The organism is Companilactobacillus bobalius (assembly GCF_009764355.1).
Window position 1 is genome coordinate 230686 of the sequence record NZ_LNUA01000032.1, and the last position, 115343, is coordinate 346028.

107 protein-coding genes, 18 pseudogenes and 1 riboswitch (2 of these 126 only partly in view) are annotated in these 115343 nt (G+C 35.1%); of the genes and pseudogenes, 100 read left to right on the plus strand and 25 right to left on the minus strand.

The window, feature by feature from the left end; all coding sequences use genetic code 11:
* The 5 genes and pseudogenes from ATN92_RS08220 to ATN92_RS18785 form a co-directional block, all read left to right on the plus strand.
* Nucleotides 1-516 carry the 3' portion of a histidine phosphatase family protein gene (locus ATN92_RS08220; RefSeq protein ID WP_056952067.1) on the plus strand. Its footprint begins 135 nt before the window's first position, so 516 of the gene's 651 nt are visible here — the last part of the coding sequence; its start codon lies off the left edge, out of view; its stop codon occupies nt 514-516.
* 8 nt (nt 517-524) lie between these two features.
* Entirely contained in the window at nt 525-941 is a 417-nt protein-coding gene (locus tag ATN92_RS18770) for a tetratricopeptide repeat protein (protein WP_234032547.1), read from the plus strand.
* A gap of 9 nt (nt 942-950) precedes the next feature.
* The gene (locus ATN92_RS18775; protein WP_234032548.1) at nt 951-1187 is read left to right on the plus strand and encodes a hypothetical protein; all 237 of its coding nucleotides are present in this window, start codon (nt 951-953) and stop codon (nt 1185-1187) included.
* Nucleotides 1180-2886 (plus strand): annotated as a pseudogene (locus tag ATN92_RS18780) (AAA family ATPase). The gene ATN92_RS18775 and the pseudogene ATN92_RS18780 overlap by 8 nt, the downstream one beginning before the upstream one ends.
* A 33-nt stretch (nt 2887-2919) precedes the next feature.
* Nucleotides 2920-3561 carry an ATP-binding domain-containing protein gene (locus ATN92_RS18785; RefSeq protein WP_267901956.1) on the plus strand — a complete coding sequence of 214 codons (642 nt, stop codon included), beginning with the start codon at nt 2920-2922 and terminating at the stop codon, nt 3559-3561.
* Between the two features lie 149 nt (nt 3562-3710).
* Here ATN92_RS18785 and ATN92_RS08235 read toward each other — a convergent pair whose 3' ends face one another.
* The 4 genes from ATN92_RS08235 to def all read right to left on the minus strand — a co-directional run bounded on the left by ATN92_RS08235 (nt 3711) and on the right by def (nt 7193).
* The gene (locus ATN92_RS08235; RefSeq protein WP_234032550.1) at nt 3711-4532 is read right to left on the minus strand and encodes a diacylglycerol/lipid kinase family protein; all 822 of its coding nucleotides are present in this window, start codon (nt 4530-4532) and stop codon (nt 3711-3713) included.
* 55 nt (nt 4533-4587) lie between these two features.
* On the minus strand, nt 4588-6279 hold the full coding sequence (rnjA, locus tag ATN92_RS08240) for a ribonuclease J1 (protein ID WP_025084722.1): 1692 nt from the start codon (nt 6277-6279) through the stop codon (nt 4588-4590).
* A gap of 3 nt (nt 6280-6282) precedes the next feature.
* On the minus strand, nt 6283-6495 hold the full coding sequence (locus tag ATN92_RS08245) for a DNA-directed RNA polymerase subunit epsilon (protein WP_025084721.1): 213 nt from the start codon (nt 6493-6495) through the stop codon (nt 6283-6285).
* A gap of 137 nt (nt 6496-6632) precedes the next feature.
* On the minus strand, nt 6633-7193 hold the full coding sequence (gene def / locus ATN92_RS08250; RefSeq protein ID WP_158106662.1) for a peptide deformylase: 561 nt from the start codon (nt 7191-7193) through the stop codon (nt 6633-6635).
* A 223-nt stretch (nt 7194-7416) separates the two neighbouring features.
* On the opposite strand from def, the pseudogene ATN92_RS08255 reads away from it, so the two are divergent.
* The 19 genes and pseudogenes from ATN92_RS08255 (at nt 7417) to holA (ending at nt 24080) form a co-directional block, all read left to right on the plus strand.
* A pseudogene (locus tag ATN92_RS08255) lies at nt 7417-8415 on the plus strand (D-2-hydroxyacid dehydrogenase).
* A 148-nt stretch (nt 8416-8563) separates the two neighbouring features.
* A pseudogene (locus ATN92_RS08260) lies at nt 8564-9664 on the plus strand (thiamine pyrophosphate-dependent enzyme).
* Nucleotides 9665-9666: 2 nt separating this feature from the next.
* Nucleotides 9667-10644: an alpha-ketoacid dehydrogenase subunit beta gene (locus ATN92_RS08265; protein WP_158106663.1), complete on the plus strand. Its 978-nt coding sequence runs from the start codon at nt 9667-9669 to the stop codon at nt 10642-10644.
* A gap of 25 nt (nt 10645-10669) precedes the next feature.
* Nucleotides 10670-11953 (plus strand): 2-oxo acid dehydrogenase subunit E2, encoded by a 1284-nt coding sequence (locus ATN92_RS08270; RefSeq protein WP_158106664.1) that lies wholly within the window; start codon nt 10670-10672, stop codon nt 11951-11953.
* 5 nt (nt 11954-11958) lie between these two features.
* A pseudogene (locus tag ATN92_RS19515) lies at nt 11959-12885 on the plus strand (FAD-dependent oxidoreductase).
* Between the two features lie 54 nt (nt 12886-12939).
* Nucleotides 12940-13386: an oxidoreductase dimerization domain-containing protein gene (locus ATN92_RS19520; RefSeq protein ID WP_411762960.1), complete on the plus strand. Its 447-nt coding sequence runs from the start codon at nt 12940-12942 to the stop codon at nt 13384-13386.
* 132 nt (nt 13387-13518) lie between these two features.
* Nucleotides 13519-13809 (plus strand): UPF0223 family protein, encoded by a 291-nt coding sequence (locus tag ATN92_RS08280; protein ID WP_054643624.1) that lies wholly within the window; start codon nt 13519-13521, stop codon nt 13807-13809.
* Nucleotides 13793-14572 (plus strand): annotated as a pseudogene (locus tag ATN92_RS08285) (inositol monophosphatase family protein). The gene ATN92_RS08280 and the pseudogene ATN92_RS08285 overlap by 17 nt, the downstream one beginning before the upstream one ends.
* A 73-nt stretch (nt 14573-14645) precedes the next feature.
* A pseudogene (gene typA, locus ATN92_RS08290) lies at nt 14646-16487 on the plus strand (translational GTPase TypA).
* Nucleotides 16488-16618: 131 nt separating this feature from the next.
* Nucleotides 16619-17791: an FtsW/RodA/SpoVE family cell cycle protein gene (locus tag ATN92_RS08295; protein ID WP_056952085.1), complete on the plus strand. Its 1173-nt coding sequence runs from the start codon at nt 16619-16621 to the stop codon at nt 17789-17791.
* Nucleotides 17792-17795: 4 nt separating this feature from the next.
* A complete protein-coding gene (locus ATN92_RS08300) occupies nt 17796-18062 on the plus strand; it encodes a DUF2129 domain-containing protein (RefSeq protein WP_025084713.1) in 267 nt (88 codons plus the stop codon).
* Nucleotides 18062-18616 carry a 16S rRNA (guanine(966)-N(2))-methyltransferase RsmD gene (gene rsmD, locus ATN92_RS08305; protein WP_056952088.1) on the plus strand — a complete coding sequence of 185 codons (555 nt, stop codon included), beginning with the start codon at nt 18062-18064 and terminating at the stop codon, nt 18614-18616. Before ATN92_RS08300 ends, rsmD begins: the two co-directional genes overlap by 1 nt.
* 2 nt (nt 18617-18618) lie before the next feature.
* Complete coding sequence (coaD, locus tag ATN92_RS08310) at nt 18619-19110, plus strand: pantetheine-phosphate adenylyltransferase (protein ID WP_056952089.1); 492 nt, start codon at nt 18619-18621, stop codon at nt 19108-19110.
* 6 nt (nt 19111-19116) lie between these two features.
* Nucleotides 19117-20172 carry a SepM family pheromone-processing serine protease gene (locus tag ATN92_RS08315; protein WP_056952091.1) on the plus strand — a complete coding sequence of 352 codons (1056 nt, stop codon included), beginning with the start codon at nt 19117-19119 and terminating at the stop codon, nt 20170-20172.
* 39 nt (nt 20173-20211) lie between these two features.
* On the plus strand, nt 20212-20838 hold the full coding sequence (locus ATN92_RS08320; RefSeq protein WP_056952093.1) for a helix-hairpin-helix domain-containing protein: 627 nt from the start codon (nt 20212-20214) through the stop codon (nt 20836-20838).
* Nucleotides 20839-20953: 115 nt separating this feature from the next.
* Nucleotides 20954-21430: a DUF4131 domain-containing protein gene (locus ATN92_RS08325; protein ID WP_143444160.1), complete on the plus strand. Its 477-nt coding sequence runs from the start codon at nt 20954-20956 to the stop codon at nt 21428-21430.
* An 18-nt stretch (nt 21431-21448) separates the two neighbouring features.
* Nucleotides 21449-22345 (plus strand): ComEC/Rec2 family competence protein, encoded by an 897-nt coding sequence (locus tag ATN92_RS08330; protein ID WP_267901957.1) that lies wholly within the window; start codon nt 21449-21451, stop codon nt 22343-22345.
* A gap of 75 nt (nt 22346-22420) precedes the next feature.
* Nucleotides 22421-23092, plus strand: coding sequence for a ComEC/Rec2 family competence protein (locus tag ATN92_RS08335; RefSeq protein WP_267901958.1), 672 nt, complete (start codon nt 22421-22423; stop codon nt 23090-23092).
* A complete protein-coding gene (gene holA / locus ATN92_RS08340; protein WP_234032551.1) occupies nt 23058-24080 on the plus strand; it encodes a DNA polymerase III subunit delta in 1023 nt (340 codons plus the stop codon). Before ATN92_RS08335 ends, holA begins: the two co-directional genes overlap by 35 nt.
* A gap of 75 nt (nt 24081-24155) precedes the next feature.
* On the opposite strand, the gene rpsT is transcribed toward holA, so the two are convergent.
* On the minus strand, nt 24156-24404 hold the full coding sequence (gene rpsT / locus ATN92_RS08345) for a 30S ribosomal protein S20 (protein ID WP_025085884.1): 249 nt from the start codon (nt 24402-24404) through the stop codon (nt 24156-24158).
* Nucleotides 24405-24619: 215 nt separating this feature from the next.
* Here rpsT and rpsO point away from each other — a divergent pair, with 215 nt between their 5' ends.
* From rpsO to yihA, 8 genes and pseudogenes are all read left to right on the plus strand, one after another.
* Nucleotides 24620-24889: a 30S ribosomal protein S15 gene (gene rpsO, locus ATN92_RS08350; RefSeq protein ID WP_054643613.1), complete on the plus strand. Its 270-nt coding sequence runs from the start codon at nt 24620-24622 to the stop codon at nt 24887-24889.
* Nucleotides 24890-25062: 173 nt separating this feature from the next.
* Nucleotides 25063-26760, plus strand: a pseudogene (locus tag ATN92_RS08355) (ribonuclease J).
* A 36-nt stretch (nt 26761-26796) separates the two neighbouring features.
* Complete coding sequence (locus ATN92_RS19060; protein WP_267901943.1) at nt 26797-26928, plus strand: hypothetical protein; 132 nt, start codon at nt 26797-26799, stop codon at nt 26926-26928.
* A gap of 30 nt (nt 26929-26958) precedes the next feature.
* Nucleotides 26959-27630, plus strand: coding sequence for a tetratricopeptide repeat protein (locus ATN92_RS08360; RefSeq protein ID WP_234032552.1), 672 nt, complete (start codon nt 26959-26961; stop codon nt 27628-27630).
* 319 nt (nt 27631-27949) lie between these two features.
* Nucleotides 27950-29140, plus strand: coding sequence for an elongation factor Tu (gene tuf / locus ATN92_RS08365; protein ID WP_158106667.1), 1191 nt, complete (start codon nt 27950-27952; stop codon nt 29138-29140).
* 223 nt (nt 29141-29363) lie between these two features.
* Nucleotides 29364-30650 (plus strand): annotated as a pseudogene (tig, locus tag ATN92_RS08370) (trigger factor).
* Between the two features lie 139 nt (nt 30651-30789).
* Nucleotides 30790-32037, plus strand: a pseudogene (gene clpX / locus ATN92_RS08375) (ATP-dependent Clp protease ATP-binding subunit ClpX).
* Between the two features lie 48 nt (nt 32038-32085).
* On the plus strand, nt 32086-32667 hold the full coding sequence (gene yihA / locus ATN92_RS08380; protein WP_056952108.1) for a ribosome biogenesis GTP-binding protein YihA/YsxC: 582 nt from the start codon (nt 32086-32088) through the stop codon (nt 32665-32667).
* Nucleotides 32668-32726: 59 nt separating this feature from the next.
* On the opposite strand, the gene ATN92_RS08385 is transcribed toward yihA, so the two are convergent.
* Nucleotides 32727-33302 (minus strand): histidine phosphatase family protein, encoded by a 576-nt coding sequence (locus tag ATN92_RS08385; protein ID WP_056952110.1) that lies wholly within the window; start codon nt 33300-33302, stop codon nt 32727-32729.
* Between the two features lie 336 nt (nt 33303-33638).
* Between ATN92_RS08385 and tyrS the strand changes: the two genes are divergently transcribed.
* From tyrS to ATN92_RS08420, 10 genes and pseudogenes are all read left to right on the plus strand, one after another.
* Nucleotides 33639-34883 (plus strand): tyrosine--tRNA ligase, encoded by a 1245-nt coding sequence (gene tyrS, locus ATN92_RS08390; RefSeq protein WP_056952112.1) that lies wholly within the window; start codon nt 33639-33641, stop codon nt 34881-34883.
* Between the two features lie 266 nt (nt 34884-35149).
* The gene (locus ATN92_RS08395; protein WP_158106668.1) at nt 35150-36049 is read left to right on the plus strand and encodes an aspartate carbamoyltransferase catalytic subunit; all 900 of its coding nucleotides are present in this window, start codon (nt 35150-35152) and stop codon (nt 36047-36049) included.
* Nucleotides 36049-36285, plus strand: a complete 237-nt coding sequence (locus ATN92_RS19310) for a hypothetical protein (RefSeq protein WP_325063708.1) — start codon at nt 36049-36051, stop codon at nt 36283-36285. The genes ATN92_RS08395 and ATN92_RS19310 overlap by 1 nt, the downstream gene beginning before the upstream one ends.
* Before the next feature lie 12 nt (nt 36286-36297).
* Nucleotides 36298-37332, plus strand: a pseudogene (locus tag ATN92_RS08400) (dihydroorotase).
* A 2-nt stretch (nt 37333-37334) separates the two neighbouring features.
* Nucleotides 37335-38027, plus strand: coding sequence for an orotidine-5'-phosphate decarboxylase (pyrF, locus tag ATN92_RS08405; RefSeq protein ID WP_158106669.1), 693 nt, complete (start codon nt 37335-37337; stop codon nt 38025-38027).
* Entirely contained in the window at nt 38027-38155 is a 129-nt protein-coding gene (locus ATN92_RS19065) for a hypothetical protein (protein ID WP_267901944.1), read from the plus strand. Before pyrF ends, ATN92_RS19065 begins: the two co-directional genes overlap by 1 nt.
* A gap of 228 nt (nt 38156-38383) precedes the next feature.
* Nucleotides 38384-38662 (plus strand): annotated as a pseudogene (locus tag ATN92_RS18790) (orotate phosphoribosyltransferase); the annotation flags it as partial.
* Nucleotides 38662-38802 carry a hypothetical protein gene (locus ATN92_RS18795; RefSeq protein ID WP_234032554.1) on the plus strand — a complete coding sequence of 47 codons (141 nt, stop codon included), beginning with the start codon at nt 38662-38664 and terminating at the stop codon, nt 38800-38802. The pseudogene ATN92_RS18790 and the gene ATN92_RS18795, both read left to right, overlap by 1 nt.
* Nucleotides 38803-38850: 48 nt before the next feature.
* Nucleotides 38851-39810, plus strand: a complete 960-nt coding sequence (gene pyrD, locus ATN92_RS08415) for a dihydroorotate dehydrogenase (quinone) (protein WP_234032589.1) — start codon at nt 38851-38853, stop codon at nt 39808-39810.
* Between the two features lie 136 nt (nt 39811-39946).
* Entirely contained in the window at nt 39947-40594 is a 648-nt protein-coding gene (locus ATN92_RS08420; RefSeq protein WP_234032555.1) for an HAD-IIB family hydrolase, read from the plus strand.
* A gap of 168 nt (nt 40595-40762) precedes the next feature.
* Here the strand turns inward: ATN92_RS08420 and ATN92_RS08425 are convergent, their stop codons facing one another.
* Nucleotides 40763-41134, minus strand: coding sequence for a hypothetical protein (locus ATN92_RS08425; protein ID WP_158106670.1), 372 nt, complete (start codon nt 41132-41134; stop codon nt 40763-40765).
* 562 nt (nt 41135-41696) lie between these two features.
* A pseudogene (locus ATN92_RS08430) lies at nt 41697-43283 on the minus strand (L-lactate permease).
* Nucleotides 43284-43537: 254 nt separating this feature from the next.
* Here ATN92_RS08430 and ATN92_RS08435 point away from each other — a divergent pair.
* The 3 genes from ATN92_RS08435 to ATN92_RS08445 all read left to right on the plus strand — a co-directional run bounded on the left by ATN92_RS08435 (nt 43538) and on the right by ATN92_RS08445 (nt 46145).
* The gene (locus ATN92_RS08435) at nt 43538-43888 is read left to right on the plus strand and encodes a PadR family transcriptional regulator (protein WP_056952131.1); all 351 of its coding nucleotides are present in this window, start codon (nt 43538-43540) and stop codon (nt 43886-43888) included.
* Entirely contained in the window at nt 43881-45152 is a 1272-nt protein-coding gene (locus ATN92_RS08440) for a DUF4097 family beta strand repeat-containing protein (RefSeq protein WP_158106671.1), read from the plus strand. The genes ATN92_RS08435 and ATN92_RS08440 overlap by 8 nt, the downstream gene beginning before the upstream one ends.
* A 222-nt stretch (nt 45153-45374) precedes the next feature.
* A complete protein-coding gene (locus ATN92_RS08445; RefSeq protein ID WP_158106672.1) occupies nt 45375-46145 on the plus strand; it encodes a DUF4097 family beta strand repeat-containing protein in 771 nt (256 codons plus the stop codon).
* A gap of 63 nt (nt 46146-46208) precedes the next feature.
* Here the strand turns inward: ATN92_RS08445 and ATN92_RS08450 are convergent, their stop codons facing one another.
* Nucleotides 46209-46751, minus strand: a complete 543-nt coding sequence (locus ATN92_RS08450; RefSeq protein WP_056952137.1) for a hypothetical protein — start codon at nt 46749-46751, stop codon at nt 46209-46211.
* A 169-nt stretch (nt 46752-46920) separates the two neighbouring features.
* On the opposite strand from ATN92_RS08450, the gene ATN92_RS08455 reads away from it, so the two are divergent.
* The 15 genes and pseudogenes from ATN92_RS08455 to ATN92_RS08520 all read left to right on the plus strand — a co-directional run bounded on the left by ATN92_RS08455 (nt 46921) and on the right by ATN92_RS08520 (nt 63337).
* Nucleotides 46921-48423, plus strand: coding sequence for a YfcC family protein (locus ATN92_RS08455; RefSeq protein ID WP_158106673.1), 1503 nt, complete (start codon nt 46921-46923; stop codon nt 48421-48423).
* A gap of 21 nt (nt 48424-48444) precedes the next feature.
* Complete coding sequence (locus ATN92_RS08460; protein WP_056952141.1) at nt 48445-49782, plus strand: M20 family metallopeptidase; 1338 nt, start codon at nt 48445-48447, stop codon at nt 49780-49782.
* A 190-nt stretch (nt 49783-49972) separates the two neighbouring features.
* Nucleotides 49973-51280, plus strand: a complete 1308-nt coding sequence (gene aroA, locus ATN92_RS08465) for a 3-phosphoshikimate 1-carboxyvinyltransferase (protein WP_056952143.1) — start codon at nt 49973-49975, stop codon at nt 51278-51280.
* Nucleotides 51281-51364: 84 nt separating this feature from the next.
* Nucleotides 51365-52186: a Cof-type HAD-IIB family hydrolase gene (locus ATN92_RS08470; protein WP_082604519.1), complete on the plus strand. Its 822-nt coding sequence runs from the start codon at nt 51365-51367 to the stop codon at nt 52184-52186.
* 243 nt (nt 52187-52429) lie between these two features.
* Nucleotides 52430-52738, plus strand: a complete 309-nt coding sequence (locus ATN92_RS08475) for a PTS sugar transporter subunit IIB (protein WP_025085508.1) — start codon at nt 52430-52432, stop codon at nt 52736-52738.
* Nucleotides 52739-52853: 115 nt separating this feature from the next.
* Nucleotides 52854-53189 carry a PTS lactose/cellobiose transporter subunit IIA gene (locus tag ATN92_RS08480; RefSeq protein WP_002819703.1) on the plus strand — a complete coding sequence of 112 codons (336 nt, stop codon included), beginning with the start codon at nt 52854-52856 and terminating at the stop codon, nt 53187-53189.
* A 6-nt stretch (nt 53190-53195) separates the two neighbouring features.
* Nucleotides 53196-54641, plus strand: a complete 1446-nt coding sequence (locus ATN92_RS08485) for a 6-phospho-beta-glucosidase (RefSeq protein WP_158106674.1) — start codon at nt 53196-53198, stop codon at nt 54639-54641.
* Nucleotides 54642-54658: 17 nt separating this feature from the next.
* Nucleotides 54659-56116, plus strand: coding sequence for a 6-phospho-beta-glucosidase (locus ATN92_RS08490; RefSeq protein ID WP_056952147.1), 1458 nt, complete (start codon nt 54659-54661; stop codon nt 56114-56116).
* A gap of 230 nt (nt 56117-56346) precedes the next feature.
* A complete protein-coding gene (locus ATN92_RS08495) occupies nt 56347-56787 on the plus strand; it encodes a MurR/RpiR family transcriptional regulator (protein WP_234032556.1) in 441 nt (146 codons plus the stop codon).
* A gap of 384 nt (nt 56788-57171) precedes the next feature.
* Nucleotides 57172-58473, plus strand: a pseudogene (gene celB / locus ATN92_RS08500) (PTS cellobiose transporter subunit IIC).
* Nucleotides 58474-58512: 39 nt separating this feature from the next.
* Nucleotides 58513-59583 (plus strand): annotated as a pseudogene (locus ATN92_RS08505) (DUF871 domain-containing protein).
* 53 nt (nt 59584-59636) lie between these two features.
* Nucleotides 59637-59939 (plus strand): GNAT family N-acetyltransferase, encoded by a 303-nt coding sequence (locus tag ATN92_RS18800; protein WP_234032557.1) that lies wholly within the window; start codon nt 59637-59639, stop codon nt 59937-59939.
* Between the two features lie 114 nt (nt 59940-60053).
* Nucleotides 60054-60800 (plus strand): GNAT family N-acetyltransferase, encoded by a 747-nt coding sequence (locus ATN92_RS18805; RefSeq protein WP_234032558.1) that lies wholly within the window; start codon nt 60054-60056, stop codon nt 60798-60800.
* 149 nt (nt 60801-60949) lie between these two features.
* A complete protein-coding gene (locus ATN92_RS08515) occupies nt 60950-62077 on the plus strand; it encodes a GGDEF domain-containing protein (protein ID WP_158106675.1) in 1128 nt (375 codons plus the stop codon).
* 132 nt (nt 62078-62209) lie between these two features.
* A complete protein-coding gene (locus ATN92_RS08520; RefSeq protein WP_056952157.1) occupies nt 62210-63337 on the plus strand; it encodes a GGDEF domain-containing protein in 1128 nt (375 codons plus the stop codon).
* Nucleotides 63338-63397: 60 nt separating this feature from the next.
* Here the strand turns inward: ATN92_RS08520 and ATN92_RS08525 are convergent.
* Together ATN92_RS08525 and ATN92_RS19525 are read right to left on the minus strand one after the other, a co-directional pair.
* Nucleotides 63398-64747: pseudogene (locus ATN92_RS08525) on the minus strand (uracil-xanthine permease family protein).
* Nucleotides 64737-66074: pseudogene (locus ATN92_RS19525) on the minus strand (amidohydrolase family protein). The pseudogenes ATN92_RS08525 and ATN92_RS19525 overlap by 11 nt, the downstream one beginning before the upstream one ends.
* Before the next feature lie 377 nt (nt 66075-66451).
* On the opposite strand from ATN92_RS19525, the pseudogene ATN92_RS08535 reads away from it, so the two are divergent.
* The 16 genes and pseudogenes from ATN92_RS08535 to ribH all read left to right on the plus strand — a co-directional run bounded on the left by ATN92_RS08535 (nt 66452) and on the right by ribH (nt 79840).
* Nucleotides 66452-67405: pseudogene (locus ATN92_RS08535) on the plus strand (isoaspartyl peptidase/L-asparaginase).
* Between the two features lie 12 nt (nt 67406-67417).
* On the plus strand, nt 67418-68134 hold the full coding sequence (locus ATN92_RS08540) for a GntR family transcriptional regulator, LSA1692 subfamily (RefSeq protein WP_056952164.1): 717 nt from the start codon (nt 67418-67420) through the stop codon (nt 68132-68134).
* Between the two features lie 16 nt (nt 68135-68150).
* Nucleotides 68151-68675: a GrdB-related putative oxidoreductase gene (locus tag ATN92_RS08545; protein WP_056952166.1), complete on the plus strand. Its 525-nt coding sequence runs from the start codon at nt 68151-68153 to the stop codon at nt 68673-68675.
* A gap of 15 nt (nt 68676-68690) precedes the next feature.
* The gene (locus ATN92_RS08550) at nt 68691-70007 is read left to right on the plus strand and encodes a PTS sugar transporter subunit IIC (protein ID WP_158106676.1); all 1317 of its coding nucleotides are present in this window, start codon (nt 68691-68693) and stop codon (nt 70005-70007) included.
* An 11-nt stretch (nt 70008-70018) separates the two neighbouring features.
* Entirely contained in the window at nt 70019-71329 is a 1311-nt protein-coding gene (locus ATN92_RS08555) for a Sapep family Mn(2+)-dependent dipeptidase (protein ID WP_056952172.1), read from the plus strand.
* A 137-nt stretch (nt 71330-71466) separates the two neighbouring features.
* Nucleotides 71467-72228, plus strand: coding sequence for a Cof-type HAD-IIB family hydrolase (locus tag ATN92_RS08560; RefSeq protein WP_056952174.1), 762 nt, complete (start codon nt 71467-71469; stop codon nt 72226-72228).
* 11 nt (nt 72229-72239) lie between these two features.
* Nucleotides 72240-73052 (plus strand): Cof-type HAD-IIB family hydrolase, encoded by an 813-nt coding sequence (locus ATN92_RS08565; protein WP_158106677.1) that lies wholly within the window; start codon nt 72240-72242, stop codon nt 73050-73052.
* A 99-nt stretch (nt 73053-73151) separates the two neighbouring features.
* The gene (gene dhaK, locus ATN92_RS08570) at nt 73152-74144 is read left to right on the plus strand and encodes a dihydroxyacetone kinase subunit DhaK (protein ID WP_158106678.1); all 993 of its coding nucleotides are present in this window, start codon (nt 73152-73154) and stop codon (nt 74142-74144) included.
* 15 nt (nt 74145-74159) lie between these two features.
* The gene (gene dhaL / locus ATN92_RS08575) at nt 74160-74744 is read left to right on the plus strand and encodes a dihydroxyacetone kinase subunit DhaL (RefSeq protein WP_056952183.1); all 585 of its coding nucleotides are present in this window, start codon (nt 74160-74162) and stop codon (nt 74742-74744) included.
* Between the two features lie 2 nt (nt 74745-74746).
* Nucleotides 74747-75115 carry a dihydroxyacetone kinase phosphoryl donor subunit DhaM gene (gene dhaM, locus ATN92_RS08580; RefSeq protein WP_025086021.1) on the plus strand — a complete coding sequence of 123 codons (369 nt, stop codon included), beginning with the start codon at nt 74747-74749 and terminating at the stop codon, nt 75113-75115.
* A gap of 273 nt (nt 75116-75388) precedes the next feature.
* Nucleotides 75389-76135, plus strand: coding sequence for a gamma-glutamyl-gamma-aminobutyrate hydrolase family protein (locus ATN92_RS08585; protein WP_158106679.1), 747 nt, complete (start codon nt 75389-75391; stop codon nt 76133-76135).
* Between the two features lie 156 nt (nt 76136-76291).
* A riboswitch (FMN riboswitch) is annotated at nt 76292-76426 on the plus strand.
* Nucleotides 76427-76543: 117 nt separating this feature from the next.
* Nucleotides 76544-77374 carry a bifunctional diaminohydroxyphosphoribosylaminopyrimidine deaminase/5-amino-6-(5-phosphoribosylamino)uracil reductase RibD gene (ribD, locus tag ATN92_RS08590; RefSeq protein WP_267901945.1) on the plus strand — a complete coding sequence of 277 codons (831 nt, stop codon included), beginning with the start codon at nt 76544-76546 and terminating at the stop codon, nt 77372-77374.
* A complete protein-coding gene (locus ATN92_RS19070; protein ID WP_267901946.1) occupies nt 77371-77574 on the plus strand; it encodes a dihydrofolate reductase family protein in 204 nt (67 codons plus the stop codon). The genes ribD and ATN92_RS19070 overlap by 4 nt, the downstream gene beginning before the upstream one ends.
* Nucleotides 77574-78185: a riboflavin synthase gene (gene ribE, locus ATN92_RS08595; RefSeq protein ID WP_158106680.1), complete on the plus strand. Its 612-nt coding sequence runs from the start codon at nt 77574-77576 to the stop codon at nt 78183-78185. The genes ATN92_RS19070 and ribE overlap by 1 nt, the downstream gene beginning before the upstream one ends.
* A gap of 145 nt (nt 78186-78330) precedes the next feature.
* Entirely contained in the window at nt 78331-79365 is a 1035-nt protein-coding gene (gene ribA, locus ATN92_RS08600) for a GTP cyclohydrolase II (RefSeq protein WP_234032559.1), read from the plus strand.
* A 1-nt stretch (nt 79366) separates the two neighbouring features.
* Entirely contained in the window at nt 79367-79840 is a 474-nt protein-coding gene (ribH, locus tag ATN92_RS08605) for a 6,7-dimethyl-8-ribityllumazine synthase (protein ID WP_056952194.1), read from the plus strand.
* A 104-nt stretch (nt 79841-79944) separates the two neighbouring features.
* Here the strand turns inward: ribH and ATN92_RS18815 are convergent, their stop codons facing one another.
* The 5 genes from ATN92_RS18815 to ATN92_RS08625 all read right to left on the minus strand — a co-directional run bounded on the left by ATN92_RS18815 (nt 79945) and on the right by ATN92_RS08625 (nt 83495).
* A complete protein-coding gene (locus ATN92_RS18815) occupies nt 79945-80403 on the minus strand; it encodes an aldo/keto reductase (RefSeq protein ID WP_234032560.1) in 459 nt (152 codons plus the stop codon).
* A gap of 210 nt (nt 80404-80613) precedes the next feature.
* The gene (locus tag ATN92_RS18820; protein WP_234032561.1) at nt 80614-80790 is read right to left on the minus strand and encodes a hypothetical protein; all 177 of its coding nucleotides are present in this window, start codon (nt 80788-80790) and stop codon (nt 80614-80616) included.
* 115 nt (nt 80791-80905) lie between these two features.
* Entirely contained in the window at nt 80906-81565 is a 660-nt protein-coding gene (locus tag ATN92_RS08615) for an HAD-IA family hydrolase (RefSeq protein ID WP_234032562.1), read from the minus strand.
* Between the two features lie 70 nt (nt 81566-81635).
* On the minus strand, nt 81636-82361 hold the full coding sequence (locus tag ATN92_RS08620) for an alpha/beta hydrolase (protein ID WP_056952200.1): 726 nt from the start codon (nt 82359-82361) through the stop codon (nt 81636-81638).
* Nucleotides 82362-82454: 93 nt separating this feature from the next.
* Nucleotides 82455-83495 (minus strand): CdaR family transcriptional regulator, encoded by a 1041-nt coding sequence (locus tag ATN92_RS08625; protein ID WP_158106682.1) that lies wholly within the window; start codon nt 83493-83495, stop codon nt 82455-82457.
* A gap of 254 nt (nt 83496-83749) precedes the next feature.
* Here ATN92_RS08625 and ATN92_RS08630 point away from each other — a divergent pair, with 254 nt between their 5' ends.
* A complete protein-coding gene (locus ATN92_RS08630; protein ID WP_158106683.1) occupies nt 83750-85033 on the plus strand; it encodes a GntP family permease in 1284 nt (427 codons plus the stop codon).
* Nucleotides 85034-85045: 12 nt separating this feature from the next.
* Complete coding sequence (locus tag ATN92_RS08635; protein WP_158106777.1) at nt 85046-86185, plus strand: glycerate kinase family protein; 1140 nt, start codon at nt 85046-85048, stop codon at nt 86183-86185.
* Nucleotides 86186-86257: 72 nt separating this feature from the next.
* Here ATN92_RS08635 and ATN92_RS19315 read toward each other — a convergent pair whose 3' ends face one another.
* Complete coding sequence (locus ATN92_RS19315; RefSeq protein WP_411762961.1) at nt 86258-86497, minus strand: GNAT family N-acetyltransferase; 240 nt, start codon at nt 86495-86497, stop codon at nt 86258-86260.
* A 278-nt stretch (nt 86498-86775) separates the two neighbouring features.
* Between ATN92_RS19315 and ATN92_RS08645 the strand changes: the two genes are divergently transcribed.
* The 5 genes from ATN92_RS08645 to ATN92_RS08665 all read left to right on the plus strand — a co-directional run bounded on the left by ATN92_RS08645 (nt 86776) and on the right by ATN92_RS08665 (nt 90106).
* Nucleotides 86776-87627 carry a fructosamine kinase family protein gene (locus ATN92_RS08645; protein WP_158106684.1) on the plus strand — a complete coding sequence of 284 codons (852 nt, stop codon included), beginning with the start codon at nt 86776-86778 and terminating at the stop codon, nt 87625-87627.
* Nucleotides 87628-87709: 82 nt separating this feature from the next.
* Complete coding sequence (locus ATN92_RS08650) at nt 87710-88042, plus strand: hypothetical protein (protein ID WP_056952218.1); 333 nt, start codon at nt 87710-87712, stop codon at nt 88040-88042.
* A gap of 179 nt (nt 88043-88221) precedes the next feature.
* Nucleotides 88222-88530 (plus strand): PTS sugar transporter subunit IIB, encoded by a 309-nt coding sequence (locus tag ATN92_RS08655; protein ID WP_056952220.1) that lies wholly within the window; start codon nt 88222-88224, stop codon nt 88528-88530.
* A 27-nt stretch (nt 88531-88557) separates the two neighbouring features.
* Entirely contained in the window at nt 88558-89775 is a 1218-nt protein-coding gene (locus ATN92_RS08660) for a PTS sugar transporter subunit IIC (protein WP_056952223.1), read from the plus strand.
* Nucleotide 89776: 1 nt separating this feature from the next.
* Entirely contained in the window at nt 89777-90106 is a 330-nt protein-coding gene (locus ATN92_RS08665) for a PTS lactose/cellobiose transporter subunit IIA (protein ID WP_056952227.1), read from the plus strand.
* Between the two features lie 156 nt (nt 90107-90262).
* Here ATN92_RS08665 and ATN92_RS08670 read toward each other — a convergent pair whose 3' ends face one another.
* Nucleotides 90263-91228 (minus strand): AEC family transporter, encoded by a 966-nt coding sequence (locus ATN92_RS08670; RefSeq protein WP_056952230.1) that lies wholly within the window; start codon nt 91226-91228, stop codon nt 90263-90265.
* 35 nt (nt 91229-91263) lie between these two features.
* Nucleotides 91264-92886 carry a malolactic enzyme gene (locus ATN92_RS08675; protein ID WP_158106685.1) on the minus strand — a complete coding sequence of 541 codons (1623 nt, stop codon included), beginning with the start codon at nt 92884-92886 and terminating at the stop codon, nt 91264-91266.
* Nucleotides 92887-93118: 232 nt separating this feature from the next.
* Here ATN92_RS08675 and ATN92_RS08680 point away from each other — a divergent pair, with 232 nt between their 5' ends.
* The 6 genes from ATN92_RS08680 (at nt 93119) to ATN92_RS08705 (ending at nt 97303) form a co-directional block, all read left to right on the plus strand.
* Nucleotides 93119-93988 (plus strand): LysR substrate-binding domain-containing protein, encoded by an 870-nt coding sequence (locus ATN92_RS08680; protein WP_056952236.1) that lies wholly within the window; start codon nt 93119-93121, stop codon nt 93986-93988.
* Nucleotides 93989-94524: 536 nt separating this feature from the next.
* Nucleotides 94525-94806 carry a helix-turn-helix domain-containing protein gene (locus ATN92_RS08685; protein WP_056952238.1) on the plus strand — a complete coding sequence of 94 codons (282 nt, stop codon included), beginning with the start codon at nt 94525-94527 and terminating at the stop codon, nt 94804-94806.
* A gap of 2 nt (nt 94807-94808) precedes the next feature.
* Nucleotides 94809-95261 (plus strand): low molecular weight protein-tyrosine-phosphatase, encoded by a 453-nt coding sequence (locus ATN92_RS08690; protein ID WP_158106686.1) that lies wholly within the window; start codon nt 94809-94811, stop codon nt 95259-95261.
* 51 nt (nt 95262-95312) lie between these two features.
* A complete protein-coding gene (locus ATN92_RS08695; RefSeq protein ID WP_056952244.1) occupies nt 95313-95888 on the plus strand; it encodes a PTS sugar transporter subunit IIA in 576 nt (191 codons plus the stop codon).
* Nucleotides 95889-95950: 62 nt separating this feature from the next.
* On the plus strand, nt 95951-96652 hold the full coding sequence (locus ATN92_RS08700) for an MgtC/SapB family protein (protein ID WP_025085295.1): 702 nt from the start codon (nt 95951-95953) through the stop codon (nt 96650-96652).
* A gap of 141 nt (nt 96653-96793) precedes the next feature.
* Nucleotides 96794-97303 carry a hypothetical protein gene (locus ATN92_RS08705; protein WP_056952250.1) on the plus strand — a complete coding sequence of 170 codons (510 nt, stop codon included), beginning with the start codon at nt 96794-96796 and terminating at the stop codon, nt 97301-97303.
* A gap of 350 nt (nt 97304-97653) precedes the next feature.
* On the opposite strand, the gene ATN92_RS18610 is transcribed toward ATN92_RS08705, so the two are convergent.
* The gene (locus ATN92_RS18610; protein WP_167593944.1) at nt 97654-97800 is read right to left on the minus strand and encodes an SPJ_0845 family protein; all 147 of its coding nucleotides are present in this window, start codon (nt 97798-97800) and stop codon (nt 97654-97656) included.
* A gap of 203 nt (nt 97801-98003) precedes the next feature.
* Between ATN92_RS18610 and uvrC the strand changes: the two are divergent.
* Nucleotides 98004-99821, plus strand: a pseudogene (gene uvrC / locus ATN92_RS08710) (excinuclease ABC subunit UvrC).
* Between the two features lie 14 nt (nt 99822-99835).
* Complete coding sequence (map, locus tag ATN92_RS08715) at nt 99836-100675, plus strand: type I methionyl aminopeptidase (RefSeq protein ID WP_056952256.1); 840 nt, start codon at nt 99836-99838, stop codon at nt 100673-100675.
* A gap of 39 nt (nt 100676-100714) precedes the next feature.
* On the opposite strand, the gene ATN92_RS08720 is transcribed toward map, so the two are convergent.
* Nucleotides 100715-102655 carry a hypothetical protein gene (locus ATN92_RS08720; protein ID WP_158106687.1) on the minus strand — a complete coding sequence of 647 codons (1941 nt, stop codon included), beginning with the start codon at nt 102653-102655 and terminating at the stop codon, nt 100715-100717.
* A 334-nt stretch (nt 102656-102989) separates the two neighbouring features.
* Between ATN92_RS08720 and ATN92_RS08725 the strand changes: the two genes are divergently transcribed.
* Nucleotides 102990-103529, plus strand: a complete 540-nt coding sequence (locus tag ATN92_RS08725; protein WP_056952261.1) for a GNAT family N-acetyltransferase — start codon at nt 102990-102992, stop codon at nt 103527-103529.
* Between the two features lie 104 nt (nt 103530-103633).
* Here the strand turns inward: ATN92_RS08725 and ATN92_RS08730 are convergent, their stop codons facing one another.
* The 3 genes from ATN92_RS08730 to ATN92_RS08740 are packed head-to-tail and all read right to left on the minus strand — an operon-like array spanning nt 103634 to nt 107276.
* Nucleotides 103634-105577, minus strand: coding sequence for a PTS fructose transporter subunit IIABC (locus tag ATN92_RS08730; protein WP_056952263.1), 1944 nt, complete (start codon nt 105575-105577; stop codon nt 103634-103636).
* Nucleotides 105578-105596: 19 nt separating this feature from the next.
* Nucleotides 105597-106517 (minus strand): 1-phosphofructokinase, encoded by a 921-nt coding sequence (pfkB, locus tag ATN92_RS08735; protein WP_056952265.1) that lies wholly within the window; start codon nt 106515-106517, stop codon nt 105597-105599.
* Nucleotides 106518-107276 (minus strand): DeoR/GlpR family DNA-binding transcription regulator, encoded by a 759-nt coding sequence (locus ATN92_RS08740; RefSeq protein ID WP_234032563.1) that lies wholly within the window; start codon nt 107274-107276, stop codon nt 106518-106520.
* A gap of 194 nt (nt 107277-107470) precedes the next feature.
* On the opposite strand from ATN92_RS08740, the gene obgE reads away from it, so the two are divergent.
* The 7 genes from obgE (at nt 107471) to ATN92_RS08775 (ending at nt 113849) form a co-directional block, all read left to right on the plus strand.
* Nucleotides 107471-108745, plus strand: a complete 1275-nt coding sequence (gene obgE / locus ATN92_RS08745; RefSeq protein WP_056952268.1) for a GTPase ObgE — start codon at nt 107471-107473, stop codon at nt 108743-108745.
* Between the two features lie 12 nt (nt 108746-108757).
* On the plus strand, nt 108758-110683 hold the full coding sequence (locus ATN92_RS08750; RefSeq protein WP_056952270.1) for an acyltransferase family protein: 1926 nt from the start codon (nt 108758-108760) through the stop codon (nt 110681-110683).
* Between the two features lie 20 nt (nt 110684-110703).
* A complete protein-coding gene (gene rnz / locus ATN92_RS08755; RefSeq protein WP_056952272.1) occupies nt 110704-111630 on the plus strand; it encodes a ribonuclease Z in 927 nt (308 codons plus the stop codon).
* 14 nt (nt 111631-111644) lie between these two features.
* Nucleotides 111645-112442, plus strand: a complete 798-nt coding sequence (locus tag ATN92_RS08760; RefSeq protein ID WP_056952275.1) for an SDR family NAD(P)-dependent oxidoreductase — start codon at nt 111645-111647, stop codon at nt 112440-112442.
* 14 nt (nt 112443-112456) lie between these two features.
* Complete coding sequence (locus ATN92_RS08765) at nt 112457-112780, plus strand: lipopolysaccharide assembly protein LapA domain-containing protein (RefSeq protein WP_056952277.1); 324 nt, start codon at nt 112457-112459, stop codon at nt 112778-112780.
* Nucleotides 112781-112867: 87 nt separating this feature from the next.
* Entirely contained in the window at nt 112868-113050 is a 183-nt protein-coding gene (gene rpmF, locus ATN92_RS08770) for a 50S ribosomal protein L32 (RefSeq protein ID WP_025085314.1), read from the plus strand.
* A gap of 64 nt (nt 113051-113114) precedes the next feature.
* Complete coding sequence (locus tag ATN92_RS08775; protein WP_056952279.1) at nt 113115-113849, plus strand: hypothetical protein; 735 nt, start codon at nt 113115-113117, stop codon at nt 113847-113849.
* A gap of 99 nt (nt 113850-113948) precedes the next feature.
* Here the strand turns inward: ATN92_RS08775 and ATN92_RS08780 are convergent, their stop codons facing one another.
* Nucleotides 113949-114155 carry a YjzD family protein gene (locus ATN92_RS08780; protein ID WP_082397480.1) on the minus strand — a complete coding sequence of 69 codons (207 nt, stop codon included), beginning with the start codon at nt 114153-114155 and terminating at the stop codon, nt 113949-113951.
* Nucleotides 114156-114248: 93 nt separating this feature from the next.
* Here ATN92_RS08780 and dnaE point away from each other — a divergent pair, with 93 nt between their 5' ends.
* A protein-coding gene (gene dnaE / locus ATN92_RS08785; RefSeq protein ID WP_056952282.1) for a DNA polymerase III subunit alpha crosses the window boundary here: on the plus strand, nt 114249-115343 show its 5' end (the start). The gene runs 2229 nt beyond the window's last position; 1095 of the gene's 3324 nt are visible here — the first part of the coding sequence; its start codon is at nt 114249-114251; its stop codon lies beyond the right edge, outside the window.

Sequence of the window (115343 nt, forward strand, 5' to 3'; positions counted from 1 at the left end):
GTGGAAATTGATCATATGTATTCAAGTCCACTTCCACGTGCTAAAACAACAGCTGAAACTTTGATTAAAGATTTACATCGTGACGTTGACTTGACCATTGTTGATGATTTACGAGAATTTGACTTAGGTATTATGGAAGGTCGTAAGTTTTCAGAGTTAGAACGTGAGATGCCAGAAGTTATTTATGCTTTTAGACATCAACCTAAAGACTATGATTATGATTTGATTCGTGGGGAATCTTTTGAAGAGGTGGCTCAAAGAACCACCGGCGCTGTACAAAGAATTGTTGAGGCTAACCACGAAAAAGGTAGTGTTGTGATTGTTAGTCACGGTGCTGCATTAGTTACGATGATTCAGTCATTATTAGGAACAAATGTTGACGATATTAGAAAAGATGGTGGATTGTCAAATACAAGTTTGACCCATTTACAATATAAAGATGGCCAATATAATTTGGTCGAATGGAATGAAACAGGATACTTACATAAGAAACTAGAGAGTTCCGATACGATTTGAGGTATTAGATGGATAAAAAAGCAGAAAAATTATTTAACGATGGCAATAAACAAGAAGCAATTAAATTACTAGTTGCTGATTTGAATAAGAATCCTAAACAATTGTCAGAAATTTTACAATTATCAACTTATTTAGTGCAATCTGAAGACTTGGAGCAGGCTGAAGAACTCTTAGCTCGCTCCTTAGAAATGTTTAAGGATAATCAAGATTTACTTTATAATTTGGGAAATGTTTATTACTTGGCCGATAAGTATGATAAAGCTAATCAGATTTTTCAAAATTTGATTGATGATAACTATGCTTTTGAAGCTTATTTTATGATGGCTAAAACGCTGGATCAGCAAGGGAAACGTCAATTAGCAATTATGTATGCTTTGACAGCTGCTGAAAAAGCTCCCAAAGATTTACAAGCTAATGAATTATAATTTTTATTAATGCTCGCTAACGGTAATTTTGAAGAGGCCTTAGGTTTTTACAAGACAGCTAATGAAATCCAGCCAGAGGCTAAGCATTACTTTAATATGGCATTGTGTGCGATGAATCTTAAGCAAGACTATCAAAATTATTTAAATGAGTCTAAAAAGCTAGATCAGGACTATTATTTGAAACACGAAAAGAAATTAGCCGATTTACAAGAATTTATCAAACAACAAGGAGAGAAGAATGACTGAAAGTGATAAGCAGTATTTTGTCGGTACCGTTAAAGCCATTTTCTTCGAGAACCCTGAGAATTTATTCAAAATTTTTACGATTAAGATTAAAAAGACCAATACAGATTGGGATGCTAATGATATTGTCGTAACTGGTAGTTTTGGTGAGATTTCAGAGGAAGAGGAATATCGTTTTGAAGGCAATATGGTTGACCATCCAAAATACGGTAAATCCCTAATTGGTGGGGAATCATTAAGACAACGTCCCAGCGGACGTAAAGAACTGATTAGTTTCTTCTCTAGCGATGAATTTCCCGGTATTGGTAAAAAGAAGGCTGAGAAGATTGTTGATGAACTAGGGGAGAATGCAATAGATAAAATTTTGCAGGATCCTCACGCTCTAGATTTTTTGAAGCTAGGTGAAGAAAAAACTAATAACATTGTTGAACAGATTTCTAAGAACCATTTGACGGAACAAGTTTTGTACCAATTGAATAACTATGGCTTTGGTACTACTTTGAGTGCTCGTATTTTTCAAAAATATGGTGCTCAGACATTGGATAAGATTACAGAAGATCCATATCAATTAGTTTTAGACGTTAAGGGTGTCGGGTTTAAACGTGCTGATGAATTGGCTAAACGTTTGGGTATTACAGGCGATGATCCTCGAAGAATTAAGGGTGCATTGATACAAATGGTTAGTTTGATTATCAATGAAACCGGTGATACTTTTGTGTCTCAAGATGACCTGATCAAACGAGCAAGTGGTGTTTTGAATGCTAATTCGACTCCAGACTTGAACAAAAAATTATTGTCAGGGTTGAAAAAATTAGTCAATGATGGAGCGCTGGCAGTTGAGGATGGACATGTTTACGAAAAGAGTCTATCTGACAGTGAATGGTCAATTGCTCAATCACTCAAAATGATTACTGATACTTTCAAGGGTGTGGAATGGACTAAGCACGAATTCAAAAAAGAATTGAAGCACGTGGAGAAGACTTTTAAAGTTCAATATGATGAATCACAGGAAAAGGCTATTGAACAGTCGTTGACTCATTCAATTTTTCTCTTAACTGGTGGTCCTGGAACTGGTAAAACTACTATCATTAATGCCATTGTGTCGTCTTATGCCAAATTAAATGATGCAACACTTGATCCTAGTTCAGAGGATTACGCAATTGCTTTAGCTGCGCCAACGGGGCAAGAATATTTTGGCACGGGTGTATTTTAATAATTATGGGAGTTGTAGGAATTCCTAAGTTATATCAAAATTATCATTCAGCACCGTATTACAATTCCGCTAATAAAACGATGATATCACCTGATCATTGATGAGATGTCTATGGTTGATACAAAACTTTTTAGAACGCTGATCAATGCAGTTCAACCGGGAACACAAGTTGTTCTGGTAGGGGATAAGGATCAGTTGCCATCAGTAGGACCAGGACAGGTCTTTTCAGATTTGATCAATAGTGATGCTTTCCCAACAACAATTTTGAATGAAATTCACCGTCAAGATGAGGATTCAACTATTATCCAATTGGCACATGATATCAATGAAGGTATTATTGATGACCAGTTAAAGAATATTAAACGCGATCGAAGTTTTATTAATTGCAATAGTCGTAATGTTCCCGAAGTTTTGTCCCAAATTATCAGTAAATCTGGGGACCGTGGCTTTGATATTGCTGATGTTCAATTTTTGTTTCCAATGTACTAAGGTGCTTATTGGGGTGTTAATTTTTACGTTGTCATTCAAAACGTTGTTATTCCAATGGCACCTAAACGCAAAGAAGTTTCCGTTGGTAATACGAAGTATCGAATTAATGACAAAGTCGTTTATTTGGTCAATACTCCAGAAGATAATGTTTTTAATGGTGAGATTGGTAAAATAGTCGGAATAATTTTAGCTAAAGAGAACACTGATCATGTTGATAAATTAATTATTGATTTTGATGGGAATGAAGTCTCATTGGATCGCAAAGATTGGCTTAATATTTCTTTGGCTTACTGTACATCGATTCATAAAGCACAAGGTTCTGAGTTTGAAATGGTTATTTTGCCATTGGTTAATGAGGAGTCAAGGATGTTACGTCGTAATTTGTTATATACCATCTATTATGCTGGTTGTAACAATTTAATTAATTACTGTGATCGTTCAACATTTGAAAGATCAATTCGTGATCAATCGAATGAACGTCAAACAACATTAAAGGAACGAATCTTTGCTACTTTTAAAATTAAACCTAAAAAAGAGGAAACTGAAGAAGAGGAAATTCTAGAACCAAAGGATTATCATTTAACTTTGGATATGGTAATGAACAATTCCATAGATCCAATGATAGGTATGGATGATGTAACTCCATATAGTTTTCTCGAAAAAAATAACGCTTAGTGTGACTTGTAATCACATTAAGCGTTATTTTTTATGGGCAACCAAAATGGATGTTGGCTGGTTTCAAAATTAAAGTCAAATTCGTGTTGACTTAATTCTTCTCCATCCATTTGGTCGCATCGATAATAAGGATTCTTAAACTCATGTTTTTAACATTCAATGTGCCAAACGTTTTTATCCTGTAGGTGTGAGCCGTTTGTCAATAATCTGGTCAGCAATCTAACAAGTTTTGGTGTACTGATCTTCTTAACTACTACTAAATTCAAATGATGATTAAAGGGAGTAGCAGTAGGATCAATAGCAAAGCCACCACCAAAATAGGGATGATTAGTAGCAACAACGACATAAGCAGAATCAAAGTGCTTTTGATGTTGTTGATAATTGACGTCCAGTCCAAAAGCTTTCTGACGTTTGAGTACTTTTAACAGATTAGTGAAATAGGGGTTTGAAACTAATCCTAAATTTATGCAAAGGGATTTTCTTTCTGAATGATTAGTGTAATAGACGGTACTGGCATCAAAACCGATTCCGATATTGTTGATGAAATAATGAGAAAATGTTTTGCTAGTAGCTTTCCCAACATCAATCATTCGCGGTTTTTTTAAAGAGAGAATAGCTTGCATTAAAATGACCGGATCTTTAGTCTTTAATTTAATACCACGACAAAAGTCATTACCGGAACCACCGGGAATATAGCCTAAAGCAGTATCGGGATAGTTAGAGGATTTAACACCGTTGACAGTCGGGTTTAAAGTACATACAATCAACGGCATTGAATTAGCTGCAGCTATTTGAAGATCAGCTAATTGTTTAGCAATTCTTTGACCGTCTCCATCACATTTAGTTAAATGAATTTCATACGAAATGTCTATTTGTTTTAGAAAGTCCGTAACTTTGTTGCAGGCCTTTTGAGCACGTCCACTTCCAGCATGATGATTTAAAATTATTTCGATTTTTTCAGTTTTTTCCATTTTGTAACCCTTTAAATAAAAAAAGTAGATCAAGTGATCTACTTTAAAATTGAATTTAGATTGAAGTTCCAATAAGCATTGGAAGGATAACAGGATTTCTCTCTGTACGTTTGTAAAGGAATTCTTGTAATCCTTCAATAATAACTCGTTTAAGAATTGCTTCAGTTACTTTATTTTCGTCATCGTCAAAAGCATTCTTGATCAAATGGAAGACACGTTTTTGTGCTTGATTGATCAATTCGCCTGATTCACGCATATAAACGAAACCACGTGAAAGAATATCAGGACCAGCTAGAACGATGTGCTTTTGATAATCAATAGTTGCTACAACAACGACCATTCCTTCTTCTGAAAGAACTTGACGATCATGAATAACAACATTACCAATATCACCAACACCCTTACCATCGACGTAGACGTCGCCAGCAGGGAAGTGACCTGCAACTCGAGCATTATCCTTAGTTAAAGCTAAGACATCACCATTTTCCAAAAGGAATGAATGATCTTGAGGAACATCACACAAAGCAGCAAGCTCAGTGTGAATCTTCAACATACGATATTCACCGTGAATTGGCATAAAGAACTTAGGTTTCATCAAGCGAAGCATCAACTCTTGTTCCTCTTGACCACCATGTCCTGAAGCATGGATATTATTAACTTTACCATGAATAACTTCAGCACCAGCTTCTGATAATTGGTTAATCAAATGGTTAACACTGATAGTATTACCAGGAATTGGATTACTTGAGAAGATAACAGTATCTCCAGGTTGAATAGTAATCTGTCTGTGTGTTCCGTTAGCAATACGACTCAATGCGGCTAATGGTTCACCTTGTGATCCGGTACAAAGAATCAAAGTCTCATTTGCGGGTGTTTGGTTCAAAGCATGTGGATCAATTAACATATCATCAGAAATATTAAGGTAACCAAGTTCACGACCATTTTCAATTGCTTGTTCCATACTTCGTCCGAAGACAGCAATCTTACGTCCTTGTTGGATAGCTGCATCAACAGCCTGCGAGATACGATAAATATTAGAAGCAAAGGTAGCAAAGATAATTCTGCCACTGATAGTTTCAAATATTTGATGAATCGTCAAACCAACTGAACGTTCAGATTTTGAAAATGTAGGAATTTCAGCATTTGTACTATCTGATAGTAAACATAAGACACCTTTTTGGCCTAAGGCAGCCATCTTTTGTAAGTTAGGTGATGGTAAACCAGCAACTGGAGTCAAATCAAATTTGAAATCACCAGTTTCAACGATGATGCCTTGTGGCGTATGGACAGCAACACCCAAGGTATCAGGAATAGAGTGGGTAGTTCTGAAGAAGGAAACACTTGTCTTAGGGAATTTGATAACATCATCTTCATGCAAGACATGCATTTCTGTAGTTCTTAACAATCCGTGTTCTTCCAATTTACCCTTGATCAATGCACATGCCAATGGACCGGCGTAAACAGGGATATTTGGAAGTTGTTGGAGAAGATAAGGAATACCACCAATGTGGTCTTCGTGACCATGAGTGATAAATAATCCTTTGATCTTGTCCTTATTTTCTACTAAGTAACTGTAGTCGGAAATGACGTAGTCAATTCCAAGAAGTTCATCTTCAGGAAACTTAATTCCGGCATCAATTACAATCAGTTCGTCTTGATACTGAACTCCGTACATATTTTTACCGATTTCACCAAGGCCCCCGATGGCAAAAACGGCAACTTCATTATTTTTAACTTTAAATGACATTAACTAAAACTCCGTTAATTTAAACTCAGGACTCTTTTTCTCGTACTCCAAATGCTTTTCGTCGAGTTCCTGAATAAATTCAATGTTATAGTCGGTATTCTTTTCAACTGCTTCACGTACAGCAATGCTTGATTCAGCATCCATGTATAGTGAATGTGTAAATTCACGACGGGGGTTATCTAGTTCGCTTGTTTGATATAAAACTTTATAAATCAATATAAATTTCTCCTTTAAATCGAATTAAATGAAACAGGTCAGTTTCATTTGACGTTTTTTCTAGTCCATTTGTGCGTTAATCAATAGATAGCACAATTCTACCATATATAAAATAGTAAGTATACTTGAAGGCTGTATTAAGAAATTACAACAGTACTTGGATCAAGTGTAAATGGTTCTTTTTTGTCGATCTTGTCGTAATATAGGTGACCATTTAAATGATCGATTTCATGTTGACAAACGATAGCAGGGTAACCTTTAACACGTAGTGTTTGAGAATTACCTTCAAAATCATCATATTTAATAGTAATACGATCAGCACGTGGTACGAATCCTGGAACGTCTTTATCAACTGAAAGGCAACCTTCACCTTCAGACAAGGCAGCCTTTTGAACTGAGTTTCTGACAATAACAGGATTGATCAGAGTGATTTTAAGAAGAGGTTTGTCAGGATCTTCTTCATTTGGTACTAAAACAGCAGCCATCATTTCTGAAACACCAACTTGAGGAGCAGCCAAACCGCTACCATCTCGTAATTGGTGCTTTTCAGCATATTCTTCATCTTGACTCTTAACGAGATATTCCATCATATTAGCGGCTAAAGCTTTGTCTTCATCGCTTAATGGGAATTTAACATCTGCTGCAACTTTTCTTAAAACGGGATCGCCATCACGGACGATATCTTTCATAAAATACATAGTTTCCTCCGAATGTTTAATTGTATAAAAATACTTCAGTATATCCATTATAGATTATTTTTCGATAAAAATAGAAGGATTTGAGAAAAAACCTGCTTGAGAATTTTTAGAAAACGATTTCTGTCTGCTTCTGTTTAATTTGTTAAGGGGGAGCATGATAAAATACTCTTATATGTTATCGGTTACACGAAGATACATAAAATATTGCTACTGGAGGTTTTATATGAGATTAATTGACTTTGGTGTCAGAGAAGATGAAAAAAAATATATTGAGGAATGGTCTAAAGAGAACAATATAGAAGTAAAAATCGTTTCCGATTTACTAACGCCTGAGACCGTTCAGCTAGCAAAGGGTTATGACGGGATTGTTGCTTATCAGCAATTGCCATACGTTTAGATCGAGGTCGCTGCAATGAAGTAAGTTCATTGCCATGTCCTTTCGCTTAGAAATGTCGGCGTCGATAATGTCCCATTTGCAGCTCTCAAGAAAAATCAAATTCGTTTGACTAATGTACCTAGTTATTCACCAGAAGCTATTGCGGAATATTCAGTTACAGGTTTGATGGCATTACTAAGAAATCTAAAACATATGATCAGAAAAGCGGTTTAACATGATTTTCAATGGGCTCCTGATATCGGACGTGAGCTCAATCAGCTTACAGTGGGTGTCGCTGGAACCGGAAGAATTGGTCGTGCTGCAATAAAAATTTATCAAGGATTTGGAGCAAAAGTTATTGCATATGATAAATTTCACAATCCAGAATTAGAAAAAGAAGGAATGTACGTCGATGATCTTGATACTTTATTGAAAGAATCAGATGTCGTAACGTTGCATATTCCAAGCCTTGGTAAAGGCCATACTTTGATCAATAGTAAGTCGATTGCCGAGATGAAAGATAATGCTATCGTCATTAATACAGCACGTGGCGATTTGATTAATACGAAGGATCTATATGATGCTGTAGCTTCAGGTAAGCTTTATGGAGCTGTTTTGGATGTTTATGAAAAAGAAGTTGGTGTCTTTAATTCCGATTTGAGTGATCAGGAATTTTCTGATGATGTATTAGATAAAGTAATTAAAAGTCCAAGATTTATTTTGACACCACATATTGCTTTCTATACAACTAAGGCTGTTAAAAACATGGCGACTGTTTCACTAAATGCCATGGTTTCAGAATTAAATACCGGAACTTCAGAAAATGAGATAGATTTGGAAAAATAGTGACCATTTTCACAAACTATTATAAATTTATTTATGTTCAAAGAATGCCTAAATTACTTGTTTTTTGAGTGATCAATGTTAGACTAAAAATATATGAAAGCCCTTACAGGTTTCACAAGGGCAAGTTTTTATGAAAGGACTGTGGAGAATGGCAAATAAACCAATTGTTGATTTTGAAGCACTTAAAAATAACTTATCGAATGTTTCAAAACCCATTCAAGTATTGAATGAAAAAGCTGAGATAACAGATCAAGAAGTCTTTGATTCATTTTCAGATGATGATTTAGTTGAGTTTATGAAAAAGATGGTATGGGAGCGTGCATTGCATGAACAGACAATGAACTTCTCTCGTCAAGGTCGGATGGGTTTCTATGCACCGACTGAAGGTGAGGAAGCTTCTGAGATGGGAACTGTTTTAGCAATGAAGAAGAATGATTATCTTCTTCCAGCTTATCGTGATGTACCACAATTGATTCAACATGGCGCTACAGTAACCCAAGCTGGAAACACAAAGAATGCAACAACTGGTTAAAGTAGCAAATAAATTTGGATATTAGAGGTCAATTATGATGAAAAGATTTAAATTATTTCTATCTTTAAATACACTATGGGAATAAAGTAATTTAGTTCAGGAGACATTGCATTTACTTATACTGGTGATGGTGGTACTTCTCAAGGTGATAGTTACGAAGGAATGAACTTTGCTGGTGCCTTTAAGGTTCCTGCACTATTCATTGTTCAAAATAATGGTTTTGCCATTTCAACACCACGTGCAAAACAGACGGCTGCTCCAACATTAGCCCAAAAGGCTGTTGCCGCTGGTATTCCAAGCGTTCAAGTTGATGGAATGGATATCCTAGCTTGTTATGCTGTGGCTAAAGCAGCTCGTGAGTACATTACAGCTGGCAATGGTCCTGTAATGATTGAAACCTTGACATATCGTTTCGGTGCTCACTCAAGTGCTGGTGATGATCCTAAACGTTACAGAACTAAGGCTGAAGAACAACCATGGTTCGATAAGGATCCATTAATTAGATTAAGAAAAGTTCTTGAAGACAAAGGTTTATGGTCTGAAGAACAAGAAGATAAATTAGTTGATGAATATAAGGCTTCGTTTAAAGAGGCAATCAAGGAAGCTGATGCAGTTCCTGAAGATAAAGTTTCAGATATGTTAAAACGTACTTTTGAAATTCCAACTCCAGAAATGAAGAAAGAAATCGCTAAATTTGAAGCAAAGGAGTCGAAGTAAAAATGGCTAAGAAAACTTACATTCAAGCAATTACAGACGCCTTAGACATTGTTCTTGAAGATGATCCAAAAACTTTGATCTTTGGTGAAGATGTCGGTAAAAACGGTGGTGTTTTCAGAACGACTCAAGGACTTCAGGAAAAGTATGGTGAAGATCGTGTCTTCGACGTCATTTTAGCTGAATCAGGATTTACGGCAATGAAGCTCCTATTAGGTATAACTTTAAGGATGCTGGCGTTAAGAATTCAATTTATGGGCTCCTATCTTGAAGCTGTTGATCAAATTATTGGTCAAGAAGCTAGAATGCGTTTCCGTTTTGATGGATTAAAGACAGCTCCTGTAACGATTCGTACACCTTATGGTGGTGGTACTCATACTGCTGAAATGCACGCTGATAATTTGGAAAATATTTTTGCAAGTACTCCAGGTATGCGCGTTGTTATGCCAAGTAATCCATATGATGCTAAAGGATTATTGATTTCCTCAGTTGAAAATAACGATCCTGTGCTATTCATGGAAAACTTGAAGTTATATCGTTCAATGAAAGATGATATTCCTGATGGCAAGTATACAGTTCCATTGGACAAGGCTAATGTTGCCCGTGAGGGTAATGACATCACCATCGTAGCTTACGGTGCTGAAGTAAATGAGGCCTTGAAGGTTGCTGATGATTTGGCAAAGAAGAATATTTCTGTTGAAGTTATTGATCTTAGAACAGTTTCACCAATTGATACCGATACAATTTTCAAATCAATCGAAAAGACTCATAAAGTAGTTATTGTTCAAGAAGCACAAAAAATAGCTGGTGTGGGTGCACAAGTTGCCTCAGCTATTGCCGAAGATGCGGTTCTTTCTCTTGATGCACCAATTGGTAGAGTTGCGGCTCCAAATAGTGTATATCCATTTGCCTTAGGTGAAGACACTTGGATTCCACGTGCAAAAGAAATTGAAGAAAAAGTAAATGAAATTCTCAACTACTAATTAATCGAAGGAAGGGAATCCAACTATGGCTTACAAATTTAAATTACCTGAGCTAGGTGAAGGGATGGCCGAAGGTGAGATCGCCAGCTGGCTAGTAAAAGAAGGAGACACAGTTAAAGAAGATGACTCCTTAGTAGAAATTCAAAATGACAAATCAGTTGAAGAATTGCCTTCACCAGTTGCTGGTACTGTTAAACAAATTGTTGCTCAAGAGGGAGATACTGTTGAAATCGGTGACACTTTGATTGTAATCGATGATGGTTCTCCCGATACAGCTGACGATGATCAACCAGCTAAAGATGACAAGGAAACTGAAAAGCCCGATAAAGAAACTGAAAGTGCACCTAAAGAAGAAGCTGCTTCCGGTCCAGCTACTGGATCAGTTGATGCTCACTATTTAGCAATGCCTTCAGTACGTCAATATGCTCGTGACAAAGGTGTTGATTTGGCAAAGGTCACACCTAGTGGCAAGCACGGACAAATTACTAAAGCTGATGTAGATTCATTCGACGGTAGTGCCGCACCTCAAGCAGCACAATCATTACCAGCAGAATTATCGAGTCAAACGTCTGGTTATAATACTGAACTAATTAGTGAGAGTACAGTTAATAAAGCGGCCGGTTTGCACGAATTACATAGAAAAGCTATTGCTAAGGCAATGCTTAATAGCAAACACACAGCTCCACATGTAACTAGTTTTGATGACGTCGAAGTAAGTGCTTTAATGGCTAACCGTAAGAAATATAAGGCAATTGCTGCTGATAAAGGTATCCATTTAACATTCTTACCTTATATCGTAAAAGCTTTAGTTGCTGTAATGAAAGAATACCCAGAATTGAATGCTTCAATTGACGATTCTACTGAAGAAATTGTCTACAAACATTATTACAATGTTGGTATTGCAACTAACACAGAACATGGACTTTATGTTCCAAATGTTAAGAACGTTGATTCTAAAGGTATGTTTGAAATTGCTAAAGAAATTACTGAAAATTCACAAGCTGCTTATGACAACAAGTTGAGTATGGATAAGATGTCAGGCGGTTCAATTACAATCAGTAACGTCGGTTCTATTGGTGGCGGCTGGTTTACACCAGTTATCAATTATCCAGAAGTAGCAATTCTTGGTGTTGGTAAGATTGCTAAAGAACCTTATGTTGATGAAGATGGCAACATTCAAGTAGGTAACATGTTGAAGTTATCATTGAGCTATGATCACAGATTGATCGATGGTGCTTTAGCACAAAATGCTTTGAATCTCTTGAAGAAATTGTTGCATGATCCAGATATGTTATTAATGGAGGGCTAGTTAACATGGCAGAAAACGTAATAGAAAAAGATACCGTTATTATTGGTTCCGGCCCTGGTGGTTACGTTGCAGCAATCAGAGCTTCAGAATTAGGACAAGATGTTACTATTATTGAAAAGTCAGATACCGTTGGTGGTGTTTGTCTAAACGTTGGTTGTGTTCCATCAAAGGCTTTAATCACAGCCGGACATAGACTCCAACAAGCTAAAGATTCATCAACTTATGGAATTACAACTAGTGATGCCACAATTGACTTCACTAAGACTCAAGCTTGGAAAGATGAAAAAGTTGTTGCCAGAATGACTGGCGGTGTACAAATGCTTTTGAAGAAGCATCATGTTGAATTGATCAACGGCGAAGCTTATTTAGATAGCGATACACAACTAAGAGTTATGCCAAGTGGTCCTAGACAATTTATGGATAATGGCGGCCAGTAAAAAACCAATAAATAATGCTTGATTTTAGCAAATGGTAGTCGCCCCATTGAAATTAGAGGATTCAAGTTTGATGATCGTGTTATCGATTCAACTGGTGGATTGAATTTGAAAGAAGTTCCAAAGGAATTCGTCATCATTGGTGGTGGTTATGTCGGAACAGAGTTGGCTGGAGCTTATGCTGACTTGGGTTCACACGTAACTATTCTTGAAGGCAATACTAATATTATTCCTAACTTTGAAAAAGATATGGTTTCAATCGTTAAGAAGAACCTTGAAAAGAAGGGTCGGTAATTTATTCCAAATGCTATGGCCAAAAAGAGTGAAAACAAGGGCGAAAGGGTTGAAGTAACTTATGAAGTTGATGGCAAGCCAACAACAATCAGTGCTGATTATTGTATGGTAACCGTTGGTCGTCGTCCAAATACTGATAATTTTGGACTTGAAATGACCAATGTCAAATTGACTGAAAAAGGTTTAGTTGAAGTAGACGCATAACATTAACTTCCAATCCATAATATTTATGCAATTGGAGATATTACACCAGGTCCAGTGTTTAATCATAAAGCTGTCTTTGAGGCTAAGACAACAGCTGGAGCAATTTCAGGTAAACATACAGCTAACGACTATATTGGCGTTCCAGCTGTTTGTTTCACTGATCCTGAGTTAGCTAGTGTCGGTCTAACAGAAAAAGATGCTAAGGATAAGGGAATTGATGTCAAAGTAGCTAAATTCCCATTTGCCGGAAATGCACGTGCTGTTTCACTTGATGCCGCTGAAGGATTTGTTAAGTTAATTGCTCAAAAAGATACAGGTACTTTACTAGGTGGTCAAATCGTTGGACCAGGAGCTAGTGACTTGATTTCTGAATTAAGTGTAGCTGTTAATTGTCAACTTAATGCTGAGGATATTGCTCTCACAATTCATCCACATCCAACTTTGGGTGAACCTATTCAAGAAGCTGCCGATATTTTAATCGGTTATCCAACACACATTTAATAGAAAAAAGGGAAGAACGTTTAGAAACCGAAAAGAGGATTTTTCGTATACTAAATTAATTATTTCCATAAAAAAGCGATGCAATTGTATCGCTTTTTTTGTATAGTAGAGTAAAAATGAAGGGAGCTATCAATGCATAATTACAGTTATCCTCTTGATGAGACATGGTCACAAGATGAGATTGTTAAAGTGATTGCTTTGTATAATGCGGTTGAAAAGGCCTATGAATCAAGTATAAAAAGTGATGAATTTTTGCAAAAATATCGCTCATTCCAACAAGTGGTTCCAATGAAAATGGAGCAAAAAAAATTAGATAAAGAATTTGAGTTTGAATCGGGCTATTCCATCTATCAAGTGTTTAAAAAGTGTCGTACAGCAAAAAAAGGCGAGAAAGTAAGGATTCACAATGACAGTAGACAGTAAGGAAATAGATAAATTTCTAGTAGAACTTTTACAAAATGTGGGTAAGAGTTTGAGGGATGATGCTTTAAAAAAGAAATCTGTTGATACAAAAAAGAACCGAAATGATTTAGTAACAAATTTTGATAAAAAAACTGAACGCTATATTAATTCCGAGATTAAAAGAGTTTTTCCAGAAGCTACGATTGTTAGTGAAGAAGGATATGGTGATTTAGTAACAGATATGTCGGGTCTAGTTTTTTTTGTCGATCCAATCGATGGGTAGTTATAATTTGCTAAGCTTAGTTGATATTTTATTGGGCTTAGGCATTGTTACATTGATGGCAAACCATTAATTGGTGCTATTATAGATGTTATGGGTAATAACATTTACCATGGCGGTAAAGAAATTGGCTTGTTCATTAATGATGAGAGAATATATTGTCCAAGAAATTTTTCTTTCATTATAGGTTTAGTCGATGTTTCGGCACAGACAAAATGTTCTAATAAATTTAATGTTCAGGAAGTCATTAAAAAAAGTAGCGAATTCAGAGTTTATGGAAGTGCGGGAATTATTTTTGGTCATCTCTTGACTGGAAAAGAAGTCATGTATATGTCATACTTAGCACCATGGGATTTGGCTGCCGGGCGTGTCTTATGTGAAGCTGCAGGTATGAGTGTAGTAAGTATTGACGATGCACCAATAAATATGCTAAAATCACAAGTCGTAATAGTTGGTACTCAGAAAGTTGTTTCTGAAGCACTGACGACAGTCAAAACGCGTTAGTGAACTGTGAGAAGTTTCACAGTTTTTTTATTGCTAGTAATTTAAACACGTATTTATGGAAGGAAGAACTAATTTGACTAAGAGAAGAGAAGATATTAGAATATGTGGGATCTTCGCTCACGTTGACCTCAAAGAAAAACAATTAGTTAACGAAATGTTAAAACAATCAGTTACATTGGATTAAAAATTAAATTTTCAAAATCGTGCCCTTGATTCAAATGCTATTGAAAGAGAACGTGGAATCTCAATTTTTTCTAAGAATACTGCTGTTGATTATGACGGCAAGAAGATCAACATCTTGGATACCCCAGGACACGCTGACTTCGGTGGTGAAGTTGAACGTATCATGAAGATGGTTGACGGTGTACTTCTAGTTGTCGATGCATATGAAGGTACAATACCCCAAACTTGGTCTGTTTATTAACGAATTAAAAAATCAACAGAATATTGATCAAATTTCTTCATTAATATGTAAATACATTGCTAGTGAGTATATGAAAGACAGTGAGAACTTCTTGAATTGTTCATCGAATTAGGTGCTGACGATTCACAACTTGATTTCCCAGTTGTTTATGCTTCTGCTATTAATGGTACATCAAGTTACTCAGATGATCCTGCTAACCAAGAACACACAATGAACCCAATCTTTGATACAATTTTGAAGACAATTCCAGCTCCAGTTGACAACTCAGATGAACCTCTACAATTCCAAGTTGCCTTGCTAGATTACAATGACTATGTTGGTCGTATCGGTATTGGACGCAATCATTTTGGCAATGTTTACGAAGTATTTTTCGTTACGGTGATTGGAATGAATTGATAAACAAAGATCTTCCGTGTTACAAAGCTATTTGGTTTCCTTGGTTTGAACCGTGTTGAAATTCAATCAGCTAAAGCCGGAGATTTAATTGCTGTTTCTGGTATGGAAGATATTTATGTTGGTGAAACTGTTACACCAGTTGATCATCAAGAAGCACTTCCATTGCTACGTATTGATGAACCAACACTACAAATGACATTCTTGCAAAACAACTCACCTTTCGCTGGTCGTGAAGGTACAGAAGTTACTGCTAGAAAGATCGAAGATCGTTTAAGAAGACAACTACATACTGATGTTTCTCTTAAAGTTGAAAATACAGACCAAGCTGGTTCATGGCTAGTTTCAGGTCGTGGTGAACTTCACTTGTCAATTCTTGTTGAAGAAATGCGTCGTGAAGGTTTCGAATTACAACTATCACGTCCAGAAGTTATTTACAAGACAGTTGATAATCAAAAGTGCGAACCTTTTGAAGAGGTAACTATTGATACACCTGATGAATATGTTGGTTCAGTTATCGACTCAATGTCACAACGTAAAGGTGACATGCAAAACATGGAAAGTACTGGAAATGGCCAAACAAGACTTATCTTCTCAGCACCTTCACGTGGTTTGATCGGTTACTCAACAGAGTTCTTATCAATGACTGGTGGTTATGGTATTTTGAACCATACATTCTCAGAATACAAACCAGTTGTTAGAAACTGGAACCCAGGTAGAAGAACTGGTGCTTTGGTTTCAATCAACCAAGGTCCATCAACTACTTACTCACTACAATCTGTTGAAGGTCGTGGTACATTGTTCATTGGTGCCGGTGTTGATGTATATGAAGGTATGATCGTTGGTGAAAGTAGTCGTGATCAAGATATCGCTGTTACTGTTACTAAGGGTAAGAACCTTACAAATACTCGTGCTTCTGGTAAAGATCATGCTGCTGCTATCAAGACTCCAAAGGCAATGTCACTTGAACAATCAATCGAATTCCTAAACGAAGACGAACTTTGTGAAGTAACACCTAAGAGTGTTAGATTACGTAAGAAGATCTTGAACACAAACGAACGTAAGAAGTTTGACAAAACGAAAAAAATGTCTAAATAATCAGATTATTAAAGAAGCTAAGGATAGATTTCCTTAGCTTCTTTTTTTATGCCAAAAAGACAGAGTAGGACAGTTTTTTTCTGGTATTATTTGGTGGTATAATCTTATTATTAGATTTTAGGAGCTAAGATGTGAAAAAATTAAAAAAAATTGACTTATGGATTGTCATTCCATATATCATCCTATTAGGTATTGGAATCGTTATGGTTTATTCAGCCAGTTTTTACAATTCATTAGTTTCTGGTGGAAGTACCACACAATACTTAATTAAACAGGCTATCTTTGCAGTGTTGGGATTATTTTTATGTTATTTCAATTTTATTCTCAAAGCTAAGATTTTTAAAAATCGACATTTTATTAAATATGCGTTGCTTTTCACAGTACTGTCCTTGGCAGCTTTACCGATTTTGGGTAAGCTATTTCCTAGCTTGCGTGTTAATGGTGCGGTAGCGTGGATTCCAATTGGTCCTTTTAATTATCAGCCATTGGAATTGGCCAAATTAGTTTTGATTTTGTATTTATCCTTTGTATTAACCAGTAAACAAGAACGTTTACTGTCCTATCAAAATTGGAAAGAAATAGGTTTTGAAGTTTTACCTCCAGTGTTAGTAGTGGCAATTATTGTTATTTTACTTTTAATACAACCGGACTTTGGTGGAGCTATCGTTATTTCACTAATTACATGGGTTCTCTTGGGTGCTTCAACAATTCCTGGTAAATATATCGTTAGATTGAGTGTGGGCTTAGGGGCCTTCTTAGGCTTATCAATCTATGGTATTTTTAAATTAGCTCCTTCAATTATTACTAGTCATTATCAATATCAACGTATTCTAGCGATGCAACATCCCTTTAAATTGGAACAGCATGCTGGGGCACAGTTAGTTAATTCCTTTTATGCTATTAGTAATGGTGGTGTTTTTGGAGTTGGTTTGGGTAATGGGATTCAGAAACGTGGTTATTTGCCAGAACCACATACCGATTTCATTTTGGCTGTTATCAGTGAAGAGTTAGGTCTAGTAGGTGATATCGTTGTATTATCGCTTTTGGCATTGATTATTTTACGGATAATTCTTATCGGTGTTCGTGCTAAGAAAAATTATAATGCTTTAGTTTGTTATGGAGTGGCGACAATGATGTTGACACAAGTAATACTTAACGTAGGAGGATTACTAGGTATGATTCCCCTAACTGGTGTTACTTTGCCATTTATCAGTTATGGTGGATCTAGTATGTTAATACTGTCGATTGCTTTGGGAATCGTCCTTAACTTGGATGCCACGAATAAATTTGAAAGAACAAGGTGATTTTATGTTTAAAAAAGTGGAACGCCAGGCTTTGTATGTTTGGGTTTATTCACTTAAATGGCGGAAGAAGTTGCAGCGCTATGGCACAATTTACTACACTTCCCCTAAAATGAAATATGTGATGATGTATGTAAATTCCAATCGAGTTGCGGAAGTTAGAAAAGAATTGAATTCTAAAAATTATGTAAAGAGAGTTTCATTAGCTCATAGAAAAGAATTAGATGAACATTATGTTTTAAAAACTTCTGAAAGTAAGCAAGAGGAAAATTAATGAAAGTTGTATCAGGAAAGTTTCGTGGATTGAATTTAAAGGCAGTTCCTAGCAATAACACTCGTCCTACATCAGCTAAGGTTAAGGAAGCTGTTTTTAGCATGTTAACACCATATTTAGTTGAGGATGGCGTAGCTTTGGATTTGTTTGCAGGAACAGGCAGTTTGGGTATCGAAGCTGTATCACGTGGCTATAAGACGGCTTATTTAGTTGATAAGGCCTATAAAGCTATTAGTACAATTAAAGAAAATGTTGATAAGACTCGTGCAAATGAAAGTTTTGTGGTTATGAAAACTGCAGCAACTGAGGCTTTAACTAAATTTAAAGATGATCAAGTGAAATTTGATTTAGTGTTTTTGGACCCACCTTATCGTATGAAGATTACAGAACAGATCATCGAAGATATGGTTGAAGAGGAGTTATTAAATCCTGGTGCTATCATTGTTGACGAGACGGATTATGATATTGATCTCACTAATTTTGACAAAATAGATTTACTTAAAGAAAAGAATTATAAAGATACTAAGGTTGCACTGTATCAGTTTGGAGGGTAAGTATGTCGCAAAGAATTGGCCTTTATGCAGGAAGTTTTGATCCAATTACCAACGGTCATTTGGATATAATTCGTCGTGCTTCAAAATTGTTTGATAAATTATATGTAGCACCTATGACTAATACATCAAAAAAGTATTTATTCTCCTATCAGGAAAAGAAGTCCTTCATTGAGGCTGAAATTAAAGATTTAAGTAATGTTTCAGTTGTAGATGGTAAATCAGAGCTTTCAACCAATTTGGCCCGTCAACTAGGAGCTGGTTTTATGGTTCGTTCAATGCGTAATCCTGATGATTTTGGTTATGAATCAGGTGTGGCTTCAATTAATAAAGTTTTAGACAAAAATATTGAAACGATATTCCTGCTAGCAAATGATCAGTATGCTACGATATCATCATCAATGATGAAAGAAGTGGCCAAGTTTGGTGGCGATATATCCGAATTTGTACCTCAAGCAGTCGCTTTAGAATTGATAAAGAAATTGAGGAAGGAATAAACTATTTTGAGATTTAACAAAACTAGAAATAAAATCTTTGGTGCTATATTTATTTTTATTATTGTCGTGGCATTCTTCTTTACACCAACAGGTTATTATTTAGAAGTTCCAGGTAGTGCCGAAGATACTTCTCAATTTGTAAAGGTCAATGGTAAGCAGGATAAGAAAAAAGGAAACTTGCTACTAACGACAGTTGGAATTGTCAGTGGAACTCCATTTACGCTGTTGAAATCAATGGGAAATGATTTCGAAACCATCTATTCGCAAGAAGAATTGATGGGAAATGAAAATAGTCAACAATATTTTCAAGTTCAACAGTACTATATGAAATCAGCAACCAATAATGCGATACAGGCAGCATACTCTAAAGCAGGAAAGCCATTTACTAAAAAGTATCTAGGCGTTTACATTATGGACATCATGAATAACTCTGCTTTTAAGAATAAACTGCAAGTTGGCGATACGATAACTTCTATTAACAACTATCACTTTAAGAATTCAGCTCAATTTATCAATTATGTTAAGAAGCAAGATAAAAAATCTATTGTCAAAATTAATTTTGTGCGTGATGGTAAAAAGAAATCAGCTTCAGGTAAACTGGTTAAATTAGCAGATACCAAACGTTATGGTTTGGGAATCACTTTGACTGATAATACAGAGGCCAAGGGTAATCCTCCGACAAAGATCGATGCTGGTAGTATCGGTGGTCCTTCAGCAGGATTGATGTTTACTTTGCAGGTTTACTCACAGATCAGCAATAAGGATTTAAAGGCCGGTCGTACTATCGCCGGAACTGGAACAATTTCCCCTGATGGAACTGTTGGTCCTATCGGTGGGATTGAGAAGAAGGTCTATGCAGCTTCAGAAATGGGTGCAACAATTTTCTTTGCTCCTGACGATCCTGTAACAAAAGAAATTAAGAAATATGAACCAGGTTACGTTAATAATTATAATTTAGCCAAACGTGCCGCTAAGAAAATTCATACAAAGATGAAGATTGTACCTGTAAAGAATTTAAATGATGCAATTAATTATCTCGAAAAAACGAAACAGTCCAAATAAGGGCTGTTTTTTTTCGTAATTTAATTCGAGGTGATTGAAATGGAAGAAGTTTATCAATACGTTCGAAATAAAAAAATTGGTTTATTAGTGAGTATCGTAGCCTTAGTTGTAGGAGGATATTTTTTTCTTTTCCACAAAACAACCCTGACTAGTACAGTAGAACCTAAGCAGGAATTAGCAACTCAAAAAGATGAGATCAAAAAGAGTAAAATTGATTCAAAAATAAAAGAACCACAAACAATAGTTGTCGATGTACAAGGTGCTGTTAAAAAATCAGGTGTTTATCACGTAAAAGATAAGGCGATTGTACAGGAAGTGATACAGACAGCTGGTGGCTTTGCGGCCAATGCTGATTTGAGACAGATCAATCAGGCTAAGAGAGTGGCCGATCAGATGCAAATTTATATCCCGGTTAAAGGTGAGAAAACGCGCGCTCCTGCCAATACAAACTTATCAGGTGATACTCAAGGTAAAAAGATAGTAAATATTAATACAGCAACAGTTGATGATTTTAAAAATGTAACTGGGATTGGCCCTAAAAAGGCACAAAAAGTTATTGCCTATCGTGAAGAACATGGCCAATTCAAAACGTTACATGATTTAACTAATGTTTCAGGAATTGGTGAGAAGAGCTTATCTAAATTAAAAGATCAATTAACAGTTTAAGATAATGAAAGGTAAGTTGATTTTTTCCGCATTGGTAATAATTTTATTAATAACTATTTATTTTGAGAATAAATTATTCATCATTTTTCTACTATTATTAATAGTAAGGATTGTTTTGCTTAAAAATAAAAATCTTAACCTATTGATTATAAGTTTGTCCGTAATTTTTGCCGTACGTTGTCGGTTGATAAAGCCACCGACCACTGTACCGCAAATACAGAGTGGAGTAGTAACGCCTGATTCAATTTCTATCAATGGAGATTTACTAACGGGTGAATTACAAACTAGTCATGAAACAGTGAAATTCATTTATCAAATAAAAACACAACGTGAACAACGGTATTGGAAAAAGCTAGATCATATGGTTCAAACAAAGCCACAAATTAAGAAAATAGAGTCGATAGCCCAATCACGTAATCCTGGTGAATTTAATTACGCCAAGTATTTAACTAAGCAGAGTATTCATTATCAAGCAGAAATCACAGAATTCAAAAATCTTATAGAGTACCAACCACAAAATTTCAAAGGTAAAATAAATGCTTTACGAATACATATTATTAAATATTTAGCACAATTACCGAAGTGGTTATGAATTCATGCCCAAAGTCTGATAGTTGGTTACACTGATCCTGCAGATAAAGATTTTTTAAAAATCTTGAGTGTTTTGGGAATTATTCATCTTTTTAGTTTATCGGGTCTGCATGTGTTACTTATTCTGACGTTAATTAGAAAATTGACATCTTTTTTGAAGATTCCATTAGAACTAATTGATACGTTAATGTTATTTTTGCTGCCAAGCTATGGCATTTTGGTAGGTTCAAAGAGTGGCATCTGGCGTGCAGTTGTTTTGGCAATGGTTGGAATTGTATTTAAAAAATTGGGTTGGTCGTTAAGTAGTCTTGATATTTTTAGCGTGACACTATTGATATGCTTGTTTGTTGATCCATTGGCTATAACGACTATGGGTGGTCAGCTTAGTTTTCTGTTGGCTTTTGCCATCATGTATCTGTATAAGAACACTAAATTCATTTGTGCGACATTAAAGATGAATTTAGTTAGTTTACCGATAATATGTTTCTATACGTATCAGCTTAATTTGTTAACTTTATTGGTCAATTTGATTTTTATTCCATTATTTACTTACGTAATATTGCCTTTGACCTTTATTTCGGCACTGTCGGTTAAGTTAAAAATTTGGAATAATGTAAATGATTTATTTGAAGGTATGTATGGATTTTTAGATTATTTTTCCAATGGTGCTCAATTTATATTGGTGACGGGTAAATTGGCTATTTTATCAGTTATTTTGTTGGTGATAATAAGTCTTTTCTACATTGAAAGTAAAAGTATTCTTAATAAGTATTTGTATCAGTATCTAATTGTCTTTGCCGCCTGCATAATGATCAATAAATTTCCCTTGAGTGGATCAGTAAATATAATTGATGTAGGTCAAGGAGATAGTATTCTGGTAACAACACCTTTAATAAGAAAGACTTTTTATTTCTAATTGGGAGAATAACAAGAGTTATCCCGATATTGAGAATCTACTTATTTTGAGTACATTATTCTGGAACACAGTACAATTCCGTTCCTAAAGTCGCAAGGAATTTCTAAAATTGACATACTCTTTTTGTCACACAAGGATGTTGACCATATCGGTAACTTAGATATCTTATTGAATAAATTTCCAGTTAGGCAAGTTAATTTCGGTATTGGTTTGAATCAAAATCTTCGAATTCAAAATGTCATTCGAACTCATCCAGAAATTGAATTCAAGAGTCGTCAACAAGGAGATGTTATAAAAACTGGTTTTATAAATTGGCAAGTTCTTTGGCCAAAAGTGAAGGGAAAAGGAGAGAACAGTGATTCCTTAACGCTATTGGCACGAATTAAAGATAAAAATTGGCTTTTTACGGGAGATTTAGATATTCCCTCGGAACAAAAGATATTGAAAAATTATCAATTCAAAGTTGACTATTTAAAGTTAGGTCACCACGGATCAAAAACAGCAACAGGGGATGAGTTACTGGAAAAAACACAACCAAAGTTGGGCTTAATCTCGGCCGGAATTAATAATCGCTATGGACATCCTAATATAGAAACCTTGAAACGGTTAGAAAATCACCAGGTAAAATATTTAAACACGGCTGATTATGGTATGATATCTTGGTATTACGATTTTTTCAGTAATAGAGAAAAGATAACAACTTTTTTAAAGGGTGACTCGTTTGAAAATAACAGAATTAAAAAATAATTTAAAACAAGGTAATTTGAGTAATGTCTATTTGATTACCGGTGCGGAACAGGTCTTCATTAAAGATATTCAGAAATCATTTAAAAATATTATGTCTCCTGAAGAACGTGATATGAATTTCTCCAGTTTTGACTTAGAAGAAACATCATTAGATGACATGATTAATGAAGCTATCTCTGCACCTTTCTTTGGTGAAAAAAGATTAGTTTTTGCCCAGAACCCTTATTTTTTAACGGCGGAACGTGTTAAAAATGCTGTTGAACAAAATACATACTTATTATTGAGATATATTCAGAATCCAACTCCTTCAACAATCATGGTGATTTTTGCCTCATATGAGAAACTAGATGCTCGAAAGAAGATTGTTAAGCAGTTAAAGAAAATAGCGGCAGTAGTCGATGCTGGTCAGATGGAGGGACCAGTTCTAACTAGGACGATTCAAAATGATTTAAAAACTGATGGTTATCAAATTGATGGGGAAGCCTTGGATTTATTAATAAATAAAACCAAAAGTAATTACTCTTTGATAACGAATCAATTGGTTAAATTAAAGATGTATGCTTTACAATCGAAAAGAATTGATAAACAGGCAGTAGAGGAACTAGTACCACAATCATTAGAAGATAATGTTTTTGACTTAATGAATCAAATTCTTAATAAGAATATTTATCAGGCCGAGGAACTATATCATCAATTCTTATTGCAAAAGATTGATCCAATACTTTTGATTGCTATTTTAATGTCTCAATTGCGTCTCTTGATTCAAGTTAAGGTGCTAACTGAAAGAGGTTTAACTGAAGCCACGATTTCTAAGAACCTCAAATTGCATCCTTATCGAGTTAAATTGTCGCATCGACAGTCTAAGCGATTGGATATGAAGCAATTAATAGTTATGTATCAGGACTTAGTGAACTTAGATTACCAGATTAAGTCAGGACAAGGGGACAAAGAGTTACTATTTGATCTCTTTATAGCAAAATTTGCATAATAAAAAGGAGTTCAGAATAATATCTGAACTCCTTTTTTGAGAAATAAAAAAGCAACCAATATAGGTCGCTTAAGATTAATTCAATTTAGCAAGTCTTGACTTATCGCGAGCAGCTTTGTTAGCCTTGATTAGGCCTTTAGCTTTAGCCATGTCAATAGCACGAACTGCTGTTCTAAACATATCTTCTTTGTTGTCAGTGTTGTTAGCAGCTGAAGTTTCAAAGTTTTTGATAGCTGAACGCATAGCGCTCTTTTGTGAAGCATTGCGAAGAGTTGCACTTTGTGCAGTCTTTACACGTTTCATAGCTGATTTAATTTGTGGCATCAATTTCACCTCCGATTACCTAGTAAGCTTAAAACTCAATACATAGAATTATACATAATTAGCTTTGGCAATGCAATGAAATGTCGATTTTTTTTACACTATTGCAATATTCTACATTATGTAGTAAATTAGTTAGTTGTGTTAACCATGCTCTGTTTGACGAATCACCAACGCAGACATAGTTTGGCTAAATATATAAGGAAAAGGTGAATGAAATGGCTATTTCAAAACAAAAGAAAAATGAAGTTATCAAACAATATGCACGTAAAGATGGAGACACTGGTTCTCCAGAAGTACAAATTGCTGTTTTAACTTATGATATTAATTCTCTAAACGATCACTTGAAAGTTAACAAGAAAGACCACCACTCATATGTTGGTCTATTAAAGAAAATTGGTCACCGTCGTAACCTATTGGCATACCTACGTAACAAGGATGTTCAACGTTACCATGATTTGATCAAATCATTAGGTCTACGTCGTTAATATCAATTTAGGAAGTTTCCCGTTTGGGAGGCTTCTTTTTTTTCGCTTTTTTTTATATATTGTCTCTCGTATGGTAGAATAACAAACAGGTATAGCTTAAATAGTCTTAAAAGACTTAAAAATCACAATAGGATATTATGATCTATGCTATTTTAATGAAATGAGAGATGAAAATGAGCAAAAAAATTAAAATAATTTTGTTAAGTGGCGTACGTGAAAACGGAAAGAATATGTACGCAGTAGAAGTAAATGACGAGATTTATATCTTGGATATTGGTTTACAATATCCTGATAATGATCTTTACGGAATTGATGTTGTTGTACCAGATATGACTTACATCAAGGAAAATATTGATAAAGTGGTGGGTATCTTCCTATCACACGGTCATGCAGATGCAATCGGTGCTTTGCCATACCTAATCAGTGATTACGACATTCCTGTATTTGGTTCAGAAATGACGATCGAACTAGCTAAGATTGTTTGTTCAAATGACAGTCGCAGTAAGAAATTCTCAGATTTCCACGTTATCGATGAAAACACAGCTATTGATTTTGAACAGGCTTCAGTTTCATTCTTTAAAACAACCCATTCAATCCCAGGCTCTTTAGGAACAGTTATCAAGACTGAAGAAGGTCAAATTGTTTATACGGGTGACTTTAAATTTGATCAAGCTGCTGTACCAGTTTATAAGACTGATTATGGCCGTATTGCTAAAATCGGTAGTGAACGTGTTCTAGCCTTGTTAAGTGACTCTGCTAATGCTGAATCACCTTATGAAAATTCTAATGAACGTGATATCTATGAATATATTTTGGATACGTTTAGTTATCACAATGGCCGTATTATTGTGGCTCAAGTGGCTTCAAACATTCAAAGAATGCAACAAGTTTTGGATGCAGCTGATAAGACAGGTAGAAGAGTCTTCCTATCAGGAACGGACGCCGAAAAGATTGTTAAAACGGCTATGAACTTAGGCTATTTGAAGATTCCTAATAAAGAATTAATTTTAAAACCTAAGGAACTAAAAGGTTTTGATAATAATAAATTAGTTGTTGTTGAAACCGGTAAAATGGGTGAACCAGTCAAGGTTCTTCGAAAGATGGCTAATCCAGCAGCTAAGACGAAGTTCCAAATTGAAGAAGGAGACCTAGTATTTATTGCTACAACTCCTTCACATGCCATGGATACAACTGTTGCCAAAGCTAGAGATGCTATTTATCGTACAGGAGCTGAAGTTAAAGCATTGAGTGATGACAAACACTCTTCAGGCCATGCTAATAAGACTGATCTGCAATTGATGATCAATCTTTTGAATCCAGAGAATGTTATTCCTGTTCAAGGGGAATATCGTCTTTTGGATGCACATGCAAGAATTGCGCACGAAACAGGCATTCCTTATCAAAATATTTTCCTTACTAAAAAGGGTGATGTTTTGAATTATGAAAATGGACAATTCTATCAAGCTAAGGCTGTCGATGCCGGAGATACTATGATCGACGGAAAAGGTGTTGGCGACATTGGAAGTATCGTTCTACGGGTTCAATAATTATTGGCCGAAGACTATGTTTTCATTGCGGTAGCTACAATTGATCGTAAAAAGAAGAGGTTAAAATAAATAGACTTGATTTACGCATAGAGACTCCTAATAATTTATTACAAGTATTATCGCTTTATTATAAGAATGATGACAGGGTCAATTTAAAACGAAGATTATATGCAAGATATTTTTAAATTAGATAAATGATATTTGAAACAAGATGTCCGTGACAAGTTAAATCACTTCTTGTATGAACAAACTAATCGTCACCCGGTAATTCTTCCTGTAATCATGGAAGTAAACCAGAACAGACATAGAAAAGCCAAAAAATAAACTGATTTAATTAGTTAGATATTGTTGAGGTATTGTATGGACGATTCAGATAATCTAAAAAAAATTATTGATCAGGCGGAAGAAGCCTTTGAACAGGGCGTTTGGTCTGAAGCAGTGGATTTATACGTGGAAGCGTATGCAATGCATCAGCCGGTAAATTGTATGTGACTAGACAAGCTATTTCGAAGTGGGAGTCAGGTGCCTGGCGACCTTGAAGCAGTAATCTTAGATTATTTTAATTATTACCTCAGTGAACCAGAAACGGCTGAATTAGCTTTGGATATCATTTTAGAAAATGATGATTTCTTATTAGCTAATCAAATGTTAAATTTTTATGACATAGAGACATTGCCACATATTAAGCCAGAGTTTGTAGAAGATATAACGAAACGAATACAAGTAGCAGAAGATCGTCACGAACGTTCTTTCAAGCCAGAGAAGAAACAATTATCTAAACGACTTTATTCTATCGTTACAGAATCAACTCCAAAACAAATTCAATTGTTAAGAAGTTTGCGACAATTTAACAAGAGTGATTATGTAAAGGATGCAAAGATTTTATTAGTCAATCCCTTGTTACATCCGCTTTTAAAGAGTGAAGCTCTGGAAAATTTATTGAAACTAGGGATCGATGAAACTATAGATATTTCGTTCTATGGTGAAAATAAAACTTGCAATCCGAGTGACTTAATGCCTATTATGTCAACTGATGTCTATTTGAAAATGTGCGACGAATTAGAAAAATTATTAACTGACGAAAATGATTCGCAATTAGAAAACTTTAAAGGTGAGTTGTCACTGTACGCGGCACGTCGATATTGTGTTGTTGAGGCCATAATAAAAAGTCCCTCAAGCCGGACAAAAGTATGATATTTAAGGTATCGTTTAGTTGATGAATCACAAATAAGTGATAATCAGGGGTTAAAAGAAGTAAATAATTGGCTAAAAAGGTTCGATGAGCTAATAAATGCCTTTCAAGAGTGAAAAAAATTAACTTTTTTTGCTTTGAGTATTTACAATTCCGATTACTCCCCGTATAATCCAAAGAGTATATTATTTTTGGGGGATTTGCTTTGAATTACTTTGCTTTCACCTCTGAAAGTAGTATAATTTTTCAGTAAAGAGTCGTCTAAAGAACATTTTCTTTGGATCAATCTTATGAAATGAAATTTTAGGAGGATTCTTTGTAATGGCAGAAAAAGAACATTATGAGAGAACAAAGCCCCATGTAAATATTGGGACAATTGGTCACGTTGACCACGGTAAGACTACTTTAACAGCTGCAATCACTAAAGTATTGGCTGACAAAGGTTTAGCTAAGGCTGAAGATTATGCTGATATCGATAAGGCCCCAGAAGAAAAGGAACGTGGGATTACTATCAACACAGCCCATGTTGAATACGAAACTGAAAAGCGTCACTATGCACATATCGATGCTCCAGGACACGCTGATTACGTTAAGAATATGATCACTGGTGCTGCACAAATGGATGGTGCTATCCTTGTTGTTGCTGCTACTGATGGTCCTATGCCACAAACTCGTGAACATATCTTGCTTGCTCGCCAAGTTGGTGTTGAATACATCGTTGTATTCTTGAACAAGACTGATCTTGTTGACGATCCAGAACTAACAGACCTTGTTGAGATGGAAGTTCGTGAACTTCTATCAAAATACGATTTCCCAGGGGATGACATTCCTGTTATCCGTGGTTCAGCTTTGGAGGCTCTTGAAGGAAACCCAGAGGAAATTAAACACGTTGAAGAATTACTTGATGTTGTTGATGAATACATCCCAACACCAGAACGTGATAATACAAAACCATTCATGATGCCTGTTGAAGATGTCTTCACTATCACTGGTCGTGGTACTGTTGCATCAGGTCGTATTGATCGTGGTGAAATTAAGATTGGTGACGAAGTTGAAATCGTTGGTTTGAAGCCAGAAGTATTGAAGTCAACTGTTACTGGTCTAGAAATGTTCCGTAAGACTCTTGATTTAGGTGAAGCCGGAGATAACGTTGGTATCTTACTACGTGGTGTTAACCGTGATCAAATCGAACGTGGACAAGTTCTTGCTAAGCCAGGTTCAATCCAAACTCACAACAAGTTCAAGGGTGAAGTTTATATCATGAGTAAAGAAGAAGGTGGACGTCATACTCCATTCTTCTCAAACTACCGTCCACAATTCTACTTCCATACAACTGATGTTACTGGTGTTATTGAACTACCAGATGGTGTAGAAATGGTTATGCCTGGTGACCAAGTTACTTTCGAAGTTGATTTGATTGCTCCAGTTGCTATTGAAAATGGTACAAGATTTACTGTTCGTGAAGGTGGCCGTACTGTTGGTGCCGGAGTTGTTACAGAAATCTTAGACTAATTTCTAAGTGGTAATGATAATTAAAAAAGAGTTGGTTAATCCAGCTCTTTTTTTTATGGCTATTTTTTACGGCTAAGTTATTTAAAAATCGTAAAAAGTGTCATATAATATACGAATGATGTCTTAAAAAACCTATTAAATAACGTCAAATGTTTACAATATCACCATTTTAGGGTAATATTACAAAGTATGAGATCGTTGAAATACCGGAGGGATAATATAAATGTCTGCTAAGGCTAAATTTACAAAAAAAGAAAATAATACTGGTGAATTAAAATTTGAAATTGACCAAGATACAATTAAAAAAGGTTTAGATACTGCTTTTAATCGTGTTAAGAAGAGCTTAAATGTTCCTGGATTCAGAAAAGGAAGAGTTCCTCGCCAAATCTTTAACCGTATGTACGGTGAAGAAGCATTGTACGAAGATGCATTGAACGCTGTTCTACCAGATGCATACCAAAGTGCTGTTGATGAAACTAAAGTAGAACCTGTTGACCAACCACAAATCAGTGTTGAATCAATGGAAAAAGACAAGCCATGGGCTATTACTGCAACTATTACAGTTAAACCAGATGTTGAACTTGGTGAATACAAGGGCATCGAAGTTAAGAAGCAAAAACGTAATGTTATGAAGGCTGATGTTGAAGATCGTCTAACAGACCTTCAAAAACAACAAGCTGAACTAGATTTTCAATGTTAAGGAATATAATCCTGAAACATATGCTAAGTAGCCTATGTTGGTTCTGTTGATGGTAAAGAATTCGATGGTGGTAGTGCACAAAACTACTCACTTGAATTAGGTTCAGGTTCATTCATTCCTGGATTTGAAGATGCATTGATTGGTCATGCTGCTGATGAAGATGTTGACGTAAATGTTACATTCCCAGAAGATTACCAAGCTAAAGAACTTGCTGGTAAGAAAGCTATCTTCAAGACAAAGATTCATGAAGTTAAGTCAAAAGAATTACCTAAGTTAGATGATGACTTTGCTAAGGATGTTGACGAAGACGTTGATACACTTGAAGAATTGAAGACAAAACTTCATGACGAAATCAAGGATCAAAAGAAAGAAACTGCTGAAGAAAACATTCAAGAAGAAGCAATTGCTGGAGCAGTTAAGAATGCCAAGATTGATGACATTCCACAAGCTATGATTGATACAGAAGTTGACAACCAATTGAACCAATACTTGGCTAACCTACGTCGTCAAGGTATCGATCCTAAGTTGTACTATCAAATGACAGGTACAAACGAAGAAAGCTTGAAGAAACAATTTGCTAAAGATGCTGAAGAACGTGTAAAGACTGACTTAGTTATCGAAGCAATCGTTGCTAAAGAAAACATCAAGCCAACAGAAGACGAAATTAAGAGTGAAGTTAAGTCACTAGCAGATGAATACAAGATGGAAGAATCCGCTGTAAGAAATGCACTTAGTGATGAAATGCTTGCCCATGATATCGGCGCTAAGAAAGCCATCGAATTAATCGTTGACTCAGCTGTTGAAAAATAATGTTTCTTTGAACTAAAATAAAGGAAGCCACTGGGCTTCCTTTTTTTGTAAAAACGATGGCTTCAAACTAATTACTTTACTCAAAGTTATTACAATGCTAGACTTTCAAAGTAATTGGAACTATTGAAGGAGAATAACTATGTTTGATAGTACAGAAAATACTGGCACAATTAGCTGTTCATTCTGTGGTAAAACGCAAGATCAAGTTAAGAAAATTGTTGCTGGACCAGGTGTATACATTTGTAATGAATGTATCGATTTATGTAAAGAAATCATTGATGAAGAATTAAATGATTCAACACCAATGGATCTTGAAAATATTCCAACACCTGTAGAAATCAAAAAAATTCTTGATGACTATGTAATTGGACAAACTGATGCGAAGAGGGCATTATCAGTTGCCGTTTATAATCATTACAAGAGAATTAATAAAATGGAACACCTTAAAGATGGTGAAACAGAGTTACAAAAGAGTAATATCGCTCTAATCGGACCTACCGGTTCCGGTAAGACCTTCTTGGCTCAGACTTTGGCTCGTATATTGAAGGTGCCATTTGCAATTGCAGGTTTTAAAAGAATATCTGAAGCTGGTTGTGTTGGTGAAGATGTTGAGAACATTCTTTTGAAACTTTTGCAAAATGCTGACTTCGATGTAGATAAGGCCGAACATGGTATTGTTTATATTGATGAAATTGATAAGATTGCTAAGAAGAGCGAGAATGTCTCCATCACTCGTGATGTGTCTGGTGAAGGGGTTCAACAAGCACTTCTAAAGATTCTTGAAGGAACAATTGCTAGTGTGCCACCACAAGGTGGTAGAAAGCATCCTCAACAAGAATTAATTCAAATCGATACAACTAATATTCTCTATAACGTTGGTGGTGCTTTTGACGGTATCGAACAAATTGTTAAGAATCGTTTAGGCGATAAGACGATTGGTTTTGGTGCTGAGCAACAAGCAACAATTGCCGAAGAGAAGAGTTTAATGCAACAGATCATCCCTGTTAATTTTTCATATTGACAAGTATAGTATTAACAATTATAGTATGAACATCAATTGATATTATTTTTGTTAATATGAAAAGGGAATAAGGTCGATATCCTAACAAAACCAAAGAATGCTCTTATTAAGCAATACAAGGAACTATTAAGCTTGGATGGGGTCAACTTGATCTTTACTGATGGTGCTTTGAAGGAAATTGCTAAGATGTCAATCGAAAGAAATACCGGTGCTCGTGGTTTGAGATCTATTGTTGAAGAAACAATGCTTGATACCATGTTCGATATTCCTGGACGTGATGACGTTGAAAGTGTCAAAGTAACTAAAGAAGCTGTTAGAAAAATCAAAGAACCAGAATTGATTCTTAAAAATGGAGAAGTTGCCTAGTGGGCAGCTTTTTTTGTTTATGGTAAAATTACTTCATTGTGGTTTTTTATGCAGGTAAATAATGTATCAATGAATTTGAGCGCCGTAAGCTCAAAACAGTATCCAAGTGAAGGATATCCAGAAATAGCCTTATTAGGCCGTTCTAACGTCGGAAAATCTTCTTTGATAAATACTCTTATCAATCGTAAAAGCTTTGCGAGAACGTCTAGTACGCCAGGTAAGACGCAAACACTTAACTTCTATAATATCGAAGATCAATTATATCTTGTTGATGTTCCCGGATATGGCTTTGCTAAGGTTTCCAAGAAGCAACGTGAAGAATTCGGTGTCATGATCGAAGAATATTTGACTACTCGTGATGTTTTGAAAGGTGTAGTTATTTTAGTTGATGGTCGTCATCAACCTAGTGAAGATGATATTTCAATGTATCAATTTGTCAGTTATTATCATATTCCTACGCTAATTGTAGCTACGAAGATGGATAAGGTTAAGGGCAATCAGTGGAATAAGACTATTAGCCAAGTCAAGAAGGCAATGCAAATCAATCAAACCGACGATCTACAATTATTTAGTTCTGATACTAAGTATGGTAAAGAAGAAGTCTGGGACTGGATTGAAAAACATATGTAACAAAAATAGAGATAGTAATCGTGATTTGATTACCATCTCTATTTTTTATAATAATTATTCTAATTAAAATTAATAATCTTGTTAAAAGTAAATTTATTATCTTCGAATTCAAATTCTAGAATACTGCAATTACCAAAGCCACTATCCTTTATTTTACCAATATCAGTCCATTGGCTAGTAAAATTCATAATGGAACCAGCATGGCTAACAACTAAAACCGATTTATTGTCCTGATTCATAATATCAAGTAGAGTCTTTTTGACACGATCCTTATTTTGTTGAGCACTTTCACCACCATATTGAACGAAAAAGTCACCATATTGTTTTTGAGCATCAGTGATTTTAGGATTCAAATATTCATGTTCACCCTCAAATTTACCAAAAGACATCTCTCGTAACCCTTTTAAACGGGTATAAGGCATATCTGTAACCAATTCCAATGTGTCACTAGATCTTTCAGCAGTCGAGCAAAAAGCAGCGTCAAATTCGATTTGATTATCTTTAAAGTATTTTCCAGCCGTCTTAGCTTGTTCAATACCCTTGTCGGTCAGTGGTGAATCACACCAGCCTTGAATTTTACATAGAACGTTAAAAAGTGTCTGTCCATGACGCATTAAATAAAGCTTTTTTTTCATGTTTTCCCCTCCATAAAAGCACTTACATTATACAATAACATTTGCTTTTCTAAAAAAGAGCTTGAAAAAAATATCACTCCTGTGTATCATCATATTTATAAATAGTTTTGGTTTTAAACTAAGTAGTAATTTACTTCGGTGTTCAGAGAATTGACATTTGGTGAGAGTCAAGCAGGGTAGATTATCAAATACGAAACTAAAATTCGTGTCCTACGTTATAGGAGTAAAGAGCAAGTAGTAATACTTGAATTTGGGTGGTACCGCGCATAAGCGTCCCTGCATAACTGCAGGGGCGCTTTTTTTCTATAACGGGGATAAATTATTGGAGGAAGATCTATGAATATTATTGATGAATTATCATGGCGTGGCTTGATCAATCAACAATCTGATGAAGAAGGTCTACGTAACTTAATCGATGAAAAGGATATTTCATTGTACTGTGGAATGGATCCAACTGGAGATTCAATGCACATTGGTCATTTGTTGCCATTTATGACTTTGGAAAGATTTGCTAGAGCTGGACATCATCCATACGTTGTTATTGGTGGTGCTACTGGTTCTATTGGTGATCCAAGTGGTAAAAAAGCTGAACGTCCTATGCAAACAATGGACCAAGTTAATCACAATGTTGAAGCCTTGAGCAATCAAGTCAACAATATCTTCAGTGATTTTACAATGGTTAACAATTATGACTGGACAGAACCAATTGGTATTCTTGATTTTCTACGTGATTACGGTAAATTATTTAACGTTAATACAATGCTTAATAAGGAAATTATATCTAGTCGTCTAGAAGTAGGTATTTCCTTTACTGAATTCACATACCAAATTTTGCAATCACTTGATTTCTTGACACTATACCGTAAACATGATGTTCAATTGCAAGTTGGTGGTGGTGATCAATGGGGTAATTTGACTGCTGGACTTGATTTGATCCATAAGGCTGAAGGACAAGATGCTAAAGTTTACGCTTTGACAATTCCTTTGTTATTGAAGGCTGATGGAACTAAATTTGGTAAAACTGCCGGTGGTGCTGTTTGGCTTGATCCTGAAAAGACTTCACCATACGAATTCTATCAATTCTGGTTCAACCAAGACGATAAAGATGTTGTTAATCTCTTGAAGAAGTTTACTTTCTTGTCTAAAGAAGAGATTGATGAATTGGCTGAATCTATTAAGACAGCTCCAGAAAAACGTTTAGCTCAAAAGACATTAGCTCAAGAAGTAACTAAATTTGTTCACGGCGAAGAAGCTTTGAAGACAGCTGAAAAGATTACTGATGTTTTGTTCTCAGGTGAAATTCAAGCACTAACAACTGAAGAAGTTGCTGAAGCCTTCCATGGTGTTCCTAGTGAAGAAATTGCTGCAGATCCAATTAACTTAGTTGACCTATTAATTGCTGCTAACGTTGATAAATCGAAGCGTCAAGCACGTGAGGATATTCAAAATGGTGCTATCAGAATCAACGGTGAGAAGTTGACGGATACAACTCTTGAAATTGATCCTAAAGAATCATTTGACGGCAAATACATTGTTATTCGTCGTGGTAAGAAGAAGTACTTCTTAGCAAAAATTAAATAAAACCATTGACTGAAAATGTAAAATCGTTTATATTATTTGCAACGAAAACTTTTAATCGAGTCCTGTGAGGCTTGGAAGGTATTGACTACATTTGACAGAAAAAGTGTAAACTTCCTTTCCTTGTGGGATAGGGAGTTTTTTGTTTACTTAAAAAACTAGGGAACTTTTAATCAGATCCAGTGAGGTCTAAAAGGTTTAAGGGATAATACTAAACTTTTTGGGGGTAGCTGGACTGACAGCTACCCCTTTTAATTTGGAGGAAAACAATGAAAAATATACTTTCTATGTCACAATTATCCAACCAAGAGGTTCAAGATTATCTCAATGCAGCCTTGGAATTTAAAAATGGTCGACAATCTACGATTGGTCAAGGTAAATTTGCCGTCAATATGTTTTTTGAAAATAGTACGAGAACTAAATCAAGCTTTCAAGTCGCGGGAATTAAAGAGAGAGTATGCCGAAGTGGGTTTGATGCTGAGAAATCCTCAACTAAGAAAGGAAGGACTTTCTATGATACTTGTCGAACATTAGAAAGCGTTGGAGCTGATTTAGCTGTTATCCGTCATAGTCAAGATGAATATTATAACGAACTTTTAAATCGTAATTTTGGTATTCCAATCATCAATGCTGGTGATGGTGCTGGTCAACATCCTTCCCAATCCTTACTTGATTTGATGACAATTTATGAACACTTTGGCCGTTTGGATGGCTTGAAAGTAGGTATCATCGGTGATCTTAGCCATTCACGAGTAGCACACTCTGATGCTGAGTATAGAACTCAATTAGGTTCAGAAGTTTACTTTGGTGGACTTAATTCTTGGTATACATCAGAATTTCAGGCTATGGGACCTCACAAAACTGTGGATGATCTTTGTAAAGAAATGGATGTAGTCATGCTTTTACGAGTTCAACATGAAAGATTATCAGCCGAAGAGAACCAAGATTTTTCTAAAGCCGATTACTTTGAGAAATATGGTTTAGATATGCGCCGAGTTAATCTAATGAAACCCGATGCCATGTTGATGCACCCAGCTCCAGTTAATCGCGGAGTTGAAATTGCGGATGACGTTGTGGAATGTGATAAATCGTATATTTTTAAACAGATGATCAATGGTACATTTGTCAGAATGGCAATGATTGAATCAGTTTTGAAAGGTGCTAAATAATGAAAACATTGATAAAGAATGCACAGTTGTACTATCAAGGACAGTTGAATCCAGCAGATCTTTTAGTAGAAAACAGTAAATTTACGCAGATTGCTGAAGAGATATCGACTGATAATGTTCAAGTAATCGATGCTAAACAACGATTGGTTTCTCCCGTAACAATCTTTGTCCTTGTCCTTGAGTTAATCAATTTGCTTACGTGTATTAGAGTAAGACTTGAATTAGGCTATGTCTAATGCTTATAATGTATTACTACAGTTGGGGCCATGCCAAATGTTATTCCAGTGCCCGATGACACAGAGAAATTTCAAAAACAGTTGGAATTAAATCAAAATAATTCTTTGATCAATACTTTGCAATATGCCCCAGTAACAAAAGATGAAACTAGTGACGAATTAGTTGATATTGAAGCTTTAGATCAATTAGGAGCTTTTGCTTTCTCTAATGATGGTCATGGAATTATGAATGCACAAACCATGTACTCCGCAATGGAAAGAATTGAAGCTGTTGGCAGTCACTTAGCAGCACATGTCGAGGATAAAGATCTTTTCAATCATGGTGTGATCAACTTTGGAACTGCTTCACAAAGATTAGGCTTGCCCGGAATCAAGCAGGTAGCAGAAACTTCACAGTTAGCCCGTGATCTAGTCTTGGCTAAGGAAACAGGTGTACATTACCATGTTTGTCATATTTCAACTAAAGATGGCGTTGACTTAGTTAGAATGGCTAAAGATGCAGGTATCAACGTTACTTGTGAAGTGACGCCACATCATTTATTGCTCAGCGATAGAGATATCATGACGGATGATGCTAATTTCAAAATGAATCCACCGCTACGTTCGAAAAAAGATCAAATGGCATTATTAGACGGACTAGAAGACGGTACGATCGATATGATTGCGACTGACCATGCACCACATGCTAAAGAAGAGAAAAGCGTAGCAACTTAAAAGATACTTTATAACGTTACCGGAATTGAAACATCTTTCCCACTAATGTATACACGTTTAGTTAGAACGGGATTGATCAGTCTGGAAAAATTAGTTGAACTAATGGCGGTAAAACCAGCTCAGTTGTTTGGATTAAAGGGTGTGGGAACAATTGGATTAAATCAGAAAGCTGATTTTACTATTATTGATTTGAATCAAGACTATAAGATTAATGAAGCTGACTTTTTATCTAAAGGGACTAACAGTCCTTTTATCGGACAATCGGTATTTGGTCAAGTTCAGGCCACTTATGTGAATGGCAAAGCAGTTTATACAAACAACTACGAGGGGTAAAAATGGATAAACCAGTTATAGTAGCATTAGATTTTGCAGATGATTTTGAATGTATTAATTTTTTGAATCAATTTCCTAAGAATCAATCGTTATTTTTAAAAATCGGCTTAGAAATGTTTTGCCAGTATGGCCATCCTTTCGTCAAGCGTTTGCGAGAACGAGGCTACAATATCTTTCTCGATTTGAAGTTGCACGATATTCCTAACACCGTTAGAAGAACTTGTCAGATGATTGCCAAGTGGGATGTTCAGGTGGGAACGATTCATTATGGAGCAGGTGAGGATGTCTTAGTTGAAGAAAAAGAAGGTTTATCAGGTTCTAATACTAAGCTGTTGGCTGTTACGCAGTTGACTTCATTAGGGCAAGTTGAATTGACGAACGAGTTACAAGTTTCATTGCCATCCCAAGATTATGTTACAAGATTGGCTAAGTTAGCTTTCAACAATGGAGCCGATGGTGTTATTTCATCCGCTTTAGAAGTACCAATGATTAAAGAAGCTACTAGTGAAGGAATTATCTGCGTTACACCTGGAATTCGTCCCAAATCAGCTCAGGGAGGCGATCAAAAACGAGTTGCGACACCTAGCCAAGCTAAGAAGTTAGGCAGCGATGCTATTGTAGTAGGACGACCAATTACTCAAGCTAAAGATGAGTACAACGCTTATGTGAATATTGAAAAGGAGTGGAGTAAGTAATGGATAAAAAAATAGCAATCGATATTGCCAGTCAATTATTAAGAATTAAGGCGGTGACATTAAGTCCAAAGCAGCCTTTTACTTGGGCCAGCGGGATTAAATCACCAATCTATAATGAAGCATGCTAGTTCATTGCTTATCCGAAATTTCGTCAAACCATTGCTGAAGATCTTGCTCTTCTAATTAAAGAAAAATATCCTGAGGTAGAACATTTCGGATATATTGCAGGAGGCGGGAATCAATAAGGTTCTGTGGAAAGAAACCATTGAGCTTAATAAAATAGCTATGTTCGTCCAAAGAAAAAGGATCACGGTAAAAAAGGCCAAAATCAAAATATTATTTAAGCTGGTGACAAAGTTGTATTGATCGATGATTTGATTTCAACCGGTGGCAGTATTTTAAAGGCAGTCGATGCGGTTCGTGAAACAGGTGCCGAGGTTATCGGTACAGTTGCTATTTTCTCTTATGATTTACCAGAAAGTACCACTAATTTTGTAGCAGCTAGAACAAAGCTGTTTACTCTGACTGATTTTCCTACATTGATTCAAGTGGCTAAGGAACAGGATTATATTGAAGAAAGTGATACCGAACTTTTAGAGCAATGGTATAAAGATCCCGAAGGATGGTGTAAATAATGGATTTATATAAAACAGTTCGACCATTAATTTTTAAAGTAGATCCAGAAGTTGATCATCACTTAGTAGCCAATGGATTAAAAATGTTTAATCGCTATCCCAAAGCTTTACAAACAATGTTTCAAATCAAAAAACGCTGAATTGGAACGGTTACCGTTAAAGGTGTAAATTTCGATTCACCAATTGGAATAGGTGCGGGCTTTGATAAGAAAGCTGAATTTTATAATAGCTTAGGTGCTCTAGGTGCTGGTTTTGTTGAAATTGGTAGTGTAACTAGAGAAAATCAACCAGGTAATCTTAAGAAACGAATTTTTCGCTTAACAGAGGATCAAGCTATCATCAATCGTATGGGTTTGAATAATTTGGGAATTGAAGAAACCAGAAAACATTTGGCCAATACTCCTAAACATGTCACGATTGGTATCAGTGTGGCTCCTGGACATGGTTTAAGTAGTGAAGAAATGGTTGATGAAATGGTGGACGATATCAAAGAGATTCATTCATTTGCCGACTATATAGCTTTGAATCAGAGTTGCCCTAATCAAAAAGGTGTAACAACTTTACAAGAGATACCAGTTGCCAAGAGATTATTGCAAAAAATCCATAATCTGCATATTAAGGAACCAGTTTTTTGTAAATTTGGAAATGATATCACTGCTGAGCAATTAATTGAATTGATCAATGAAACAAAAGGATTAATGGATGGTATTATTTTAACTAATACAGCCTCCAATCCAAGCAAAGTTTATAACAACTTAAAGTCAACTAATCGTAATGAAGGTGGTGGCTTGAGTGGTAAGCCAATTTTCCTTAAATCATTGAGTTTGACTAAAGCAATTCATCAAGCCTTTCCAGAGCTACCAATTATGTTTTCTGGCGGTGTATTTACACCTGAGGATGCGCAGACAGCTCTAGAAGCAGGTGCCAGTTTAGTACAAGTTTACACAGGTTTCATCTATAACGGACCAACTCTTTTGGAAAAAATCAATCGTCATCTATCTATCAATGATGTGGTACGTAATTTGGATTACACTCCCGTTGCCAAAGTACCAAGTCATAGTTCACAAGATGTTGAAGTTACCGATATTAATGAAGATAAAAAAGTTGAATTAGATGCCAATTCAGGCGCATCTTTTCATGAAGAGTAAACAAAAAGACTGTCAGATAGGGATTCTTATCTAAACAGTCTTTTTTTGATGGAAAAAATTTTATCGTCCAAAGTTTGTAGCTCTAAATATATTTAACAGTTAAAATTACTTTTATTTGTGTGATGAGGGAGATTTTATGGGATACAAATTAATTACCATTGATATGGACGATACACTTTTGACGACAGCAAAAGAGATTTCAGAGAAAAATAAAATCATGATTCAAAGAGCCATGAAAAAAGGAACTAAAGTCGTTCTCTGTTTAAGCCGTCCGCACAAGGCCATGTATGATTATGCACGCAGTCTCGGGATTGATGGTGATGATAATTATATGATCACTAATGGTGGGGCAATTATTGAAAATATGAGTGGTAAAATTTTTTATCAGAAAACACTTAGTAATGATTTTTATCGTGAATTTGTCAGTTTTGTTAAGGAACATGTTTTACCATACTGTGTTTTGGATATTCAAGGTAATACTTACACAAGTGGTTTTGAATTTATCGATGATTACACGATTGCCATGGCCTACGGGAATAGTCGTGGTTTGTATATCAAAGAACCAGAGGATTTACCAGCCGATTTTGAAATTACCAAGGCAGTCATCAACGGTAACGAACAACGTTTGGATGAGATCACTGACTTTATCAATCGACGATTCAGTGATTACTTTGTCGTAAGAACAGGAGTTGGTTATCTGGAAATTTTTCCTAATAATGTCAATAAAGGCGAAGCGGTGAAACATTTAGCTAAACAATTAGAGATTGATTTGGAAATAGCTTGATTATTTGGATCTTGAAATTATTAATTGTGATAATTTTTGATCTGTAAAATATGATTTCAAAAGGGTAATGCACAGGAATGAGGAAAAGCTGTTAGCGACTATGTAACAACTGATAATAACCATGATGGTGTAGGGAATACGATTGAAAAATTTGTTACTGAATAAATTTTAGATCTTAATTTTATTCAAATCGTCAATTAATTTACCAACTTGAGATTGCTGCTCAGCCGATAGTTGATCAGAAGTACCAATAACATTGAGAATAGCGTCTCCTAATTGAATGATTGTGACAGTGGTGTCGTTTGTAGCCAATACTAAGTAGATTGAAACAAATTTTGTCAGTTCTTCAAATTGAAGCGATTCTTGAATTTTTGTTTGATGTAGAAGCTTATTCGAAGTTTTGATGATAATCTGTTTTGCCTGCTGATTTTTTTCCTTATTAGCCCTACGTTTTTGGTAATAGGGCAAAAAGAGTGCAATTGAGACGGCCAAGATTTCGGCAAAACTTTCAACCCATTCAGCTAGAGAACCTATTTCCATAAGATCACTTCCGTAAAATCATTTGTGATAAGAATAGCATTGAATGGGTTAATCAAGGTATAAGAAAGCACTGAAAAAGTAAAAGGATTATTCCAGTTTTTACTATCGACTAGTTTCTTGGTTTTAGTATTATCAGTGTTTTAAGATTTTTAACCCAAAAGAAATTTTAAATCAAAAAGAACAGTCTCCATTAAGTATTCAAGATTCTTTACTTGAATCCCTTAATAGAGGCTGTTTTTTTGTCCTACTAGATTAAATTAATTTGTAGGTTTACGTATTAAATATACTTACCTCAGGAAAATGAAAGAAATACTGTCTAGTCTGGAGTAAGAATTAAAAATGCATTCAGCTATGAAATTATTGTTGGCGGCTTTGCCGCCTACAATAAGGCTGATCTTGGAGATCCATAATTTTGCCGAAGGTAAAATTATTAGCTTCAAGTCACGCCCATAGCGTTCCAATGCATTTTTAATTCTTACGGAAGACGGGAATTCAAGCACAACTGCATTTTACCTGACTTTAGGAAAAACTATTATTTTTCTTAATTCGGAATTTTTGATGTCTACATAAATAAGGTGAAGACGAAACCAACGATACCAACTAGAAGTCCATATAACAAAGCTGGCAAAACAGTTTTACGTAAAATGTTACCTTCTTGACCACTGAGTCCAACGACAGAACTAACAGAAACAATATTGTGAACACAGATCATATTTCCAGCTGCAGCACCAATTAATTGTGCTGCTAAAACTAATTCTTTGCTGACATTAGCATTGGAGGCAATATCAGCTTGAATTTGTCCAAAGGTCAAGGTTGAAACAGTTGTACTACCAGTAACAAATGAACCTAGTTGACCGAGGAATGGAGCAATAATGATCCAGATACCGGAAAGATATTTGGAAATAACTTCGGCGATATACATAGGCATGCTAGGCAGTTTAGCTAAATTGATTTCAGAGTTAGTAAAGATTTGAACCATGATCAAGGTTACAACCAAAGCTAAGGCAGTTGATTTCATTGACAGAGCAACTTTTTTAGCAATGGGGAAGAAATTCTTCAAAGATTTAACTTGAATTAACAAGCCAAAGATAACAGCAATCAATTCAAGAGGTATACGTTTAGATAAATAGAAAATAAAGGAATTGACTTGTGAGAATCCTAAATTGATAAACCACGACTTAAAAATCGTTGATAAATAGTAGACTTTTAATGGAGCAATTGTTCGAGTAGCTAAGAGCATTAGGATAACAATGATGTATGGTGACCAAGCGGTTAACAAAGACATCTTCTTTTCGGAAGCAATTGTTTTAGTTGAAGTGGTCCACGGATTGGTGAAGCTATCTTTAGGCAATAAGAATTTTAATCTGATAGTCAAAATAGTGATGATAATAGTTGCGAATGGGGCTAAGATGGATACAAATTCGTAACTGAGTACAAATGAAACTAAAAGAGCAAAGGTGCTGTAGACTAGTCCGATAAATAAGGACCAAGGAACTAATTTTAAGAAATCTTTTCTTTGATGTCCGTCATTTTTGCCGAAGATAAAGACAAGAATGAAGATCAACATCAAAGGCATAAAAGTACCAGCAAAGAAATCTAATTCTTAATCAATAACTTAAGCTCTAAACATTATCAGGAATTGATTCAAAGCGTTACTTAAACCGACTGTTAAAGGTGTTCCGACAGCACCAAAAGAAGCCGGTGTGGAGTCGGCAATCAAGGCTAATGTGACAGCTGCCATAGGTGAAAAACCCAAAGCAATCATCAATGGAGCAGTAACCATAGCTGGAGTTCCAAAACCAGAGACACCCTCAATCAGTCCTCCAAATAAGAAAGCAACTAAGATTAATTGAATTCTCATGTCAGCCGATAAGGTGTGAAATCCGGCATTAATTCGATCAATTGCTCCGGTGTGCTGCAAAATATTGAGCATCATCAAAGCACCGAAAAGAATCCAAAGAATCGGTAGAGCTTTGTGAATTGATTGAAAAATAGAAGCTAATAGTGCTTTGGTCGGCATTTTCCAAAGAAAGTAACCTTCCAACAAAACGATGAAAGCACTGATCGACATTCCCTTAGTTGCGGGCATATTGATAATTCCTAAAAGGATTAATGGCAGAATAACAGCTGATAAAGCAACGATAATCATGAAATTTCCCCTTATAAATGTATTTTAATCATTATATAATTTTTTACTTATTCAATGCAGTAGAAAAGTAAAAAATATTTTTCCATAAATGAACTTTCAATAAATCTTACTACCCTAATAGTAAGGCAGATTAGGGTAAAAGGGTAATTTTAGTTAGACCTTTTGTAAATAAAATACTGTTTTGAATAAATTACTTTGACACACATAGTAATTGGTGATACATTATTGGCATAGAAAAAAGGTGAGACGAAATAATGAAACCACTAATTTCCAAAGATATTATTCGTGGACACACTGCTACGATTGTTTTAAACATTCTTAATCAAGGCGACAGTTATGGTTACGAAATAGCCAAACGAGTTAAAGAATTGAGCCACGATGATTATGAATTGAATGAAGCTACTCTTTATACTGTTTTTAGAAGGTTAGAAAAAAATGGTGACATTGTTGGCTATTGGGGTGATGAAACTCAAGGTGGACGTCGTAAGTATTACCAGATAACTACTCAAGGGAAACAAACCCTAACGGATAATATTGAAGCTTGGAATTTTGCTAAGAAAGTAATCGATGAATTGATTTTAGGAAGGATAAATGATCATGAATGAAGAAATAAAGACATTAGTTAACCAAAGACTAAATAAGATTTTTAATGATTATCCTGAAACTGTTGAATTAAGTGATTTGAAAGAGGAATTGTCATCTGATTTGATGTCGTCTGCAGAAGATAAATTAAGTGCTGATGTGACTCCAGCAACCGCTGTTGAAAAAGCTTTTAAAGAATTCGGTGATATTGATGAAGTGATTAACCAAGTGTTGAATGATAATCATCAAAATGAACATCATAAACATGCTGCAGGACATACCTTTAATATTGATAATTCGGGTATTAGCATTGATAATGGTAAGTTATTCAACATCAATGACGATGGTATTACAGTCAATAATGGTAAAACTATTAAAATCAACGATGATGGAATCAAGTTTGGTAATTTAGTAATCAATGATAATGGCATTAATTTTAAAGGTAATACGAAACCTTTTAAAAAAAGTAAAGATAAATTCGATAGTTATTTTGATAAAGAATTTGCGGACTTTGACGTTGATGACGACTTCAATGATGATAATTTTAATACCGAAGTCCATGTTGAAACTTTGCCTTTAACTGATGAGTATGAATTTGACTATACGGATCTGGACAAAATCAGAATTAACTATAAGAGTGCCGATTTAAAGATTTTGCCTACCGATGGTGACAAAATTAAAATTAGTGAATACATGTCACGTACAAATCCTAATTACCAAGTAAAGACAGATTTGGTTGATAACGTATTGAGTATTAAGCAAGGTGAAATTCCACATTTTTTGTCATTAAAGATTAGAGTGAAAATTTTGATTCCTAAAACCTATGTCAAAACACTTCAAGTGATTAATGATAGTGGTAATTTACAAGTTCAGGGTATGAAGGCTTTGGAAAGGGCAGTTGTTGAATGTCACAGTGGGGCAGTTTACTTGAATAATTTTGAAAGCCAAACTTTATTACTTGATGTAAATTCAGGTAAATTAACATTGGATCATGTTTTGACTAAAGAACAATTGGCTATCAATGATCGTAGTGGTTTAGTTAATATGGATACCGTGGCAACACCTAAATTTGATATTTCCTCCAGAAGCGGTTCGATCAAAGGAACTGATTTCAGCGGTGCCGGTAATATCATGGTAAAGTCGGGTACTGTTCATATGAATTTCGATAAGGTTACTGGTGATGTAAATGTCGAGAACAATAGTGGTACGGTCAAGTTGAAGATGCCTGAGGATGACTCTTACAAGTTTGATCTAGAAGCTCAAAGCGTAAGTTTGCATATTTTTTAATTTTAGAAAACATAATAATATATCCCCCGTTTCTCATAGATCATGACACATTAATTATAACAATATCAGCTAACGGTTCATGCAAAATCGGGTATTATCAAAGTTTCATAATGAATTTGACGTTTTGGATAGTTGGGGACATCTTTCTTACAATTTAATCAATATTAATTTATACTCATAGAGAATTTTTGAGGATAATACTTAGATTAGGAAGTATTGATTATGATTGAAAAGATAGTAAATCAACACTTTATTCCGACGTTTGACGTTGATATATTGAATATTGGAGGGAGCAACGCTAGGGAGAAAGTAATGTCGACTGATGGAGAAAAATTTGTTGTACGTGAATTAATGTCACGTCGCAATTTAAAATATATGTTTAAAGTGGATGTTACTGGTAACAGTTTGTCCATCAATCAGGAAAAATATCCTCGAATTCCAACATTAAAATTTGAGCTGCAAATCTTTATTCCTAAAACCTTTATTGGTGATGTGATCATATCGAATCACAATGGTTCAATTTTGTTGCACGATATGACTTGTCAACAGTTATTTATTACTGATAATTCAGGCAAAATAGTATTGGATGATTTGAAAATTGAAAAGGGATTCTTTATTCAATCACGTAATGGCGATATAAAAATGGACAATATCAGAAGTCGTCGATTCTATTTGAACTCTTATAGTGGCATGATCAAAGCTGTTTCTCTAAGCGGAGCTGGCAGTGTATCAAGTTCAACGGGTTATGTTCAATTGGATTTTGAAATGGTTTCTGGAAATATTGTCGTTAATGATACTAAAGGAACGGTTAAGGTTTCGATGCCTGAAAGAGATTCTTATAACTTTAAATTGCAGTCTAAGGTAGCTGAAGTCAGGGCACCAAGGACTAGTTTGCATCATGATCGTTTGGAATATAAGGAGGGTACCGTGGGGGATAATCCACAGTATCAATTGAATGTTCAAACTAAGTCTGGACGAATTAAAGTTAAATAGGTTTGTCTTTATATAACAAAAGTCCAGTGTGGTAACCAAAAACGGTTGCTACACTGGACTTTTTTAATTGATTTTTTTAGTGATGATTTCTAAAACATTGCTAACTCGGTAAAGAGTGTTTTTTGGATCATGTCGTTGATTCCAGGATAAATCTAGCAGGATTTTCCCCTTGTTGAGATCTAAAACAAGATAAAATGGCCTTCTCAGCCACGGGAAAAAAGACTGTTTAGCTGGATTAATAGTGAGAATGTTTTGTAAATCATATTTTTTATCACTTTCAACGATGTAACATTTTTTAACTTGGGAAAAACTGATAAATTGGTAATCAATACGATCAGGTAAAAAAATCATCTTTAAACGATCATGATAAGAAATTAGTTTGTAGTAGGATACTCCGTGTTTTTCTAACTGCCAATGCCCAAACATTTTGGGTAGATTATTAGGATAATAAATAAAGATTAATAAAAAAAGGACAACTAGAAATAAACCAAGAGCAACCGAGAAGCTAATAAAAAATCCCAATCCTCCGATAATCAGACTAAGTAATATACTGACTATTAAAGGACGACGATTAATTTTTTTTCCAAATTCAGTTTTTTCAATCATTGGCGTTATCCTTTCTTAGAAGCTAAGAATATTGTAACGGTTTGCAAGCGCTATCACAAGCGGAGTGATAGGAATTTTATTTAAAACTATTTTTTGAGAAAGCATTGTAATAGATAAATTTATCGTATATTCTACATATATATCACATAGATAGAGGAGGATAATGTTTATGGGGAAAAAAGCCAAAAAATGGCAAATGCCTTCCGCGTATACAATATTGTTTTTCCTAATAATTCTAGTGGCAATTTTGACTTGGATTATTCCTGCTGGAGAATACGCTACCACTAAGGCTGGCAATATTGTTGCAGGAACTTATAAGGCTCGTGCAAGTAGTCCGCAAGGTATTTGGGATGTTTTCTTAGCACCAATTAATGGTATGGTCGGAACTTCGGAAACTGAGGGTTCCATTTCAGTATCGTTGTTCATCCTAGTTATTGGTGGCTTTTTAGGAGTAGTAAATAAGACAAGAGCACTAGATGATGGAATTAGCGCCACCGTAAAAAAATACAGTGGTAAAGAAAAAGCCTTGATTCCAATTTTGCTGTTATTATTTGCTATTGTAAAAGCCAATTATGGAATGGGGCTAGAGGCATTTGCTTTTTATCCGATTTTAATTCCAGTCATGATTGGGGTTGGCTATGATTCGATCACAGCTATTTCGATTGCTTTAATTGGAACTCAGGTTGGATGCTTAGCTTCAACTGTTAATCCTTTTGCCACAGGAGTTGCATCACAGACTTTAGGTATTTCACCAGGTGATGGATTAATCCAACGACTGATTTTATTAGTTATTGTGACGGTTATTAGTATTGTTTATGTAATGCGTTATGCCGATAAGATTAAAAAAGATCCATCACAGTCATATGTTTTTGATCGTCGTCAAAAAGATCTAGAGGAATTTTCAATGCCTGAACGTAGTATTGATGATAAATTGTCATCACGTCAAAAGGCAGTTCTTTGGTTATTTGGTTTAACATTCTTGATCATGATTGTCAGTTTGATTCCATGGTCAAGTTTGAATGAACATTGGACTTTCTTTGATAGTTTTACTAAGTGGCTAACTAATATTCCTTTCTTGGGTGCTTTGATTGGTAAAGATCTAGCTCCATTAGGAACTTGGTACTTCACAGAAATTACGACATTGTTCTTTATGATGTCAGTTGTAGTAATGTTTGTTTTCCGTATGAAAGAATCAGAATTCATCGATGCCTTTTTAGGTGGAATGAACGATTTTCTAAGTGTTGCCATTATCGTAGCAGTGGCCCGTGGTATTCAAGTTGTTATGAACAATGGTTATATCACAGCTACAGTGTTACATGCTGGTGAGACTGGATTACAAAGTTTGTCAGCTGGTGTCTTTATTGTTTTAACTTATATATTCTACATACCAATGTCATTCTTGATTCCTTCAACGTCAGGTTTAGCTGCTGCTACAATGGGAATTATGGGTCCATTAGGTAAGTTCTCTGGTGTTGACGGCTCATTAGTCATTACTGCTTATCAAGCTGCTTCTGGATGGGTCAATTTGATTACACCAACTTCTGGAGTAGTTATGGGAGCCTTAGCCATTGGACACGTTGATATTATTAAATGGTTTAAGTACATGTGGAAACTGATGGCAATTCTATTTGTTGTCGTAGCAGTATTCCTAGTTATTTGCGCAATAATTTAGTAATTGAGGGGGAAATTAGTAATGGAAAAATTTATTACAGACGAAATTCAATCAGAGGCAATTGCTGACTTGGCTAAAATTGTCAGTGTACCTTCATATAATGAACCAGCACAACCAAAGGCACCATTTGGAAAAGGTCCTAAAAAGGCTTTGGATGAAGTGTTGGCTATCGTTGAAAAATTAGGCTTTAAGACTTACGAAGATCATGAAGGATATTATGGATATGCTGATATCGGTGAGGGCGATGAGACCTTTGGTATTGTTGGTCATATGGATGAAGTTCCAGCTGGAAACTTAGAGGCTTGGGATGTTGAACCTTATAAATTAACTCAAAAAGATGATAAATTGTATGGTCGTGGTACTCAGGATGATAAGGGACCTACAATGGCTGCAATTTATGCTATCAAGGCAATCCTTGATAAGGGATACAAATTTAATAAGAAAATCCGAGTAATTTTTGGAACCGATGAAGAGATTCTTTGGAGATGTTTGGCTGAATATAATAAAAAAGAAGATCCTATTGACTTAGGAATCGCTCCCGATGCTGAATTCCCATTAATTTATGCTGAAAAAGGTTTACAACAATCTTATTTAGTTGGACCAGGATCAGATGAATTGAACTTGGACTTAGAAAATGCTTTTAACGCTGTTCCCGGAAAGGCTGTTTATAGTGGTCCTAAACAAGCTGAAGTTTTAAAAGCCTTGCAAGAACATAACTTTGAAGCTGAAGAGCATGATGGTTCAATTGAGGTTCACGGTAAGTCAGTTCATGCCATGAATGCTCCCGAAGGAACTAATGCTGTAGTTAGATTAGGAATTGCTTTGGCCGATGTTTTCCCAGATATCGCCGTATTGAAGTTCTTAAAAGCCTTTGGTGAAGCTGCAAATGGAACCAATCTTTTAGGAGATATTTCTGATGATGTTTCTGGTAAGCTGACTTTCAATATCTCTAGTTTGAAGATCACACCTGAAGAATCAAGAATGCAAATTGATTTGAGAATTCCTGTAAAAATTGAACATGATGAATTAATTCAAAAGATTTCTGATGCAGTTGCTAAATTTGATATGAAGTATGAAAACTTTGATTATGTTGCACCATTGTATGTTCCAACTGACAGTGAACTAGTTAAGACCTTGATGTCAACTTATCAAGATTTAACTGGCGATACTAAATCACAACCAGCTATTTCCGGTGGTGCTACATTTGCCAGAACAATGCACAATTGTGTAGCCTTTGGTGGAATGTTACCAACAACTCCGGATTTCATGCATCAGGCTAATGAAAATTGGAGTAAGGCTGACATGAAGAAAGCTATGGAAATTTTTGCAGAAGCAATTTATCGTTTGTGTGTTAAATAAGATTTTGCTTTAACTCGTTGTTAATAAAATAGACATTTACTGGATAAGCGTGTATACCGTGGATTCTAATAAATGTCTTTTTTTGTTTTCAGGACAAAAAATTTGTTTTATATGAAGAAATTAGGTAGCGTAACATAAGAAGGCACGGATTATGAGAATGATCCTTTAGACATATTGAGGTGTAATAAAAATGTTTGATTATAATACACGAGCAGCAAAATTTAAATTTCAAGGCGAAGTTATCGTACCGGGTGATAAGAGTATTGCGCATCGGGCGATTACTTTTGGTGCATTAGCAGACGGTGTTACACAGATTAGTAATTTTTCCTATTCAGATGATTTAGCCGTGACGACAAAGATTTTCAAGGAGCTTGGAGCTAAGATTCATACTGAGATGAGTAATAATGACATGATTATTAAAGGTGTCAGCCATCAGTTCAAGCCGTTAGATCATCCATTGGATATTGATAATGTTGGAACCTTGGAAAGTCTTTTGCTAGGTGTTTTAACAACAAGTAATAATGAATATACAATCAATGGCGGTGATTTTTTAAAGAAGCGTTCAATTGACAGATTAGTAGTGCTATTACAACAAATGGGTGCTAATTTTCAAAAGCTATCGGCTGATTATTTGCCAATAAAAATGCATGGTAGTGAAGAGTTAGAGGGAATTACTTATCAACAAGATATTTCCAGTGCTCAAATAAAAAGTGGATTGGTAATGGCAGGTATTTATGCTAAAACACCTACTACGATTATTCGAAAATTACCTACAAGGGACCATACAGAAGTTTTGGCTAATTATTTCGGTGCGGATGTTGATGCTAAACCAGATATTATTACGATCAATCCTAAGCATACTCATTTGACTGGTCAAAGTTTAATGATACCGGGGGACTTTTCTTCAGCAGCACCATATATTGCAGGAGCCTTGTTGTCAAAGGGTAGTGAAATCAGACTGCCTAAAGTGGGATTAAATTCTACAAGGATTGGTTTATTGAATGTTGCTCAACAAATGGGTGCTAACATTATATTGGAAAGCCACTCGATTAATAGTGTTGAACCTTATGGTGATCTAGTGATTAAGTCTAAAAAATTACATGGGACGACAGTTACCGCTAAACAGGTTCCATTTATTGTTGATGAAATACCTTTGATTGCTTTGTTAGCTTCTCAGGCAGAAGGTCAGACAGTAATAGAAGGTGTTCACGATGTCCACTTACAATTGAGTGATCGTATCAGAAATATGCGTGTTGAATTGGCTAAATTAGGAATAATTATGCAAGTAAACGATGATTCAATTGTGATAAACGGTGAACAATCAATTAAAGTTAAGGACGATGTAGATAGTCATAATGATCATCGGATAGCCATGATGCTTTGTGTGGCATCAATTCTTACGGAAACATCTTTTAAAATAAAAAACATCGAATCAATCGATATTTCGTATCCTAATTTCTTAGCTGATTTTAAGAAAGTATTAGTTGCGTGTGATTAGTTTAGTTAGAAAGAGACTTCTTTTTTAGTAACTAGTGTCGTATGATTAGTGTAATTGAGATTTATGTAAGGGGTTACTTAATTAATGATTAAATTTATTGGAACTGACCTAGATGGAACACTGTTGAATAGTTACAGTAAAATTTCTGCCCAAAACGTGCAAGCTATTCGCGATGCGGTCAATTCCGGAATTGTGTTTGCAATTTGTTCGGGGAGAACTTTACATTCCGTTAATAAATTTTTTGAAAAAGATTTAAAAATACCAGGTTATCGTGTAGTTTTAAACGGGGCAGTCGTAGTTGACGCCAAGGGTAAAAGGATTGTTGATCAACCATTAGATCATGACGTGATTGCGGAAATTTTGAAACGTGCAGAATTTAGTAAGTTTAAGATTGTTTTGGATGGGCTTAATGATACTTATATCTATGATCCCAATCGTCATTGGAATACATACTTTGAGGGGATGGGGCGGCATCATTTCAAGGCTCATTCTGTAAATGAGTTGATGAAGTTGAATGACCAGAAAGATTTAAACATTTATAAGGTCTGTTTCAGCTGCCCACCTAAAAGGCTGCATGAATTACAAAAAAAACTAGAATCATTTACAGCTCTACCAATAACTATTAGTCGATCGGGTAGTGATTATTTTGAAATTAATGGGCAAGATGTAACAAAATTGTCGGCTTTGCAACATATTTCAGAGTATGAAACAATTCCCATGACTAGTTTTATGTGTTTTGGTGATTATGGGAATGATCTGGATATGATTAAAGAAGCAGGTTATGGTGTAGCTATGGCTAATGCAATTGATAAAGTGAAGGATGTAGCATGGAATGTTACTGATACTAATAATCAAGACGGTGTAGCAACCATGATTAGGCGAGTTTTAAATAAAGAATTTAATTAATAGCAGTGGTTATTCGAGAAAAATATTTCTCAAGTAGTCACTGTTTTATTTTTTAAAAGATTGATTATTTGGCGTTCTATAAATGATTTGAGAGTATTTTTATAAATTCAAGATGTTTTTTGATAAAAACATCTTGATAAATGTTGAAACTAGTTATACAATCTAATTGTTCTATGAAAGCGTTTTAAGTAAACGTTTTAAATAAAAAACAAATAAATATTATATTCAAAGGGGTATTTTATTATGGCTGAAAAAACAATTATGCTTTGCTGTGCTGCAGGTATGTCAACAAGTTTACTAGTATCAAAGATGCAAAAAGCTGCTGAAAGTGACGGCGTTGATGCTGAAATCTTCGCTACTGCCGCTGCTGATGCTGATGCAAAACTAGAAGAAAAACATCCTGATGTTTTAATGCTTGGACCTCAAGTTAGATATCTAGAAGGTCAATTCAAAGAGAAGTTGACAATTCCTGTTGAAGTTATCAACATGCAAGATTACGGAATGATGAACGGTGAAAAGGTTCTAAGAGAAGCTTTAAGCTTAATCAAATAATCATTCATTTATAAAACACACAAAAAGGGCGCATGTTAGCACCCTTTTCGTTTTTTAAAGATAAAGTAAGCGCTTAATAAAAATATAAAATTAGATTAATGAGGAGAACAGAATAATGGCAGAAGAACAACATGATGAACAATTACAAACAGTTATGGGACTAATTATTAATGGAGGAAATGCTAAGAGTTCATCTTTTGAAGCTATCAATGCTGCTAAAAAAGGTCACTTTACAGTTGCTGACCAAAAATTGAAGGAAGCTGACAAGTTCTTAGTTGACGCTCACAATTCTCAAACAGATATGCTAACTAAAGAAGCTAATGGTGATCACGCTAAAGTTACTTTGCTAATGGTACATTCACAAGATCATATTATGAATGCTATTACATTTAGAGACTTAGCCGGAGAAATTGTTGATCTATATAAGAAACTTGCTAAAGAAGGAGAATAATCTTAAATGAGTGAGGGAATTCAAATGCCCAAAGGTTTCCTTTGGGGAGGCGCTGTTGCAGCACACCAATTAGAAGGTGGCTGGAATGAGGGTGGCAAAGGTGTAAGTATTGCCGATGTTATGACAGCTGGTGCTAAAGGTGTTGCAAGAAGAGTCACAGATGGTGTCGAGGATGGAGAAATTTATCCTAATCATTGGGGTAATGATTTCTATCACAAGTATCCAGAAGATATTAAATTATTTGCTGAATTAGGTTTGAAATGTTTTAGAACATCTATTGCTTGGACAAGAATTTTTCCCAATGGTGATGAAACGGAACCTAATGAAGCTGGTTTGAAATTTTATGATGATATGTTTGATGAATGCTTGAAATATGGTATTCAACCAGTTATTACTTTGTCACATTTTGAAATGCCATATCATCTTGTTAAAAAGTTGAAGGAGCCTTTGCTGATGCTTATAAACGTTTCATTGGTCCATCTTGCTGAAGTTTGTTTCAAGCGTTACAAAGATAAAGTTAAATATTGGATGACATTCAATGAAATAAATAATCAAACTGATTGGCGAGATCCACATCCATTGCTTCAAAACTCCGGCTTGCAACTAGATAAGAATGACAACTGGGAAGAAGAGATGTTCCAAGCTGCTCATTATGAATTTGTTGCTAGTGCTGATGCGGTTCAAATTGCTCATAGAATTGATCCAAGTCTACGAGTTGGTTCCATGATTGCTATGTGTCCAATCTATCCATTGACATCTAAACCAGCTGATATTATGAAAGCTGAACGTGCTATGCAATATCGTTATTACTTTGGTGACGTTCAATCTTTAGGATTCTATCCTGAATGGATTCAAAAGTATTGGGCTCGTAAAGGCTATAATTTAGATATCACGGCTAGCGATTTAGCAACAATTAAGGCTGGAACAGTAGACTATGTCGGCTTCAGTTACTACATGTCCTTTGCAACGAAGGCACATGAAGGTGAAACTCACTTTGATTATGACGAACATGATGATTTGGTTTCAAATCCATACGTTGAGAAATCAGATTGGGGTTGGCAAATTGATCCAGTTGGATTGAGATATGCTATGAATTGGATGACAACTCGTTGGCATAAACCTTTGTTCATCGTTGAAAATGGTTTTGGAGCTTACGATAAGGTTGAGGATGATGGTAGTATTCATGATCCATACCGTATTCAATACTTCCATGATCATATTTTACAAATGGAAAAGGCTGTTAAAGAAGATGGCGTTCAATTACTTGGTTACACTCCATGGGGTCACATTGATCTTGTGTCAGCAAGTACTGGTGAAATGAAGAAACGTTACGGAATGATTTATGTTGACGAAGATGACGAAGGTCATGGTAGCTTGAAACGTTCTAAAAAAGATTCCTTCTACTGGTATAAAAAAGTAATTGAATCAAATGGTAAAGATCTAGACATATAGTTGAGAGGGGCTTTTATATGACTGAAACAACAAAAAGTGGATTAAGAAAAGATTTTCTCTGGGGAGGAGCCGTTGCTGCAAACCAACTCGAAGGAGCTTGGGATGTTGACGGCAAAGGTGTCAGTGTATCGGATATTATGACAGCTGGTGCTTATCAAAAACCCCGTGAGATTACTGATGGCATAATTGCTGGCAAAAATTATCCTAATCATGAGGCTATTGATTTTTATCATCATTACAAAGATGATATTAAAATGTTTGCCGAAATGGGCTTTAAGTGTTTTAGAACATCTATTGCTTGGACAAGAATTTTTCCCAATGGTGATGAAGATGAGCCTAACGAAGCAGGATTGAAATTTTATGATGATATGTTTGATGAATGCTTAAAGTATGGTATTGAACCAGTTATTACTTTGTCACATTTTGAAATGCCATATCATTTAGTTACAGAATATGGTGGTTGGAGAAATCGTAAGGTAATTGATTTCTTTGTTAAGTTTGCGACAGTTTGTTTCAAACGTTACAAGGATAAGGTTAAGTATTGGATGACTTTCAATGAAATTAACAATCAAACAACCTTTACAAATGATTTCTCTATTGCAACTGATTCTGGTTTGATTTTTAGAAATAACGAATCTGAAGCAGAACGTGAAGCCTTGATGTATCAAGCATCACATTATGAAGTCGTTGCTAGTGCTTTGGCAGTGAAAATTGGTCACAAGATCAATCCTGATTTTGAAATTGGTAATATGGTCAACTTTACTCCAGTTTATCCAGCATCATCAGATCCTAAGGACATCTTATTGGCTGAAAAAGCTATGCAAAGACGTTACTGGTGGGCTGATGTTCAAGCTTTGGGTGAATATCCAGTTGGTATGGAAGCATACTTCAAGAATCATGACCTAAGACCAGATATTACAGCTGAAGATCGCGTTGTTTTACGTGAAGGAACAGTTGATTATGTTGGCTTTAGTTATTATAATTCTATGACTGTTAAGTATAGTGATGACAATCCTGAATTTAAGTTTGTTGGTGATCGTGAAGCAGTTAAGAATCCTAACCTTAAGTACAATGATTGGGGTTGGCCTGTTGATCCAGTTGGTTTGAGATATTCAATGAACTGGTTGACTGAACACTATCACAAGCCAGTGATGATCGTTGAAAATGGTTTTGGTGCATATGATAAAGTTGAATCAGATGGCAGTATCCATGATGATTATCGTGTTGATTACTTGCGTGCCCACGTCAAACAAATGATTACAGCAGTTAATGAAGATGGCGTAGATCTTATGGGTTACACTCCATGGGGCTGCATTGATTTAGTTTCTGCTGGAACAGGTCAAATGTCCAAACGTTACGGATTCATTTATGTCGATAAAGATGATGAAGGTAACGGAACACTTGAACGTTCAAAGAAAGATTCATTCTATTGGTATCAAAAAGTAATCCGTTCGAACGGATCAGACTTAGACTGAATCTAACAAAAAAGCTGAGACAACGACTAAATCACTTGTCTCGGCTTTTTTTATCGCTAGAAAATGTAACTTGTTACATGTATACTGAAACTAGTTTAGTAAAAATGATATATACCAATAAAAAGGAGGGTGAAAAAAACATGTTTCCTTATCAGAAAGTTCATGAGTTGAATCGATTAGAATTAATCGTTTATAAGTACATCATCGGGCATACCAGATAGCTAAATCCAATGTCTATTCGAGACATGGCTAATGCCGCACATGTTTCAACGACAACCATTTTGAGATTTCTCAAGAAAATGGATTACAGTGGCTTTTCAGAGTTCAAATTTGCCTTAAAGCAAAGCTTGAAACAGCCCTCTAAAGCACAGCAGGATCCCAGCATGGAACCAATCAAGAACTTTTTCCAATTAGTTGCCGATGAAGAACCATTTGATAACAAAATTGAACAAGCTGCCGATATGATTAACGCTGCTGACCTGGTTCTGTTCTTTGGAGTAGGCAACAGTGGGCGCATTGCTCAATATGGAGCTAGTATTTTATCTAGTTATGGTATTTATTCATTACCGATCATTGATCCGTTCCAACCGGAACCGTTCTCCAATCGTGATTTCAGCAAGACTTTATTAGTTTTAGTATCTATTTCTGGTGAGACTGATGAAGTATTGTAACAAGCTCGTTATTATAAAATCAGGGATACCTAATAAAAACAGATTATAAGGAATACCTGTTTAAAAATAAATCAAAAAAATCAGGTTGCACTGACGTATGATACGCCTTCACGTATAATAAGAAACATCAATGTTACGACCCAAGTGCCTATTGTTTATACCTTAGAACAAATTTCTAATTGTGCTTACCATAAGATGGTAGACCAAGTAGATAATAGATTTTCGGAACATGTCATAGATTAGTGACATGTTTTTTAGATTAAAACATATTATTTTACTTATAAAAACATATACATTTTGATGAAAAGGTTTACAATAGTATTTGTAAGCGGATAACAGTGTTTCTGCTTAGTAACAAATTTTATTTTTGAGGGGGTTTTGCTCATGGCTGAAAAGAAAAAAAACAGTTTTATCACCGACAAGGTTATTCCTCAGTTTGGCTGATAATGGTCAATTGGAAATTTGATTGCATTGGCAAGTAATATGACATTAGCTGTTCCTATGATCATCATTGGATCAGTCTTCATGATTATCGCACAATTTCCAATTCAAGCCTATTTGGACTTTATGGCTAGTGTCTTTGGTAAGAATTGGGCAACCGTTTTACAATATCCAACTAACGCATCGTTCCATATTATGGGTCTGATTGCTGTTATTGGCATTTCTTATAATTTGGCAAAGAGTTATAAGGTTGATCCAATCTCTGCTTCAATCGTTTCAATGGGTGCTTTCGTACTTACTATTCCTTTGAAGACAGATAAAGCTGGCGCATTGTGGATTCCATTGACACAATTTGATTCAGCTGGTTTATTTACAGCTATTATTGTTGGTTTATTCATTACCGACTTTTATGTATGGATGGTTCACAAGAACTGGACAATTAAGATGCCTGATACAGTTCCACCTGCAGTAAGTAACTCATTTGCTGCTTTGTTCCCAGGTTTCATTGTTTTGGCTCTTGTTTGGGTAATTCGTTTAGGTGTTGAAGCAACACCAATGCAAAGTATTCCAAATATCATCTCATTCTTCTTGGCAACACCACTAAGTCACTTGAGTAACACATTACCTGGTGCTCTAGTAGCTGAATTCCTAATTTCCTTCCTATGGATCTTCGGTATTCACGGTGCTAACGTTGTTTCTGGTGTTATGATGCCTATCTGGTTAACAGCTTTGAACCAAAACCACGCAGCTTTCACTGCTGGTAAAGCTCTACCAAATATTGTTACAACATCATTCTTCGATAACTTCGTTCACATGGGTGGTTCTGGTGCCACAATTGGTTTGGCTATGTTGTTAGCCTTCGCCGCAAAGAGTAAGGAACTTAAGACTTTAGGTAAGTTGGTTGCTGGACCTGCTTTGTTCAATATTAACGAACCTATTCTCTTCGGTCTACCAATTGTTATGAACTACAAGATGTTAGTTCCATTTATTGTTACACCTTTGATTAACGTAACAACAACATATATTGGTATGGCTACTAACTTGGTTGCAAGACCAATGGGTGTTTACATTCCTTGGACAACTCCACCAATCCTATCAGGATTCATTGCAACTGGACATATTTCTGGTTCTGTAATGCAAATTATCAATATCGTTCTTGATACTTTGATGTACTTCTACTTCTTCAAGTCAATGGATAAAGAAAAGTTGGCTGAAGAATTAGATCCAAAGAACGCTGAAGCTTAATATTAATTTTTTGGAGGTTTCGTTTTGAGAATACTTGGATTGTCACTATATCCTGAACATTCAACCCTAGAGGAAGATAAAAAATATCTCGATACAGCTAGTAAACTAGGTTATTCAAGAATATTTGCTTCATTATTAGAGTTGGGTGATGACAAGGATAAGACTATCAATCGTTTCAAAGAAACGATTGCTTATGGAAATGAGCTTGGTTTCGTTACGATTGTAGATATGAATCCTAGATTGTTTAAGGAATTGAACATCAGTTACGATGACTTATCATTTTTCCCTTTGCCATTGAAATATGCTGATTTATCTTCGTTAACAATGTTTGGTATGGAAGAGGCTAAAATGACACGGGATCCTTATGTTGTGAAAAGATAAATAAATATGAGTTCTGGTACTCATTACTTGGACAATATCATTTCATATCATCCAGATAAAAACAACTTACTAGGTTGTCATAATTTCTATCCTCAAAGATATACTGGTTTGGGGGAAGTTTTCTTCATTAGCAGGATAAATTTTTAATATTGAGGGAGCATCCATTCTGCTGCCTTTGTAAGTTCACATCAAGCAACCTTTGGACCATGTAAAGCCAAAGATGGTTTACCAACTTTGGAAGATGATCGTGATTTACCAATCGCTACTCAAGTTAAACATTTATTGCTAAGTGGTGTAGTTGATGATGTGATTATCGGTAACACTTATGCATCTGATGAAGAATTAGAGGAAGCTTCAAAAGCTTTCTATGCACCATATCCAGTTTTGAAAGTGGATTTTTCTCAAAATGCTACTGAATTAGAAAAAGAGGTTATCTTGAAGTCTACTCACGTCTATCGTGGCGATGCATCAGATTACTTGTTACGTAGTACTATGACTAGAGTGCATTATCGTGATCGTGACTTTCCTGCTCATGATACCGATGATATTAAACGGGGATACATCATTATTGTTAATGAAAAATATGGACAATATAAATAATGCTTTTTTACAATTATTCAAATATTTAAGAATGATGGACGACGTAATGTTATTGGTCATTTGAATTCTGATGAGGCTTTTCTGTTGAAATACATAGAGCCTTGGAGTAGTTTTAAGTTAACTGAATAAGACAAAGAAATACTATTCTCGGATGAATAGTATTTTTTTATAGGGAGAAAATTATGAATAAATATTTGCTTGGAGAAAATGAATTCGATAAGTTTTATGACTTATATTTGTATTCCTTTAATCGTCAAGACTCATCACAACGTAAACGTGTCTTCAAAGTAAGAATCGATGCAAATAAGGCTAGACAAATTATTAATGGTTCAAAATTGGCTTATTTTTTATTTAGTATTCCTTTTGAAGTCAATTTTCATGGTGTTGACTATAAGATGAATGGTATTGGGGATGTAATGAGTGCGCCTGAATTTGGCGGTCAAGGTGGTGCTGGTAAATTAACTAGGTTTTATTATCTGTACTGAAATAAGAAAAGTTATCTTTCAATATTCTTAGCACCATTTTCCTTTGGATACTATCGTCGTTTTGGGTTTGAACAGGTCTTTGATCACACACAAGTTGAGATCAAGAGTGAAAGTTTGCCTAGAATCAAAAATGCTGAGCACGGCTATGTTGAAAGAATCTCCATCAAGGATATTCCTGATGAACTAAAGAAAATGTATTTAGATCACAATGATTTGGGTGGAGTTAATCGTTCAAAATGGTGGTGGGATCATATGCTTGATAAGCATTCCGATTACCAGGCCGCTCTAGCCTACGATGACGATGATGTTTTGATTGGTTATTTAATTTACTACAACCAAGATCAAACCTTTTATATACACGAATGGATCAACCTCAATCCGTTAAGTCGTCAGTTATTAGCCAAATTTGTTATTAAGCATCAATCAATTTTTTCGAAGTTTGTTTATGAATCACCAAATCCAGATTTTAAATCAGATATTTTAGATGATCCTTATACAACAAATTTAACAGTTACTCCTTATATGATGGCAAGAATTGTTAATTTGGAGGACTTTTTACAACGCTATCCAATTCAGGTAAATTCTTTAGAAAAAATCTACTTTAGGGTTAAAGATACTTTGGAATGGAATGATCATACTTGGGCTTTAGAGATTAATGATGGCAAAGTAAAATTAAGTGATGCCGACGGTGAAGGAGCTGATCTTGAGTTAACAATCCAGACGCTAACTAAGGCAATGTTTGGCTATCGTAATTTAAACTCTTTAGCTGATTATGGGACAGTTAAAGGGGATTTAAGTAAGATAAATAGCCTATCAAAAGTTTTTGTTTCCGAAAGACCTCAGTTGATCGACTATTTCTAAAATTGGTAAGGACCAAAATATAATAAAATATATAGAATAAAATTCATAAAAAATATGTAATAATTAATGAAAAAATAAAAAAAGTATAGTACGCTTGTCATGGGTTTATAAGTTAATAGAAGGAAAATACTATTGGGAGGTTACATTCTTTGACATGGCATGTATGGCAAGTATCGCCGTTCATTACCAGTATTTTTTTCATTTTAGGTGTATTCACATTATATCAAGTCCTGTATGACTGGATTAAGTCGTTATTTCATTTTAAAAATGTAAAAATGACTGATGATCAGTTAAAAGATGTATTCGGTATTCTTTACATGCTAATTTTTATTTTTAGTATGCAGGCAACGATTGTAGGAAAATCTGTTTCGTGGGAATTTATGAACTTTCAAATAATTGCATTGATTTTCTGTGCTTATTTTTTGAACATCCATATTCCTTATCGTTACTTTATTCCTATTATATTAGTCTATATGATCTTTAATTCTTCAATAGGCTATTGGGAGTCATGGTGCCACGCGTGGACTTTGATTATGAGTTATGAATCGTTCAATTATATTAATCGAATTCAAAGTGAAAGTCATCGTTCATTTAGATACATGATGGTAGGAATTGTTTATGGTGGTCTAATGTGGTTTTTCGTTATGGTTAAATTTAATTTGACGTTGACTACTTTCTACGAGGAATGGTTCTATTTAGTTATCTTTGAAATATTGCTCTATAGTTATGTGAATATGATTTTACGTGATAGCAAATTGAAATTACATTTGTTGGAATTTGCTAATCACGATGCCTTAACTAAAGCTGAAAATTATGCTGCTTATACGACTGAGATTCAATATGAGTTTGAATCCTGTCAACGAAACAAATTACATCTTTCCATGATGATGTTTGATATTGATCATTTTAAACATGTGAATGATACTTATGGTCACCTTGCAGGAGATAAAGTTTTGCAGCACGTTGCGGATGTTGCACTGACAGTTATTAATGCTAACGATCCGAAAGTAAAATTTTATCGAACTGGCGGGGTTACCGGCATTCATAACAGTTCGGGATATGATTTGGAATCAACTAAAGATATCGTGGATGAAATATTTATGGCCTTAAACCATTTACCAATCGATATTAATGGTAAAAAGATCTATATTTCTATTTCGATGGGTGTTTCAACTGTTTCAGCAAAAGATATTCAACCTAATGATTTGTATAGTCGAGTAGATGGTAACCTTTATCACTCTAAGAACAATGGTCGTATGCAAATTACTGCTTTTTAAAAAAATCCGCTATTTCTATGATTGTAATGAAATAACGGTTTTTTTTATGCTAAAATTAACTAGCATAAATATAAAAGTTTATAAAAATTAAATAAATTATTAAATGAAATTCCTAAGGAGGGTTATGCGTCCTTGACATGGTCTGTGTGGCACGTATCACCATTTGTAACAAGTGTTTTTTTTATTTTGGGAGTCTTTACGTTATATCAAGTTCTCTATGATGGATTAAAGACGTTGCTACATTCTAAGAATATTAAGATAGATGATGATTCATTAAACTCCATATTTGGAGTTTTGTATATGTTGATTTTTATTTTTAGTATGCAGGCCACCTTAGTGGGAACACCCATATCGTGGCAATTTATGAATTTTCAATTGATAGGATTAATTTTCTGTGCCTATTTCTTGAATATAAAAGTTTCAACATATTTCTTTTTTCCAATTATGGTTCTGTACATGTTCTTTAATGGTTCAATTGGTTATTGGGAATCATGGCTTCATGGATTTATTTTAATGATTTTTTATATCTCATTAAATAAATTACGTCGTCGTCAAAAGTACCGTCACCCATTTGTTTGTTATATGTTAATGGGTACTGTTTTTGGAGGATTGTTGTGGTTATGCATGAAAATTAAATTTGCATTGCCGATAGCAACGTTCCTAGAAGAATGGAGTTACTTAGTTATTTTCGAAGCTCTACTCTATAGTTATGTAGGGATGATTTTGCGTGATAGTCAATTAAAATTAAAGTTATTACAATTTGCTAATCATGATGCGTTAACTAAAACTGAAAATTATGCCGCCTATACGGAAGAAATAAACAATTTGTTCGACAGTAGTGCAAGAAATAAATTGGACTTGTCGATGATGATGTTTGATATTGATCACTTTAAACAAGTAAATGATACTTATGGTCATTTAGCTGGCGATAAGGTTTTGCAACATGTCGCTGATGTAGTCCATACAGTTATCAATGCTAATGATCCAAATGTTAAGTTGTATCGTACTGGTGGTGAAGAGTTCAACGTAATTTTTCCAGGATATGATTTGGATTCTACGGAACCAATCGTTAAGGAAATCTTTGCAGCTTTGAATCACTTAGATGTTAATATTGATGGTGAGGATATTTCGATAACAATTTCTGTTGGTGTTTCGATGATTTCGAAAAAGGATACGAAACCTAATGATTTCTATACACGAGTTGATAGTAATCTGTATCGTTCCAAGAGAAATGGTCGTATGAGAATTACAGTAGCTTAAAATTAAAAAATGGCACCTATATTAGATTTTTCATAAATCTAGTATAGGTGCCATTTACTTTTATGCAGCGGTTTCTACTTTTGAAGTTTTACTACTTTTAGGCATAACCAGATTTAGAACAATAGCGGCAATAGCTGCTACGGCAATTGGTGATCCTAGTAAGTATTGAAGAATTTGTGGAGCATTCTTAGTTACGTTAGCGGGTAAGAGTACTAAGGCCAATGTTAAAACAATTGGTAGACCGATAATATAAAGGTCACGATCAGTTGTTTCAAGACCACGGATAACGTTTAAACCATTTAACATAATAGTAACGGTGATAATGGCGAAGACGCCACCGATAACTGGTGCGGGAATAGCGGCTAGGAAAGCAGATAATTTACTGAAGAATCCTAAAATGGAGAACCATATTCCGGCGAAAAGGAAAACTCGTTTACTAGCAACACCAGTAATAGAAATCACACCAGCATTAGTTGAGTAACCTGTAACAGGTGTTGTACCAAGAAGAGCAGCAACTAAACAACTTATTCCTTCACCGATAATACCATGGTTCCATTGTTTGTCAGTAATCTCATGATTAGTAACGGCACCCATGGCGAACCATGTACCAGTTGTTTCAGTAGTAATTACGGCATAGATGATAATGAAAGTGTTGATAGCTGAAGGCCAGAAAACTTAACTCTTACTTAGTATATAATAACAAAGCTATTAATTTTTGAAAGCAATCAAGAATTGTTGGCATAAAAAGATTGTTTTATTTTAAAGCTATTGATATATAATTACTAAAGCTAAAATAATTGAGCTAGTTCTGAAGAAACGACGAACCTTAGGAAATTTCAAACTGATTCCGACAGAAATAACTAATGTTAAAGCTGTAATAGAAGCTAGAATAATATTTTTATCGATATTTCCAGGAGCGTTGAAGATATTACTGTTTAAAGCTGTAGGAATTAATGAAAGACCAACACAAGTGATGATAGTGCCACCGACCATAGCGGGGACTAATTTATTGATGATTTTTTGGAAAGATACACTGGCACCTAAGATATTATATTGGAAACGAACTATCAATAAATCATGGGAGATATTAACCATAACGTTGCCTTTAAAGCAACAAGAGGTTAAAACAACACCAGCGGGGCATCCTAGTGGAACAAACGAAGGACCTTGTGAAACAGGCATTTTCATGAAGACGAAGGTTTGTAAGATTGTACCAATACCAGCAGCTAAGAAGGTTGACTGTAGAAGTCCCATTTGATCTCCTAAGCCCATAGCCATCATTCCTGCAAGAATGATAGGGGGTACGTAAATATCCATTGCTAAGACGTTATTGATTACTAAGAAGCCAGCTTTGCCTAGACAAATTTTATCATCTGGTCCAACTAATAAATTACTTTTATTATTTTCCATTTTCTTCTCCTAGTTTATCGTGAACTAATTTTCCAGATACATAAACCTGTTTGATATTCTCTTTGTTAGTGTGATAAATCAGTCTTTCAAAGATTTCTTGTTTAGTAATCTTATTACTAATGGAGGAACACTATGATTTGGAAAAAAAGTCAGCCTTGAATCCCAAATTGATTTGACCAGTTTTGAGATGAAGAGCTAAAGCGCCGCCAACCGTTGCTAGATAAAAGACATTTGCAGCTGTTAAACGACTATTTTGTTTAGTTTCATCTTGTAAAGTTTGAGATGACATAATTGCTTGTTGCATATTTCGATAAAGGCTTGGAGAGAACCCTCCAGAGATGTCAGTTCCCAAACCAACTTTTACTTTTTGTTGGTGAGCTGCTTTGACACGCATGATATTGTTGCCAAAGTAGGCGTTAGAAATTGGACAGTGAGCCAAAGCGGTTTGTTTTTTGTGAAATAGTTCTAGGTCACTGTCATTTAGTTGAGTACCATGGGCCAAAACTGTTTTGTCAGTTAGTAAGCCAAATTGATTCAGTACTTCAGCATCTCTTTTGTGAAAACGATTGATAGCATACTGATCTTCCCAGATACTTTCGCTACAATGAGTTTGGATGGGGAGATTGTATTCAGCTGCTAATCTTCCTAGGCCAGCGAGAGTATTGTCCGTACAACTAGGAACAAAACGCGGTGTGATAACTGGAGTTACTTCGGCCTTAGTTTGCTTTTGAAGTCTAAGAATTTCCTCAATGAAACGTCTAGTTTCTTTAATGGCCTCTTGAGAAGAGTTATCACGATAAAAATCAGGGGTTTGTTCTGGATTATCCATTGCAACTTTCCCAATAAAGGCCCTTTGACCTAGTTGAGCACATACTTTAGCAAGGACTAAATTAGCATCAGTATCAACCGAACCAAAGAAAAGACCAGTAGTTGTTCCATTTGCTAAAAGTTCAGAAATGAGGTTTCGGTATCCATTTCAAACACTGGCTAAGTCTATTTTGCAGAATTCCAATGGAAAAGGATACGTATTGAGCCATTCCTGAAGTGGCCGATCCAAAGCCAAACCAGCTTGAGGCCATTGTGGAGCGTGAATATGTAAATCAGTGAATCCTGGTAGTAAATAATTACCAGGCGGTAAGATATGAAGAATCTTTTGTTGCTTAGCAAGTTGTTTGACAGATTGATAATCAGAATCTTCAACGGAAATTACACGGTCAATAATGCCTGACTGGTCTACACATATAAGTACTTTTGGTGTAAAATCCGCCTTGTCAAACGTTGCTGAAGATACAATAGGGCCTTCAAAAACAATTTGATAGGTGATAATCTAACACTTCCTTAAAATTTGTTGTCCTTAGAATAACATGAATGATTGTGTAAATAAATAGTAAAATGTTCGTGTTTTACTTATATAAGAAAATAACACGCTTCCAAAAAAGGGATACGTGCTATTTTTTTATATAAAAATAATTTTGAAACAGATTGTAGTTGCTTTTAAACTAGGATATTTAGGATTTATGAAATCTGATTTTTAAGAAATATATTTATTAAAAGTATTCAGGATTTTTTTATAAAAATATTTCGTTTTAATTAAATAGACCAATTGTAATTATTTCTTTACAAATTTGCTTAAAAAACTTCTTGATTGTATATACAATCCTGACTATACTAAAAGCGAAATCGATTACAAAAAGGAGCGATAAAATGACTTATGCAATGATTGGTACTTGGAGAATGGCTTATGAGGGTTTGTGTAAAGGCATGGACCTTTTAAAGACTAATGGAAAAAGTTCAGATGCTGTAGAAGAAGCTATTAAAGAAGTTGAAGACTATCCCTTTTTTAAATCAGTTGGTTATGGTGGTTTACCCAATGCTAATGGTTTGGTGGAAATGGATTTAGCCTTTATGAATGGCGATACTTTTGAAGTTGGAGCCGTGATGGGAATCAGTGATATTAAGAATCCGATTTCGGTAGCCAAAAGGTTAAGTCATGAGCATTTTAATAGCGTCATGGTAGGAGAGGGCGCCACTCAATATGCATCACAAAGTGGTTTTGAACGGAAAAACATGTTGACCGATCGCGCTAAAAAAATATGGGAAAAAAGAAAAAAAGAAATAGCCGAAAAGAATTTATCCCCCTATGATGGTCACGATACTGTAGGGTTGTGGACTATTGTTATATAATAGACTTATAGTAATTTTCAATATTTCGGTAAAACGATTTGTAATTTGACTATAAAATACTCATAATAATATATAAATTAAAAAAGCACTCATTGAGTGCTTTTTATTGTAGCGGGGGGAATTCAAGGACTAGGAGAAGATATCATGAAGGGATGGAAGTTTTATGAAATCGTTCGTTTGATGGGAACTGGATTAAGTCCACAAGAAGCGTGTGACCTTATAATTTTGCCACCTGCGGTCATATTGAAGAAACGCTATGGTAAAGCAGGTGAATTCTCATTGGTTGCTCTTAATAAAGACGGACAATGGGGTGTAGCAACAAATGTTGAATTCACTTTTGCCGTGGGTATTGACATGATGTTGTCGAAGATACAAATTGCTTATCCAGAAGATAGTAATAAGACTAAGATCAATCCAATTCCTCAAGAGTGGTTAGATGCTTATGAAAAAAGAATCAAGGCTCCGATAGATTAAGAGGGAGTTTTTATGAAGTATTTATATAGTGAAATAGCCGATAAGTTAGAACAAGATATCAAGAATGGTGAATTTGGAATTCACCAAAAATTACCAGCAGAAAATGAATTGTCGTTTCGTTTTGAAACTTCACGTTTAACAATTAGGAAAGCCATAGAGGAGTTACAAAGACGTGATTTAGTTGTAAAAGATCGCAATCGGGGAACTTTTATTTTGCCACCAGAAACTAAGAAAATTTCTAGTGGATTAAATGGCCTATATAGTTTTAGTGAAGTGGCCAAAAGACAGCATATGAAACCAGAAACCGTTGTTTTGGACTTGGAGACAGCCCAAGAGGTACCATCTCTGATAAAAAAGCAACTTCAATTGCAAGGTGATGAACCACTTTGGAAATTAGAGCGATTAAGACTGGGTAATGGGGAACCTCTGACACATGAAGAAATATATTTACAAAAGCGCTTTGTACCTGATCTAACTGAGAAGACGGCATCCACTTCTTTATTTAAGATGATTGAAAAAAATGTTTCGATTGCCTATGCCAGTCAGGAGTTAGAGGCAGTTATTCTTGAAGGTAGAATTAGTGAACTTTTGCAAAATAGGTCAGGAGAACCAACTTTTTTAGTTCATACGACATCATATTCAGCTGATGGATATCCAATTTTACATGACGAATCGTACTATCGATCTGATAAATATAGTTTTCATAATATTTTGTATCGTCATCATTAGTTAGGAGGTTAGGAAAATGAAAGTGATTATATTGTTAGACCAAATTCAAGCAGGTTTAGGTGGCAAAGAAAAAGCCGATACTGAATTAGGCGGTAAAAAATTGGCGATGGGTGCGGCTGATACGATTGATAAAACTTTAAAAAAGAAAAATTCCTCAATTATGGCTACTTTTTTCTGTGGGACAGAATTTTATGAGGCTAATAAGGATATTGTTCAAGGAAAAATCACTCGCATGTGTCAAAAAATGCAGCCAGATGTTTTATTAGTTGGGCCAACCTATGACTATAGCGACTTTGCAAAAATGGCTTGCGAAGTAGGATATGCAGTGGAAAGTAACTCCGAGATTCCGGTTGTGGCAATGGTGGCTCAAGAAAAAAATGCCGATATTATCTCTGAGTATAAAGATAAATTGAATATCGTTAAAATGCCCAAAAAGGGTGGTACTGGTTTATCGGACTCGATTGATAATGGGATTGAACTATGTGCCAAAAAAGTAAAGAAAGAAGATATAACTGAATTTGTGACTAAATATTGTTTTTAGAAGGGAATGATCTTCATGCAAAAGAAATTTGAGCAAATATTAATGCCTGTGGCGACAAAGTTAGCCAACAACGTAGTTTTACGTTCTTTACGTGATGGTTTTCTAATTATTACTCCTTTAATTATTGTTACCTCAATTTTCCTACTGATCGGAAACTTTCCAATTCCAGGTTGGGCAGATTTTTGGACAGGAATTCTCGGTCCCCAATGGACAGAATGGTTTAGTGCTGTTTCTGATTCTGTATTCAGTTTTACTGGTCTTTTAGCATGTTTCGGTATTTCTTATGCATATGGTAAAAACCGTGGGTTACGTGCGGTTCATGCCAGTGCTGTAGCAATTGTTTCATTCTTGATTATGACGCCAACTACAGTTGAAGTTGGTAAAAAGACAGTTGGTGCTGTGCAAACAATTTATTTAGGACCTAATGGTATTTTCTTAGGTTTGTTTACAGCTTTAGTCAGTGTTGAATTATTCCGTTTTGCTATTAAACGTAATTGGACTATAAAAATGCCCGATGGTGTTCCACCAGCAGTAAGCGAATCTTTTGATGCTTTGTTACCAAGTGGTTTTGTAATTTTGGCATTCTTTTTAGTTAGAATTATTTTTAGCTTGACTGATTTTGGTACAGCTTATAACTTTATTTATACAATGTTACAAGCACCATTAAAGAACGTTGGTAATTCATTGCCATCAGTTTTGCTTTACAATTTCTTAGCATCATTACTTTGGTGTTTTGGTATTAACGGACCAACTATTACAAATAGTGTTTGGTCACCAATTTTCTTTGTTTTGACTCAAGATAATCTCAAAGCCTTCCAAAGTGGACATGCTTTACCTCATATTTATACACAACAATTTATTGATATTTTCACAACTTACGGTGGTGGCGGTAGTACATTGTCACTTCTGATCGTAATGTTGTTTGTATGTAGATCAAAACGAATTAAAGAGCTCGGTAAGTTAGCTATTGTACCAGGAATATTTGGTATTAACGAACCTTTGATCTTTGGTTTACCAGTGGTTTTGAATCCTATTATTGCTATTCCATTTATTATTGTGCCTGTTGTTAATACCTTAATTTCCGGAATTGTCTTTAGCTTACATTGGATTCCTTATACTAATGGGGTTATGTTGCCATGGACAACACCACCATTGATTTCTGGATGGCTTTCGACAGGAAGTTGGTTGGCTTCTCTATTGCAATTATTTGAATTGATGCTTGGTAAAGGATCTTGTGGACCATTTGTTAAGATGCTGGATAAACAGTATTTGAACGAGGAAGCGGCTGCTGAAGAGGCAGAAGATGTGGATATTGACTTTAGTAATATTTAAGGAGAAGAGAATTGAAAGAGATTAGAACAGATTTTCAAAAATTATTTGAAGAATCCAAAGACGAGTTTCTAACTTATTTCAAAGAACTGATTAGAATTCCAAGTGTTAATGGCAATAAAACTTATCAAGCTCCATTTGGAATAGGACCTAAACGCGCTTTGGAATATATGCTAAATTTATCCGAAAAATTGGGCTTTAGAACTGGTCAGGCCAGTGATTGTGTAGGTTGGGCTGAATATGGACCGGAAACTGACGATTATTTTGGAGTTCTAGGTCATATTGATGTGGTTGATGTTGTAGATGATTGGAATTATCCGCCCTTTGATCTGACCTTAAAAAATGGATACTTCTATGGGCGAGGTGTGCTAGATAATAAGGGCCCATTACTGTCAACTTTATTTGCACTGTATTTAATTAAAAAGCAGCAAATACCTTTAAGTAAAAGAATTCGAATTATGTTTGGAACTGATGAAGAGATGGGAAGCCGTGATATTCCTCTCTTTTTAAAGGAACAAAAACCACCGTATGCCGGCTTTACACCTGATTGTAAATTTCCAATTGTTTATGGAGAAAGAGGTATTGTCGATTTAACGGTAACCTTGCCAATTACAGATGGATCATTAGAACAAATTGATTTACTTGAAGGTGTATTTGATCATAGCTTTTTACCTGATTATGCAACTATTACTGTTAATGGTAAAAAGACTGAATACTACGGTAAGAAAGCACCTAGTAATGCTCCGGATATGGCTGAAAATGTTTTACCAAAACTGATTGAGAGTAATCAAGACTTAGTCGGACAGACAGGTAAGTTATTCCAATGGATTAATGAAAAAATAGGCAATCAGTATAATGGTGAAAATTTGGGCTTGAATTATCGAGATGAAGATTCGGGAGAACTCCAATTATCATTCTATGATTTAGAAAAGGGGATTGATGAATTGAATTTTAGTATTTCAATGCGCTACCCCGTTACTATTTCTGAGGATAAAATTTTGAACCAACTTAAGAGTCAATTTCTAGAAGGAATGGAATTAAAAATTAATCGTAGTTTTCCATCTACCGTAAAGGATAAGAATTTGTCTTATATGCAGGAATTCTCAAAAATTTATGAGAAAGATACTGGTCTAAATGGTGAGCCTGTGACAACTACTGGAGCCACTTATGCACGAGAGATGCCTAACATTATCGCTTTTGGACCTTCTTTTCCTGGTCAAAAAGGAATTGCTCATAAAGGTGACGAATGGTTGAAATATAGTGATTGGCTAATGATGATGCAAATTTATTATGATTGTTTTGTTAATGAATTAGTTGATGAATAATGATAAAAAAGCAGATATCTATTTAGAGAAACATTATTAACTCTAATAAATATCTGTTTTTTTGTTTAAATTTTTAAATCATTTTGTTTGTGTAAAGGGTTACAATAATAAGTGGATATTATTGCAAGGAGAACATTATGGACTATAAATTAATTGCACTTGATATGGATGGTACGCTATTAAACGATAAAAGAGAAATCACAGAGCAAAATAAGGCCGCCATCTCTAAAGCCTTGGCACAAGGGGTTAAGATAGTACTTAATTCTGGACGTGCATATGATGGTATTGCTTATGCCTATAAGGAATTGGGTATCTCTGGAGCAGATCAATATATGATCAACTCTGGTGGTAATATTATCGAGAGTTTAGATAAAAAGATTATTTATAAAAAAGTAATGGAAAACAATGCTTGTGAGGCTATTGCTCGTAATTTGAAGTCTGAGAAGATTAATTATGTATTGATCGACACTGAAGGTAATAGCTATGATTCTTATCAGGAATGGATGGAGAAACGTATGCTGAATACAGATTTGGCAATCACCAAGTTCATGGTTCACACTCATAAACGTAATTTAGAAGAGACAGCCGAAAAACTTCATCAAGAATATGATGCTAAATTCTTCGTCGTTGTCACAAGTAAACGTGATATTGAGATTTTTCCTAAAGAAGTCAATAAGGGTAAAGCTTTGGAAAAACTCGCTAAGCATCTAAAAATAAAGCCTGAACAAGTTATGGCTATTGGAGACTTAGATAATGATATTCCAATGATCAAATTTGCTGGATTAGGAGTTGCTATGGACAATTCACCGGAAAATGTAAAAGCGATTAGTGATGAAATTACAGGTGATGATAATCATAGTGGCGTTGGTCAAGCGATTGAGAAATATGTTTTAAACTAAGGGGGCTTTTGATGAGTTACAAACTGATAGCATTGGACATGGACGATACATTATTAACGACTGAAAAAACAATATCTGCCAAAAATCAGGCAGCAATCAAACAAGCCTTAAAACAGGGAATCAAGGTCGTCTTGTGTTCAGGTAGAACACATAATGCAATCACAGGTTATGCTAAAACACTGGGTATTAGTGGCGAGAATCAAAGGTTTTACCGGTGTCAAGGTTTCGAACGTTCAGTACGTAGGAAAAGACATAAAGATCCAGAAACAATGAGCAACCAATTTTATCGTGAGTTCGTCGATTTTATTAAGAAGAACCAATTACATTACAATGTGGTTGACGATAAAGGTAATACTTATACTAGCCATGTAGAAAAAATTGATAAATATACTATTACACAGGCTTTTGAGAATGATAATGGCCTTTATATTCGTGAGCCTGAAGAGTTGCCAGCTGATTTTGAAATTGTTAAAGCAATTATCAATGGACCTGAGCAACAATTGGATGAAATTTCAGAAATGGTTCATCAACGTTTTGATCAAGACTATTTTGTTGTACGGACAGGAGTTGGTTTCTTAGAGATTTTTCGTCAGGACGTCAATAAAGGTGAGGCCGTTAAACAATTGGCTACTCAGTTGAAGATTGATTTAAGTCAGGTCATGGCTATGGGAGACCGTGATAATGATATTTCTATGTTAAAAGTAGCCGGCAAGGGAGTTGCTATGGAAATCGCTACTAGTGGTGCTAAGGCTGTTAGTGATTACGTAACTGCCGATAATAATCATGATGGTGTTGGATTAGCCATTGAAAAATTTGCTTTGTAGAGGAGTCTGGAATTAATTTCTAGGCTCTTTTGTTTTTGCCAGGATTTACGGAAAAGTAATATAATGAAGAAGTATTGAAAACGCTAACGGGAGGCAATTATGAAAAAAATCATTAATAAAACTGAGGACATTGTTCCTGAAATGATCTCAGGACTTGTAAAAGCTAATAGTGATTTAGTGAAACAGATTGAAGGTACAACTGCGGTTGTGAGAATAGAGTTTTCTTTTACTATACCAAAAAAACTCTCTCAATCATTAATTAGATTGAAAGAGCACGATCCTCTACATGCTGGATATGTCGGTGATGGAATGTTAAGTGCTGCCGTTGCTGGTGAGGTCTTTACTTCACCAACTCCTGATCAAATTTATGAAGCTATTAAGGCCGTTGATCAAGGTTTAGGTGTTTTATTAATTGTGAAAAATTATTCCGGTGATGTCATGAACTTTGATATGGCAAAGGAAATGGCTGAAGCTGATGATATCAAGATTAAGTCGATTGTCGTGAATGATGATATCTCAGTAGAAAATAGTGAGTTCACTCAAGGAAAACGTGGAGTAGCGGGAACAGTTTTAGTTGAAAAGATTATTGGCGCTGCTGCTCGTTCAGGAATGAATTTAGATGACTTGGCTAACTTAGGACAAAAGGTGATTGACAGTACCAAAACAGTCGGAATTGCCTTACATGCTGCTACAGTACCAGCTGTCGGTCATCCTGGTTTTGAGCTGGGTGACGATGAAATTGAATATGGTATTGGTATTCATAATGAGCGTGGTTATTCAGTTGAGAAGATTCAACCATCAAAAGAGTTAGCCCACGAATTAATTAAAAAAATCATGAGTGAATTTTCTGACCGGACAGGTCACTTTGCCGTACTAATTAATGGTATGGGTGCTACGCCATTGATGGAACAATATATTTTTGCTAATGATGTTCTAAATGAATTAGCAGCTGATAAGATTTCTGTTGGTTTCAGTAAAGTGGGCAATCAAGTGACATCTTTAGATATGCAGGGTATTTCGCTGACAATAATGAAGGCTGACGATGATTGGATCAAAATGTTAAAAGAACCTGTAACAACAATTGGTTGGTAGAAAGGAAGTAAACTAATGGAATTAAATTTAGCAGACACAAAGAAATGGATTGAATTATTTGTTGAAAAAGTTGAGGCTAATACGTCTGAGTTAAACGAATTGGATACGGCTATTGGTGATGGTGATCACGGTAGCAATATGGCTCGAGGGATGGCAGCAGTCACTGATGCACTCGCCAAGAAAGAACCAGCTGATTTAGCTGAGTTATATAAGACAGTTGCTTTTGCAATGATTCAAAAAGTTGGTGGAGCCCCCGGTCCTTTGTATGGAACAGCATTCTTGGATATGTCAAAAAAAGCTAAGGAAACAACTGACTTGGCTGAGTTAGTTCAAGTAGGTAGCGACGGTTTGAAACGTCGTGGACAATCTGATGTTGGTATGAAAACCATGATCGATGTTTGGCAACCAGTTGCCGAATCACTGAAGTCCAATGACCTTTCTAAGAGTGTAGTTGAGAATGCCTTAAATTCTACAAAAGATATGGTCGCTACTAAAGGCCGTGCTAGTTACTTGGAAGAAAAATCTAAAGGCCATTTGGACCCTGGTTCACAATCAAGTGCTTATTTATTTGAGGCCTTACTCGAAGTGTTAGGAGAATAAAAATGAAATATGGAATAGTGATCGTTTCGCATTCATTTGAAATTGCTGAGGGTGTAAAAAAATTAATTTCTCAAGCTGCACCGGATCTATCGATTACCACGGCTGGGGGAACTGATGATAATGAAATAGGGTCATCTTTAGAAAAAATTCAAAAAGCAGTTGATGATAATACTGGTGATGAAATTTTGGCATTTTATGATTTAGGAAGTTCAAAAATGAATCTTGAAATGCTGATGGAAATGACTGATAAAAAGATTCATAAGTATGATGTTGCCTTGGTAGAGGGTGCCTATACGGCCGCCACTTTAGCTGAAGTTGAATCACCATTGGCTACAATTGAAACCAATTTGGAACCATTAAAAATAAAATAAACTTGAAAAAGGTCTGACAATTAAATTTTAAATTGTTGGATTTTTTATTTTTTATCGATTTTCATTAGAAAATAGTAGTAATTCTGTCCAAAATGTCTATAAGATTAGAAAGCCTTTAATATTGATTGTATGAATCAGCTTTATTATACTAAATAATAGGTGAAATTATTAGACTTTTATTAGTATTTATTTAATATTATTAACAAAATATTTGACAGATTAATTTAGAGTGCTAATCTTACAATTAAAATTATAAAAAGGGGGTTCAACTCTATGGGCAAATTAATTGGTATTACTGCAGATGTTTATTTAGGGGCGACTGACGTAATAAACCAAAAATTGATGGACTTCGTACCACGACCAATTGTTGATGGGGTGTTAATGGCAGGTGGTATTCCCGTGGGATTGCCAATTCTACCAGTCGATAAAGTAAATCAATTAATTGAGAGAATGGATGGAATTATTTTTTCCGGTGGACCAGATATCGACCCTAGTTTTATGGGAGAAGAACCTATTCCTAAGTTAGGTGTGACTAATCGGAATCGTGACCGTTTCGAAATAGCGATGATCAGGACCGCTGTCGCTAAAAAAATTCCTATTTTTGGGATCTGTCGCGGTGCACAAATGATTAATGTCGCATTAGGTGGAACAATTTATCAGGATTTGGGGACTCAGTATTCAGGTAGATTGATTAAACACAAGCAACAAGCTCCAGGAGATCAACCAACTCATTTTGTAAGAGTAGACTATAACTCTAAACTGTATAAAACTATTGGTGACAATGTTTTTGTCAATTCTCGTCATCACCAAGCGATTAAAGAAGTTCCTGACTTTTTAAGGGTTGTAGCGACGGCTTCTGATGGGGTAATTGAGGCTATTGAAAAGGAAGATGCCAGTATTCAGGGGGCAAAGCTGAACCCGGTTCAGTTAAGATTCTTTCTAACTTGCGTAAAGCAGGTTTTGTTGCAGATAAAGATTCGTATCGGTAATCCAAATAGAATGGAAAGCGGTTCGATTTAAACAAAAATAATTGAATAAAAATAAACTTAGTGGAATTATCAGTTTTGAATCAAGCAATCTCGATAATTCCATTTTTTAATTTATTAAATAAAATATAATAAAACTATATTTGTCAAAATAATATTTTTATAGTACTATCGTTTTTGAAAACTGAATAGATTTCTTCGGGGCAGGGTGTAATTCCCGACCGACGGTAACAATTCTTAGAAATTGGAGTCCGTGACCCGCGCAAGCGGTGGATCTAGTGAAAGTCTAGAACCGACTGTAAAGTCAGGATGGTAGAAGAAAATAATATTTCATGCTATTGATAAGTCTTTTTTGGACTGCTCTCGTATGAGGTCTTATTTAGCTTATCTTGGAAGCCCTGCAAACATAATTGCGGGGCTTTTTTTGTGGGGTGAATAAGAATTGGAAAAATTTATGAAATTGGCTTTTTTGGAAGCTAAAAAGGGACAGAATACGTGGACAAATCCACAAGTTGGTGCCGTTTTGGTTAAGAATAACCAAATATTGAGTCAGGGTCATCATGAAACGTTTGGCCAGGCACATGCTGAAGTTAATGCCTTAAAGAACTTGGCCGATATATCTGAAGCTAAAGGAGCAACGCTATACGTAACTTTAGAGCCGTGTTCACACTTTGGTAAAACTCCTCCTTGTGTTCAAAAGATTGTTAAGGTGGGAATTAAAAAAGTGGTGATTGGCCAAGTCGATCCTAATCCAATCGTTAGTGGAAGAGGAATCAAATATTTACAAGATCACAATGTTACAGTTGAGAACCTTAATGTTTCGACAAATTTGAATACTGCTTACAACTTTTTTTACAAAAATAAACGACCGCTGATTACAGTAAAGTATGCGATGACTTTGGATGGAAAAGTTAATCAAGATAAAAAAATTAGATCTTTAATTTCTAATCAAAAGTCTTATGAAGATTCTCAAAAACTACGTAGTCAGAATCAAGTGATTTTAATCGGTGAAAATACATTGAAGATTGACAACCCGAGATTAACGCGATGTTCGCAATGGTTAATGTTTCCACCAATTCGGGCGGGTATGGTGCGAGATATCAATACAGTTGATTCGAACAGTCGTTTGTTTCAATCTCAGGAACCAATTTGGTTCTTTAGCACAACTAAAAGTCAGTATGAACTGCCTAAGAATGTGCAAGTGTTTGTTGGCGAGTGGAATCCGCAAAAGGTTATTGAATTATTTACTAAAAAGGGTCTGAGTCAGTATTGATCGAGGGTGGTAGTCATCTTCAGGCTGATTTTGTGGAGCAAGGTCTGGTGGATAAAATTGTAGTTTATTTGGCTAATAAGGTCTTTGGTCATGGATTGCCGGCTATATGGGATAAAAAAATACCCTCCATGCAATTTAGCGATTTAAACGTGGAAAAATTGGATTCTAATCTAAAAATAACAACGTGGAGGATAGACTAATGTTTACAGGCATAGTAAAGGATATCGGTCGAGTGATAGCGATAAAGGAATCTAAAGACAATTTTATTTTGACAATTGGGCATCACTTGGAATCAGTTCATTTGGGAGACAGTATTTCGATAGACGGTATCTGTTTAACGGTTACGAATCAAGAGGCGCAGCAATTTCAAGTTGAGGTTATGCCAGAGACAGTCAAACGAACTAATATTGCGGACTTCACTCCTGATGAAAAGGTTGATTTGGAGCCAGCATTGAAACCTACTGATGAGATGGGTGGTCATTTTGTTTTGGGACATATTGATACCACGGGTAAATTAATTCAAAAAGAAATTGCTGGGAATTCAACCTTACTGACTTTTTCGATTGCACCAGAATACCTACCAGATCTAGTTGAGAAAGGGTCAATTGCCATTAACGGTGTCAGTCTAACTTTGATAAAAGTAACTAAACAAAATTTCCAAGTTGGAATTATTCCTTATACCAGCAAAGAAACTGTTTTGAGTGCTTTAAGTATTGGACAGACGGTCAATTTGGAAACGGATATTTTAGGAAAATACATTAATCAAGCTTTTCAACGGGGGATTCAAAATGACAATTTTTGTTTTGACTAAAAGTATTTCTGTTTTCATAAATAAATTGTAAAGTCCGCGGATGATTATTGGGGCTGATTCAACATAACGTGAAGCTGAGGTCCATTGCAATATAATAGTTTATTGTTGTAAACTTAGAACAATATTAGAAAACTTTTTAAATTGTGTGCAATTTAACAAACTAACCGATTGCGGGAGTCGTGCCAAAAAGTTAGGCCTACATTTAATGACGAACTCGCATGACGCCTTTAATACAGCTTTTACAATTAGTACGGATTCCAAGACAACGACAAGAGAAATTTCAGCTTTTGATCTAGCAAAGACTCTTAAAGAGTTGGCAACTTCTAATGATCCTGAAGACTTTTATCATCCAGGACATATTTTTCCATTAATCGCGAAAGACAATGGTGTATTAGAACGTGATGGACATACTGAAGCAGCAGTGGATTTAACCAAATTAGTTCAGGCATCACCAGTTGCTTATATTTGTGAGATTGTTAAGGAAGATGGCAAAATGGCTCGTAGACCAGAGTTAAAAGCTTTTGCCCAAGAACATCATATGTCTCTAATCACAATTGCAGATATTGTTAATTATCGTTTTGCCTGTGATAACAATGTTTTGACTGAAGTTTCAGATGTTGATTTACCAACTAAGTATGGCCATTTTCGTTTGAAGTCATTCACTTTCAAAGATGAGCCGGTATTAGTAATTTATAAAGGTCAAATTGCGCAGCAGAAATCCGTTTTAACGCGAATCCATTCAGAGTGTTTCACTGGTGATGTCTTAGGTTCAGAACGCTGTGATTGTGGTGAACAGTTGGCAAGTGCCTTACGAAAAATCGAGAAGAACGGTTCTGGAGCATTGATTTATTTGAATCAAGAAGGCCGAGGAATTGGTTTGATAAATAAGTTACGAGCTTATCAACTGCAGGATAAAGGATTAGATACGGTTGAAGCTAATGAAAAATTAGGATTTCCCGCTGATCAACGAAATTATCGGATTGCAGCGGCTGTGTTGGGACAATTGAAAATTAAATCTGTTTCATTGCTAACTAATAATCCCGATAAAATTGAGCAATTGCAACAGATGGGGATTGAAGTTAGTCGTGTACCATTAGAGATGAAACCTAATGTTCATGATCAACATTATCTAGAAACCAAAAAACAGAAATTTCATCATTTATTAAGTGAGGTTAAATAAAATGCCAGAAATTATAGGACAATTAAACGGTGAGAATCTAAAAATAGCTATCGTAGTGGCTAAATTCAATGAGATCGTGACAAGCAAGTTATTAAAAGGTGCTCAGGAAAAATTATGGCAACTGAATGTTGCTAAACAGAATATTACCGTAGTCAAAGTTCCCGGAGCAATGGAAATTCCTCGAATTGTTAAGCTGCTATCTGAAAGTGGACGATTTGATGGAATCATTGCCTTAGGAGCAGTTGTGAAGGGTGAGACGGCACACTTTGATTATGTTTGCGCTGAATCGGCTGTAGGTGTCAGTCAAACTTCACTAAATGGATCGGTTCCGGTAATGTATGGTATTTTGACTACAGAAAATATGGCTCAAGCACTCAATCGGGCTGGTGGTAAGTCAGGAAACAAGGGTTCTGAATGTGCAGTCGATGTTGTAGAAATGGCAAATCTAGAGTTAGAAATAAGAAAAATAATTTAGGGACATAACATATCTTTTTATTTTAAAATTAAAAAAGGTGCTCATATCAACCAAAGCTAAATGGTTAATATAAGCACCTTTTTCTATTTGTTGATAAATTCTGTTTAAATAGTTTCAAGAGATGGTTCTTGAGTAGGTTTAGGATAACTTTTATCCAAAAGTTCCAATTCATCTTTTGTGAATTGAACATGGATTGCGGCTAGATTACTTTGCATATGTGCCACTGAACCAGTTTTAGGGATGCTAAGTAAATCGTGATTTCGAATAACCCAAGCCAAAAGTAATTGGTGAATAGAAATATTTTTAGATTGAGCCATTTTCTTGATAACTGGTTTAATGTTTAAATACTCGCTACCATCGGAACCAAATGGTGAATATCCGACAAAGGACATGTCATGCTGTTTTTGCCATGGTAAAATTGAATATTCAATCCCCCGACTACCAATATTGTAAAGATCCTCATTGATACGGCAGTTTTGACCGTTTTCCAAACTGGTTAGTTCTTTTAAGTCGGCCAAATCAAAATTAGAAAGTCCCCTTTTTTTCGAAATTAGTTGCTTCATGTTTGACTGTATGACTTAAGAATAATTCTTTATATTTGCTGTTAATTTCATAATATTGATTGATTTTTCTATTAAGTCAGTTTGTAGCCGCTTAAGACTCGCTTTGAGACTTGTTTCAATTAGTTTTGGTGTGGCATGGTAAGGCAATAATTTCGAAACCAATTTTGAATCTTCAAGATGATAATCTTTCATTTGTTTGTAGAAAATTTTCTACATAAAACCCTCGCCATACATTTCGGCGGTATCAATTAAGTTAATGCCATGATCTAAACCAAATCTTTTTGTTTGTTGTTTTCTTTCGGTTTGGGCTTGATTGCCCTTTGTATGTTTTATTTTGCCAATACCGATAGCGGAAGTATTTTGATGATTAAATGTAATGTATTTCATGAAGAAACCTCACTTTCTAATAATCGTTATTACGTTAATTATAGAACAGCAGTTATGTTTTATATAAAAATACCAACCAATATTAGAAGTAAATTGGTTGGTATTTTGTTATCAATTATTTTAGGAATTTTAATGTTTCTGCCAAATCAGTAACCATATGCGTTGGTTGAATGGAAGTTGACGCCTCAATCTGTGGACGATTGACCCAAATAGTTAACAATTCCTGTTGGTCAGCAGAGATAATGTCACTGTCGTAACCTTCGGCAATATGCCAATGATTTTCAGGAGTAAAGCCGTATTCTTTTTCAACAGTTTTGAAAAAATGTAGATCAGGTTTATATGCGTGAACATCTTCAGCCGTCCAAACATCAAATGGAACTTTGAGACTCTGAACATTTTTATCAATAATATCCCATGAAGAATTTGACATAATGATAAGTTGATAATCACGGTCACTAAGAGTCCGTAATGTTTCGATCACTTCTGGAAATGGTTTTAAGTTTTGATGAGCAATAAGCACGTCAACAAAGTACTTTTCAAATTGATGTTCTAAACCAAATTGGTAATCTAGATGAATTAGATTATTTCGAGTAAGTAAATCGTAATCTAAATAGGGATGCATATTATTACGATCATCTTGGTAAGTTTGAAAACGTTGGCGAGCACGTTTTGGATCGACACCGATTTGACGAGCAAGTTTTTCAATTTCATCATAAGTATTATTTTCATTTAGTAAAGTACCATAGCAGTCGAAAGTAAGATATTTTTTTTGCATGATAAAGGCTTCTTCCATAATAAAGATTTCATACTCATAATATCATTTTATGAATATATTTATAGAGGGTTTACGATAGCCAGTCGAAAATATTTTGAATGTTACTACTCCAGACTTTCCAGGAGTGATCACCCTCAACTGGCATCCAAGTGTAATGACCTTTGGCGTGAATAGATAGGAAGTTTTTAAACATGACATTATCTTCATGCATAAAATCAGTATCGCCACAGAGAGTTAAAATAGGTAATTTGGGTTGACGATTATTATAGATATTGATCAATTGATTTTTGGCAATATTTTCGGGACTATCAAAAATAGCATTAAAGGTGTTTTTTGCCATAGGGCACTTAGGATTATCACGAAAATGTTCAATATCGGTAATAGGTGATAAAGCTGCAACTTTACCAAATTTGTCTGGATTTTTAAAAGCAAATTTCAAAGCACCATAACCACCCATACTTGAACCGACTATATAATTTTTGGCGGGGTCTTTAGAAATAGGCAGAATGCTCTGCATTTTAGGGATAAATTCATCCATAAAGAAAGAATAATAAGGAATGAATTTGGAATCAGAATAAAAGGAATTTAATCCGTCAGGCATGATGATGGCCATATTATATTTACGAGCAATTTCCTCTATATAGACGTGTTTACTCCAAGCAGTGCTGTCGCCGGTATAGCCGTGTAGTAACCAGACTACTGTGTAATCTGGTTCATTAGTATCAGGAATAACTACGGAAGTCTTAAAGTAAGTATGTAAGTAATTTGTACGATAACTAAGATCCATTAATACCATTATTAAGCCTCGCAATATTAATTATTAGTATTCGTGAAAATGGTAAACATAATTCTTAAAAAAGTCTAGTTATGAGATAAATAGTAAAGAAAATTAATGCTCATAAAGATATTTTTTAAAGTGTAAGTAGTTGGTATACAATTCTAACATGTCTGTAATATCATGCAAATCAAGGTTGAAGTAGTCGGAAATTTTGTTCAACCGATAATTAGTCGTGTTTCGATGAACATTCAATCTAGTTGAAGTGTCGGTCACATTACCATTTGATTTGAAATAACAATCGAGGGTATCAATTAATTCAGTTCCGGCTCTGGTTTTAAGCAAATTTTTAAAGTTATTGATGATTTTGGCCGAGTGGAGCTGACTTTGGAGTAATTTATTTAGAAAGCTGATTTGGTGATAATAATAAATATCGGTCAATTGCAATTCATAAACAACTTTAATAGTATCAATCGCTTGTTGAACGGCTTTTTTTAAATTAGTACTTTGATTACTGATGCCAATCACGATTTGATTAAGTTGACTGAATTTTAAGTACTTTTCTAAATTTTCGGTATTACGAGTAATAATCAATTGTTGATGCGGTGTCTTACTGAAGTAGAAGTCACCTTCAAAAATCGTTGGTTGATTATCTGTTTCGAGAATAACGGCATAGCGTTTTAATTCTAGATTGATATTCAAAGCTTGAGCTCGAGATTTTAATTCAGCATTTTCAGAAATATTGTCGATAGTGGTCCATTGATAAAGAAAATGATTCAGTGATTCCTTACGTTGATTTTCGGCCTTAGAGCTATTGATCTGGGTAATCAGTAATTCAGTTGATACCTTGAGTAGAGAGGCTAAGGGAGTAACCTTTTCAGGATTTTCGGTAATGCCAATAACGCCAATCGTTTTACCTTGAAATTCGACTGGGATGTTCACACCAGGTTGACCGAATTTACCAAAGGATTCAACCATAGGTTTAGTCTTGCCACTTTCAATAGTTTCAATGGCACCAATATGAAGAGTATTGATACGCTCTTTATTGCCACTAGCGATGATATAACCTTTCTCGTTCATCATATTAATATTATAAGGGATGCTTTCCATCATTCGATCAACAATGGATTGAGCTAATTTGGGGTCTAATTTCATAATTTTATCCTTGTTAAAGATTAAGCAAACTTACATAAAAGCTTAAATCCATTATTTGTGCATATAAATATTTTACATTATTTTAAATTTTAAAAACATTGATTTATCAAGAAATCACATTATTTTTTAATATATTATCCAATTATTTTTGTGCATGTGTACATTGATTTAGAAAATTTATCAAGGTATTATACAAAAGTTAATAATTGTTCAATATTTAACAATTACCGTGTTTTTGAGGAGGATATTTAAAAATGGTTATTGCTTGGTGGGCAGCCTTGTTAGGCTTGCTTTTAGCAATTGGATTGATTTTATTCAGGGTTAATCCTATTTATGCATTAATTTTTGGGGCAATTGTTGGTTGCTTAATTGGAGGAATGAATCTTTCACAGACAACCGATGTAATTGTCAAAGGTAGTTCTGGTGTTATGGGGACGATTATCCGTGTTATTGCGGCTGGAGTTTTAGCCGGAGTTATGATGGAATCAGGTGCAGCTAACGTAATTGCATCTAATATTGTTAATCATTTTAGTGATAAGTTGGCCATTTTGGCGTTGGCTTTATCGACGATGGTTTTAACAGGTGTAGGGATTTTTATTCCCGTAGCTGTATTGATTGTGGCACCGATTGCTCTAGAAGTTGGGCAGAAGATGCATTACAGTAAACTTTCATTATTAGTAGCTCTTTCTGGTGGTGGTAAGGCTGGAAATATCATTTCACCTAATCCTAATACAATTGCGGCTGCTAAGGGTTTTAATGTTGAACTTTCACAAGTTATGATCGCAGATTTTGTACCAGCTATCGTTGGTTTGATCGTAACAGTACTTTTGGCAACATTGATCAAAAATAAAGGAACTTTCGTGTCAGCAGAGCATAAGTTTGAAACTAAAGAGGATAAAGATTTACCAAGTTTGAAGGCAGCAATTGTGACACCTTTGGTAGCTGTTATTCTACTTTTGATTACTCCGGTAGGTGACATTCTAGGAATTAAAGCTTTAGCTTCATTCAACTTAGATGCAATGTATATTTTACCGATTGCCGGTTTAATCGGAACTTTGGCGATGGGACAACGTAAAAAGTTTTTGAAATATATGACCGGTGGATTAGCACGAATGACTGATGTAGTGCTGATTTTGATAGGTGCTGGTGCGATTGCTGGTTTAGTTTCAGCATCTGATTTACCACAAACCGTTAGGATTATCGTCGTCATCTCTGGAATCTCCGGAACTTTCTTGGCTCCAATTGCCGGTATTTTAATGGCCGCAGCAACAGCTTCGACCTTTTTTACGCAAGGGTTTTTGATGAACCATTTGAGAGAAAGAATCATGTCCTTTGGTATTTCTGGTACAGGAGCCGCAGCGATGGTTCATACTGGAGCAACTGTTATCGATCAATTACCACATGGTAACTATTTCCACGTAACAGCCAAAGCCGTTGACATGCACTTTAAAGAAAGAATGAGCGTTGTTTTGTGGGAAATGCTAGTTGGACTTTCAATGACGATTGTAGCAACATTAATGTATGGAAATTTGTTCTAGAGGTGGATTATGATGAAAATAGTTTTGGCTCCAGATTCATATAAAAATTCATTAACAGCTAAAGAAGTCGCTACTGCGATGCATAAGGGATTTGCTAAAGTTTATCCAGAGGCAGATTTTGTTGATGTGCCAATGGCTGATGGTGGTGAGGGAACCGTTCAATCTTTAGTAGATGCTAAAAATGGGCAAATTATTACTGAAGAAGTAACTAATCCTTTGGGGTATAAGACAGAAGCTCACTATGGCTTGATTGATGATGGTAAAGTGGCTGTGATTGAAATGGCCGAAGCAAGTGGAATCCAGTATATTAATCAATTTACTCAAAATCCTTATATTACAACAACCTTTGGAACTGGTGAATTGATAAAGTCAGCTATCCAAAAGGGCGCAAAGACTATTATTATCGGAATTGGCGTTTTTTTTGTCAAAAAAATTCAGCTTTGTGATATCATTCAAAGTAAGACGGATTTATTGGATGAAAAAGGTCAGGAACTCCAATATGGTGGTGCTATGTTGGAAAAACTAGATAAAATCGACACTACAGATATGTTACCAGAACTAGCTGATGTAAAAGTTGTCATTGCTTCTGATGTAACAAATCCGTTAACGGGTCCTAATGGCGCTAGTCATGTCTTTGGTCCTCAAAAGGGTGCTAGTGAAGAAATGGTCGAGTTCTTAGATAAGGCTTTGTCTCATTATGCTGAGGTTCTAAAGAGAGACCTTGGAAAAGATTTGGAACAAGTACCTGGTGCGGGAGCTGCTGGTGGATTGGGAGCTGGATTATTGGCCTTCACTCATTCAGAAATGCGTTCAGGAGTCGATATTGTGGTTGACTACACTGATTTAAAAGACAAAGTAAAAGATGCTGACGTGGTAGTAACTGGTGAAGGACAGATTGACTTTCAAACCAAATTTGGTAAAACACCAATTGGTGTTGCTAAAGCAACTAAAGCGGTTAATCCTCAAGCTACTGTTATTGCAATTGCCGGTTCTGTTGGTGAAAAGATATCGGAGCTTTATCCTTTAGGAATTGATGCAATTTTTACTTGTGTACCTGGTGTAGAGGAATTGTCAAAGGCTATTCAGGATACTGATAAGAACCTACAGCAAGTTTCTGAGAATATTGCTCGCTTAATTAAGAATACCAAATAAAAAATGAAAACAGCACTTATTTAGAATAAACGTACATAATTACGTCTCTAAGTAAGTGCTGTTTTTGATTCTCTATTTTTTCATGTATAGAATGGGATAAGGATTGCCGGCATCATCAGTTTCAGTTCTTCGATAAGTTTTGAATCCAAGGTGTTGGTAGAATCCGATAGCCTGTGGGTTCTGTTCGTTAACCGTCAATTTGTTTACATCAAAATTTTTAATACCATAGTTAATTAATTGTTTACCTAAGCCATGACCGCGGAATTCAGGAGCGACAAACAGCATCTCAAGTTCCTGATGAGAAATGCCCATAAAAGCCACAGGTTTTTCGTTCTCTGCGTGATGATAATTTGGGCTTTAAAGTAAGAGAAATGGGGGAGAAAGATATTGTTCATGTTTCTTTTAATCAATTAAAAAGGAATGAAAATCCACAACGGATGCTTCCCAGACATTTGTCAGTTGATTTATTAAATCGTCGGATCTTTCAGAAATTATTTTTATTTTCAAAATGTACCTCAAGATGAATTTTCTCATTAATGTAGTAGTTAGTTATCATTATATCAGAGGCTAAAAGAATAAGAGGGATATTAATGCTGATAGATGAAAGTTGGTATAAAGAACTAGATTTGGGCAAAATTGAGGAAGTACAATCATTTGATCGTGAATTGGTAAATTCAATTGTTAAGATAATTGCTGATTCGGGTGGCTATGACCATATCAAGAAGCCCGATAATAACGAGAGCTTTTTTGATCATGAAGTCGAGAGTCTCAATTTGATCAATTCAGTTGCCAATGCTCCTAAAGTTGTTCGAAGCGGAACTTTCTGTGATAGTGGGGAACTTATATTGAATTATTTTCTTTTTAGTTTGGCTAATCTCTTGGATTATAAACATAGTGTAAAAAAGATGCATCAACGCCATTCATTACGTTTCGGCTTGGGACATGATGTTTTGAATGCTAAGAATCCCAAAATCAATACTTGGCGTGCTAACTGGGGAGATTTTTATATTCAACAACGTTTAAACGTTTTAATCAATGAGGTTCAGAAGAAGAATTTGTGGAACGATGAAAGAGATAAAATGATGCGCCTATTTGAGGAAAAGTTAATAGAGTATTACCAAGTTCATCCAATCATACCAAGCTTGATGCATGGGGATTTATGGAATGGTAATGTCGGATTTCAACAGGATCAACAACCGATTCTATTTGATCCTGATGTTTTCTTTGGCAATCGTGAAATGGATATTGCCATGACTTTGTTGTTTGGAGGATTCAATGAAGAATTTTATCAGGGTTATCAAAACTTGTATCCTTTAGATAAAGATTGGCAAAAAAGAGTACCTTGGTATCAAACTTATTACTTATTGGCTCACTTAAATCTTTTTGGTGAAACTTATGGGGCCAGTTTTGACAATGTTTTGAAACAAAGTGTTGAAAATTAAGCCTATCATCCTTGTCAATCTATAGAAATAAGAGAGATACTATAAGTAAAGACAGTTTCATTTTAATGGGAGTGGATTAAGTATGAATAATGAAATCAAATATATCATGAATGAGTTAACAGTTATTTATGGTTTTTATCAGGATAAATTTAGCTTAAAGAGAATTAAAAGCTATATCTTGAGTATGCCTGAAGGTTCAAAGATAGTTAAAGTCGAAGAAGGACTCATTCCAATGTATGATCATAATGTGAACCTGTCAATTGGGAAATTTAATGATGATACTGATTCTGTCAGTTTATTATTAGTGACACATACTATGGTCAAAGAACGAGATATGGCAGCTATTGCTAGTGATTCCAAGCGGGTTGCGGATTTAGTTAATCGTTTGATTGGTTTGATTTCACCTCAAAAATAGAATATTTTACCGATATTTTGGTCAATAATTGTCGAAATCTTATGACAGTTGTTGGCCTTTTTTGTTGATTTAAGGCCATTTCTTGAAGATTGAATTATTAAAGGTAAATTTGACTTCTATTTTTAACTTCTTTAAATTGAATAAATGCATTAAATAAATTAGTCAATTGAGGAGAGAATATGAGTTTAAAAGTATTATTGGTTTGCGGTACAGGTGCATCTTCAGGGTTTATGGCTGTCAGCATGCGCAAAGCTGCAAAAAAACAAGGGTTAGACTACCAAATTCAAGCACGTAGTGAAGCTGAATTGGAGAATTATTTAGATGAAACTGACGTTATCATGATTGGTCCACACTTATCCTTTATGGAAGCAGAAATTAAGCAGGTGGTATCTGGTACCAAAAAGAAAGTAATTCTAATGAATCCTGATTATTATGCAATGTTAGATGGAAAGCAAGCTTTGGAACATCTTCAAAGTGTACTCAACTAAAAACGGAGAAAAGGATTTGAAATAATAATGAACAGTTTTATGGCAATCTTTAAAGAGAAAGTAGCACCAAAGATGGATCGAATCAGTCGGAATATCTGGATCAGTATTTTAAAAGATTCAATTCTTCAAACGTTACCATTTATTCTAGTTAGTTCAGTGATTACCTTTTTGGGCTTATTCGCTAATATTTGGAAGTGGTGGCCTGATTTATCAGGTATCAGTAATTTTACTTTTGGTATTATTTCGATTTTTGTGGCATTTTTAATTCCATTCAACATGATGGAGAAAAAGAAGCTGCCTAAGCAGAGAATTATCTCCGGTTTAACATCATTAGGTTTATTTTTATTATTAACCAATCCAGTGATGTCTAAAGATGGTGGCGCTACTTTTGAATTCAGCCACTTTGGGGCTGGAGGAATGTTTGTTGCCATTGTCTGTGGTATTTTTACAGCTTTAATTATGGAATTCTTTGGTAAATTCAGTTTCTTTGCTAAAGATACAGTAATCCCTGATTTTGTAACAGCTTGGTTTGATTCGATGCTGCCAATAGGTATCGTGATTACTGTTGGCTTTATATTAGTTAATGTTTTGAAAATAAATGTTTATCAAGTAATTATTCAAATGTTTTCTCCATTGGCTAGTATTGTAGAAACTTTACCTGGTTTTGTGTTAGTTATGTTGATCAATTGTTTAATTTATTCAATGGGAATTTCTACTTGGATTCTAACGCCAATTACAACACCAGTTTATTTAGCCGCTATTCAAGCTAATCAGATCCATGGAGCACAGAATATTGTTACTGGGGAGACAATGTTCTCAACATACTTATGGATCGGTGGGGTCGGTTGTACGATGCCATTAGTATTAATGATGTTATTTTTAGCCAAATCTCAGCGTCTAAAAGTTTTGGGTAAAGCTTTTATCATTCCTAGTATCTTTAATATCAATGAACCAGTAGTTTTTGGATCAATTGTTTGGAATCCTTATCTGATGATTCCGATGTGGATTCAAGGTGTTATTTTGCCAATTATCGTTTGGATAGGACTAAAAACTGGTTTAGGTAGAATACCTGATGCGGTCTTTCAAATGTGGTATGTGCCATTTCCAATTAATACCTGGATCAATGGACATACAATTGGTTCAATCATTCTAGTAGTAATTATCTTTTTGGTAGCGACTTTGATTTGGTATCCCTTTTTCAAAGCGTATGATCGTGAATTAGTAAAAAAGGAAACAGGTAAATAAGATGATGAATGAAGCAGAAAATAATAGTGATTTACGCCAAACAATGCAGATGATTATTTTTTCAGGAGATGCTAGAAAATTTATCATGCAGGCTCTAGATTTGGTCGGAGAAGCTAAATATGATGAGTCTGAACAATTATTAAAGCAAGCTCATGAAAAGCTCTTAACGGCACATGCATTGCAGACAGACAAGATACAGAAAGAGGCGGAAGGTGAGAAACTGGAGTATTCTGTTTTATTCACCCATGCCCAGGATACGATGATGTCAGTTAATACTGAATATAATTTGGTAAAACATCTAATTGAAGTATTCAAAAAGCGTGACCATTAAAAAAGCTCCTGAACTCGGATTATTCCAAGCTCAGGAGCTTTTTTGTTATGTGTTAGATATAAAAATCAGTTGAAAGAATGAACACGGAAAGCCCAATCTTTAAATGAATGTGAAAAGGTATTTATAGGAGGTTTTGAATGTGTGAATTGTTCTTAATTAGATCAAGTTTGCTACTTGCATAAGAATTGGAACAACGATAACGAATAGAACGGTTGAAGTTGTAACAAGGTTTGTTGCATAGTCGACATCACCATGTGATTGGTCAACCAAGATAGGTAGAACAGCAAGTCCAGGAGCAGCAGATTGAATGATGAATGAGCTACTTTCTAGAGCAGGTAAGTTAGTACCCATCATTGATTTACCTAACAAGATGATACTGATCATCAAAGCAGGAGCAATGATGAATCTACCGACTAAGGCAAGGATTGTATCACGGTCAAATTTGATAGATTTCAAACCAGCATCAGCTAAGATAATACCAATGTAGATAAGTGACATAGGTGTAACGATACCACCGACCATGTCTAAAGTCTTGTTGATCCATTCTGGAACAGGAATTGCTAGTAGTAAGAAGACTAATGAAACTAAGAAACCAACAAGTGGAGCAGGTAGAAGTTTCTTCCAGTTAAAGTCTTTCTTAGCACCTTTTTCAACTGTTGGATCATCACTTGAGATGAAGAAGATACCAACGGCCCAAGTAGAAATTGTGTTCATAACATAGTAAACAAGGAAATAAGGTAAACTCTTTGTACCAAATAGAGCCATGTTCAATGGTAAACCAATGAAGATAGTATTAGCATTAACGAACATGTTAATGAAAGTACCACGACGACCTTTTCTGATACGGAATACTTTAGTTAAGATCCAAGCTACGATGTAACCTAGAGTAAAACTGGCGAAGGTAAAAATTAAACCACCAGATAAACTAGCTAATTTATCTCTGTTCAAATATTTAAGAACAGAAACGAAGATAGAAGCAGGTAAAGCAATTTTCATGATAATAAATGAAATATTACCCTTGAATTCATCACCTAGACGACCGGATCCTCTTAACCAGTATCCTAAGGCGATAACAATAACGATTTCAGCAACACTCTCTAGTGAAGTGATAAATGCAGCCATAAAAATAATTCCCCTTTATTTGACAAATTTATATATTAATATTTAGGTTCCCACTTAAGGTCAGCAACAGCCTTCTTAGCATCAGTAGCAGATGACAATTTTTCGTCAATAGCTTCTTGTGCGACACCCTCGGCAACAGTAATACTGAACTTATCTAGTTTTGAAACAGGAGGCAATACTGCAGCACCTGGTTCTGTAGGATCAACGATACCACCCAATGAGTGAGCAGCTTTATTGATCATACCATCGCTAAGCAATTTAGCGTTAACAGCCATTGAACCAAGACCAAGACCAGGGTACACCAAGGCATTGTTAGCTTGTCCAATATTGTAAGTTACACCATTGTATTCGATTGGATCAACCGGAATACCAGTTGCGATAAGAGCTTTACCATCAGTCCACTTCAAAAGATCTTCGGCCTTAGCTTCAGCAAGTTTTGTAGGATTTGATAATGGGAAGATAATTGGACGTTCAGTGTGAGCAGCCATTTCCTTGATGATTGATTCAGTGAAAGTACCAGGTTGTGTTGATGTACCAACAAGAATTGTAGGGTGAACAGCTTTAACAACTGCTTCCAAGTTTGTTAGTTCGTCAGCGTTAGCAAATTCACTACGTTTTCTAGTAAATGGTTTTTGTTCTGGTGTTAAGCCTTCAGTATCATCGAACAATAGACCTTGCTTATCAACTAAGTAGAAGTGTTTCTTAGCTTCTTCTTCAGATAGACCTTCTTCAACCATTGAGTCAAAGATTCTCTTTGTAATACCAGCACCGGCAGTACCAGCACCAAATGATAGGTAAACTTGATCAGTAAGCTTTTGTTTAGAAATGTTCAAAGCACCAAGGATACCAGCAAGAGTAATAATACCTGTACCTTGAATATCATCGTTAAATGTAAGAATTTGATCTTTGTACTTGTTCAAGATATTGGCAGCATTGCTACGACCAAAGTCTTCAAAGTGAAGATACATGTTAGGGAACAAGTTTTCAGCAGTTTCAACGAATTGGTCAACAAAGTTGTAATACTTGTCGCCAGTAACACGTTCGTGATGGTTACCCATGTATAAATCATCGTCAAGTAATGACTTTCTGTTTGTACCTACATCAAGAACAACAGGAAGAACTGACTTAGGATCAACACCAGCAGCAGCTGTATAAACCATCAATTTACCAACAGAGATGTCAACACCTTGGACACCCCAGTCACCAATACCAAGAATGCCCGAACCATCAGTAACAACGATAAGTTTGATGTCACGGCCCTTAGATGCATTCTTTAATGATGCTTCGATGTCATCAGGATCATCGATTGATAGGAAAGCAGCATTTTGTGGATCTAAGAAGAAATGACTGTAATTTTCAATTGTGTCAGCAATTGTTGGATCATAAACAACAGGCATGAATTCATAAACGTGTTTGCTGAATAGTTTATAGAACAAAGTAATGTTTTCGTTGAATAAATCCATCAAATACATTCTCTTATCAAGGAACGTACTCTTGTTTGAATAGTTTTCATAAGCTTGTTCAACTTGTTGATCCAAAGTTTGAACGAATGGTGGAAGCAAGCCTTCAAGATGATTTTCTTTTCTTTCTTCTTTAGTAAAGGCAGTACCTTTATTTAAGAAGTGATTATTTAATAAATCTAAACCCTCATATTTCATAGAATTAATTCCTCCTAATTAATTTTTTATACAAGTAAACACTATAATAATTGATATACGATTATATATCGTATTATATAAAATAAATTTACAGATAATGAATTTTATATATAGTCCACATGGCATATTTATTATTGGTGTTCGTAAATAACTTTCGTATGGTACTATAAAACATAATAAAAAATATAGTCAAATATATCGTCTTCAATAAATAAAATTTATAGGTGCAAATATGAATATAAAGGATTATCAATATTTCAAGAAATTGTCAGAGTCTAAGAGTTTTTCCGATACGGCTAATTTTTTTAGCGTTAGTCAACCAACTATTACTTATTCATTGAAAAGGTTGGAAGATACTTATGGAATTTCTTTAGTTAAACGAAAAAGCTATGCTAATTCACTGTCATTGACATATGCTGGGGAGCAACTGTTGTCTCATATAAATAAAATCTTGTTGGAAGATGATTTGATTAATGATGATATGGAAAGAATTAAACGTCAGAAGATTGTTATGGGCTGGCCACCAATTATTAGTAATTATGTTATTCCTAAAGTGTTTGATCAGCTACGGGATGCCAATTTATTGAATATGATTGTGCCTAGAAGAGACAGTTCTCGTGAATTGTTGTCAGAGTTAAAAAATGGCAAAATTGATTTATCCTTATTAGGATCAACAATTTTGCCACAGGAAGATCAGCTGGATTATCAATTAATTAAAGAACATCATTTTAAGTTCATTGCCTCAGCAAATCGAGATGTTTCTAATATTACTTCGGTTGAAAAACTATTTAATGAAGATTTTATTTCATTGGATGAAAAATCTGTTCACAGCCAAGTTTTAGAAAGAATTATAGAACGCTATAATGTCAAGCCTCATACAATGTTTAAAACAAACGATTATCGCTTGATGTTAAGTTTAGTTAAGCAGGATAAGGGCTTTAGCTTTGTTACTGAGACAGCTATTCAAGATGTTCCAGGAATTCAAGAAATCCATATTAATGATTTAGATTTACCATCATTTTATATTTTGTTTGTTTATCGACACAATATGATTGGTAATCAGATTCTAAAACAACTGATGGAAATCTTTAAAAATATTTAGATAATAATTTTTAGTTATAAATATAATATGGTATACAGGTCTAGCCCATTTTAGTAAAATATAATTTGTCAATTGATATTAATGAATTGGCTATTGGGGAAAAAGGATTAATTATATTAGTAAATTAAAATGCTATATCTCATCAATGTAGTGTTCAATTTTGTAAATATATTATGTAATTATCACTTTTTATAAGTAAAATGGGTTAGAAATTTATGGGATAGTTGTGTTTAAACAGCCCATTTACTGAAAAAGGCCATGTAGAGAGGCCTTTTTTTAGTGAGAAACTGATTTATAAAAAATTGTCGACTTTTGTAAACTTACTTATAATTATATATAACTATGTTAGTATTATTTATAGACAAGGGTTTGTGCTAAATCTTTGTTAGATAATTATAAGAATATGAAATTGATGGTAGTTCCTCCCTGAGCTGCCATTTTTTTGTGGTTTCAATACGCTAAACTTTGTTATACCAATAAGGGTATTGCGTTCTATGGTATAATTTTTTGTAATAAGCTATTTAGGAGTTTTTAGTATGAATTACAATGTTAGTCAACAAAAAGAAATTGCCCAATATGCGGTAGAGCATGATAACAATTATAAGGCTACTGGTGAGAAGTACGGAATTTCATACCAACAAGTAGCTGCGTGGGTGAGAAAGTATAAGAAATCGCAGGCAAAGCCAACAAAGAAGGCTGAAGAAGTTTCTCAACCTCGACAGGAGTCACAACCAAATATGTTGGACGTTTTGAGTCGAAAAGATCCTGTTCTAGAAGCTCAACTACATGAAGTTAAGAAGAGATTAGGATTGTTATAATTATGAAAAAAATCATCTTCGTTTGTTTAGGAAACATCTGTCGTTCGCCAATGGCAGAAATGATGATGAAACAGTTAGTTGATGACGATTATTCTGAATTACTTATTAAAGTTGAATCACGGGCTACATCAACTTATGAGATTGGAAATTTTCCTCATCCTGGGGCTATTGCTGAACTGAAGAAAAGAAACGTTCCTATTATTAAGCATGTTGCTAAGCAAATAACTACTCAGGATTTTGATGAGGCTGATTTGATCATCGGTATGGATGAACAAAATATTGCTGATTTGAAACAAATGGCACCTATTTCTGATAGAGATAAAATCCGTATGGCTTATGAAGCCTTGAATAGTACTGCAGTAATTGAAGATCCCTGGTATGATCATAAGTTTGATCGTACCTATCGTCAGTTGGCAGAAGTTTTGCCTATTTGGCTAGAAGAACTAAGATCCTAAAAGTCAAACTCTATTTGAGGTTTTGACTTTTTTTGTTATGGAGGTTGTATGATGCATCAATCATTGTGGAACCAGTTAAGAAATGCTTTTAGCAAGAAAGAAAAGGACAATAATACTATTTTAACTAATGATATTAATGATCCTCAAAATAAAGTACGTAGTAAGGAAGAGGAGACTAGTGATTTCTCGCAAATCTTGAAGTCACAAAATGTCAGAGTGGATGTTTCTGCCTCTTCTGAGGACGAGTTATTACATTATCTAGCCCAATTTGCCTGTGAGAAACAATCTGGTTTGGATGAAGAGAAAATATATGGGCAGTTCTTGCTACGTGAACAGCAGGTGTCAACTAATTTAGGTGATGGCATTGTTTTGCCTCATATTATTGATGATTCCGTTAAAGAGTTGACTATGTTAGTTATAAAACTTAATAATCCAATTATGTGGGATGACGAGAAAATTGATATGGCTATCAGTTTACTAATTCCTAAGACTGAGCCCAATTTTTTGCACGTAAAGTATTTAGCCAGTATTTCGCTTTTGCTATTAAAACCAAATTTTCGTTATGCATTAAATGAGGCTACTAGTCCTGAACAGATAACCGATATGTTTATTAATAGTAATAATTAAAAAAACAGGTAATAATGTTATAATAATTGAGTTGTTTAATGAGAATATTGGAGGGATCATTTTTGAGCCAGTTAAGTGTGCTAAATGTTGTAATTCGACTTCTATTGGCTGTGATATTTTCAGGTATTATTGGATTGGATCGGGCATATAAACATCGTCCTGCCGGTTTAAGAACACATATCTTGGTCTGTTTAGGTGCTTGTATCATTGCAATGATACAAAAGAATATTGGGTTTGATGCTTTGGAGATGGCACGTCAGTATCCACAATATAAAGGCGTTTTGCGAGCTGATGATGCTCGTTTAATAGCTCAGGTAGTTAGTGGCATTGGATTTTTAGGTGCTGGAACAATTATTGTGGAACATCACTCGATTCGTGGATTAACAACTGCTGCCAGTCTTTGGGTAGTTGCTTGTCTAGGAATCGCTATTGGTATGGGTGATTATATAATTGCTATAGTTGGTTTCTTAGTGGTTTATGCAGTTTTGGGTTTCTTGAAGAAAATTATCAAGATCAGTCCCGTCCGGAAGTTGAAAATTGAGTATAAACACAAATTAGATACTAAGAAATTTATTGATGAGTATTTTCAAAGACATGATATAACAGTTGAGGGTGTAAGGTTTAGCGTATCTAATTTCAATGATACGAAGATCTATACTAATGTTTACTCAATTGATTTTGGAAAAAATATTGATTATGTTGACATCGTTGAAGGATTGTCAATGAATGAGAATGTTATTAAGGTGGAAACGATTAATGTTTAATAAAGTAGGAATATCCCTAAATTAACTTAGAGATATTTTTTTATGCTCATTTTTAATGATGACTTATTTAAATATTTTAGTCTGGATAATTCGTTGTAATTTGTCTAGACCTTTGCTATCTTTTGTAGTTGGGGGAATTAAATGATAAGAATTTTACGATCCAAATTGTTAATTGCTTTTTTATGTACGTTATTAGTACTAATAGGTTATTTGTTGCTATCAAAAAATAAAGTAATTGGCAGTAACCGTGAAAATATTATTTTAGTAGGTGAAACGAAGCATAAGCAGAAGAGTATTTCGGAATTTAGTAATGAGAGTAAAAAATACTCTTATGTTTCTTTTGACAATTTATATGAGAATACAACTTTATATTTTGGATCGAAGATTTTTCAATTTGGACATATTAAAAAATTAGATCCAGAAGATAAGTATATGTTAGTGGCATTAGACGGTAATGACGCTTCAAGAGTTTGCAAGGTAAGATACACCGACTCAAATTTTGCTAGAAATATTAGTAGCTTGCAGGAAGATGACACTGTAAAGTTCTACGGTGAAGTTCTTTCAGTCGACAATTATATCAATGAAAAGGGTCGTCAAATTAGACGTCCCGTGATAGCTGCTAATTTCATACAATTAAAAATAAACAAATAAGGGGAAATCATGAAATTATACAGTAGCATCTTAGATGATAATTTTGAATATTTGATGTTTCAAGAATTAATCGATTTAAGAAAAATGGAATCAGAAGTACTTCCAGACTAGTTGTAAGCTCAATTGTCAGGAAACAGTTTATGCAGAGGTGAAAATAATAGTCCCAATAACTTGAAGCTAAGTTGTTGGGACTATTATTTTTGAACACAAAAAACCCTCCAAGTTTTGGATGGCAAATATCCAAAATGGAGGGCACACATTTTATATCAAAAGGGTTCTTAAAGAAATAGTAAAAATTAAATGGCATTTCACTTATGAGAAGTGACATCAAACAAGAGAAGTTTTAATTACTACTTTTTAGATTCCTTTTTATTCTTAGCAGATTTCTTATCTGCGGAATCTACGCGTTTTTCGTTTTCTTTTACATCATCGGGAAGAGAGGCAAACTTATCAAACAAACTGCCAAAATCACTTTCGCGTTTCACTGTTAAGCCCATCGGTATCAGCCCCTTTCAGGTTTCTTTATATCTATTGTTATTATATAGCCTTTCAAAAAGAATAACAATTATTTAGGTAAATTAAATTAGTTAATTTTTTTATGGTGATAGGTATCTTTAACCAAATATGTCACTTCATTTGACAATTATTCAGATTAACTTAAGATTAAATAAGTTCGGACTATAAGAGGGAGGGATATTTATTGGCAACTGAATATCTTGAACATAAATTAAGCCTCTTACCACCACGTCCTGGATGTTATTTAATGAAGGACATTAATTCTAAAATTATTTATGTGGGTAAGGCTAAAAATTTACGTAATCGGGTACGTTCTTATTTTAAGAGTTCACATGAGGGTAAGACTGCTCGCTTAGTATCAGAGATTCGTGATTTTGAAACAATTATTACTTCCAACGATAAGGAAGCTTTTTTGTTGGAAATTACTTTAATTCAAAAGCATCAACCGTATTACAATATTAAATTAAAACGTGGTACAGGCTATCCATACATTAAAATCACTAACGAACGTGATCCTAAGATGGAGATTACAGGCTTGGTTAAGAAGGATGGTGCTTACTATTTCGGTCCTTATCCTAATGTTTGGGCAGCTTCTAATACCCTAAACTTTTTGCAAAAAGTCTATCCATTACGCAGATGTCAGGGGAACTTAGGTCGGCCTTGTTTGTACTACCATATGGGGCAGTGTTTAGGGGCCTGTTTTCAAACGGTTCCTAAAGAAAAGTATGATCAACAGATTGAAAAGATCAAAAAGTTTTTAGGTGGTAACGTTGGTGAGATTAAACATCAACTGGAAGATCGTATGGAAACGGCTTCAGAAAAACTAGAATTTGAAAGAGCTGCCGAATTAAGAGACCAAATTAAATATATTGAAACTACAGTTGAAAAACAAAAAATCATTTCTAATGATAGTACGCCTAGAGATATTTTTAATTATTATGTCGAAAAAGGTTGGATTTCAATTCAAATCTTCTTTATTCGTCAAGCTCGTTTAATGAAGCGTGAGAAAAAATGTAAAGGATACATCAGCTTCAGTTCAAGATAGTTATCTTCTTTTATCCTACAGTTCTATAATCGTCGAAATCAGGTTTTGCCTAAAGAAATTTTGGTGCCTGATAATTTAGATAAAGATACCTTGTCTCAAGTTTTAAATATTCCATTTAGAACACCTCAGCGTGGTCAAAAACGAGATCTAATGGATATGGCGGATTCCTATTAATGTTAAGGGCGTCAAGAAAAGTTCCGATTAATGGAATTGGATAATAACCAAACTTATGGTGCTCAGAAACAGATTTTTGAGGCACTTGATTTGCCTTATGGTCATATCATTGAATCATTTGACCACTCACATATACAGGGGACCAATCCGGTATCAGCAATGGAGATGTTTAAAGATGGCCGTCCATGTATTTGTTCAAGTCGAAAGAATAAAATTAAAGGTGAGGTTGAACATCAGTCAGGTGCTGACGAGGCAGCCAATACGCGCGAAGTCATTTATCGACGCTATTCACGTTTAATTAAGGAAGATGATCCTTTACCAGATTTGATTTTGATGGATGGTGGTATCATCGAATTGCGTGCTGTGATGGATGTTCTCACTAATGAATTAGGAATTAATATACCTGTAGCGGGAATGGTCAAGGATGATCACCATAATACTTCACATTTAATTGTCGGTGAAGAGGGAATTGAGGTACCATTAGACCGTAAGAGTCAAGGTTTCTACTTACTACAGAGAATTCAAGATGAAGTGCACCGTTTTGCGATTACTTTCCATCGAAAGACGCGGAGCAAAAATGCTTTATCTTCGCAACTTGATAATATTCAGGGAGTGGGTCCTAAGACAAGAACAAAATTGTTAAAGAAGTTTGGGTCGGTTAAGAAGATGAAAGAGGCTTCTGTTGAGCAACTGACTGATCTGGGAATTCCTAAAACGACGGCACAAACAATTAAAATAACGCTAGCAAGTACAGATTTTCATAAGAAGTATCATAAAGGTTAAAAGGGAGAGATTTGATGATTACATTGAAATCAGAACGAGAAATTGAAGGTATGCGTGAATCAGGTAAAATATTAGCCGGAGTCCATTTAGGCCTACGTGATATGATTAAACCTGGTATTTCAGCATACTCAATTGAGGAATTTGCTAATGATTATATTGTTAGTCATGGTGCAGTTCCTTCTGAAAAGGGATTTGAAGGTTATAAATATGCTACTTGTGTGGATGTAAATGATGAAGTTGCACATGGTACACCACGTAAGGATTTGATTTTAAAAGAGGGCGACCTAGTTAAAGTAGACATGACCGTTAGCTATAAGGGCTATCAAAGTGATTCTTGCTGGAGTTATGCCGTCGGTTCAGTTAGTCAAGAAACATCCGATTTGATGGAAGTTACTAAAAAGTCACTATACTTAGGAATTGCTCAAAGTATTGAGGGTAATCGATTAGGTGATATTGGATATGCTATTCAACATTACACTGAAGATGAACATGGTTACGGGGATGTCAGAGAACTTTGTGGACATGGTATTCAACCAACAATGCATGAACAACCTGATGTTTTGCATTATGGTGAACCAGGCAAAGGATTACGTCTTAAGAATGGTATGACAATTACAATTGAACCTATGATTAATGAGGGAACATGGGAAATTGTTGATCGCTCATTGAAGGATCCTAACGATGATTGGATCTACTATGCTAGTGCTGATGGTTCATGGTCTGCACAATATGAACATACTTTGGCTATTACAGAAGATGGTCCCAAGATTTTAACCTCACAAGATGCTGCTGAAGATGAGAAATATCTCAGTTGGGCACGTAAATATTTAAAAGAACATAATCAAATGAAATAATTAAAAAAACAGTCCGTAAAAGGGCTGTTTTTTTTCGACTTATTTTCTAATAACATCGTTAAGAGCGATGAATTCATCAGTAGCAACACGATAGTACTTTTCTTCATTATCGCCTAAGTAGGCAATACGGTCGTATTTCCACTGTTTATTATGCAAAGGATAAGGAAGAACCAAGTAACCCAGAAGAACCAGGCAATCCTGAAGAACCAAGTAACCCAGAATTTCAACAATGCCTGATTCAACTTGGTAACGATAAACGGTCTTAGCATCAACCCATTCGTTTGTGGCAACGCGGTAGTAAATTTTACCATTTACCTTAATAGTTTGATCAAACTTCCAATCAGAATGCTTACCCAATTCTTTGTTGGTAATAGGCTTCATTTTGCCTTTTTCCAATTGGTACAATTTAACGTATTGTTTCATAGTACCAACGAATCCATTCATTTTATCTGGATTAGGGTTTGGAGCCGGATTGGGGTTTGGAGCTGGATTAGGGTTTGGAGCTGGGCTAGGATCTGGAGTCGGATTAGGACTTGGCTCAGGATTAGTAATTGGTGGCTTAGTGGAACCTGCACCTTCATCATCCTTAATTAAACTATATTTTACTTTTTCGTTAGTAGTAATAGTGCCGTCTTCATTTACCTTGGCGGTAACAGTTTTTTTATCCGATTCGTAACCTTCAATTTGAGGTACATCGACAAGAATGGTTTCACCTTTTTTACCGGTAACATTTAGAACCGTTTGCAATCCAAGATTAGAATTGATGTGTACGTTAGAAGTTACGGTAGAATTAGCTTCTTCTTCAGAGTAACCATCTGATTCATAGTAAATAGAGATGGTTTGTTTACGGCCAGCAAATAAATGGTGTATATCCATGTCACGAATATAATAATGTAGAGCTTGATTAAAAAAATCTTCAGTTGTGGGTTCATCTATCCAGTTATTTCCAACGTCAAAAATAGTTTGATGGAAGGCCTTACCAGACATCGTGGTTACACCCAATTGTGGGAAATAAGAGTAATTCACGTCAGTATGTGTCTTATTATTATTTAGTTTAGCTGTTGATGGATCTGGTAATTTTTCACCAGTCTGCTTAGAAAGCTTTGTATAAATATCAGCCGTAAGGCTCTGCTTGGAGAAAATTTTACCGTCCAAATAGACATTTAAATTAAAAATAGTCGGTTCAGCTTTTTCTAATTTAACAGTAAATTCGGCATTGTCCTTGTTAATCTTGTCAGGATCATATTCTTTAACAATTGGCTCTTCTTTAAAACTTATTTCGGCCGGATTTGAAGGGTTCACGACATTAGCAATATTATCAAAATCAATAGAAACAGCGTCAAAATGTCCCTTTAATAAATAGTCCTTTTGGAGAGAGACTAAATCTTCAACTGTGAAATCTTGTTCACCGGATCCAAGAGTATCATCATGAATCTTTTGATAAATTTCTTCACCAGTATCTTTGAAAATATAATGAACATTGGCATCGCCATGCATTAGTTCGTAGGTAATATGATTAACTTTTTTAGAATCATCTAGTAGAGAAAGTGTCTGAGTACTGTCGTCATACTGTAGTTGCATGTCTGAACTAACGCTTTCGTAGCTAAGAGAACCTCCCCAACTAGTAGTAATTTCTAAGTCATCAACTTGGAAATTGGTTTCTTTATTAGCCTTTAATTCAGCAATTTCTTTGTCATTAAGATTAACGTAGATATCATCTAATTTAGTATTAACATCTTTATTTGTAGAAGGGATTACGATGCTGGTGTCAGCATTTAATTGATCCGATGAGATTTTATCGCTTAATTTAATCTTGTTAGTACGTGGTTCTTGATTATTAGTACTTTCACCTTCCTGTTTATTTGTATTCTGAACAACTTCAGTTTGGATAGTCTGTGCGTTAACAACCGATTGTTGTACGATTGGGGCCGCAAAACCTCCTAAAATAATGGCTGATAGTAAGATTGTTTTCTTTTTCATAATAAACTCCTTGCGTTTTGTGGTAGGGAATTTTCAAACCATTAGGTTTGTAAGTGGTTTCAGTATAACAGAGAAAATCACTCTGTAAGCGCTAAATAACGTGTTATATCAACAAAAAATGGCAATTCAAAAATTGTTTTATGGAAAATTATTTCAGATAATGGGAAAAGAATTATAAAAGCTAATGAGAATAAAAAAGGATAAGAATTCAGTAATCGAGTTGAACTACTGAATTCTTATCTCATATATTTTAAGATTAGATTTTTTAAAATTTTTGCTTTATCCGAAATAAAGGATAAAAATAATATTAATTAAGATAAAGAAGGTAAGTACGATGTTATCTTGCAAAGTATCAGATGATATTAAATTGGCAGTACCAAGACCTAAAATTGACGGTCCCAAGTTATTCAACTTGTTGGATGGGCAACGAGAATATTTTGAATATTATTTACCATGGTTAAAGCTAACCAAAGTGGCGAATGATGAAGTTGAGTTTTTACAAATGACTAACCGTCATATGGGGACGAATGATTCACTAAACCTTATAATTTGGTATCAAAATGAAATTGCTGGAATGATTAGTTTTAATCAGTTTGATCATTTACGGGCTAGTGCTGATATTGGCTATTGGTTGGGTAAGAAGTTTCAGGGGAGAGGTATTACGACAAGAGCAGTACAATGTTTTGCTAACTTAGGTTTTGAAGATTATGGGTTAAATCGTGTCATAATCCAAGCAGCTGTTGATAATGAAGCTAGTAATGCGGTGGCTAAAAGAGCGGGCTTTATTTTGGAGGGAACATTACGCCAAAACGAATTATTGGACGATGGTTTTCATGATGAAAATCTATATAGTTTGCTTAAAGAAGATTTATAGTAGTAGCTCCAATTGGAGGCTTTTAGTAATTCCTTCTAAATAAAAAAACTATTTAGCTAACTTTTCAGCCAGTTAAATAGTTTTTTGTCCGTTTATAACGGGATTTATTTATTTTCTTTTTTAGCAGGTTTCCAAACACCGTAGATAACACCAGAAATTACAGCACCGATAACAACAGCTAATAAGTAAAGTAATGGTTTGTTAGCTAATGGTGTAACGAAGATACCACCGTGAGGAGCAGGAACATTAACACCCCATAGTTGTGTCAAGCCACCACCGATAGCAGAACCGATAACACTTGATACGATAACGTGCAATGGATCTCCGGCAGCAAATGGAATAGCACCTTCAGTAATGAATGATAAACCTAAAATATAGTTTGAAAGACCAGCTTGTCTTTCTTGTTCAGTAAACTTGTTCTTCCAGAATGTTGTTGCAATAGCAATAGCTAGAGGAGGAACCATACCACCAACCATGACGGCAGCCATCAAAGCACCATCTTGAGTTGCAGTAAATGTACCAATGGCGAATGTGTAAGCAGCCTTGTTGAAAGGACCACCCATATCGATAGACATCATACCACCAAGCAATGTACCTAAGATAACGGCATTACCAGTACCCATTGATTCTAGGAAGTGAGTAATAGCAGCGTTAACAACAGCAAAGATTGGATCAACAGCGAAGTACATGATAGCTCCAGTGAAGAGCAATCCTAATACTGGATAAATCAAGATAGTCTTAAGACCAGCTAATGAATGAGGTAGATTCTTGAGCCATTTCTTTAAGAAAACAACAACCCATCCAGCAATGAAACCAGCTAGAAGACCACCGATAAAACCGGCAGGACTCTTGGAACTAACTACAGAAGCTGTAGCTTGGGAAGCCATGTAACCACCAACGAAACCAGGTAGCAAGGCAGGACGATCACCGATTGAAACCGCAATGTAGGCGGCTAGAACAGGGATCAAGAAACTGAAGGCGTAATTACCAACATTATTAAAGAAGAGGAACCATTGTGAATGAGCACCAACGGAGTTTTCCAATAGGAAGGAAATGGCCATTAAGATACCACCACCAACAACGAATGGAAGCATATTAGAAATACCATTCATTAAATCAGCGTAGATTCTTGACCAAAGTGACTTCTTTTCTTCAGTGTCTTCTTTTTCTGCGGTAGCACCACCTTCAGCATGGAAGACGGGAGCCTTTTGTTCAACAGCTAAGTTGATTAATTCTTCGGCTTTGTTGATACCATCACTAACAGGACGGTTAACTAAGTGCTTGCCATCAAAACGAGGCATGTCAACTTTCTTGTCAGCAGCAATGATAACACCATCGGCACGGTTGATTTCGTCAGCAGTTAACTTGTGCTTAACACCTTCGGAACCATTAGTTTCAACCTTAATATCAATGCCCATTTTTTCAGCTTGTTCTTTTAGAGCAGCTTCAGCCATGTATGTATGAGCAATACCAGTAGGGCAAGCCGTAACAGCAACGACGTAAGGTTTCTTGTCATCAGAATCACTAGCTTGAGCAGCAGCTGCTGCTTTAGCTTTTTCTTTCTCTTCGTCAGCTTTATCCTTAGCTTCTTTTTCCTTCATAGCCTTGTCAAATAATTCTTGAACTTCATCAGCTGTTTGGGCATTCTTTAAGTTCTTGACCAATTCAGGATTGATTAGAAGTGATGATAGTGCGGCAAGAGCTTGCAAGTGAAGATTGTCAGCACCATCTGGAGCAGCAATCATAAAGAATAGGTAGGCTGGTTGGCCATCTAGTGATTTATAATCAATACCCTTAGCACTTTTAGCGAATAAAACTGTAGCACGTTTAACGGCTTTATCACGAGCATGTGGCATGGCAATTCCTTCACCGATACCGGTACTAGTTTGTGCTTCACGCTTTAAAATATCTGCTTTGTATAATTCTTTGTCATCAATAACGCCAACTTGATAGTACTTATCAACCATTTCTTCAATGGCATCCTCTTTAGTAGTAGCTTTCAAGTCCATAATCATGGCGTCTTTTAACAATAGTTGCTTTAAGTCCATTATTAAGAGTCCCCCTCAATTAGATTTCTGTAATAGAAATTTCCTTATAAACTTCGTCAATCTTTTCTTTAATAGCTATGTCTTGACTGAAGGCAGTAGCTGATCCACAAGCAGCACCCATGTGGAAACTCTCGATAGGATCGTTTGTTTCCATGAATGTACCAGCAAATCCGGCAATCATTGAGTCACCAGCACCAACTGAATTGATAACAGTTCCCTTAGGTGCATTAGCCTTGTAAGCTTTATCTTTGGTAACCAGTAAAGCACCATCTCCAGCCATAGAAACTAGGACGTGCTTAGCTCCTTTGTCCAAAAGCTTTCTAGCATAAGTAATGATTTCTTGCTCATCCTTGAAAGTAACGTTGAATAAGTCAGCTAATTCATGGTGATTTGGTTTTACGACTAATGGATGTAATGGCAAAGTATCCAAGAGAGCTTGACCAGTAGTATCAATGATAAATTCAGCACCTTGTTTTTGAATCTTTTCAGCAATATCTAAATAAAAATTAGTATTGAGATTTCTGGAAAGGCTTCCAGCCATGACAACGATGTCGCCTTTACCAATTTCACTTAAGTTATTCATGAAGTTAGTTTGTTCTTCATCACTGATGACAGGACCGGCACCATTAATTTCAGTTTCTTCATTTTGTTCAGTAGCGTTGATTTTGACATTGATACGAGTGTCTTCTTTAACTCTAGTAAAGGAAGTCTTTAGATTATGTTGAGAAAGTAATTCTTCAAACATTGAACCTGTGGCACCACCAACAAAACCAAGTGCTGTGGAATCAATATTAAGTTCCTTCATGATTCTAGAAACATTGATTCCTTTTCCTCCAGGAAGTTTAACATCGTTTTGAGTACGGTTAACTTCACCAGTATTTAAATTCTTCAATTGCAAAACATAATCAATTGAAGGATTAACTGTAATTGTATAGATCAACTAGATTGCCTCCGTTATCTTAGTAAATTTTTTCAAAGCATTAGCTTCTTTTTCTGATAGTCTGCTTGTTATTAATGGAACTTCATCTAAAGTTGCAAAACGACTAAAACTAACTTGCGAAAACTTGGAACTATCGGATAGTACATAAGATTGATTCGATTGTGTGATCGCCAAACTCTTAATGGCTGCTTCTTCAGGATCTGGCGTTGTGTAGCCAGCGTCAATAGAAAAGCCGTTAGTACCGAGAAAAGCACGATCAAAATGATACTTTTCAAGTGTTTGAATGATATTCGCACCAATCAATGCTTTTGTAGATGATTTTAACTTTCCCCCAGGAAGAAATGTGTTCACGTTGTAATCGGCCAACATCGAAGCGTTATCGACACTATTGGTAATGACTAACAAGTCGTTATGTTCTATTAAGTAAGGAATCATGAATTGAATGGTGGTTCCGGAATCTAAAAAGATTACCTCATGATTTCTAACTAAACTTGCGGCTGTTTGACCAATCAACTTCTTTTCATTAATATGTACAGCTGCTTTCTGGGAAAGGGCTGGTTCCTCATGTAATGAAATGACGTTTTGAGCACCGCCGTGAATTCGTAATAATTTGTGACAATTCTCAAGATCTTGCAAATCACGACGCAAGGTAGATTCAGAAGCACCCGTTAATGGAATTAAATCGTGGAGTTTGACAATATTGTGTATTTTTAATTGTTCTAAAATAATTTGTTGTCTTTCTTCAGTAAGCACTTTCATCACCTCGCAAAAAATATAATACCTCCATATTCGTTCAAAATCAATCATAAAAACTCAGAATCTTTCAAAATCTTCCAAAAGATATTAACCAATTAATAAATTACTGGACAATCAATTCTACTTCAAAGTATTATGAAGTATGTTTTTGTGCTAAAATTTAGAAATGATAATTAAGTTTAGAAAGGGGGATTTTAATGTTTGTAGATAACGTTAAAATCACCGTAAAATCTGGTAAGGGTGGAGACGGCGCTGTTGCCTTCCGCCACGAAAAGTATGTACCACTTGGCGGACCTTCAGGTGGAGACGGTGGTCGCGGAGGCGACATAATTTTAAAGGCTAATGAAGGCATGAATACCTTGATGGACTTTAGATATAAGAGAATTTTTAAAGCTCAACCTGGTCAAAATGGCCAAATTAAAGGAATGTATGGTCACAAGGCTGATCCAGTTTACATTGTCGTTCCTACAGGAACATCAGTTTATGATGAAGATAGTGGTAGATTAGTTGGAGATTTGACTGAAAACAATCAAGAATTAGTCGTTGCTAAAGGTGGCGATGGTGGACGTGGTAATATTCACTTTGCTACTTCTAAGAACCAAGCACCAGAAGTAGCCGAAAACGGTGAACCCGGTCAAGAGAAGCATTTGAAGCTCGAATTGAAATTGATTGCGGATGTTGGTTTAGTTGGATTCCCATCTGTTGGGAAATCTACCTTATTATCTGTAGCAACTTCAGCTAAGCCTAAGATTGCTGCATATCACTTTACGACTTTATCTCCTAATTTAGGGATGGTTAAGTTGGAAAATGGTCAAGATTTTGTTATTGCCGATTTACCGGGATTGATCGAAGGTGCTTCTAATGGTGTTGGTTTGGGAATTCAATTCTTACGTCACGTTGAAAGAACTAGAGTCATCCTACATTTAGTTGATATGGATCCTAACAATGGTCGTGAACCTTACGATGATTATTTAGCTATCCGTAAAGAATTAGGTAATTACGATGTAAATGTTTTGAAACGTCCAGAAATTATTGTACCAACTAAGTTAGATATTCCTGGTTCTGAAGAACGCTTGGCAGAATTTAAGGAGAAATTGGATGCCAATGCCGATATTTTCCCTATTTCAAGTATTCAACATACTGGTGTTAAAGATCTAATGAACCATACCAGTGAAGTACTATCTAAAGCAGAACCAATTCACTTTGATGTACAAGCTGATGATTCTAAGGAATACAATTTTGAGCCAGAGAAGAAACAATTTACTATTGAAAAAGATGCCGAACATAGCTTTGTTGTTAAGGGTGATCGAGTTGAATTGCTCCTTCAAAGAACTAATTTGGATCATCAAGATGGAATCATGCGTTTTGCTAGACAATTGAAGTCAATGGGTATTGAAGATGCCTTGATTGAGGCAGGGGCCGAATCAGGTGATTCAGTTACAATTCTTGACTTTACTTTTGAATTTATTTAGGGGCTAGAAATAATGAATAAATCACCGAAAAGAAGATTTATTACTGGATTTGATGGACTACGTACTTTAGGGGTTATAGGTGTTATCATGTATCACTTAAATCCTAATGTTTTTTCCGGTGGATATTTGGGAGTTCCAATTTTCTTCCTGATATCTGGATACTTAATCACAGATCATTTCTTTAATACTGTAGATTATGGTGGTTCGTTTTCATTAAGTAATTTTTATCTAAAAAGAGTAAAAAGATTGTACCCAGGAATGCTATTTGTATTATTGGCATCCGGTGCATATATTGTTTTGTTTTTGAAGAACTTGCTATACCATTTCGATCAGATTTTTGTGACAAATGTTTTGAATGTTTATAATTGGTGGCAAATTTTTAATGGTCAGTCGTATTTTGAACGATTTGCCAATAATGAATCACCGTTTACACATTTATGGACATTGTCTATTGAAGGTCAATTTTATATTATTTGGCCAATTCTGTTGATTTTGTTTAGTAAATTCCATGTTAAAAAGGGTCGTATTTTTGGTTTCTCTTTGATTGTTTCCATTGCATCAGCAATTTGGATGGCAATTTTATTTAAACCAGGTGTTGATCCAAGTAGAATCTATTATGGTACTGACACAAGATTGTTCTCTATTCTTTTGGGATGCGGCTTGGCATTAGTTTGGCCTGCCGAGAAACTAAAAGAGGGTCTTAAAAAGTCTGATAAATGGAAATTGAATATTGTTGGTTTATTGTCATTGGCTTTAATGCTATTGATGATTTTCACAATTAAAGATTCTGATCCTTTCCTTTATCGTGGTGGAATGTTCATCTTCTCTGTCACAACATGTATCTTTATTGCGGTCGTAGCTCATCCAGATTCTATGTGGAATAGTTTGTTATCCAACAAGGTCTTCCATTATGTGGGCTCAAGAAGTTATGGATTATACCTATACCAATTTCCTGTTATGATCTTTTTTGAATCTAAATTTAAAAATGTTGCAGACCATCCGATTTTATATCCGGTGATTGAAGTTATTTTAATTGTCTTAGTAACTGAATTTTCATTCAGGTTTGTCGAACAACCTTTAGCTCATGCTAAGTGGAGCGACGTTAAGAATTTCTTCAAATCTTCAACGGGAATTCAACGTGTTTTGGCTCTAGTAATTGCATTAATCAGTATTACTGGTTGTTACAGTGTGGTTAAAGCAGTTAGTGCACCAAATCCTAACGTTAATCACAGTCAATTGGCTAATAAGATTAATAAGAATGAAAAAGCTAATAAGAAAAAGAAACAACAAGCCATTGAGAATTTGAAAAAAGCTAAAAAGAAACAGAATGCAACAGGTAAGATGTCAGCTGCTGATTATGCTAGATATAAGAAAGCTGCTAAAGATCATCCAATTAATACTGAGTTTGAAAAGTATGGTTTAACACAGATCGACTTACAGAGATTAAAGGATGTACCATTAACAGCTGTTGGTGATTCAGTTATGGCTGATGGTTCAGATAATTTCTTGAAGTTATTTGATGACAAGAAGGTTGTTGTTGATGCGGCAGTAAGTCGTCAATTGGCAGCCAGTCTAGATATCTTACAAAAGTACAAAGATCAAGGAGTCTTGGCACCTAATGTCTTGATTGGTTTAGGAACTAATGGACCATTCAATATGCAACAACTTGGACAGATCATGTCATTAGTTGGTCCACAACGTCATGTTTACTGGATCAATGTCCATGTTCCAACAAGACCATGGGAAAAGACTGTTAATGGTGTTCTGAGCCAAGCTCAAAGCAAGTATAAGAATTTGACCGTGATTGATTGGAATGGATATTCAAATGGACATACTGATTGGTTCTATGATGATAATGTCCATCCTAATCCAGATGGTTCAATGTATTACACATCCTTCGTGGCTAAAGAAATTTTGAAGTCATTGGATAAAAAGTAGAAGTAGAATAGGAATTTTTTATGGAATTAGAATTTTTAGGAACAGGCGCTGGCGTTCCATCAAAAGGTCGCAACGTTTCAAGTACAGCTCTAAAAATGCTGGATGAAAGGAACGAGGTGTGGCTGTTTGATGTCGGCGAGGCTACACAGCATCAGATTTTAAAAACAGCGATAAAGCCAAGAAAGATTACAAAGATTTTTATCACTCATTTACATGGAGATCATATCTTTGGTTTGCCAGGTTTATTATCCAGTCGTTCTAATCAAGGTGGAAATTCGCCTCTAGAAATATATGGACCAGTTGGGATAAAACTATTCGTTGAAACCTCTCTAAAGGTAACTGGCAGCAGATTAAGTTATCCCATCAAATATATTGAGATGAAAAATGGTGGAGAAATCTTCAATGATAAAACTTTCATCGTATATGCTGGTGAATTGAAGCATCGAGTAACTTGCTTTGGATATCGTGTTGTTGAAAAGCCAAGAACTGGTGAATTATTGGTGGATGATCTACAAAAGTACAATATTCCTAATGGTCCAATTTTTGGCCAATTGAAGGCTGGTAAAACAGTTACTCTAGAAGATGGTACAGTTCTGAATGGTAAGGACTTTATTGGTCCTGATAAACCAAGCAAGGTTGTTACGATCATTTCTGATACTCGCTATACTCCAGAGATTGATAAGTTGTCACAAGATGCGGACGTAATTGTTCACGAATCAACTTTTTCTAACGATGAAAAGAAACTAGCCTATAATTATTTCCATTCAACTGCCACTCAGGCAGCGGAAGTAGCCAAAAGATCTCATGCAAAAGGATTGATTTTGACACATATTTCTGCTAGATATACTGGTAGGGGTGCTTTAATTTTGCAAAGAGAAGCTCAAAGAATCTTTAAGAATACTAAAGTGGCTAGTGATTTTGATTTGTTTGAAGTTCCATTCAAATAGAAAAGAGGATGACAATGGTTAATTTATTGAATCAGACAGTTTTGGTTACAGGAGCATCTTCCGGAATTGGTAAGAATGTAGCTATCAATGCTGCTAAATCCGGTGCTAATCTAATTTTAGTAGCTCGTAATGAAGATAAATTGTTGCAGGTAAAGAATGAATGTATTCGTGTAGGTGCAGAGGGTGCTCGTCATGAATATTTGAGTGTTGACATGAGTGATCCGCAACAAATCACTGATGGAGTAAAAAGGGCTTTTGAGATCAATGATGATATTGATGTCTTGGTTAATGCCGCTGGCTTTGGTGATTTCTCTAATTATTTAGAGACAGACTTTGATAAGATTGAAAAAATGTTTCGTGTGAATGTTTTAGGTTTAATGTTGATGACTAGATTAGTTGCTAGCAAAATGGTTGATAATGGTCGTGGGCACATTTTTAACGTTGGTTCAATGGCTGGAAAGATCACAACTCCTAAATCAGCAGCGTATGCGGCTACTAAAGCAGCTGTAATCGCATTTTCAGACGGTCTAAGACTAGAATTGAAGCCACTAGGTGTATTTGTAACGACTATCAATCCAGGCCCTGTAGCAACCAATTTCTTCTCTGTAGCCGATCATAACGGAAACTATCTTGATTCAGTGAAGAACTTTGTACTTGATCCAAATAAATTAGCCTGGGAAATAGTTGATACGTTTAACAAAAATAAACGTGAAATCAATCGTCCACGTTATATGGAATTAGCTGCAGTACTTTATAAGTTAGCACCAAGTTTAGGGGATTATTTTGCTTCAACACTTGGAAATTGCAAATAATAGAGGGTTAAAAAATGAGTAATAATAATGGTAAACAATCAAGATTCGTCATTGGATTAGTTATAGCTTTGATTGTGGTAATCTTTGCTGTGTTGAATGTAGATCCAGTTACAGTCAGTTTTGGTTTTACAAGAGTGAAGTTGCCATTAATTATTTTAATTATTGTTTCGTTGCTTTTGGGAGCAGTAATCACATTGCTTTTAGCTAATACAGGTAACAAGAAAGAAAATAAACTTAATCGTCATGCACAAAAACAAATTTCCAACGTAAAAGTCTCTCATGATAACCAAATTGCGGATGCTTTAAAGGAAAATAATGTAAAAAAGCAAACAAAATAGGATTTTTGCTTGCTCTAATGTTTTTATGATAGTATTATATTAAACGTTAGATTTGATTAAGTAATATAAATAAAGGAGTTTTTAAATATGGCAGTTCCAAAGAGAAAATCATCAAAACAAAGAAAACGTCAAAGACGTGCACATATTAAATTGAACACACCAAACATGCAATTCGACGTTGCTACTGGTGAATATCGTTTAAGTCATCACGTTTCACCATCAGGTATGTACAAGGGTGAAAAAGTTATCAGTGATAACAAAGAAGCTTAATTAAAAGTCAAGTCAATTGGTCTTGGCTTTTTTTTAATATTTTTAATTGGATGGGGAAACAACTATGAAAAGATTAAAGTATTTATTGTTGTTGGTTATTCCGCTATTCTTTTTAATGCTCTCAGGGTGTTCAAAATTAAATTTATCAACGACTAAGAAGTCATATAGTGCGGATGGTTTAGTTTCTGTGGTTAAAGGCCAAGCTAGTAATTATAAGAAGCTGACCTATACGGTTAATGGCGAAACTAAGAAAGTAGCTGTAGACGGTGGACATTTTGCTATCTCTGTACCTGTTTCAGCAAGTGATCAGAATGTTAGGATCAAAGCTGTGAATGGTAACAAGACAGAGACTAAGTTAGTTAAAGTAAAAAAAGCTAAGGCACTTGAAGATTACCTGACTTTTGCGCAATCGTATAATTATACATTGCTATCATTAGGACAACAAAATGATCAATTACAATTAATTTCTAAAAATGGAATTATAACGCATAAGAAGAATGATGGAACGAAGTGGTATTATAACGTTCAAAATAACCAATTAATGGGAATTGCAACAAAGTTCTCTTATAAAGATCTCAAATCTAAGACTGGTCAAAAGAATTTTGCTACAGATTTGATGATCGTTTCCAAGTTATTAGGAGCTGATGGTAAGAAGGTTTTAAAGGATTTTGCTAAGCAAACTAAGAATGCTGACAAGAATTCTACTAAGACTTCAATGGATACAATTACTTCTAAGGGAGTTAATTATAATATTAATTTGACGACTAAAGATTTCTATATGTACATCACTAAGTATTAATTTACTTACAAAATAAAAACTTCAACTCTGAAAATTGAGTTGAAGTTTTTTAGTTATAATTTAGAAGTTTTAATGGCACAAAAAAACGCTTAAACTGAATTAAGCGTTTTTTTCGGTCTTTGTTTCTTTAACAGAACTGTCGAGCATCAATGGAATTACACTGAAGATGACAGCGAATACTATACTAACAATGATAGAATAATTTGTATTGTAAGTTTGTTGGTTTAGGGCACCACCGATAAAACCGGCAACTTGTCCCAACATGATTGACCAGAAAATTACAGCAATATATCTCATTTCTTCCATCTCACTTTCTCAAGTAGTTTAGCACAAAATGGATTTTTACCCAATAAACTTCTGCTTGATTTTGATATAATTTTAAACAAAGGGGGCGTTAAATTGCAAGCCCAATTACAAGTAATCAGTAGCTACAGTCTTTTGCATAGTCCTGCTAAATTAACCGAAATAGTTGATCAAGCAAAGATGCTAGGCTATAAAGCTATTGCTCTAACAGATATTAATAATTTATATGGTTCAATAGATTTTTATAAATATGCTAACAAAGCGGGAATTAAACCTATTATCGGTTTGACAATTGAAGCACAAGGTTTGATTGATGACCAGAATAGTTATCCTTTAATTCTATTAGCAAGAAATAATAGTGGTTATCAAAATCTTATTAAAATTTCTTCAGCAGTCATGTCGTCTAAAGAACCTCTAGATTTAACGACTTTAAAATTGTATCTAGAGAATCTTTTTGTGATTACTCCCGCAAGTGGTGCAGAAATTATTGCAATCGATGATAAGAGAGCCTATGTTCAAAAGCTGCTGAAGTTAATTGATAAAGAAGTACTTTATTTAGGTGTAGGACTTTATTCAGGACAACTCGATAATGTTCGAATTATTAAGGATGTATCTAAGCTGAATGGACTTAAATTGGCAGCCTTAGGCGATGTACGCTATGTTAGGACGGATGACCATCTAGCTTACCAAGTAGTCAATTACTTGCGTACAGGACAGCATTTTGACAATTTAGAGCAAGTTGTAGAGACAGGGGATCATTATTTACGCCCAGCGGCCGATTTTATGTCTGATTTTGCAGAAGTTGATATGACAAGTGCAGTAGAAAATACTAGTTATATTGCCGATCAGTGTAATGTTGAGATTGAATTTAAAGAAACAGAATTGCCTGAATTTGAAACACCTGATGGAAAGTCTTCTATTCAATTTTTAACAGAATTGACGCAAAGAGGATTGAATAAACGTTTGGTGGGTCAAATTCCTGATGAATATGCTCAAAGATTGGAATATGAATTAAGTGTCATTGATAAAATGGGATTTTCAGACTACTTTTTGATTGTTTGGGATGTTATCAAGCATGCTCATGAGGTCGGAATCAAAACTGGTCCTGGACGTGGTTCTGCGGCTGGATCGTTAGTATCGTATTGTTTGGGTATTACTCAAGTTGATCCAATTAAATACGATCTGTTATTT

Bases quoted from the DNA above. Each gene is read 5' to 3' on its own strand.
- ATN92_RS18815 (WP_234032560.1), bottom strand. From the start codon at position 80,403: ATGAAGCAACTAATTTCGAAAAAAAGGGGACTTTCTAATTTTGATTTG.
- ATN92_RS08550 (WP_158106676.1), top strand. From the start codon at position 68,691: ATGCAAAAGAAATTTGAGCAAATATTAATGCCTGTGGCGACAAAGTTA.
- ATN92_RS08450 (WP_056952137.1), bottom strand. From the start codon at position 46,751: ATGATTGAAAAAACTGAATTTGGAAAAAAAATTAATCGTCGTCCTTTA.
- rnjA (WP_025084722.1), bottom strand. From the start codon at position 6,279: ATGTCATTTAAAGTTAAAAATAATGAAGTTGCCGTTTTTGCCATCGGG.
- ATN92_RS08765 (WP_056952277.1), top strand. From the start codon at position 112,457: ATGAGTAATAATAATGGTAAACAATCAAGATTCGTCATTGGATTAGTT.
- ATN92_RS08585 (WP_158106679.1), top strand. From the start codon at position 75,389: ATGGGCAAATTAATTGGTATTACTGCAGATGTTTATTTAGGGGCGACT.
- ATN92_RS08485 (WP_158106674.1), top strand. From the start codon at position 53,196: ATGAGTGAGGGAATTCAAATGCCCAAAGGTTTCCTTTGGGGAGGCGCT.
- dhaK (WP_158106678.1), top strand. From the start codon at position 73,152: ATGAAAAAAATCATTAATAAAACTGAGGACATTGTTCCTGAAATGATC.
- rnz (WP_056952272.1), top strand. From the start codon at position 110,704: ATGGAATTAGAATTTTTAGGAACAGGCGCTGGCGTTCCATCAAAAGGT.
- ATN92_RS08645 (WP_158106684.1), top strand. From the start codon at position 86,776: ATGCTGATAGATGAAAGTTGGTATAAAGAACTAGATTTGGGCAAAATT.
- ATN92_RS08660 (WP_056952223.1), top strand. From the start codon at position 88,558: ATGAACAGTTTTATGGCAATCTTTAAAGAGAAAGTAGCACCAAAGATG.
- tuf (WP_158106667.1), top strand. From the start codon at position 27,950: ATGGCAGAAAAAGAACATTATGAGAGAACAAAGCCCCATGTAAATATT.
- ATN92_RS08680 (WP_056952236.1), top strand. From the start codon at position 93,119: ATGAATATAAAGGATTATCAATATTTCAAGAAATTGTCAGAGTCTAAG.
- ATN92_RS19060 (WP_267901943.1), top strand. From the start codon at position 26,797: ATGGACGATTCAGATAATCTAAAAAAAATTATTGATCAGGCGGAAGAA.
- ATN92_RS08695 (WP_056952244.1), top strand. From the start codon at position 95,313: ATGCATCAATCATTGTGGAACCAGTTAAGAAATGCTTTTAGCAAGAAA.
- ATN92_RS18820 (WP_234032561.1), bottom strand. From the start codon at position 80,790: ATGAAATACATTACATTTAATCATCAAAATACTTCCGCTATCGGTATT.
- ATN92_RS18795 (WP_234032554.1), top strand. From the start codon at position 38,662: ATGGATTTATATAAAACAGTTCGACCATTAATTTTTAAAGTAGATCCA.
- dhaL (WP_056952183.1), top strand. From the start codon at position 74,160: ATGGAATTAAATTTAGCAGACACAAAGAAATGGATTGAATTATTTGTT.
- ATN92_RS08480 (WP_002819703.1), top strand. From the start codon at position 52,854: ATGGCAGAAGAACAACATGATGAACAATTACAAACAGTTATGGGACTA.
- ATN92_RS08675 (WP_158106685.1), bottom strand. From the start codon at position 92,886: ATGAAATATGAGGGTTTAGATTTATTAAATAATCACTTCTTAAATAAA.
- ATN92_RS08565 (WP_158106677.1), top strand. From the start codon at position 72,240: ATGAGTTACAAACTGATAGCATTGGACATGGACGATACATTATTAACG.
- ATN92_RS08630 (WP_158106683.1), top strand. From the start codon at position 83,750: ATGGTTATTGCTTGGTGGGCAGCCTTGTTAGGCTTGCTTTTAGCAATT.
- coaD (WP_056952089.1), top strand. From the start codon at position 18,619: ATGTCGCAAAGAATTGGCCTTTATGCAGGAAGTTTTGATCCAATTACC.
- ATN92_RS08635 (WP_158106777.1), top strand. From the start codon at position 85,046: ATGAAAATAGTTTTGGCTCCAGATTCATATAAAAATTCATTAACAGCT.
- ATN92_RS08495 (WP_234032556.1), top strand. From the start codon at position 56,347: ATGTCTATTCGAGACATGGCTAATGCCGCACATGTTTCAACGACAACC.
- yihA (WP_056952108.1), top strand. From the start codon at position 32,086: ATGCAGGTAAATAATGTATCAATGAATTTGAGCGCCGTAAGCTCAAAA.
- ATN92_RS08320 (WP_056952093.1), top strand. From the start codon at position 20,212: ATGGAAGAAGTTTATCAATACGTTCGAAATAAAAAAATTGGTTTATTA.
- ATN92_RS18770 (WP_234032547.1), top strand. From the start codon at position 525: ATGGATAAAAAAGCAGAAAAATTATTTAACGATGGCAATAAACAAGAA.
- ATN92_RS08705 (WP_056952250.1), top strand. From the start codon at position 96,794: ATGATAAGAATTTTACGATCCAAATTGTTAATTGCTTTTTTATGTACG.
- rpsO (WP_054643613.1), top strand. From the start codon at position 24,620: ATGGCTATTTCAAAACAAAAGAAAAATGAAGTTATCAAACAATATGCA.
- ATN92_RS08620 (WP_056952200.1), bottom strand. From the start codon at position 82,361: ATGGTATTAATGGATCTTAGTTATCGTACAAATTACTTACATACTTAC.
- ATN92_RS08270 (WP_158106664.1), top strand. From the start codon at position 10,670: ATGGCTTACAAATTTAAATTACCTGAGCTAGGTGAAGGGATGGCCGAA.
- ATN92_RS08475 (WP_025085508.1), top strand. From the start codon at position 52,430: ATGGCTGAAAAAACAATTATGCTTTGCTGTGCTGCAGGTATGTCAACA.
- ATN92_RS08670 (WP_056952230.1), bottom strand. From the start codon at position 91,228: ATGGCTGCATTTATCACTTCACTAGAGAGTGTTGCTGAAATCGTTATT.
- ATN92_RS08265 (WP_158106663.1), top strand. From the start codon at position 9,667: ATGGCTAAGAAAACTTACATTCAAGCAATTACAGACGCCTTAGACATT.
- ATN92_RS08690 (WP_158106686.1), top strand. From the start codon at position 94,809: ATGAAAAAAATCATCTTCGTTTGTTTAGGAAACATCTGTCGTTCGCCA.
- ATN92_RS08780 (WP_082397480.1), bottom strand. From the start codon at position 114,155: ATGGAAGAAATGAGATATATTGCTGTAATTTTCTGGTCAATCATGTTG.
- ATN92_RS08775 (WP_056952279.1), top strand. From the start codon at position 113,115: ATGAAAAGATTAAAGTATTTATTGTTGTTGGTTATTCCGCTATTCTTT.
- ribE (WP_158106680.1), top strand. From the start codon at position 77,574: ATGTTTACAGGCATAGTAAAGGATATCGGTCGAGTGATAGCGATAAAG.
- rsmD (WP_056952088.1), top strand. From the start codon at position 18,062: ATGAAAGTTGTATCAGGAAAGTTTCGTGGATTGAATTTAAAGGCAGTT.
- map (WP_056952256.1), top strand. From the start codon at position 99,836: ATGATTACATTGAAATCAGAACGAGAAATTGAAGGTATGCGTGAATCA.
- ATN92_RS19310 (WP_325063708.1), top strand. From the start codon at position 36,049: ATGAAAACATTGATAAAGAATGCACAGTTGTACTATCAAGGACAGTTG.
- ATN92_RS08435 (WP_056952131.1), top strand. From the start codon at position 43,538: ATGAAACCACTAATTTCCAAAGATATTATTCGTGGACACACTGCTACG.
- ATN92_RS08650 (WP_056952218.1), top strand. From the start codon at position 87,710: ATGAATAATGAAATCAAATATATCATGAATGAGTTAACAGTTATTTAT.
- ATN92_RS08560 (WP_056952174.1), top strand. From the start codon at position 71,467: ATGGACTATAAATTAATTGCACTTGATATGGATGGTACGCTATTAAAC.
- ATN92_RS08725 (WP_056952261.1), top strand. From the start codon at position 102,990: ATGTTATCTTGCAAAGTATCAGATGATATTAAATTGGCAGTACCAAGA.
- ATN92_RS08655 (WP_056952220.1), top strand. From the start codon at position 88,222: ATGAGTTTAAAAGTATTATTGGTTTGCGGTACAGGTGCATCTTCAGGG.
- ATN92_RS08740 (WP_234032563.1), bottom strand. From the start codon at position 107,276: ATGAAAGTGCTTACTGAAGAAAGACAACAAATTATTTTAGAACAATTA.
- ATN92_RS08720 (WP_158106687.1), bottom strand. From the start codon at position 102,655: ATGAAAAAGAAAACAATCTTACTATCAGCCATTATTTTAGGAGGTTTT.
- pyrF (WP_158106669.1), top strand. From the start codon at position 37,335: ATGGATAAACCAGTTATAGTAGCATTAGATTTTGCAGATGATTTTGAA.
- ATN92_RS18610 (WP_167593944.1), bottom strand. From the start codon at position 97,800: ATGGGCTTAACAGTGAAACGCGAAAGTGATTTTGGCAGTTTGTTTGAT.
- aroA (WP_056952143.1), top strand. From the start codon at position 49,973: ATGTTTGATTATAATACACGAGCAGCAAAATTTAAATTTCAAGGCGAA.
- ATN92_RS08425 (WP_158106670.1), bottom strand. From the start codon at position 41,134: ATGGAAATAGGTTCTCTAGCTGAATGGGTTGAAAGTTTTGCCGAAATC.
- ATN92_RS08420 (WP_234032555.1), top strand. From the start codon at position 39,947: ATGGGATACAAATTAATTACCATTGATATGGACGATACACTTTTGACG.
- ATN92_RS08395 (WP_158106668.1), top strand. From the start codon at position 35,150: ATGAAAAATATACTTTCTATGTCACAATTATCCAACCAAGAGGTTCAA.
- ATN92_RS08625 (WP_158106682.1), bottom strand. From the start codon at position 83,495: ATGAAATTAGACCCCAAATTAGCTCAATCCATTGTTGATCGAATGATG.
- ATN92_RS08385 (WP_056952110.1), bottom strand. From the start codon at position 33,302: ATGAAAAAAAAGCTTTATTTAATGCGTCATGGACAGACACTTTTTAAC.
- ATN92_RS08760 (WP_056952275.1), top strand. From the start codon at position 111,645: ATGGTTAATTTATTGAATCAGACAGTTTTGGTTACAGGAGCATCTTCC.
- dhaM (WP_025086021.1), top strand. From the start codon at position 74,747: ATGAAATATGGAATAGTGATCGTTTCGCATTCATTTGAAATTGCTGAG.
- ATN92_RS08490 (WP_056952147.1), top strand. From the start codon at position 54,659: ATGACTGAAACAACAAAAAGTGGATTAAGAAAAGATTTTCTCTGGGGA.
- ATN92_RS08750 (WP_056952270.1), top strand. From the start codon at position 108,758: ATGAATAAATCACCGAAAAGAAGATTTATTACTGGATTTGATGGACTA.
- ribH (WP_056952194.1), top strand. From the start codon at position 79,367: ATGCCAGAAATTATAGGACAATTAAACGGTGAGAATCTAAAAATAGCT.
- ATN92_RS08470 (WP_082604519.1), top strand. From the start codon at position 51,365: ATGATTAAATTTATTGGAACTGACCTAGATGGAACACTGTTGAATAGT.
- tyrS (WP_056952112.1), top strand. From the start codon at position 33,639: ATGAATATTATTGATGAATTATCATGGCGTGGCTTGATCAATCAACAA.
- ATN92_RS08545 (WP_056952166.1), top strand. From the start codon at position 68,151: ATGAAAGTGATTATATTGTTAGACCAAATTCAAGCAGGTTTAGGTGGC.
- ATN92_RS08540 (WP_056952164.1), top strand. From the start codon at position 67,418: ATGAAGTATTTATATAGTGAAATAGCCGATAAGTTAGAACAAGATATC.
- ATN92_RS08685 (WP_056952238.1), top strand. From the start codon at position 94,525: ATGAATTACAATGTTAGTCAACAAAAAGAAATTGCCCAATATGCGGTA.
- ATN92_RS19315 (WP_411762961.1), bottom strand. From the start codon at position 86,497: ATGGGCATTTCTCATCAGGAACTTGAGATGCTGTTTGTCGCTCCTGAA.
- ATN92_RS08460 (WP_056952141.1), top strand. From the start codon at position 48,445: ATGGAAAAATTTATTACAGACGAAATTCAATCAGAGGCAATTGCTGAC.
- rpsT (WP_025085884.1), bottom strand. From the start codon at position 24,404: ATGCCACAAATTAAATCAGCTATGAAACGTGTAAAGACTGCACAAAGT.
- obgE (WP_056952268.1), top strand. From the start codon at position 107,471: ATGTTTGTAGATAACGTTAAAATCACCGTAAAATCTGGTAAGGGTGGA.
- ATN92_RS08730 (WP_056952263.1), bottom strand. From the start codon at position 105,577: ATGGACTTAAAGCAACTATTGTTAAAAGACGCCATGATTATGGACTTG.
- ATN92_RS18800 (WP_234032557.1), top strand. From the start codon at position 59,637: ATGAATAAATATTTGCTTGGAGAAAATGAATTCGATAAGTTTTATGAC.
- ATN92_RS08445 (WP_158106672.1), top strand. From the start codon at position 45,375: ATGATTGAAAAGATAGTAAATCAACACTTTATTCCGACGTTTGACGTT.
- ATN92_RS08280 (WP_054643624.1), top strand. From the start codon at position 13,519: ATGCATAATTACAGTTATCCTCTTGATGAGACATGGTCACAAGATGAG.
- ATN92_RS18775 (WP_234032548.1), top strand. From the start codon at position 951: ATGCTCGCTAACGGTAATTTTGAAGAGGCCTTAGGTTTTTACAAGACA.
- ATN92_RS08665 (WP_056952227.1), top strand. From the start codon at position 89,777: ATGATGAATGAAGCAGAAAATAATAGTGATTTACGCCAAACAATGCAG.
- ATN92_RS08300 (WP_025084713.1), top strand. From the start codon at position 17,796: ATGTTTAAAAAAGTGGAACGCCAGGCTTTGTATGTTTGGGTTTATTCA.
- def (WP_158106662.1), bottom strand. From the start codon at position 7,193: ATGTATTTTATGAAAGATATCGTCCGTGATGGCGATCCCGTTTTAAGA.
- rpmF (WP_025085314.1), top strand. From the start codon at position 112,868: ATGGCAGTTCCAAAGAGAAAATCATCAAAACAAAGAAAACGTCAAAGA.
- ATN92_RS08615 (WP_234032562.1), bottom strand. From the start codon at position 81,565: ATGCAAAAAAAATATCTTACTTTCGACTGCTATGGTACTTTACTAAAT.
- ATN92_RS08235 (WP_234032550.1), bottom strand. From the start codon at position 4,532: ATGGAAAAAACTGAAAAAATCGAAATAATTTTAAATCATCATGCTGGA.
- ATN92_RS08440 (WP_158106671.1), top strand. From the start codon at position 43,881: ATGAATGAAGAAATAAAGACATTAGTTAACCAAAGACTAAATAAGATT.
- ATN92_RS19065 (WP_267901944.1), top strand. From the start codon at position 38,027: ATGGATAAAAAAATAGCAATCGATATTGCCAGTCAATTATTAAGAATT.
- ATN92_RS08455 (WP_158106673.1), top strand. From the start codon at position 46,921: ATGGGGAAAAAAGCCAAAAAATGGCAAATGCCTTCCGCGTATACAATA.